The following is a 115,343-nucleotide window of genomic DNA, read 5'->3' as shown; positions in this document are numbered from 1 at the left end:
GGCGATGGCCAGGCCCGCCTGCACGGCGCGGCGCCGTGATGTGAAACAGGCCGGACTCCTGTAGCGCCGCCATCACCGGCGCGACGATCCGCCGTTGCCGCTCGCAATCGTCGGCGTGGCGTTCCAGCAAGGGCCGCAGCGATGCCGCGACCCTGACAGGGTCCGTCACTTGGGCGACGCGACTGTGTGTCTGCATCATTTCGACCGGCATGATCGGCTCCCCTCCATCCTCGTGAACATATAATGACATTATTGTCGTTATATGCAATGGCCAATCGTCGGTGGGATTTCATCTGCTGCTTTGGGAAGCCCCCCTGCCTCCCGATAGGCAGAGTGAAGACAATTGCCTTATAGGGTCTGGCGATAGCCATCAGAGAGCCGGCAAACGGCTGGCACCAAGAGAGGATTTTCATCCGATGCGTAAGATCGACCTGCCTGCATTCGATGCCGCCGCCTTCGCTGCGGCCTATGGTCCCTGGGCCGTCATCGCGGGCGCTTCGGAAGGCACCGGAGCGTGCTATGCACGGCAACTGGCCGCCGTGGGCATCAACCTGGTGCTGGTCTCGCGCCGCCTGCCCGCGCTGGAAGCGCTGGGACAGGAGTTGGCCGCCGAACATGGCATCGCCTTTCGCGCGCTGAGCGCGGACCTGACGGAAACCGGCGCGGGATCGCGCCTGGTGGAGGCGACGGCAGACCTGGATATCGGCCTCTATATCTCCAACGCGGGAGCGGACGGCGCGGGCAACAGCTTCTTTGGCGTGCCGGTCGAACGGTCGCTGCGCCTGCTGACTATGAACGCCGCCAATGTGCTGGAGGCCGTCCATGGCTTTGGCAACCGGTTCCAGGCGCGTGGCAAGGGCGGTTTCGTCATCATGTCGTCGGGCGCGGGCCTGGGTGGGCAGCCATGGCTGGCGATGTATTCGGCGACCAAGGCGTTCGAGCTGAATTTCGTCGAATCGCTGTGGGCCGAGCTGGACGGCCAGAATATCGACATTGTCGGCGTCGCCGCGCCGATCATGGACACGCCCACCCTGCGCCGCGCGACCGAGGGGCTGGGGATGGATTATAGCATCGCTTATGATCCGGCCGAAGTGTGCGCGCTGGCGCTGGCCATGCTGGGCAAGGAGCCGCTGGTGATCGTGCCCGATGGTCCCGACGAAGACAAAATCCCGCAGATCCAGGCCGACCGCAAAACCCGCCTGCTGGCGCTGGCGGAATGGGGCAAGGCCTATACCGCCGCCGCCACCGCCTGAAGCAACAGAGGACAGAGAGCATGACCGATCAGGTGGACGTCGTCGTCATTGGAGCCGGGCATAATGGCATGGCCGCGGCCGGCTATCTGGCGCGCGAGGGCAAGAAGGTGCTGGTCGTCGAGCGGATGGCCAAGGTCGGGGGGATGACCAGTTCGGGCTATATGATACCCGAAGCGCCCAATCATCTGGTGACGCCCTGCGCCGTCGAGCTGCTGTTCGCGCGCAAATCCGGCATTATCGAGGATTTCGAGCTGGCCAAATTTGGGCTGAAGACCGTCGATCCCGACCCGACCTATGCCTATCTGCATCCCGACGGCAGCTCGATCGCTTTATTCTACGACTATCATCGCACGGCCGAGGATATCGCCCGGATCAACCGCAATGACGGCAAAGCCTATCTGGAATTCATGAAGACGCTGAACGTCATGATGGACATCGGATTTCCAATGATGATGGCGGAGCCGGGCCGCCCGGACATGAAGAATCTGTCCAAGATCATCGGCAGTGCGGTGCGCAACGTGCGGTTGAAAGATGAACTGGTGGCCCTGTCAAAGGCGACCGCCGATCAGGTCGCGTGCGAACGGTTCGAACATCCCGCGACCATCGCGTTGCTGCTGGGCATCGCAGCGGGTGCGGGGCCGGTGGACGATGACGGCAATGCGGCGGCCTATATGATTTTCGCCGTCACCCACAAATATGGCACCGGCAAGCCGATCGGGTCGCTCCAGTCCTTTTCCGACGCGCTGGCGCGCAGCATCGAAGCGTCCGGTGCGACGATCCAGCTCAACGCCCCGGTCGCCGAAATCATCGTCGATGATGGCGCGGCGAAGGGCGTGCGGCTGGAGGATGGCCGGGTGATCCGGGCGAAGATGGTCATTGCCACCTGCGACCCGCGCACCGCCATGCGCCTGACCACGCCGGGCGGCGTCGATCGCGCGCTGATGCAGCGGATCGAACATGCGCCGTCCAACCGGTCCAACGCGGCGCCGTTCCTGGCCAATATCGCCATGTCGGGACCGTTGAGCCTGAAGAAGCATCAGGATTTGCGCCATGACGATGCGGACCTGAACAAGGCGGTCGGGCTGATCGGCACGCCCGAAGAGGTGCGGGACTCCTTTGCCACCGCGCGGCGCGGCGACATTCCCGACCGGCACGCCATGTCATTGAGCCCACTGTCGAACAGCGACCCGACGCAGGCGCCGCCGGGCGGATCGCTGGCCTATGTCTATCTGCCCGCCATGGCAGTGGACGCGCGCGAAGGCTGGTCGCCCGCGCTTAAGGACAAGACCATGTCATCGGTCATCAGCCATCTGGGCGAATATTATGACGGGCTGGACGCCGAAGTCGGTCGCTTCGTGGAAACCGCGCGGGAGCGGGAAAAGCGGCTGAACGTCACCAATGGCTGCGTCACCCATATCGATTTCGGCGCGTTGCGTTCGGGCGTGCATCGCCCAGCCACCGGCTTTGGCGGTCCCAAGCCGCCCTTCCCCGGTTTCCTGATCGGCGGCGCAGGCGCGCATCCAGGTGGTGGCGTGTCGGGCATTGCCGGGCGCATTGCGGCCAACCGCGCGTTGCGCGAACTCAAGAAGATGAAATAAGGGATGGATGCCATGACAAGTCTCGCAAATCCGGTCGGCATCCCCGCCCGGCTGGAGGATGTGACCGCAGACTGGCTGACGCAGATCATGCAGTCGCGCTATCCCGGCATCGTGGTGGAGGGGATGGAGAAGGTCTTCCTGCGCAACAGCCACACTACCAAATATCAGGTCAAGCTGACGCTCAACGATGTCGGCAAGGCGGCGGGCATCCCCGACAATGTCTGCCTGAAGGCCAATTGGGCGCAGTTCGAAAGCCAGGGCATCTGCCGCCTGGAAGCCCGCTTCTACGAGGATTTCCGTCGCCTCGTCGCCTTCCCCGCGCCCCGCTCCTTCTTCGAGGCATGGGACCCGCGCGAGGATAGCGGCCAGGGACTGGTCGTGATGGAGGATCTGTCGATCGAGGGCGGCCATTTCGGCGTCAGCACCGATCATATGGGCGTGGAGGAAGCCGCACGCGCCGTTGCCAGTCTGGCTAAAATCCATGGCGCCTTCTGGGACAGCCCGGCGCTGCACGCGGCCGATTGGCTGCCGGTGTCGATGGTGACGCCGGTGGACGCGCAGCAACTGCACATGATGTACAGCTTTGCTGAGAAGAACCATGCCAAGCCCGACTATCAGGCCTTCCTGCCCGGCTGGATCAAGGGCGACCTGTCGCGCCTGCACACCGTATTCGACGCGCTGGTCGATTTCGCGCAGCATAAGGAACAGGGACCATGGTGCCTGGTCCATGGCGACAGCCATCAGGGCAACAGCTATCTGCGCCCCGATGGCGAGCGCGTGTGGCTCGACTGGCAACTGGTGCGCAAGGGGCGGCCGATCCGCGACTTCACCTATTTCCTGCTCGGCGCGCTGACGATCGAGGAGCGGCGCGCGAATGACCGCGACCTGTTACGCCATTATCGCCGTTGCCTGATCGAAACTGGCGCGCTGAATGTGCCGGACGACGAGACGCTATGGGAATATTATCGGCGCTGGCCGCCCTATGCGATGCAGGCGTGGATCGCGAATATGGACGAATGGGGCCAGAAGGGGATGCACATCGTCGAGCGTATCTTCGTCGCTGGCGAGGATCTGCGCACGGTCGAAGCGCTGGGCGTCACCTTTTAACGATCAGGGGAAAGCGCCATGCCCGATTCCATTACGCCCTTCACCGTAGCCGTGCCGCAAGCCGCTCTGGACGATCTGCGCCGGCGGATCAGCCACACGCGCTGGCCAGCAGCGGAGACGGTTGCGGACTGGAGCCAGGGCGTGCCGATCGCCGCGATGCGCGACCTGTGCGCCTATTGGGCCGATGGCTATGACTGGCGGCGATGCGAGGGGGCGCTCAACGCCCTGCCTCAGTGCACCACGCAAATCGAGGGCCTGTCGATCCATTTCCTGCATGTGCGCAGCCCCCGGCCCGATGCCGTGCCACTGATCCTGACCCATGGCTGGCCCGGATCGGTGCTGGAATTCATGAAGGTCATAGGCCCGCTCAGCGATCCTGCCCCGGACGCGCCTGCCTTCCACCTCGTCATCCCGTCCCTGCCCGGCTATGGTTTTTCCGACAAGCCCATCGCGACAGGATGGGGCGTCGAGAAGATCGCTGATGCGTGGATCACGCTCATGCGGCGGCTGGGCTATGATCGCTTCTTCGCGCAGGGTGGCGATTGGGGCGCGGCGGTCACGACAGCCATGGCCATGGCCGCGCCGTCGGAACTGGCGGGCATCCACCTCAACATGCCGCTGGTCTTTCCCGAGGCCGGCGACTTTGCCGACCTGACCCCCGCCGAAGCCAAGACGGTCGAACGGATGCAATATTATCAGGATCATGATGCGGGCTATGCCAAGTTGCAAGGCACGCGGCCGCAGACGGTCGGCTATGCGCTGGCTGATTCGCCGGTTGGGCAGGCAGCCTGGATCTACGAGAAATTCCAGGCATGGACCGACAATGGCGGCGTGGCCGAAGATGCGCTGAGCCGCGACGACATGCTGGATATGATCAGCCTCTACTGGCTGACCAACAGCGCCGCGTCGTCGGGGCGACTCTATTGGGAGAGCGCCGGTGCGTTCAAGGCGCAGCGGCTGGAGCAGCCGGTGGGCGTCAGCATCTTCGCGCAGGAAATCTTCCGCCCCTCGCGCCGCTGGGCCGAACGCAGCTATCCCGACCTAGTCCATTGGAACGAACTGCCGGTCGGCGGCCATTTCGCGGCGTTCGAGCAGCCTGCGCTTTTTGCGGAAGAATTGCAGGCCTGCTTTGGCGCGATGCAGGCCCGCGCTTGATATCATCCCGGCAGAAATGTGATCGGTGCCCCCATACTGGCACGATAGGATAGGGGCTGCTTGCCGTCCGTATCGCGCAGGCCATAGCCTTCGCCCAGTTCCGCGCCGATCAGCGCCTTGCCCGACAAGGCGGCAAGATCGGGATCGTCCATCAAACGGTCCAGGATAAGCCCGGAAAATTCCGGGGTTTCCCAGGACGGCAGCATCGCGCGCAACTCTTCGGGCAGCAGTTCGGGCGGCATGGCGCGCACCGCATCGGTCAGGATGAAGCCGGGCCATAGGGACACCGCCGATACGCCATGGGGCGCCAGGTCGATCGCCATGTCGGCGGTCATCTTGTCCGTGCCCGCCTTTGCCGCGCCATAGGCTGGACCGTGAAAATAGGACACGGCGCCGTAGAAGGATATGCTGGCGATCAGTCCCCTACCCGCCGCGACCATCATCGGCGCGGCATGGTAGGCGGCGACATAGGCCGACCGCAGGCCAACATTTATCATATCGGCCAGATGAATTGGCTTCTCCCAGAAACCACCCGGCGCGATCAGGTCCATCGCATGGACGGCCGCGACATTGTTGACCAGCAAGTCCAGCTTGCCGCCGGTCCACTCCGCCAGCGTGGCGAAGGCTGCGGCCACCGCATCATCGTCGCGATGGTCGCACAGTAGCGCGAGGCCTTTGCCCCCGGCCCGGTCGATCTCCGCCACTACCGCGTCCAGTTGCGTGGCGTCACGCCCGGTAACGGCGACCCTATGGCCCCGCGAAGCCAGGCCGCGCGCGATGCCGCGCCCCAATCCGCGCGTCGCACCCGTCACCAGCACTATCTTGTCGCTCATGTACCTGTCCCTGTCCTGTTCATGCCTTGCGCGTGACCGGCAACACCACGTTGCTGGCCGCCACGCCCAGCGCGGTCGGGCCGAAAAGCTGGAGTCGCCGCCCCTCTATCGTGCCAAGCAGGGTGATGAGCGCCGCGTCCTGATCCGGCCCGGCAGCGCTCACATGCGCCTCCAGCGCCGTGGCCGCCGCGTTCCAGTCCTGAAACGGCCGACCCAGTAGCGCCGCCACATCGGCGACGTTGTGCGCGACCATATCCGCGCCATGGGCGTCGGCGCGCTGCGCCCATCCGACCAGTTCGGCCACCTGCATTTTCTGCATCTGCGCGCCCTCATCCGCTACCGCCAGTCCGGCCAGCGTATCGGCGATCTTGGCCATCAACGGCGCATTGTCACCCTGTCGTTCGACCAGTGGCGGCAAATCGGGCAGCGCCACGCCCGACAGGGCGGACAGGGCCAGCAGGATCGACCGGCGCAGCGCCAGGTCGAACATCAGATAGACCGAATGGGGATCGCCCGCTTTGGGCGCACCCACGGTCCCGGTGAACTGCATCGTGCCCAGCAGGGAAAATTGCAGGACGTGGAACAGTATGGCGTCATGATCGACCGGCTCGCCCGTCGCCTCCTCATAATAGCCGATCAGTTCCGCCAGCGGCGCGCCCAGCGGTTCGAAACTGTTGCGCATCCCCATCGTCGCGATATCGACCAGCGGATCGCCGATCATCGAAAATTCGAAATCATACAGCTTCGTCATCGCGTCCTGATCGACCAGATATTGGCCCGAATCGAACTGGATGAAGCTGGCCTGGGTACGGTGATCCGGCACGTTGCGGCGCAGCCAGCCGATCACGAACGCCAGCAAAGGTTCGGGACGGCTCTTTGTACGCCGATAATGCGGCATATAGGCGTCCAGCCCGGCCAGCGCGATCGCCTCGGCACCGTCCGGCTGGTGTAGTCCGGCCGCGACGAAGGGTTCGATGGGCAGCCGGTGCATCGCCGCGACGGCGTGCATATAGTCCCGCCCGACCGCGCTTTTGGTCGCATCGTCCAGCGCGGAGAAATCGCGCGTGCCCGCTATCGCTTCCATGACGATGCAGGGCGGATCCGCCAGATAGCCATGGATTTCCGGTACCGGCAGGCCCTGCCTGTGAAGCAGGTCGATCACGTCCGCCTCCCGCTTGAGGTCGGGGAAGATCGACACGTCGCCACCCCGGTCGCCACGCAGGTGTAGGCGGCGCACCACCCCGTCCACCTCCACATCGGCGAACCAGGAAGGGCGCCAGCGTATCAGCCGTTCCAAGCCAACGACCCTGCCCCCGGTCAGTTGTTCGACATAGCCGGTGATGCGCCCAACCGCCGCATCGTCATAGTCGTTGAGCGGAGCTGCGCCGCTCACGGCGCGAAAGCCTCCGCCGCCGCGCGGGTGTCCATATATTCGCGCCCGGACAGGATCTGGCCGTCGCGGATCACCAGCAGGTTATGATAGTCGTTGCGATAGACCCGGTCGGGGAAGACCATTTCGCCGCGCACTTCCACAGCGACCCTGTCCCCTTCAGCGGTGATGCCAACCACCTGCGCGCTGCGTCGCTGCGCCGACAACAGGCCGCCTGTCACGCTGGCGATGAAATCGGCGCGGCTCATATCGCCAAAGCCCGATATCCACCATGTGCAGTCGGGATGCTGCAACGCGTCGATCGTCGCGGCGTCCCCCTCTTCCACCGCCTGCATGTAGCGGCGGGCAACCGCCTTGTTCGCTTCCAGATCGGCCATGCTCATTCTCCCAGACGATAGCGCAGGGTCAGGCCATATTGGCGGGGCGGGCCGAAGATGGCGGTGTTGAAGCCCAGCCCCGCCCCCGACACGGCGCCGATCGCCTGATAGGTCTTGTTGAAGACGTTACTCATATAGACGCCGACGTCGACCGGGCGGCCACCGACATTGCGCCAGTCCAGCCGTATATTGGCTAGGCCATAGGCCGGCAGCGCGGTGTCGACGAAGGACAATTTGCTGGAATGATAATAGTCCGCCGACGCATTGAGATCGCCCATCGCGCCCAGCGGGATGCGGTATTGCGCGCCCAGCGTGAAGGTCGCCTTCGCCACCAGGTCGAACGGGATTTCCTGGGTCGTGAGATAGGCGGCGATCGGCGCGGGCGCGGTCAGTTCGCGCGTCTTGGTGTCGAGCAGGTTGCCGCCGAAGGTGAAAGTCAGCCGATCGGAAAACGCGATGCGTCCGTCAAAATCCAGCCCCGCGACCCGCGACTTGCCGGCATTGGCCAGCATCGTGCCCGACTGCGGATCATTGTCCGCGCTGCAATCGCCATCGGGCGAGTAGGGCGCTTCGCCAAACACCGGATCGCCCGCAACGCAGCCGGGCTGTGTCAGCAGGCCGCTCAGCGCGATCTGCACCCCGTCATAATAGCCCACAAAGCCCGACAGGTTCAGCCGGACGCGGACGTCGCCCAGCGTCCAGTCCGATCGCACCCCCAGTTCCAGGTCGGTGACGCGCTCAGGCCCGAAGGACTGGTAGGGCGCCAGCCGTCCGCCAAAGGTCGGCGTATTGATGCCGCCGGTGCGATAGCCGCGCCGCGTGGAAACATAGGTGAAGAGGTCGGACGTCACCTGCCAGTCGAAACCCACAGTCCAGGTGGGCGCATCGGATTTGGCAGTGTTGGTGGTCGCGCCGATCAGGATCGGGTTGGTCGATACGCATTCATTGGGGCGGACGGTCCCCTGGGTGGTGTTGTCGGTCGCCGTACAGGCGATTTCCTTGTCCCAAGTGTAGCGCAGTCCGGCGTTGAAGCGCAGACCCTGAGCGATTTCGTCCAGCTTTATGTTGACGTTACCGAACAGCGCTTTGCTCTTTTCGGTGTAGAAATTATATTGGAAGGTGCCGTAATTTTCGGGCGGCAGGAAGGGCGGCAGCACGACCTGCGCGATCGAATTGCCGCTGCCGGTCGGGCCATAGGGCTGGCTTTTCAGATAGAAGCCGCCCACCAGCCAGTCGACCCGGTCGTCAAGCGCGCTGCCCTTGACCTGCACTTCGTTGGTATATTGTTCGACATTGTTGACCGCGCCTGCGTTCAGCAGGGTCAGCGGCAAGCCGGCGGGCAGTCCGGCGGCGGGATTACCGGTCGTGATCAGCAACGGCACGCCGTCGGTGTTGATATTATAGTTCACATAGGTTTTGCGATAGCCGAAGATGTTGGTGAAGCTGACCCCGCTGTCGCCCAGGTCGATATCGGTGCGGTTGGTGATGCCCCAGCGGCGGGTGCGGTTGATCGCGGGGGACACGTCGCTGTCGATCACGCGGGGGCCGCGCGCCTGCTGCGCCGCCAGCGCATCCTGCATAGCGCTGCGCAGACCCAACAGGTCGATCAGGCTGGGATTGTCGAACAGGCTGGTCAGCAACACCGCGTCGCCGGTGTAGTTGTTGCGATACCAATCGAAGATAGTGAGGTTCTTGAAACCCTCGACTGGTTCGGCCAGCACGGACACGCGGAACGCGCGGGAATTGACGTCGTCCAGGTCGCCGCCCAGTCCGATATTTTTGGTATAACCGTCACGTTTTTCGTACCGGCCCGCGACCCGTACCGCCAGCTTGTTGTCCACGATCGGGATGGACAGCGCCCCTTCCAATTGCTTGCGGTCATAGCGGCCGTAGCCCGCCTCGACATAGCCGCCCAGGACATATTCGGGCGCAGCGGGATAATAGAGGACGGCGCCGCCGGTGGTGTTGCGGCCAAACAGCGTGCCTTGCGGGCCTTTGAGAACCTGGACCGACGCCATGTCATAAGTTGCGACGCCGCTGCCGAAGGTCGGCGCGGGCACATCGGCAAAATAGCTGACGACGGCGGGCGCGTTGGACCCGCTCAGCGCCTTGGACTGGCCACGGATCTGAAACACCGAATTTTCGCGGCCGCCCGACCCGGACAGATAGACCCCGGGCGTCTTCATCATCAGGTCGGCGGTGGTGGCGATATTGGCTTCGCGCAGCATGTCCGCGTTGAAGGCGGTGACGGACACGGGCGTCGACTGAATGCTTTCTTCGGATCGGCGCGCGGTGACGACGATGTCGTCGATACTGGGTGACGCTTGCGGCTGGGCCGTTTGAGCGATCGCCAGGACCGGCAGGGTCAGGGGTGCAACGGACGTTAAAAGGACCGCAAGACGCGCGGTGAAAATCGGGCGCATATTATCTCTCCCAGAGCAGCGGAACATCATGTTCTCGCAAGCCTGACCTTTGCCAGTGCCGTCGGGAGATGTAGAAGACGATCGTCTTAGTCGTGCCTATCGCCGGAGAGGGCCTGCGATTTTCGTCCACGGCCCCGCTATGGTTAGCCTGGCATGTCGTCGGCTTCGACGAAGGGCGGCAGCATGAGCAAGGCGCAGCCCGCCGTGATGAGGTCTTCGAGATATTGGTCGGAACGCGGATAGGCGCCCCCGGTCAGGTTGGCCACCCGGTCGCCATAGCTGACGCCCATCAAGAAATTCGTCACCGCCACCGACAGGCGCATGGTGAAAACCTGATCCGACATGGCGGCACAGCATCCCCGCAGCGCCTGGTGGACCAGCGCGACCGCCGGTCCTTCGCGCGCGCTGTCAAAGGCTTCGTCGAACGGATCGTTCAGGATCAGGTGCAGGATGAACTGCGAATAGATCCATCTTTGCCGTCCTTCGAACGCATCGAGCACCGGCAGCAGAAATAGTTCGAGCAGGCCGCGAATATCGTCGGGCAGGCGCGGCAACCTCTGCATCCGCAGCGTCCGGCAATCGTCCACTTCCGCCTGGCGGATGTCGTATATCGCCCGGATCAACAGCTCCTTCGATCCGAAATGACGATAGATGGCGGAATTATTGCCCTGCTTGGCAACGCGCAGGATTTCGCGGATGGACGCCCCCTCGATCCCGCGTTCGGCAATGATTTCCTCCACGGCGAGCAGCAGCTTGCGCGCGCCGGGTCCATAATCTTCCCATTTACCGTTCATATCCGCACGCATCGCAATTCGCGGGTCGCAAGCCAAGCGGAAAACCGAACTGTCCGCGATGAGCGCGCCGACCGCCTACCTATCACCCGACAGGTGGGACTAAGGCCACGTCTATGGTCTTTAGCGGCCATGGCGAGGAACCCTAACGGCATGTACCAGAATGGCTACGACTATATCATCATCGGTGCCGGGTCGTCCGGCTGCGTGCTGGCGAACCGGTTGTCGGCCGACCCGGCGGTCACGGTATTGCTGGTGGAAGCTGGCCCGGACGACAACAGCCCGCTGATCGCGATGCCGCGCGGCATCGGCAAATTGCTGGCGCCGGGCAATCCCCATGTGTGGGACTATGCCGTGTCGCCGGGCGGCAATGCGCCGCAGGAAAGCTGGCTGAAGGGGCGCACGGTCGGCGGATCGAGTTCGGTCAACGGCATGGTCTATGTGCGCGGAGCTCCCGCCGATTACGACGCGTGGGAAGCGGCAGGCTGCACCGGATGGGGATGGCAGACGATGGGCCGCCATTTCGTCGCGCTGGAGGATCATGCGCTGGGCGCCAAGGCGTGGCGCGGGACCGGCGGCCCGCTCAAGGTGAGCGTCCATCCGTCTGGCGATCCCTTGTGCGAAGCGTTCCTGACCGCGGCCGAGCAGGCCGGGACGCAGCGGGTGGACGACATGAACGACATCCCCGCGGTTACGCAGGGCGGCATGGGTTATCAGCCGACATCCACCTATCGCGGCAAGCGCTTTTCCGCTTCGCGCGCTTTCCTGAAACCGGTGCGGGGACGCGCGAACCTGACCGTGGTGACCGACACCGACGTCCAGCGCATCCTGTTCGACGGACAACGGACCAGCGGCATCCTGCTGCGTGATAAAAATGGCATTCACGAAGTCTCGGTACGGCGCGAAATCATCCTGTCGGCCGGAGCGATCCAGAGCCCGAAACTGTTGCAACTGTCGGGCATCGGCCCCCGCGCCCTGCTCGAATCGCTGGCCATTCCGGTCGTGGTCGATGCGCCCGGCGTCGGCGCCAATTTGCGTGAACATCGCTATCTGAGCTTCACCTACAAGGTGCGCGGCAACAGCCTGAACCAGAAACTGTCTGGCCTAGGTCTGATCGCGTCGGTGCTCCGCTACTTCTTCGGATCGAAAGGGGCGCTGACCCACGCCGCGCATGAAGTGGGCGGCTTCATCAAGACGCAGGCGTCGCCCGACCGGCCCGATGCACAGATCGGCCTGGGGCTTTATTCCTTCCATACCGATGCCAAGGGCGCGGTGGCGCTGGACCCTTATCCGGGGATGACCGTCATCGCCTATTATCTGCGGCCCGACAGCCAGGGGCAGGTGCGAATCAGCGCCGCCGATCCCGATGCGCCTCCCATCATCGACGCCAATCACTTGGCCACCGATGCCGACCGGACGCACTTCGTCGCGCTGTTCCGCTGGCTGCGCGGGCTGGCCATGCAACCCGCGCTTCAGAACTGGATCGTCGCGGAGACGGGCAAGACCGTGGGTATCGAGGCGGACGAGGATATTCTCGCCAACGCCATCGCCCTGGGCGGTACGACCTTCCACATTTGCGGGACGTGCCGGATGGGCGCGGACGAAGACGCCGTGCTCGACCCGCAATTGCGCGTGCGCGGCGTGACCGGCCTGCGCGTGGTCGATACCTCCATCATGCCGACCATCGTGTCGGGCAACACCAATGCGCCAGCGATGGCCATCGCCCTCAACGCCGCGGAGATGATCCTGCGGCCCGGACAGGATATCCAGCCATGACCATCCCCTTCACAACGATCGACAAGCTCTACATCGACGGCGCATGGGTTGCGGCGGGCGCAGAGCGCGACGCCATCATCAATCCGGCAAGCGAAGCGGTGATCGGCCACGCGCCCGTGGGCAATGCGGCCGCAGCGGAAGCGGCGATCGCGGCGGCGCGCGAGGCGTTCGACAACGGCGTCTGGCCGCGCATGGCGATGGCCGAACGCGCGACCTATCTGCGCCGGATGCATGCGGCGCTGGACGCGCGACGGCCGCAGATCGTCGCGCTGATCGTGGCGGAGGTCGGCTGCGCGCAGGGGGTGACCCACGGGATGCAGGTCGCCAATCCGCTCGACCATCTGCTCGCCGCGCTGGAGCATTCGACCCGCGACGACAGCGTCCGCCTGCCGATCGACATTACGCCCAACCCGTTCAATCCCGATGGCCCGCGCAAGATGGGCGGCACGACCGTGGTGCGCGAACCCGTGGGCGTGGTGGCGGGCATCACCGGCTATAATTTCCCCTTCCTCATCAACCTGGCGAAGATCGTGCCGGCGCTGCTGGCGGGCAATACGCTGGTGTTGAAACCCTCCCCCTTCACCCCCTTTTCCGCTTTGCTGTTCGGCGAGATCGCCGAGGAGATCGGCCTGCCCAAGGGTGTGCTGAACGTCATCACCGGCGGGCCGGAAGTGGGCACGATGCTGACCAGCGACCCGCGCGTCGACCTGGTCAGCTTCACCGGGTCCGAAGGCGTGGGTGCGGCGATCATGGCGCAGGCGGCACCGACACTGAAGCGCGTCCATCTGGAACTGGGCGGCAAGTCCGCGCTGATCGTGCGGCACGATGCGGACGTCGCGCGGGCGGCGGCGATGGCGGTCGCCGTGCTGTCCGTCAATGCGGGCCAGGGCTGCGCGCTACTCACCCGGCTGGTGGTCCATAACAGCATCCGAAAGGCGTTCGTGGAAACCGCCTGCGCCGTCGCCAGCCAGTTCAAGATCGGCGATCCTGCCGATCCGAGTGTTGCAATGGGGCCGTTGATCCGCGAATCGCAGCGCAGCAAGGTCGAAAATCTGATCGCCATCGGCCGTGATGAAGGTGCCAGAATAGTCCACGGCGGCGGGCGGCCTGCGGGCCTGGACAAGGGCTTCTTCACCGAGATCACGATTTTCGACGATGTCGACAACGCCATGACCATCGCCCAGGAGGAAGTGTTCGGCCCGGTCGGCTGCATCATCGGCTTCGACACCGACGAGGAAGCGGTCCGCATCGCCAATGATAGCCGCTATGGCCTGAATGGCGGCATCGAGACGGCGGACGCCGCCAAGGGATACGAAATGGCCCTGCAAATCCGGTCGGGCAGCGTCATGCTGAACGGGGGCACCGGGCGCATGAGCTATGCCCCGATCGGCGGCTACAAGCGGTCGGGCGTCGGGCGCGAATATGGCCCCGACTGGCTGCACGAATATCAGAACCAGAAGTCGATATTCTATCCGGTGGGGCTGTAACACCATGGCGACGATCAGCAGTAGCCATGAATTTCCCGATGCCGATACGCTTCTGGATCGCTATCCCCTGCCCGACTATCTGCGGGAGAATGTGAAGCCCGGCCTCACCATGTTGCTGGCGTCGATGGCGGAGGACCGGGCACTCAACACCAATGGCCACGCCCGCGCGCTGCACATCGTAAACGATGATCTGTCGCGGCTGAAAGCCATCGCCGATGATCGCGCGCGTTACCCCGAAATTGCGGATGTGGAGATCAAGCAGCCGCTGTTCATCCTGGGCCTGCCCCGCTGCGGCACCAGTTTTCTTCATGCGTTGATGGACGGCGACCCGCAGGTCCGCACCCCGCTGATGTGGGAAGTGGCCGAACCTTCGCCCCCGCCAGAGGCCGCCACGGCGGACACCGACCCGCGCATCGCCCGTTTCGACGCGCATCTGCGCGCGCAACTGGGCGCGGATGCCGATGAATTGCTCAAGGCCCATCCGCTGGGCGCGATGATACCGCAGGAATGCGGGTCGTTCATGACCACGTCGTTCCAGAGCAGCAATCCCTGCATGTTCCAGCATCTCCCGCGCTTCTACGACTGGTTCAAGGGGATCGACGCGACCTTCCGCTATGAGGTGCACAAGATGTGGCTCCAGCATCTGGGCTGGCGCCATCCGGGCAAACATTGGGTGCTCAAGATTCAGGAGCATATGTACAAGCTGCCCGAATTGCTTAGCGTCTATCCCGATGCGATCTTCATCCAGCCGCATCGCGATCCCACCACCGTCATCGCCTCCATCTCGCAATTGATCAGCGTCATTCGCGGGCCATCCTACGACGATCTGGACCTGCACGCGCTGGGGGCCGAGTTCCTGCAACTGTGGTGGGACGGGGTGAAGTGCAGCATGGACTATCGCAAGGCGCATCCCGACCTGCCGATCCATGACATGCGCTACAAGGATCTGGTGGCCGATCCGGTGTCCACCATCCGCGCGGCTTACGACCATTTCGGCTGGGACTTCACGCCGGATTCGGAAGCGGGCATCCTGGGTTGGCTGCATGACAATCCGGCGGGCAAACATGGCGCGCGCAGTTATACGTTGGCCGATTATGGCCTGACCACCGATCAGGTCAGCGACCGGTTCGCCGAATATATCGAGACATACCGTGCCTATATCTGAGCCGTCCGCCTGGCGCGGCTGGCTGGAAACGATGGCGAACGCCGAGAGCGTGCTGTACAGATTGGCCGATCCCGCAGACCCGCAGGCACGGGCGGAGGCGCATCGCCTGCTCTTTGCCGCGCTCGCCACCGGCTACCAGACCGCGTTCGCCGACGCCGACCGGCCCGATTTCGTGCCGTCGGTCAGCAATGTGCTGAACACCGTCGGGGTCAATCCCGACTTCATCTATGGCGCGGCGCGGATCGATGGCGGGGGCGTGTACCGGCTGTCGGGCCAGCGCGGCGACGGGGTGTTCATATTCATCGATCTGGTCGCGGGCGGGCTAGGGCCGATGGAGCAATTGGGGCCGTCTGTCGGGATGATCGACATCGACGCCTGCACGCTGGGGCCGGACGGGGCGTTCGACATATTGGTCGGCGGAGAACGGCCGGAGGATCATGCGGGCGACTGGTTCCCGCTCGATCCACGTGCCGTCACCATCGGCCTGCGCCACGCTTATTATGACTGGGGCGTGGGCCGGGAATTGCGGATCGCCATCGAACGGGTCGACCGGCCCGTGGGCGGCGCGCCCATGCCGGCGGCCGAGATCGCGCATCGACTCGATCGCCTGTCCGCTTTCGTCGAACGCTATGCCGGTTTCGCACTGGGCTATGGCCAGCGGCAGCGGGCGCAAGGCTTCATCAACCGCCTTGAATATGACGACTGGGCCGGACGCGGCGGCGTGGCCGGGCAGCATTATTATCAGGGCATTTTCCGGCTGGAAGCGGGGCAAGCGATGATTATCGACACCGCGATGCCCGATCAGGTCCGTTACTGGAATGTGCAGCTGAGCGATCCGCTGTGGAACACGATCGACTGGATCAATCATCAGAGCAGCCTGAATGGCGGCCAGGCCGTTCTGGATAGTGACGGCCGGTTTCGCGCCGTTATCGCGATCGACGATCCCGGCGTGCCCAACTGGCTGGACCCGGCCGGGCGGCTGGAAGGATCGCTGATGCTGCGCTGGACCGGCGCGAGTTCGGGACCGGAGCCGCTGCTGAGAATCGTGCCGGCGGCAGAGATACGCGCGCACCTGCCCAGCGATACGCCGGTGATGACGCCAGAGCAGCGCGACGAAGCCCTCCGTCGGCGCAGGCGCGGCGCGCAATGGCGGCGACGCTGGTGATGGAATTTACCGGCAAGGTCGTCCTCGTCACGGGGGCGGGATCGGGATTGGGCCGTGCCGCCAGCCTGGCCTTCGCGCGGGAGGGCGCTATGCTGTGCCTGTTGGGGCGCAGCGCAGACAAGCTGGCGGAAACGGCGCGGTTGATCGGGGAAGCGGGTGGCCGCAGCGTGGAACTGCCCTTCGACCTGGGCGATGCCGATGATTGCGCTGCGTCGATCGCAGCGGCCGTCGCGGCGTTCGGGCGGCTGGACGTGCTGTGCAATATCGCCGCCGACGTAATGTTTCATCAATTGTCGGACGTCACGGCAGAGCAATGGCATCGCACCATCGCGTCCAACCTGTCCGGCCCCTTCTTCCTGATGCAGGCGGCGATGCCGCATCTGGTCGAAAGCCATGGCAATATCATCAGCGTGGCGTCCACCGCGGGCTTCATGGGCCAGGCCTATCTGGCCCCCTATACCGCGTCCAAATTCGGCCTTGTCGGCCTGACCCTGTCGCTGGCGATGGAGATGATGGACAGCCCGGTCAGGATCAATGTGCTGGCCCCAGGCCCGATGCGGACGGAAATGACGAAGGGCATGGCATTTCCCGACTTCGCCGATCCCCGGTTGCTGGCCCGTTACACCGGGATGCGGCCGCCCTGCCCGCCCGAGGATGTGGTGGAACCGCTATTGTTCCTGGCGTCCGACCGCGCGCGCCGGGTGCATGGCGCCTGCTGGGCGGTCGATGGCGGGATCATGGCCGGTTAGCCGCGCCGATATAATAAACAGGAAAGGATAGCTTTGCATGGCCGACCCACTGGCGCATCCGACATCGGCGGCGGACATCACGCCCGCCTATCTGACCAGGCTGATGGCACAGGCCGTGCCCGGCGTGACCGTCACCCATGTCGATATGGTGGAGGCCAAGACCTATGGCGAGCAGTTCGTGTCCACGGCCGGGCGCGTGATCGTCAATGTCCGCTATGGGCCGGGCAGTCCGGCAGACCTGCCCACACGCCTGGTCGTGAAGGTCGCGCGCGGCGTCGACAAGATATTGGCACCCTTCTACGAAAATGAAGTCAATTTCTACAACCGCGTCCGTCCCGAACTGGACCTGGAGACGCCGCGCAGTTTCGGCGCGGGCTTCGATGCGGTATCGAGCGACTTTGCGATCGTGCTGGAAGACCTGACCCTGCGCGGCGCGACCTTCCCCAGTGTCCTGTCGCCGGTAACGCTCGACACTGTGCGATCCATCCTGTCGCAGCAGGCGAAGCTGCACGCCCGCTTCTGGGAAAGCCCCCGCCTGCGGCCTGGCGGCGATCTGGCCTGGGCGGGGAGCCATGTCGAGGGCAAGGTGGCGGAGCTGATGATGGTGGGGGCCGAGCCGCTGATCCAGCATGAGATCGACACCGTGTCGTTCAAGCGCGAGATGGTACAGCGGCTGCGCACGACCGGCCCGGCCCTGCGCAACGGCACCTTGGCGCTGCACCGGCACCAGCAGAGCCTGCCGCAAACGCTGGTCGAGGGCGACATGCATATCGGCAATAGCTATATATTGCCTGACGGGTCGGGTGGCCTGCTCGACTGGCAACTCACCTGTCGCGGCCATCATATGCACGATGTCAGCTATCTGGTGACGACGGCGCTGTCAGTGGAGGATCGTCGCGCCCATGAACAGGATCTGGTCCGCTTCTATCTCGATAGGCTGGCGGTCGAGGGCGTGACCGATGGCCCCTCGTTCGAGGACAGTTTCACCGAGTTTGGCCGTTGCCTGATGTGGGCGGTCTATATCGGCTGGCTGACGACGCCGGTGGTCAATTATGGTTGGGAAATCAATGTCATGAACCATTTTCGCCTGACCACGGCTTTCGAGGATCATGATACGGCAGGCCTGATAGGGCAGATCGCGTAGCCGCAGTTTGGGTGTTGCAACACCAAAGTCAGACCCGGCACCAGCTTTCGACGATGTCGATGACATTGGTGCGCCGCCGCGCCAGCACCTTGGGCGCGGTGACGTCCCGTTCGAAGCCGTAGGATACGGTGTAGCGGTTCGATACATTGTAGAAGCAGAGCGCGCTGATCGTCATATGCAGTTCCAGCGGGTCGATGCCTTCGCGGAAATGGCGGCTCTCCACGCCACGCGCCAGGATGTTGCGTAACTGTTCCACCACCTTGCGATTGCGTTCGCGAATGCCGGGAATCTCGCCGATATGCGCGCCGCGCAGGATATTCTCGTTCATCACCAACCGGACGAATTCGGGATGCTGATGATGATAATCGAAGGTCGCGCCGACCACGTCGCGCAGGGCGGCGTCGGGGGCAAGGTCGCTGCGCGTATTGTCGGCGTCGATCTCTCGCACCGCAGTATAGGCGCGTTCCAGCACGGCGCGATACAGGCCCTCCTTGCTGCCGAAATAATAATAGATCATCCGCTTGGACGCGTCGGTGCGGTCGGCAATCTCATCGATGCGCGCACCGCTTAGCCCTTTGTCAGCGAACTCCAGCGTGGCGACGTCCAATATGTTGAGACGGGTTTCCTCCGCCTCGCCAGCCCGTCCGCCCGCCTTGCCCTGCATATTCGTCGGCGATTTGGCCACGCATACATCCTTTTTTGTCTGTGACAGGGCATAGCTTGGCAGCGGCGCGTCCGACAAGAGAGGATGAAGGAACTGGATAGTTAGGGGACGGACGCCAGCACCTGCCGTAGCTCCGTCGCCGGTTGTGCGCCGATGCGTTCCAATGCGTCCAGCGTCGCTGTCGCCATGGCGCGATAGGCGGGGAGCAGGTGCGGGCTTGTGGCCGACAGCGCGGCCACATGGTCGGCGATGGTGTCGCCGTCGCCCCGCAGCAGCGGTCCCGACAGGGCGGGCATGCCCCGATCGAGGCTGTTATCGAGCGCGGCGCGCACGAGCGGACCGAGCAGCGCACCCGGTTCGGCGATTCCCGCGGCAGTAAGGGCGTCACGCGCACCAGCGATCAGCGTCACCAGATGATTGGCGGCGTGGCATAGGGCGGCGTGGTAGAGCGCGCGCTGCGCTTCCTCTACCTGCTCCATGATCCCGCCGAGCAGGGCAACAAGCGCTTGCGCGGCCGCGATCGCCGCCTGTGTGTCGGCGGTGACGACGAAGCGGGCGCCGACCATGCGGGCGGCTTCCTGAACGGGATCGCCGGTGAAGGTCATAGCGGGATGCACCGCCGCGGTCAGGGCACCGCGCTGCGCCAATGGGGTGAGGAGCCCTGCGCCGCTGCGGCCGCTGAGATGGAGGATGAAGGGCTCGGCGACTGCGGGCAGGCGTTCCGCCAGTGCGCCGACTAGATCAGGGATGGCGTCGTCCGATACCGCGACCAGGATCAGGTCGCAGGTAGAGGCGATCGCCGTCAGGTCATGCGCCGCTCGCGCGTGGCCGATGCCGGCGACCATGGCGTCGCGCCGGGCCGGGTCGCGCCCCCAGACCAGCAGCGGATCGGTCGTGTGGTCGTGCAGGGCCAGCGCCATGGCGCGGGCGACGCGGCCGGCGCCGATGATGCCGATCCGGCGATAGGGTGGGTCGCTGCGCATGGGGGATGCTTAGAACATTCTGAAGTCGGCCGAAACAGCCGTCGGCTGGCAGAATCCGACAGAAAGATCAGAGCGTCTCTGGCACGCCGATCAAGCACCAAGGACGGCGCGCACCACCATCACACCGCATGTTCGTCCGCCTGGCTGATTTCAGGGAATCGGCCAGTGACCGGCAGCCTGCCGGGGCCGCTTTTGGGATAGGGTATGAAGTTGGGGCGGCCCGAATCGAAAACCATGTCCTAAGGGATATTGTCTCCAGGGGAAATCGGCGCGAGACAAGGGGCTAGACCTGCCCGCCATCTGGGGCTGAGGGTGCCGCGCCTCGGTTCGTCTCCAGCGCCTGAAGCCGCCAGATGCGGTTGAACGAGAGGCGGATGCACGACAGCGGCGTGATGTCGATATTGAGCGTGGTTGCGGGCGGAAAGCCCAGGGTATGGGCAATCGCGGCGCGCATCGTCATGGGATGGGTGATAGCGCAGACGGGTTGGGCCTGGGTCGCCATCCGGTCGATCCATGCGCCGATCCGTCGCTGGACCGTCGCCATGGCTTCTCCGTCAGCGGCGGCGCATGTGGGGTCTGCCAGCCAGCCGGACAGGGCGGCCGGCTCATCCGCCACTATGTCTTCGATCGATCGTCCTGACCATCGCCCTACATCCCTGTCCGCCAGGGCGGCCTCCTCTGTGGCGGAAACTCCTATGGCCTGGGCAGTCTGGGCGGCGGCGAGCGAGGGGCTGCGGAATGCACGACCAGCCAGCTTCGGGGGCAGACGATAGCAGGCGGCGTCGCGCGCGCCCCGCGCGTCGAGGCGTTCATCCCGCGCCGGGAAGCCGCCGATGCGGCTCGATGGCGTGGAGGCCACGCAGAGAAGAAAGAGCGACGTGCCCAGTGGAACCTCCGAGATATGTTGACGAGCGGCCTTGCCCCACTCTAAACGCCATGGCTATCAGGAAGAAGAAGCCGGTGAAAACCCGGTGCGGTCGCGCCACTGTGATCGACGTAAAATGTCGAGAGCCAGACCTTCGTCCTGAACGATATCTCTCGCGGGACGCGCAATCCCCTACAGGAGCATAACCATGGCAGCCAGTGCCGCATTGTTTGACGATCATTTCATTCCCGTACAGGGCGTCGAAACCATTCCAGTCGCGGATATCGCCCCATGGGCCATGTTCGGCGCGCTGATCGCGCTTATCTTCCTCTACTTCGTCAGCACCGAACAAGGCGCTTTCGCGCTGTTCGACGGCATGTATGTGCATGAATTCGTGCATGACGGCCGGCATCTTCTCGGCTTCCCCTGCCACTGAGCGGGCGATGACGAAGAGCCTGTTGTGGCGTGGCATGGTGGTCGGCATAGTGGCGGCCATTATCGCGACGATGTTCGCCCGCCTGACCGCGGAACCCCAAATCGACCTCGCCATAGCTTATGAAAGCGTGCACGCGGCCCATTATGGGGATGCGCCGATGCCGCATGAAGAGGAAGAATTGGTGAGCCGTGCGACCCAGAAGGGTGCGGGCCTGCTGACGGCGATGATGCTGTATGGCGCTGCCGTCGGCGGCATATTTTCGTTGCTGTTCGCTTATGGTTATGGCCGCTTCGGGCAGGCGGGGCCGCGCAGCTTCGCGCTGCTGCTGGCGGCGCTCGCCTTCCTGCTGATCGTCATCGTGCCGGGGATCAAATATCCCCAGACGCCGCCGGCCGTGGGGAGCCATGACACCGTCGGCCTGCGCACCGCCGCCTATTTCGCGATGATCGCGCTGTCCGTGGGTGGCGCGGTGATCGCATCGAAACTGCGCGCCGCCCTGGTCCGGTCGCGTAAGGGCATCGACGCGACCCTGCTCGTCGTCGGCGCCTACATCACGTTGGTCCTTCTGGGCCAGTGTCTCTTGCCCGTCGTCAATGAGGTGCCGGCCGATTATCCCGCGACCCTGCTCTGGAATTTCCGGGTCGCCGCCATCCTGACCCAGATGATCCTGTGGGCCACGATCGGGATCGCCTTTGGCTTATGGGCCGAACAGGTTATGCGCCGCCAATAGATGCCGTAATGGGTGCCTGGGCGGCGGCCGAAACTCCGGTGACCGCGACAATCATCCGGCCGGGCGTGCCGGCCTTGTGCCCGGACTTGCATTGGGCAAAGCGGCGTCACCCCCCGCCCCCGCTCGGATACCCCATGATAAGACGATTATTCGCTTCCTCTACGCACGACATGGCCATCGACCTTGGCACGGTAAATACGGTCATCCACGTCCGCGATCGCGGCATCGTCCTGAATGAGCCATCCGTCATAGCGATCGAGACTGTCGGCGGCGTGCGGCGCGTCAAGGTGGTCGGCAATGAAGCCAAACCGATGATGGGCAAGACCCCCGCGAACATCCAGGCGATACGGCCGTTGCGCGATGGGGTGATCGCCGACATCGACGTAGCCGAACAGATGATCAAGCATTTCATGGCCAAGGCGATCGGCGGGGGCAGCCGGTTCGGCCGCCGCCACGAGGTAGTGATCTGCGTCCCATCGGGATCGACCATGGTGGAGCGTCGCGCCATCCAGGTGGCGACCATGAACGCCGGTGCATCGCGGGTGCAATTGATCGACGAGCCGATGGCGGCGGCGATCGGCGCGGGCCTGCCTGTGACCGAGCCGCGCGGCGCTATGGTCGTGGATATCGGCGGCGGAACGACCGAAGTCGCCGTCCTGTCGCTCCAGGGCATCGCGTACAGCAATTCCGTCCGAATGGGCGGCGACAAGCTGGACGATGCGATATCGTCCCACATCCGGCGGCATCATAATCTGATGATCGGGGAGATGACGGCGGAGCGGGTCAAACATGCCATTGGGTCCGCCGTCATTCCTGTCGATGAAGGTCGGGTCATCAGCGTCAAGGGACGCGATCTGGTGAACGGCCGACCGGCAGAAATCAGGATCAGTGAAGCGGAGATCGCCGAAGCGCTGTCGGAGGGGGTTGGGCAGATCAAGCTGGCCGTCATGTCGGCGCTGGAGCGAACGGCACCCGAATTATCCGCAGACATTATCGACGAAGGCATCACCCTGACCGGCGGCGGCGCCTTGCTCGGCCAGCTTGACCAGGCATTGTCCGACCATACGGGGCTTCCGGTCAAAGTGGCCGAAAATGCCTTGATCTGCGTGGCCATGGGGGCCGGCAAAGCGCTGGAAGATCCCGCTTATCAAGGCGTCCTGACCACCGCATAAGCCCTGTCAGTTTCCGCCGCGCCTACGGGACGGCGGTAGCAGCGGCCATGCGTTGTTTTTCCGGCCGGATATAGATGGACGTCAGTTCCGGCATGGCATGCTTGAGTTCGGCCTCGATCGCTCCGATCAGCGTTTCGCCGTCGCCCATGGTCAGCGCATCCTCGAAATCCGCGCTGATCGCAACGAACACGGCGTCGGGCGCGGTGTGGATGGTCCTGACATGATTGACCGCGACGATTTCCGCCCGACGCTCGATCGCCGTCCACACCCGTTCGATCAAGGCTGGATCAGCGCTTTCCCCGATCAGCAGGCCCTTGGCTTCGCGCGCCAGCATGACGGCGACGAAGGCCAGCACCAGGCCGATCAGGATCGATGCGATGCCGTCGATACGAGCATCGGCATAATGATGGCTTGCCCAGATACCGATGCCTGCAACGAGCAGGCCGATCAGGGCGGCGCTATCCTCGAACAGCACGATGAAGCCTGCGGGGTCTTTCGATCGCCGGACCGACTGCCACCAGCTTGCCGCGCCGCGCTTGCGGTTGAAGTCGCGCATCGCGATCAGCCAGGAGGTGCCCTCCATCGCCAAGGCGATGCCCAGGACGATATAGTTGATGGTGGGATCGCGCAGCGGCTCGGGCGCCTGGACATACGTCCAGCCTTCGTAAATCGATACGCCCGCGCCGACAGCGAAGATCAGGATCGCGACCACGAAGGCCCAGAAATAGAGTTCGCGGCCATAGCCGAAGGGGTGGGCGCGATCGGCGGGGCGGCGCGCCTGCTTCTGCCTGTAGAGAAGCAGGAGCTGGTTGCCGCTGTCCACCAGCGAGTGGAAGCCTTCGGTCAGCATAGACGACGAACCGGTGATGGCGGCCGCCACGAATTTGGCGACCGCAATTCCCAGATTGGCCGCCAGCGCGCCATAAAGGACAATGTTGGCCCTGATATGGGCAGTCCATCCCGAACCGCTCATTCAAGCAGCACCCTTGGCTGGCATAGGCATGGCGTCACCCATCATCCTTTGGTCGGCAAGGCCCAGGCGATGACCTGATCCCCGATAGGCGTCTTCATGAAGTGATGGCCGCCGGTCATCAGCACCACATATTGGCGGCCATTTTGTTCATAGACCATCGGCGTGGCCTGCCCGCCGGCTGGCAGCGCGGTCTGCCACAGGATCTTACCGGTCTTCAGGTCGATCGCCTTGAACAGGTCATCGGTCGCCGCCGCGATGAAGATGAGGCCGCCAGCGGTCACGACCGAGCCGCCATTATTGGGCGTGCCGATGGTGAAGGGCAGATAGCTGGGGATGCCGAACGGCCCGTTCTTGCGCGCCGAACCGAATGGGCGATCCCAGATCGTCTTGCCGGTGGCGATGTCGATCGCCCGGATGCCGCCATAGGGGGGCTGCTTGCACAACATCCCGGTGAAGGGCATTTGCCATCCGGCATTCACATCGATCGCATAAGGGGTCTGCGCCTGGGGATCGCCAGCGCCTTCAGCATGTGGCTTGTCGCCCTTGTCGGTCTTGGCCATGCCAGCCTTCTGCTCGCGGGTGAACCAGCCTTTCTTGTCGGCTTCGGCGCGGGGCACGAGGCGGACATAATTGGGCATGTCGTTATAATTGGCGACGATGACCCCGCGGGTTGGATCGACGGCAACGCTGCCCCAGTCGGTCCCGCCATTATAGCCGGGATATTCGATCGAATGGCGGTCCGTTTCCGGCGGGGTGAAGAAGCCGTTATAACTCGCCCGGCGGAAATTGATGCGGCAGATCATCTGGTCTATCGGCGACATGCCCCACATGTCGGATTCGGTCAGCCGATCCTTGCGCAGCGTCTGCCACAGCGAGACGATCTGCGTGGGCGCGCGCTGCGCCGGTTCAACCCCGCCGCGTGGCGCCTTGATCGTGCCGATCGGCGTCAGTGGCTGGCCGGTCGTGCGGTCCAGCACATACATGTCGCCCTGCTTGGACGACACCAGCAGCGCCGCCTTGCCCTTATAGTCGATCAGCGTGGGCTGGCTGCCAAAATCATAGTCCCACACGTCGTTCTTGACCGCCTGGAATTTCCAGCGCGGCTTGCCGGTCGTGACGTCCAGCGCGACGATGGAGGTGCCGAAGCTGTTTTCCACCGGCGAACGCAGGCTGCTCCAATAATCGACCGTGCTGTTGCCCATCGGCAGATAGACCAGCCCCAGCGCTTCGTCCCCGCTGGCGATCGTCCACATATTGGGCGTACCGCGCGACCATTGCTGCCCTTCGGGCGGGTAGCCATTCCATTCGGGATGCTTCATGTCCCAGGCGAAGCGCAGCTTGCCCGTGACCGCATCGAAACCCTGAATCACGCCCGAAGGCTCCCACCTTTGTTGCCCATCCAGTGTCTGGTGCCCGGTGATGGCGATGCCGCGGATGATGACCGGCGGCGAGTTGATCGACACGAGTCCCGGAAACACCTTGCCCATGCCGATCTTGGCATCGACCTGACCATTCTTGCCGAAATCGGCGCAGGGACGGCCGGTTTCCGCGTCGACCGCGATCAGGCGCGCGTCCAGCGTACCCTCGATCAGCCGCTTGGCGCAGAGCGATCCGGGCGCGGCGTTGGGGACGGCATAATAGCTCACCCCGCGGCAGGCGGCAGTATAGGGAATCCATTCATTGGGCACTTTGGGGTCGAAGCGCCAGCGCTCCTTTCCGGTGGCCGCATCAAGCGAGATCATGATATTCTTTGCGGAGCAGAGATAGAGCGCATTGCCGACCTTCAACGGCGTCGTTTCGGCGCCATATTGGGCGGCGGCGGCCGCATCGCTCGGCATGTCGCCGGTATGCGCCAGCCAGACCTGCTGTAATTGCGCGACATTACCGGCATTGATCTGGGTTAGCGGCGAATAGCGCCGCGCCGCGCCGGTGCCGCCATAAGCGGGCCAATCGGCACCGGCAGCCATGCCGGACGGGTCCATCATGCCCATCGAATTTTGCGCCGGCAGCGCCGCGACCGAAACGTCGCGCGTGCCCAGAAAGGTGAAGAGCAGCGCGGTCGCCAGGACGGTAACGCCGACACCCACGCCCGCCAGTTTCCAGCGATGGGCCGTCCGCGTCAGCGTCGGCATCACCAGGAAGGTCGCAATCAGCAAAACGATCGGGGCGATGATGCGCGGCACCAGTGCCCAGGCCAGGTTGCTACTGGCGTCGAAAAAGGCCCAGAGCAAAGTGACCGCCACGACGGCGATATAGGCATAAGCGCCCACCATCCGGCTGCGCATCAACATCAGGCCGGCAAATAGCATCGCGATCCCGGCCAGCCCATAGTAGAGCGAGCCGCCAAGCGTGGCGAGCCAGATGCCGCCGCCCGTCAGAATGAGGCCGATGGCGGCGATGAAAAACCCCAGGATGATGGATGGCCAGCTACGATATTCGGGCAATTGGAAATTCCTCGTCTCGATGGTCGATGGCGAGGCGCATCGACCGGGCGGGCGGTGTCCACCCGCCTGCTCAATTTCCGGCGATTGTTTCTGTTCCGGTTCTGAATTGAAACTTATCGTTTCCATCGCGGGGGTTTTCGCGAATATTTGGCCATGGCCCACGCGGTAAGGGCAGGGCGAACCCGATTGTGATGTTAGGTGCGCGCAGGATGCAGCGTTGAGGGCGGCGCAATGCAATGGCTTAGGCATAGCCGGTCGAAGCCCAGTTCCGGATAACAGGGAGCGGACCTTTCGCGCTACCCGGAATCGCGCGGCGTCAAGCGGCGCTGGCGCGTAAGACAAGTAATATGAAGTGATGGCCGTGCATTATGACCAGCATCTTCAAGAGCGAATTTTGCGCAAGATTTTGAGGATCGCCGCGCCAATCCCGTTCGGTTAGGCCATCGACGAAGCGATGATCAGGCGCGCGCAGCGGTGATGATGATTTCAACCTTATAATCGGGCGTCGCCAGCCTGGCTTCGCCGGTGGCGCGGGTCGGGGCGGCGACGTCGGCGATCCAGGCGTCCCAGACGCTGTTCATTTCGGCGAAGTCAGCCATGTCGGCCAGCCAGATGGTCGCGCGCAGAATGTGCGCCTTGCTGCTGCCAGCCAAGCCAAGCAGGCGATCGATTTCATCCAGCGCGGTCTGGGTCTGCGCCGTCACGCTGTCGCCTTCGCCGACCTGGCCGGCCAGATAGACGGTATCGCCATGGATGACCGCTTCGCTCATGCGCGGACCGGTTTCGATGCGGGTGATGGTCATGATGCTTCTCCTTGGATTCAGCGCCGATATCGCGCCAGCGCCAGATCGGCGGTTTCGATGTCCGGCTTGGCGCCGCCTATGACGTCGGCGATCACTCGACCCGATCCGCAAGCCATGGTCCAGCCCAGCGTGCCATGGCCGGTGTTGAGGAACAGATTGTCGATGCCCGTCGCGCCCACCACCGGGGTCGAATCCGGCGTCATGGGCCGCAATCCGCTCCAGAAGGTCGCACGACTGAGGTCGCCCGCGCCGGGGAAGAGCGTGCCGACACTATGGTCCAGCGTGTCGCGCCGCGCCTGCGGCAGGTCGTTGGTATAGCCCGACAGTTCGGCCATGCCGCCGACGCGGATGCGGTCGCCCAGCCGGGTGATCGCCACCTTGTAGCTTTCGTCGAGCAGGGTGGACACCGGTGCGGCGTCCGGCTGCACGATAGGCACGGTGATCGAATAGCCTTTGACCGGATAGACCGGCAGGCGCAGACCGAGCGGCGCTACCAACAAGGGCGAGAAGCTGCCCATCGCCACCAGATAGGCGTCGCCGCTGACCGGCCCCTGATCGGTGACGACATGGCTGATGCGGCCGGCTTCCGTGGCCAGTCCCTGGATCGTGCGACCCATCAGGAACTGCACGCCGCGCGCCTTGGCCATGTCCGCCAGCGCATTGGTGAATTTGAAGCAGTCGCCGGTTTCGTCATTGGGCAGGCGCAGCCCACCAACGATCGGCGCGGCGCTAGCGGCCAGCCCCGGCTCGGCAGCCAGGCATCCAGCGCGATCGAGCACTTCGAACGGGACATTGTCGGCGCGCAGCACCTCTATATCCTTGGCGATGCCGTCCAGTTGCTTTTGTTCGCGGAAAAGCTGGAGCGTGCCTTGGCCGCGCTCGTCATAGGCGATGCCCGTTTCCGCGCGCAGCGCGATCAGCCGGTCGCGGCTATATTCGGCCAGCCTGACCATGCGCCCTTTGTTGATGCGATAGTCAGCGGCGTTACAGTTGCCGAGCATCGCCACCATCCAGCGCAGCATCGCCATATCGACGCTGGGCCGCAGGATGAGCGGCGCATGGCGCATGAACAGCCAGCGCAGCGCCTTGGCCGGAATGCCCGGCGCCGCCCATGGTGACGCATAGCCGGGGGAAATTTCGCCGGCATTGGCGAAGCTGGTTTCCTGCGCCACGCCGGTCTGGCGATCAATAACGACGACCTCATGCCCGGCCTGTGCCAGATACCAGGCGGACGTGACACCGATCACGCCGCCACCCAATATGACGATTTTCATGCCTTGCCGCTCCTCTGGTCGGCAGCGGCGACCGGCGCGGGCAGATAGATACGCGCATAGCGGTGGCCGAGCCGGGTCAATATCTCGTAGCTGATCGTGCCCGCCTGCGCGGCGACCGCGTCGATCGTCTGGTGCGGGCCGATCAGTTCGACCGGCGCGCCGGGGTAGAGCAGGTAATCGGCGATGTCGGTAACGTCGATCGCCATGCTGTCCATAGACACCCGCCCCACGATCGGGGCGCGGACGCCGCCGATATAGGCGCTGCCGCGACCGCTCAAATGGCGTGGCCAGCCGTCGGCATAGCCCACCGAAAGGGTCGCGATATGCGACGGGCGGTCGCAGCGATGCGTGAGGCCATAGCCGACGCCCGCGCCCGCCGGTACGGTGCGCAGTTGAAGGATATAGGCGTCGAGCGCGATCACGGCACGCATCGGATTGGGATCGCCATGCGGCGCGCCGCCATAGAGCGCAATGCCCGTACGGACCAGATCGCCATGCCGCACCCCCGTCGCCATCGCCCCGCCTGAATTGTCGAGCGAGCGCGGCACGCCGGGAAACTGGTCGGCGATCGCGTCGAACCTATCACGCTGCTCCCGATTGAAGGCATCGTCTGGTTCGTCGGCGCAGGCCAGATGGCTCATGACCAGTTGCAGGTCGATGCCGTCGAGCCGGTGCGGCTGGTCGCGCAGCATCGCCAGTTCATCGGGCGTCAGGCCCAGACGCGACATGCCGGTATCGACCTGTATGACGCCGGGCAGCGCGTACCCGATCGTGCGGGCGGCCGCGGCCCATGCGTCAATCTGCGCCAGCGAATTGAGCACCGGCAAGACGCCCAGCGCGGCGCAGGCGGCTTCGGCGCCAGGCGGCAAGCCGTTGAGAACGTAAAGGGGGATGTCTGGCGGCAGATGCGGCTTCAACGCCGTCGCCTCGCACAGATGGGCGACGAAGAAATGGCGACAGCCCGCGGCCAACAGGGCGTGCGACACTTCAGCCGCACCTAGGCCATAGGCGTCCGCCTTGACCACGCCGGCCACAGCAGCAGGAGCAACCTGACGCGCGATCAGCGCATAGTTGGCCACCAGCGCGCCGAGGTCGATGCGCAGGGTGGCCGCAGTCCCATCATGCATAGCCGTCCCTTTTTTGACTGAAACCACAGTATAACAGGTTTCTTCGAATATCCCTCTTATGTGGAGGACATTCTTCGCATTTTCTGACAGAGATGGTCCAATATATCAATGGAATCGCATAAATGGCCACTAGCTTAGATCCGAGCGATCGCGCGATCCTGCGCCTGCTCAAACTCAACGCCCGGCGTTCCAACGCAGATATCGCCGCGGAGATTGGATTGTCTCCATCGGCCTGCCATCGCCGTATCAGGCAACTGGAAGCGCAAGGCTATATTCGCGGCTATACTCTGGTCGCTGGCGGTCGCGATGAAACCGCCACGGTCAATGTGCTGGTTCAGGTGACATTAGACCGGCAGACCGAAGATTTCCTGGCCCGCTTCGAAAATGCCGTGCGACAATGCCCTGAAATCCGGGAATGTTTCCTGATGACCGGCGCTGTAGATTATTGGTTGCGGGTCGAAGCGGACAGCGTGGACGCCTATGAACGCATCCATAGCGAAATCCTCTCCCGCATGCCGGGTGTGACCCGGATCAATTCCAGCATCGCCATGCGTGACGCGCTGCGCCCGCGGCGCGGCAAGGGATGATGCGGATCTCAAGACTAGGACCGATCCTGACATTCAATACCGTTTGAAGCCAAGTCGCGCGCCAATGTCAAAATTAGTCCGCTAAAAGGCGTCCGCGTTCAGCGCCATGATCGACGTTTCGCCCGCCGCGATGCTGGCTGCGAGACTGTACGCTTGGGGCAGCATTCTCTGGGCGAAGAAATCTGCGACGATCCGCTTGCCAGTGTGGAATGCGTCTTCGCCCTGCGCCGCCGCGGCCATGCGCGTCCACATCCACCCCATCGAGACGAGCGCGAAAAGGCGCAGATAATCAACCGCCGCCGCGCCCGCAGCATCCATGTTCGCGCCTTGCAGCGATGCCGTGGTGGTGCGTAGCAGGTTCAGCGCCGCCCGCGTCCTTGCCGCCACGTCGATGGTGCCGGCTGCGTCCAGATCCGCCGCGATCAGATCGAAATAGCCTTCGACCACGGTGCCGCCCGCCATCGCCAGCTTACGCCCGACCAGGTCCATCGCCTGCACGCCGTTAGTGCCTTCGTAAATCTGGGCGATGCGTGCATCACGGACATATTGCTCCATCCCCCATTCACGGATGTAGCCATGGCCGCCGAACACCTGCTGCGCCTGCACGGCGCTTTCAAAACCGAAATCCGTGAAGGCAGCCTTCACGACTGGCGTCAGTAGCGCGACCAGCGCATCGGCCTTCGCCCGCTCGGCGGCGTCGGGATGATGATGCGCCCTGTCCAACTGCAAGGCAGTCCAGCCGCCCAGCGCCCGCCCGGCTTCGACAAAGGCGCGGATGTTGAGCAGCATCCGCCGCACATCGGCATGGTCGATGATCGCCACCGGCCCGCGCGCGCCATCGGCGCTGCGTCCCTGAAGTCGCTCCTTGGCATAGCCCGCAGCCTGTTGATAGGCGGCCCCGGCGACACCCAGTCCCTGGATGCCGACCATCAGTCGCTCCGCATTCATCATCGTGAACATGGCGGCCAAACCCTTGTTTGGCGCGCCGACCAGCCAGCCGGTCGCGTCGTCATAATTCATCACGCAGGTCGGCTGGGCATGGATGCCCATCTTCTTTTCCAGCGCGCCGACCGACATACCGTTGCGTATCGTGAAGCCACCTTCCGCGTCGGGCAGATATTTGGGCACCAGAAACAGGCTGATCCCCTTCACCCCTGCCGGCGCGTCGGGCAGGCGCGCGAGGACGAGATGCACGATATTGCCGCCGAAATCATGGTCGCCCGATGAAATGAAGATTTTCTGCCCGGTCACGACAAAGCTGCCGTCATTTTGTGGCATTGCCTTGGTCTTGAGCAGGGCCAGGTCGGTCCCGGCGCCGCTTTCGGTCAGCGCCATGGCGCCGGTCCATTCGCCGCTCACCATTCGCGGCAGATAGAGGGATTTCAGCGCATCGCTGGCATGGGCCGCAATCGCTTCGCAGGCGCCGCGGGTCAGGCCGGGAAACAGGCCAAAGGACAGGTTCGTCGCAGACAGCATTTCGTCCAGCCAGAGCTGGAGGATGAAGGGCAGGCCCTGCCCGCCATGGGCCGGGTCGGCCGACATGGACGCCCAGCCCGCAGCCACGAAATCGCGCCAGGCGTCGGCGAAACCGGCCGGGGTGACCACGTTCCCATCGACCAGGCGGCTGCCCTCTTCATCGCCATGGCGGTTAAGCGGGTGCAGCCGATCGGCGCACATCCGGCCTGCTTCCTCCAGCACCGCGACGGCCAGGTCGGCATCGACCTCCTTGCCGGTTTCAGCCATCGCCGCGTCAAAGCCCAGCACCTGCGTCAGCAGGAAGCGATAATCGTCGATCGGCGGAATATAGCTGAACATCGGGCCTCTCCTAAAAGCGCAACGTCGTAACTACACCAAACATGTGTTACAGTCAATAATCGTCGATCGGCAGAGACTGGCGTAGATAGCAAAAGGCCTATTCGTGGCGAAAGATCGACACGATCTGGGCGGCGATCTGGCCGGGTGACAAGCGTCTTGCGCGATACCAGTCCGACGCCGAATTCAGCTGCGACAACAATAGATTGCGATAGATGGATCGGTCGATATGCGGTGGCAGCGGCAGGTCTGCGACTAGCGACCGGAACACCCCTTCAAAGCGATCGCGCCGTGCGACCAACTGTTCGCGGACCGCATCGGGTACTTCGCGAAAATCGTTCATCATCGGCATGGTGCGCGAATCCGGTGCGAGTTGGATGTCCAGCAGGGTCGCGCAGGCCGACGTCAGCCTGGCCCATGGCTCATCGTGCGGGCGAATGGCTTGCAAGATGGAGCTTTCGGCGGCATCGAGCGCCGCATTGTGCAGTTCGACGAACAGAGCGTCTTTCGATTTGATATGATGGTAGAGCGAACCGCCCAATACGCCCGCCTGCTCGCCGATGTCGCGCATCGATGTGCCGCGATATCCTTTTTTCGCAAATAGCTGGGCTGCGATTTCCAATATCTGACGGCGGCGCCCCGATCCCTCGTCGTTAGACCCGCTCGCTAGATCATGCTTCTTCATCGCGACGCGCTAGCATATCTCTCCATGTCGGCGAAGCCCCCGACCATGGCGCGACACGCCCGCGCAATGATCAGGGCAAAATGGTGATGAGCGCCTGGTCCATTGATGCGTCGCATCCGATGGAATTGGGCATTTTAGGCGTGGGAGCTGCTGCGCCAACCTGTTGGTCAGCGCAGCAGCCCCAATGACGCCGCACAAGCGGGTCAGGCGAGCGTTCGCAACCCAGGTTCACGCGCATAGAAACGCTGGCTGGCGGCCTTGATGAATGCGTCCCCTAGTCCGGTGACGCCATCGTCAGCGACGACGCCGGCCTTGTCCAGCAATGGCTGAGCGGCTTCGCTGGCGCCAATCGCCTTGAGATGCCCGAATGCGTTCATTGCAAATTCGACCGCTGCACCCTCTTTCAGCAGCGCCGCGCAACCTTCTGCGGAAAGGATGATAGCGACGGCGTCGAAGAGTTGGCTGGGCGATCCGGCAAGCTGGCCGTCGGCCTTGCGCTGCGATCCATCCGATAGCTTTGCGCCGCCAACCTTGGGCGCGACGATCATGGCTTTGCCCTTCGCCTTTTCGACGCTTGCGATCACCGCGTCCAGTTCGCTGGCGTCGGTGCCATCGGCGATCAGGATGCCGACCGCGCGACCTTCCAACATGGCCTTCATATTCTTGTGGATCGACAGCGCGTCCGACGGTGCCATATCGACCGGCTCCTTGGCGGGCTTGGCGGCTTTAGGCAGAGGGATGCCAAGGCCCGTCGCCACGCGCTTGGCGAGGTCTTCGTCGACATTGCGCAAATTGGCGACCATGCGCGGCGGCACCTGGTCAAGCTGGGCGACCTTCGAGAGTTCGAACACGAAGGACGAGGCGATATGCGCCTGCTCGCTCTGGGTCTGCGAACGATAGAAGAGCCGCGCCTGGCTGTAATGATCGGCAAAACTCTCCGGGCGGATGCGCAGTTTCTCGCCGCTCTCATCCTCGCCGCTCAGCGTTGTCGAACTGGCGAAACCACGCGCAGGGCTTTCGCGCGGGCCGCCTTCCTCTCCATGGGCGGCCAGGCTGTTAGGTTCGTAATTGGCGCGGCCCTTGGGCACCGCCATCTGCATTTGTCCATCGCGCTGGAAATTCTGGAAGGGGCAGCGCGGGGCGTTTACCGGAATCTGGTGGAAATTGGCCGTGCCAAGGCGAGACTTCTGGGTGTCGAGATAGGAGAAGAGCCGTCCTTGCAGCAAAGGATCGTTCGAGAAGTCGACGCCAGGCACGATATTGGCCGGGCAGAAGGCGACCTGCTCCGTCTCTGCGAAGAAATTATCGACATTGCGGTCCAGCACCATCCGGCCGATGATGCGGACGGGCACATCCTCCTCCGGGATCAGCTTGGTCGCGTCAAGCACGTCATAGGGCTGTGCGTCGGCGAACGCCTTGTCGAAGACCTGGATGCCTAACTCCCATTCGGGGAAATTGCCGGCGTCGATGGCTTCGAACAAATCGCGACGGTGATAGTCATTATCGGCCGCCTGAAGCTTGAGCGCCTCGTCCCAGATCGTCGATTGCAGACCAAGCTTGGGCTTCCAGTGGAACTTCACGAAATGGGTTTCGCCAGCCTCATTGACCAGCAGGAAGGTGTGGACGCCGAAGCCCTCGATCATGCGCAGGCTGCGCGGCAAGGTGCGATCCGACATCGCCCACATCAGCATATGCGTAGTTTCGGGCATGAGCGAAGCCCAATCCCAGAAAGTGTCGTGAGCGCTGCCCGCCTGCGGATAGCCGCGATCGGCCTCCATCTTGACGGCATGGACCAGATCGGGGAATTTCATCGCATCCTGAATGAAGAATACCGGAATATTGTTGCCAACCAGATCCCAATTGCCTTCGCTGGTGTAGAATTTGACCGCGAAGCCGCGCACGTCGCGCGGGGTATCGACGGAACCAGCGCCGCCGGCCACCGTAGAGAAGCGCACGAACACCTCCGTCCGTTCGCCCTTGCGGAACAGTGCCGCCTTGCTGAGGTCCGAAATATCGTCGGTTGCCTCGAAATAGCCGTGGGCACCGGTGCCGCGGGCGTGGACGATCCGTTCGGGAATACGCTCATGATCGAAATGGAAGATTTTCTCGCGCAGCACGAAATCTTCGAGCAGCGTCGGGCCGCGTGCGCCGGATTTAAGGCTGTTCTGATTGTCGGAGACGACGATCCCCTGATTGGTCGTGAGGACAGTGGCGGCATCGCCAGACTCCGCGACCTGATGGGTCTCACCACCGTTGGAGGGCATATTGCTCTTGGGCGTCCGGGCCATGGTATTTTCCTCGTTGTTGCTCAGGATGTGTGGTGGGATGCGGGGGGAATGGTAAGGCGTCAGGCCGCCATGCGATCTTCGCCCCGATCAAGGGCGGACTCGATTTCGTCGGTATGGACCTTGAACCCGACGAGTTGCACCGGTCCAAACGCGGTCGTCAGCGCCGTGTCGGCGGCGTCACGGCCGCACGCCATCAGGATGCGTCCAATCCGAGGCACGCGATGTCGGGCATCGAAACTGTGCCATTCGCCGCCAAGATAGACTTCGAACCAGGCGTGAAAATCCATCGCGACATCCACAGGATCGACGCCAATGTCGCCTAGATAACCGCTGCAATAGCGTGCCGGGATATTCATGCATCGACACAAGGCCACAGCCAAATGGGCGAAATCGCGACATACGCCGACCCGCTCCTGATAGGCTTCCCACGCCGTCCTGGTCGATCGCGCGTAGCAATAGCCATAGGTCAGATGGTTGTGCACAAAATCGACGATCGCCTGGACGCGCTGCCAGCCTGAAGGGATATGACCGAACATGCCCCAGGCCACGCCGGACAAAAGGTCGGTTTCGCAATAGCGGCTGCCGGCTAGGAACGTCAGCGCGTCGGCCGGCAGGGCATCAATGTCATGTTGGTGTGCGGCCGGGCTCTGACGATCGACGTCACCGCTATCGGCTATGATGAAGTCGCATGACAGCCGGGTCATCCCCGGCTGGAGAAGAAAGCGCGTGCAGATATTCCCGTAGGCGTCATGACTATCGACCAGTTCAAGGCCGCGATCGTTAACAATGCGATGCGGCGTCTTCAGATCAACCAGACGCGAGGGTCGGACGCTCAACATCGTAATCATCTGCGTTGGCGCATAGGCCGCAAAAACAAGATCATACCCGGCACGAATGAGCATGTGCGAATTCCATATCATGATTACGCTGCCGCCATTCGTCCAGATCGGCTGAACCGACCTGCACCATGGCATCAGTGGAGCGATCTTCTGGCGTGAAGGTTCCGCCGATTGATCGAGATCATGACGATTACGGCGGCGTGCCGAGTGGCGTCAGTCCGGTTTCGCCATTTGGCTTCGCGCTTTGTCCGCCGCGCGAATGAGCGCCTTGCCGGTTCCCTCCGCCGCGTCGGCGGTCATGGTGACCGCGACGCCGTCCGGCCCGTCGAGGAGGACCATGCCTTCTTCCGCAATCGCTTTGCCCGCCATGTCCTGAATAGCTGGGGTCGACATACACTCTCCTATCGCTGCCCTCCTAAACGGAAAGCAATCGGTTGGAGTTCCTGACGCTATTCATCAATGAACAGATAGGACGGATCAAATTCGCTAAGGCGCGCGAGCGCAGGCCTGTCCAGTAGCTGAACCTGACCGGCCCGCATCTGCAACAGGCCTTGCTCCTTCAACATGCGCAGCATGCGGTTCATATGTACAGGCGTGATGCCGCAGGCTTCTCCCAGATCATTCTGGGTCATGGCAAGTTCGAAGCTGGCACCATCGCTCAGGCCGACCGCTCGCAGCTTCGCTTCGATTTCGCAGAAAAAATGTCCGACACGCGCCATGGCATTTAGGCGGCCGAGACGAAAAATCCATTCGCGATGCATCGCCGCGTCGAGAAGCGTGCTGAACCACAAAAACTTGGCCAGTTCCGGTCGCTCGCGCATCACGATGTCGAGATTTCTATGCGGCACCGTCGCAATCTTGCACGCCGTCAGGGTCGCGACATCATGATCGAGATGCTTGAGCGGATAAGCGTGGAGATCGACGAAATCGCCCGGCACATGAACGGCAACAAGCTGCCGCAACCCTTCCCGGTCATCCATGTAGCGGCAGATGAGACCCTCTATGAGATAGGTGCTGAAATGCACCCTTTCATCCTTTCGCACCAGGGTCATCCGCGCGGGCACAGACCGGACCTCGCCAACCGACGCTTCGAGCGCCGCCCGATCTTCCGGAAGAATTTGCTCCTTGCGTCGATGGCGCAGGAAATCGTCGAATATCATAGAACCTCATGGGCGCTTTGGATCATGAAACGCATGATCGACTATCTTCGCCAGCTTGCAAGGCGAATAGGGATGCATGTCGGATGTCTTCATATTTTGCCAGGGGCAGCCCCATAACTTTTGCCAGATTGGGTATGGCGGATAAAGCGCGCAAAGCGCGGACGCCTATGGCTCAACGACGGATCCTGTATCCGCCTGCGGTCCGAATATCCAGTTCATGTATGGGCCTACGACTTCGTCGAAGGGCGCACGCATGACGGGCGCAAGTTCCGCATTTTGACGATCATCGACGATGCCAGCAGGGAGTGCCTGGCGTTGATCGTCGCGCGGCAGCATTACAACAGCGTCCGCCCGCATAGCAGCCTGGGCTATCGACCACCGGCCCCGGAAACGGCAACACCGCCATATCCGGCCTCCGGTTCCGCTTCGCTCCACCTCCACCCGGATATGGCGGCGATGAGCTTAATGCACTAACAAACCAATCGGTCCACTCGGTGGGGGCAGATCAGCAGGGCCTTCGAAATAGCCCTTGTGATTCAGACGCAGCGCGCCATCCTCTTGCGCGATCGCAAAGCTGCTGGCGCTGCTCAACATTATCCCGATGCTCGTCGCTACAGTGAGCCTTCGACGCATGGCAATCCCCTCCTTGTTTGCGCTATCAAATAGACATGACGCTTATTTTCAGAGATTTTATAATCAGATTTATTCGCGGCACAAGCTGCATGACGGGGATTGCGCGAAATTCATGATAGCGCTATCTATTAACCCAATAAAATGATTGTCGCATAACAGGAGAGGACAGGCATGCCCATGTCATTGCGAAAACTGGCACCGCTTGCGCTTACCACAGCCTTGCTCGCGACCGCGTGCCAACCATCGGCGCAGCCAGAAAATAAAGCACAGGAAGCCAGCGACAGCAGACGCGACGCAGCCGAATATCTGTCTCAACCCTTGGTGAAAGACATATTTACCGCCGACCCGTCCGCACATGTATGGAACGGCAAAATCTACGTCTATCCCAGCCATGATATTGACGGACCGACGCCCGAAGACGATCTGGGCGCGCATTTCGAGATGCGCGACTATCGCATCCTGTCGATGGACAAGGTTGGCGGGCCGGTGACGGTCGGACCGGTCGCCCTGGGCGTCAAGGATGTGCCCTGGGCCGACAAGCAGATGTGGGCGCCCGATGCCGCCTACAAGAACGGCACCTATTATCTCTACTTCCCGGCCAAGGACAAGGAAGGCGCCTTCCGCATTGGCGTGGCGACATCGAAGAACCCGATGGGTCCGTTCAAGGCGCAGCCCCAGCCGATCAAGGGCAGCTATTCGATCGACCCGGCCGTCTTCACCGACGATGACGGACAGAGCTATGTCTATTTCGGCGGCATTTGGGGCGGGCAGCTCCAACGCAATGTCGATGGAAAATATGATGCCGATGGGTCGAAGACCGACTTGGGTCAGGACGACAAGCCCGCACTCGCGCCGCGCGTCGCCAAGCTGACGGGCGACATGCTGGAATTCACCGAAACGCCCAAGGCGGTGCAGATCGTGGACGAGAAGGGCAAGCCGTTGCTGGGCGGCGACCATGATCGCCGCTTCTTCGAAGCGTCCTGGATGCACAAATATAAGGGCAAATATTATTTCAGCTACTCGACCGGCGACACCCATTATCTGGCCTATGCGATTGGCGATTCACCCTATGGCCCGTTCACCTACAAGGGCCGTATCCTAGAGCCGGTCGAGGGATGGACGACGCACCATTCGATCGTCGAATGGAATGGCCGCTGGTGGCTATTCTATGCCGATACGCAGCTGTCTGGGCAGACCCGCCTGCGCAATGTCAAGGTGACGGAACTGCGCTATAATCCAGACGGCACCATCCAGACGATCAATCCACTCGTTGCAAAGAGCGACAGAGACAGCGCAGCCCAGTGAGGCGCGCTGGGCGCGGGGGGAGTGCCCTCTCCCCGCGCCCCTCTTTACGTCCATCCAGGTGAGGCGATCCTTCCCCACAATAAGGTGACGCCGGAAAACGGCGCTCCGTCAAAGGGGAGACACTATGCATACCGACTTTTTCCTGCGCGCGGCCAGCATGATGCTGTGTCTTTCGACATCAGGCCTAGCCCATGCTCAAGCAGCCGCCATCCCCAAAAATGACGTCTGGATCGAGGCCGATGCCAAGGCGCGCGCCATCGTCGGTAATCTCACGCTGGATGAGAAGGTCGCGCAGTTGCTCACACCGCGCCTGCCATCCCGCGTCTCGACATTCCGGCCTATAATTGGTGGACGGAATCGCTGTATGGCGCGATCGGCGCGGTGCCCACCACCAATTTCCCCGAGCCTATCGGCCTCGCCGCAACCTTCGACGCCCCCCTGATCAAAACCGTCGCGGCCGCCATCAGCACCGAAGTCCGCGCGCTCCACTCCCTAGGGCGACAGACCGGGCATCTGGGCCGCATTGGCACCGGGCTCGACACTTGGTCGCCCAACATCAATATCTTTCGCCATCGTCAGTCAGGAGAGGACAGATTCCATGAAAATGCCAATGAAGACTGTTACGCTACGATTTCGCCTCAAGCATCTTTTGGCGATTTCTGTTGCTGCTTGCCTGATGCCGAATTTTGTCCAGGCGCAGGAAGATAAGGAGAAGATGACGCCGATCGCGTCGCCGGCGCAGCCGGACGCGATCGAACTGGGCACCGGTCCCCTGCCCGGCGCGACGGCGCAGGAAAGCTGGCACCGCCAATATGGCAGCCTCTTCGCCCGCAACGTGACCGTCGCGACGCTGACCCCGTTCCTGCCGGACCCGGCAAAGGCGTCAGGCGCGGCGATCATCGTTGCGCCGGGCGGTGGCTTCCGCACGCTGTCCATGGATAATGAAGGCTATGACGTCGCGCGCGCTCTCGCCGCCAAAGGCATCGCCGCCTTCGTCATCAAATATCGTCTGCGACAAACACCGGCCGGCATGCCCGCTTTTGAAAAATCGATGCAGGAAATGTTTTCTGGCGCTGCGCGCGCCCCGCTCCCGGCTGCCAACAACGCGGCCACGGATCTGGCACCGCAACTCGCCGACTCCACCGCAGCCTTTCGCCTGATTCGCAGCCGTGCGGCGCAATGGCATGTCGACCCCGACCGGATCGGCATGATCGGCTTTTCCGCAGGGGCCATGCTGACGATGGCGACGACGCTGGCCACGACGGACGCCAAGCCGGCCTTCATCGGCAATATCTATGGACCGCTCGGCAGTATGACGGTGCCGCAGGACGCCCCGCCCATGTTCGCGGCCATCGCGGCGGACGATCCGCTGTTCGGCGATCGCGATTTCAAGCTGATCGACGATTGGCGCGCCGCCAAGCGCCCGGTGGAATTTCACCTCTATGAACGCGGCGGCCACGGCTTTGGCATGTACCCCAAGGCGACGACCAGCACGGGGTGGTTCGATGCCTTCGTGCGCTGGCTCGACATGCACGGGATGCTCAAACCGGCCAGCAAATAGCGATAAGGCCGCCCCATTGACGTGCCGATTGCGCGTCAATGGGGCGGCCTTCATACGGGCATCGGGGACTGCGGGCGCTTACATATCCAATTTCACAGCATGAACGCTGTGATGCGAAAGGATGAAGAGGGTGCGCCGATCCGGCCCGCCGAACAGGATTTGCAAGGGGCGGTCGGGTACATCGATGCGACCGATCTCCTGGCCATTGGCGTCGTAGACGAAGACCTGGCCGTTGGCGACATAGACGCGCCCCTGCGCGTCGGTGGTCACCCCCTCACCGCCGCGTTCGGCAAAGAGTTTGAGGTCGCCGAGCGCGCCTCCTGCGCCGACGATGCCGCTATATGTCCGGTTTTCCGATCCATTGGTGACATAGATGCGCTCGCCTGACCGCCCCTGGATGAAGCCGTAACTATCGAGCGAGTCCGAGAAGCGCAGGCCGCGATGGTCAGCCGGTCCTTGCGCAAAAACGCGCCAGGCCGGCAGGACAATGCTGCCATCAGGCGAGACATATTCCCGCGCGTTACGCCGCGCCATGTCGCGGGCAAACATCTCGGCCAGGGTGGTGAACTGATAGGTCGCAGGGTCGATCTGATCCTTGAACTCGCCATTATTCCACCAATTGACCGGCAGCACCGTGGCCGCGCCATCATGGGACGCGGTCGGCGTCGCCGGAATGATGGCGATGTCGCTATCTGGCGTGTCGGGCTTGATACTATACACCGTGCCGTTGCGACCGTAGGACGACAGGACCAGCAGGTTGCCCGAACGGTCGACCGTCAGATTGACGGGGTCGAGCGTGGCGTCACGGACCATCTCCAGCTTGCCCGCGTCAGACCAGCGCCAGATGCGCTGGAACTTGCGATCGATGAAATAGAGCCGCCCTTGCGCATCCACGGCGCCGCCGCCCGCCGAATGAAAGCCGTCGGCGAGCTTTTCGACCTTGCTGCCCAGGAAGGTCGCCGGAGCCACGGGATTTGGTTTGGCGGGAATGTCGAGTACGGCAAATTCCCGTTCCCGCACATCCAGACCGTGGGTCACATCGCGGATCGCGTTTTCAAACGGGAATTTGGTGAGGCGCAGGAAGGTCGCACAGCCATTTTCATCGCAGGTGCCGACGCCGCTTTCGCCGTTCACATGGACGTTGCGGAAACGGATATCATGCGAATTATAAAGGGTAACGGCAGCAGGTGCAGGGTCGCGCGTGCGCGTGACGCGATAGCCATGGAAATTGGCGACCAGAATGTTGCGGGAATTGCGGATTTCCAGCGCCACGGCATCGCCGCTCTCACCGGCTTCTCCCTCCGTCTGGGGTGCCAGCAATTCCCAGTTGGCGACCCGGTTGAGCGTGATTTCGCTGCGGACATGATGTTCGACCGACGCCTGGATCAAACGGCCGGGCGTTTGCGTGTCAGAAATCAGGATGCCGGGATGGCCGAAGGTGCTGGGGCTCCAGATATTGGCGAAGGTGCCGCCGCCGCCCTGCGTCACCCACAGGCTGGCATATTGTCCGGCCCAGCGGCGCGCGGCGTCAGGGTCGGCCGTGGCGTTGTTGTTATAGGGGTTGATCGTGCTGCCGTCGAAGCGGTTGGTGCCATGGCCGCCCTGGAATTTCACGTCATTGACCATGGAATTGGCGCCGGCCTTCCACAGCAGGGCGGTCGCGCGCGGATTGGCGCCGTTGGTGTTGAGGCCGAGGCCCGCGACGATCGCATCGCCGCCTTGCGCGCTTTCGACCAGCGCCTTGGGCGCGCCGACACCCTGCCACGCCGCCGTGCCGTCAGGCAGGACGATCTGCGTCAGGCTGGGGTGCAGGCCCAGCAGCACTGTGTCCGGGCGCAGGCGCAGCGTATCGCTGACGCGGTAGAAGCCGGCTGGCAGATAAACCACCTTATGGGTATCGATCGCTTTCTGGATGGCGGCGGTGTCGTCCGTGCTGTCGTCTCCCTTCGCGCCCAGCGTGCGGACGCTGACCCATTGCGCAACGGCTGGCAGGGCGCGAATGGCCGGCGCGGCGGGCGCTGGCAGGCTGGCGATATTTTCCGCCTGCATATCGGTCTTATATTCGCCGATCTGGCTTGGCCCCGGCAAAGTGAGGCCGTGGGTGAAGGACGCGACTTTATAGACGGCACCCTTGCCCGCGACCGTCCGGCCGCTTTCCCGAAAGCGTGCGAAAACAGGCGTATTGGCCGCCAGGACATTTTGGAAGCCGATCTGCGTATAGACGTTTTTCTCATTCGAGATGATAACGGCCGCCTTCGACACATTTTCGAACCGCACGTCCTGACCCCAGAGCCAGTCGCCATAGCCGCGGTCGATCTCGATCCCGACCGGCACGTTGCGGAACGCGACATTGACCAGCGTCAGCCCGGCTTCATGCTCCCGAATAGCGGCGTCGCGCTGCCCTTCGAACGTCGCGTCGACAAGCGCGAAAGGCCATGCCGGGGAAGGTTTTTCCGCCAATATGCCGTATCGCCCGCCCTTGAAATGGAGGTCTTCCGCTTCGTTCGCGACATGATAGAGGCCCGCCAGACCCGACCCGATGTCGAAATCGACATGGCTGACGAAGCTATGCTGGGCGGAATGGAAACGGATCGCGGTTGCGGCGGGATTGCCATCCAGTATGCGGAAATCGATGTTACCGAGCGCGGTGTAGAATGTGCCGGGATTGGCGTCGGCGATCGTCTTGTTGAATGGCACACTGCCAGCAGGCGGGAAGGCAGCGGGTGGGCTGTCCTTGTCGGTCTGGCGCTTGGCACCGGTGAACATCAGCATATGCGCGACGCCGCGCTGAAAACCCGGCGTATCCATGCCCAAGAGGATGACGGGCCGTTGCTGGCCGATGCCGAAGATGCGGACGCCGGGCCATAGGAAGAGCGTCCGGCTGATGCGGTAGGTGCCGGCCGGCAGGAATACGATACCGCCGCCGCCCTTGTCCGCCGCCTTGTCGATCGCCTGCTGGATCGCTGGTCCATCGTCGGCGCGACCGTCCCCGACGCCTTTGACCGTCACCGCGCGGGGTTCGTCCGGCGCGGTCGTATAGACGGAAGGCGAGGCGAACGCCGGTTGCGCCGCCGCCAAGCCCAGCAGGATGGTGAGACAGGCTCCGTGCAATCCACGATACATCCGGCAGGCTCCAGAAAAGAAGATGTCCCGGCCGTGCAGGGCCGGGACGAGGTTGGGGAGATCGAAACGAAGAGTATCAGAAGTTGAAGCGGACACCTGCCCGATAGATACGACCCAATGTGTCGTACAAGGCAGGATTGACGTCCAGACCGGTATTGGTCTGGGGCGATGCCACCGGATCCTTGTCGAACAGATTGTCCACTTTTCCGTAGATCGAGATATTGTCGCGGATCTTGAACGTCGCGCCTACATCCACGTAGAAAGCGCCCTTCATCTTGTTGCGGTCGATAGTGGGATGGTTGCCGGTGGAAACCGGACAGGACGACTGACAGACCACATATTGGTTGCCGAACACGCCATCGCTGATCCACCGTTCCTGCACCGTCAGGGTGAAACGACCGCTGTCGTAGGTCTGCACGGCCAGCCATTTCCAGTCCGGCGTGTTGCCGGTATTGGCGCCGGCCTGATCGACCGGATCGACACCGGCAATGCCCGCACTGACGATGAATTTGCGGATATGGGTCGCCAGTGCACGGACGGTGAAGCTGCCTGGCAGCCCCAGCGGCTGCTGCCACTGATAGCTGGCCTCTATATCGAAGCCGCTGGTGCGCCAGGAAGCGAGGTTGAACGGCTGGACGTTCACGAAGTTGGTGCCCTGCGCGCCATCAAGCTGGAACCCGCCGCAGAACGCCTGATTGCCTTCGAAGCAGAAGCGAACGATCTGGTCTGCGGACAGGGTGGACACCACGCCCTTGAGCTTGATGTCATAATAATCGAGCGAGAGGCTGAGGCCCGGCATCCATTCAGGGCGCGCCAACACGATGCCGAGTTCGGTATTGCGTGCGACTTCGGGCTTCAGCGCGGTGTTGCCGATCGTGTTCTGGAATACCTGCACCGCCTGGTTGCGGAACGGATCGTTGAAGTTCGGCAGGGTCGTGACCGTGGGGGCCGCGAACAATTCCGACAGATTGGGCGCGCGCACATCGCGCGACGTCACCGCCCGCAGGCGCAGACCACTGAGCGGCGTATCCCATGTGCCGCCGACCTTCCATGTCCAGACTGTGCCCGACGTGCTGTAATGGGTGCCGCGACCCGCCGCATTCAGGTTGGCGCGGCCCATCGAATCGCTGTTGAACAGGGGCAGATCGACTTCGAGATAGCCTTCATAGACTTCATATTTGCCGCGCCCATTTTTGTAATTGCCTGCTGCCCAGTTGCTACCCAGCGTCGAGTTGAGCAGCGGATCGGCCGGATATTCGGGGCTGTTGGGGCTGAGCGGGGACACGCCCGCGCCATAGGGATCGGCGTTCACCCGGTAAAATTCGCGGCGATATTCGCCACCGAAAGCGACCGACACCGGCCCGGCCCAGAGTTCGAACGGATTGCCGGAGACGTTGACGCTGGCGACGTCCTGCGTCAGCTTGGTATGCTGGAATGGGCCGTTTTCATGCGGTGCCACATAGGCGAGCGCAGCCGAAGATGGCGTAGCGCCGCCGAAGATATTGATCGGCTGGCACCCGGCGGCGCGGGCGGCCGGGTCAGCGCAGACGATCGCGCCGTTGAGCGAGATTGCATTGGTCGCCGCCACATAGCGGTTCTGGAGGACGATGTCCTGAACCCGGATGTCGGAAATGGTGATGCCATGTTCATAATAGGCGTCATAGTTCCAGTCGGTGCCGCCCAGGCCGAATTTGCCCTTCAGCCCTCCGACGAAGCGATATTGACGGCGGTCCGTCTCGACCTTGGGATCGGGGAAGGATGCGTTGCTCGACCCGAAACCGAACTGGGTGATGCCCGCCACGGCGCATTGGTCGCGAACCGATTGGGGCAGGTAAGGGTTGGCGCACTGAACGGTCAGGCTGGACCGGTTATAGCCGGGACTGGGCTGGTTGCTGGTCTTCACCTGCGCGATGTTGACAGTGACATAGGCTTCACTGTTGTCGGCAAATTCGTAGCCGATCCGACCATAGCCGTTGATGCGTTCCAATGCCGACTTGAGCTAGGCACCCGAACCCGGCGAGCCCGACAGATCGCCGCCTTCGCAGAAGCTGTTGCCGCGATAGCAGTTGGTGACCGCGCCTGTGCCGGTCGGCTGGCCGCCCGATCCGTAATTGAAATTATAGGGTGTGCCATTCTGGTCGAAGGCGATGCCTTGTAACGGACCGTTGTTGATGAGGCCGTAGCGGGCATATTGATAGGGCTGCGCAAAGTCGCGATAGTTGAACTGGGGCAGGCCGTTGTTGGTCACGCCGGTATTCATGAGCGTGGTCGCGCGATACCAGTTGCGGCTGCCGGCCAGATCCGTGCCGAAATCGCCCGCGCCCACGCCGCCTTCATGATCATATTCGCCGCTCAGCACGACATGCAGGCGATCGTCCATGAACGCCTTGCCATAGGCCGCCTGCACCAGCGCGGTTTCGTCATCGCCATATTGGGTGATGCTGCCCAGGATATTGCCCTTGAACCCTTCGAAATGGGTGTCGGTGATGAAATTGACGACGCCGCCGACGGCATCGGAACCATAGGATGCCGACGCGCCGCCGGTCACCACATCGACGCGCTTGACCAGCAATTGCGGGAACATGCTGATGTCGGGAACGCCCGTCACGTTCGCACCGACGACGCGCTGGCCGTCAAGCAGGGTCAGGGTGCGGATCGCGCCCAGGCCGCGCAGCGAGAAGGAGCTGAGGCCCTGCTGGCCGCTCGACGTGCTGAACGTGCCGGTGGACGCGCCGGTCGATCCCTGAAGCGAGGGCAGCTGCGCGATGGTTGTGAAGATATTGGGCTGCGCATTATTGGCGATCTGCTCCTCGCCGATCACCGTGGTCGGCGTGGGGGCATTGAAACCGCTGGTGGTGATGCGTGACCCGGTGACGATGATGTCGGCGCTACGCGGCGCGCCGGCGTCATCGGTCTGCGCCTGCGGCGCGACGGCCTGCGGCTGTGCCGGTGCAGCCTGCGCAAGGGCGGGGGCCGTCAGTCCAAAGGCAGCCATCGCGGCCAGGCTGACGCCGGCCATGTGCCGATGGATTGCGATCGTCGCTTTCATTCATCTTCCCCTTTTATATCGGCGACCCCTCCCAGAGCCGCCACGCCGCATGATGGGCTGTTGTTTTTAAGTTAGTCGGTGCCTGCGTCCCTCGCACTTAAGACATAGGTCGTAGATGCGGTCGGCAGGCGGGTTTTCAGGGCCTGGCGGCGTACAAAGCGTGATGCGTCAGGATGAAAAGCGTTCGCTTGTCCGCACCCCCGAACAGGATCTGCAAGGGCCGGTCGGGCACGTCGATCCTGCCCGTTTCCCGGCCATCCGCGCCATAGACGAAGATTTGGCCGTTCGCGACAAAGACGCGCCCCTGCCCGTCCACCGCGACGCTTTCGCCACCCCGGTTGGTAAAGGGCTTGAGGTTCGTCAGCGTGCCGCCCGCGCCGACCGTGCCGCTATAGGTGATATTTTCCGACCCGTTGGTGACGAAGAGACGATCGCCCGGCTTGCCGCCGACCAGGCCATTGGCGTTCAGGCTGTCCGACCAGCGCCAGCCGACATGATCGATCGGTCCCTGCTGCCAGACGCGGAAGGCGGGCAGCGACAGGCTGCCGTCGGGGGAGACATATTCGCGCGCCTTGGGCGTACCGGCGTCGCGCGCGAACATCTCCGCCAACGTCGTGAACGCATAGGTTTGGGGGTCGAGCTGGTCCCTGAACTCGCCATTGTTCCACCAGTTGACCGGCAGCAGCGTCCTGGCCGCGCCCTTCGCCCGCACCGGCGTCGGCTGGATCAGGGTCATCTTGTCTGGCGCGCCGTTCGGGTCGATCGAATAGACCCCCGCCTTCGGCCCCAGCGAAGACAGCACCAGCAGATGCCCCGATCCATCGATCGCTAGATTGACCGGATCAAGCGCCTGGTCGCGCACGATTTCCAGCCCCTTGGCCTCGCTCCAGCGATGGATGCGCTGGAATCGCCGGTCGATGAAATAGAGCGCACCCTGTGCATCGACGGCCGCGCCGGAGATCGACCAGAAGCCGTCTTCCAGCTTTTCGACCGGCGTGCTGCTGGGCGAGACGGGCGGGATGGCGCGATCCGCCGCCCCGATGTCCAGGCTGGCGAACTCGCGTTCCCGCACGAAGCGCTTGCCGGTCACATCCTCGATCGCATTATCGAACGGATATTTGCTGGCGCGCAGGAAGGTGCCGCAGCCTTCGTCGTCGCAGGTGGCAAAGCCGCTTTCGGCGTTGATGTGGACATTGCGGAAGCGGATGTCGCTGGAGTTGGTTAGCTTGACCGCGCTCTTTTCCGGCGCGTAGGTGCGGGTGACGCGATAGCCGTGATAGTTGGCGAACAGCAGATTTCTCGAATTGCGGATGTCGAGCGAGATGGCGTCGGGACCGTCATCGACCTCCTGTTCCGTCTGGGGGGCCAGGAACTCCCAATTCTGGACATTGTCGAGGACGATTTCGTTGCGGGCATGATGTTCGACGGACATTTCATAGACATGGCCGGGTGTACTGGTGTTGGTGACGTGCAGGCCCGATTGGGCAAAGCTGTTGGGACTCCAGACGTTGGCGAAGGTGCCGCCGCCGCCGTCCGTCACCCAGATGCTGGGATATTGCGCATCCAGTCGCCCGTCGGTGACAGGATCCCCGGTGTTGACCCGTAAAGCACCCAGCATCTTGCCATCCGCCGTGGGCGTGCCGCCGCCGCCCATGATCTTGACGTCCTCGACCAGGCTCGTTTCGCCCGACCGCCACAGCAGCGCGGACGCGCGCGGATTGATCCGGCCGGTGAAGAGGCCGAGGCCCGACAGGATATTGTCGCCGCCCTTGGGGCTTTCCAGAATCGGCAGCACTGGTCCAAGGCCAGCATGAGCGGGATTATCGTCGGGAATGTAAAGCTGGGTAATCGCAGGGTGCAGGCCGATGAGAATGGAGTCAGGGCGCAGCGTCAGCCGGTTCGTCACCTTGTAGAAGCCGACCGGGAAATAGAGGATGCGATGGCTGTCGATCGCTTTCTGGATCGCGGCGGTGTCATCGGCTTTGCCGTCGCCCATGATGCCCAGCGATCGGACATTGACCCAATCGGTCATGGCGGGCAGGTCGCGGATGGCGGGCGCACGGCGGGCGGGCATGGCGGACAGCGGTTGAATGTCCGCCACGGTTTTATAGTCGCCGGTATGGCCGAGGTCGGGGATGGCGAGGCCATGGGAGAAGGACGCGACCTTATAGGCCTTGCCCTTGCCATCGACTGTCCTGCCGCTGTCGCGGAAGCGGGCGACGACCGGGCTGTTTACGGCCAGCGCATTGTCGAAGCCGATCTGGGTGAAGACATTCTTCTCGTTCGAGATGATAACGCCCGCCTTCGACACATTTTCGAAGCGGACATCCTTGCCCCACAGGCTGTCGCTGTAACCGCGGTCGATCTCTATCCCGACCGGCGTATTGCGGATCGCGACATTGACGAGGGTCAGGTCGACCTCATGCTCGCGGATCGCGGCCTGGCTCTGGCCGTCGAAACTGGAATCGAGCAGGGTGAACTGCCAGGCAGGCGATGTCTTTTCGGTGACGATGCCATAGCGACCGCCCTGGAAATGGACATTCTCCATGACGTTGCCGGCCTGATAGACCCCAGCGAAAGCGGTCCCCAGGCGAAATTCCATATGGCTGAGGAAGGCATGTTGCGCCATGCGGAAGCGCACGCCCGCCGCCGCCGGATTGCCTGGCGCTATCTCGATATCGACATTGCTCATCGACGAATAGAAGGTGCCGGAATTGGCGTCGCGCACCACCTTGTCGCGGGGCACGACCGTCGCCACCGGGACCGGCACCTTGCCCACCAGATATTGATCGCCGCCGCCAAAGACGATCATGGTGGACACGCCCTTCTGGAAGCCCGGCGTATTGGCGGCCAGCAGGATCACCGGACGTGTCGGCCCGACGCCATAGATGCGCACGCCCGCAGGCACGACCAGCGTCCGGCTGATGCGATAGCTGCCCGACGGCAGGAAGACGATGCCATGGCCGGTCTTGTCGCGCGCCTGGTCCAGCGCCTGCTGGATCGCGGCGCTATCGTCCGCACGCCCGTCGCCCTTGGCCGTTACCGTCACGGCGGTCGGTTCCTCGGGTGCAACCGGGAAGACCGAAACCGTCCCGGCCCAGGCCGGCGTTGCCAAAATGGTCGCCGCCAACAAAGCCGCCATCATGCTGCGTCCGATCATAGCCGACCTCCCTCCTGTTATCTTGCCGTATCGCATGGCTAGAAGGCGGCGGGGGCTTTGGCACTTGCGACGAAGGTCGTAGTGTTCAGGGCCTTTGCCCGGCTGGTACAGGGGAACGCACCATTGCGATGCCCGTCGGGGTATTGCCTGTTCTGCAAGGAACGCAATTTGCCGCCATCTGCCGCCCCTGTCCCGTCCCCCCTGGCCCTGATCGTGATGGGCGTCAGCGGCTGTGGCAAATCGACATTGGGGGCTTTGCTGGCCGATGCTTTCGCCTGCCCGTTTCTGGAAGGCGACGACTATCATGCGCCCGACGCGGTCGAGAAGATGCGCCGCGGCGATCCGCTGACGGATGAGGATCGCTGGCCGTGGCTTGACCGGTTGGCGCAGGCCAGTGCGACAGCGATCGAGACATCTGTTTCGGTTGTCACGGCCTGCTCCGCTCTGCGGCATAGCTATCGCGATCGGCTGCGTGCGGGGATCGGCGCGCCGGTGCGCTTCGTCCTGCTGGACAATAGCCGCGAACGGCTTTTGACGCGGGTCCAGAACCGGCCGGGCCATTATATGCCCGCCAGCCTGCTCGACAGCCAGCTCGTGACGCTGGAACGGCCTACCTTGGCCGAAGCAGCGTTGGTTCTGACGACGGATGCGTCACCAAAAGAGCTTCGTGATCAAGTACTTAGCTGGCTGCACAGCGGCCAATAAGTCAGGGCATCAACCGCCGTCGGCCTTCCCATAGATGCCAGCGCATCGCGAGCGCCGCGCCTTCTGCATCCTGCGCGCGAATGGCGTCGACAATCTGGTCATGTTCGCGCAGCATTGTCGCGATCACTTCGGGCGGGCGCGACCGGCTGATGTCTACGCCCGCGCGCATGATCTTGTCGACATCGGCATGCAGCGCGTCGAAGGCGACCATAAAGGCGGGGTTGCCGGTCGCCTGCGCGATGCGGCGGTGCAATTCCATATCCTCCACATGCGCCGGTTCGCTCGACAGCAGGGCCGCGCGCAGCAATTCCATGCCTTCCTCGACATCGGCCATGTCCTGCGGCGTCCGGCGATTGGCCGCCAGTCGCGCCGCTTCCGCCTCCAGCACGAAGCGCACTTCGTAGCTGCCCAGGGTGGTCGGCAACTCCGTGGATGGCATGAACGCCGCCAGCCGGTCCGACGGCCGGCTTTTGACGAAGGAGCCGGCGCCGCGCCGCGCCTCCGTAATGCCATCCGACGCCAGCCGCATCAGCGCTTCGCGGACGATCGCGCGCGATACGCCGAACATCTCGGCCAGCCGCGCTTCGGCCGGCAGGCGTCCGCCCACCTCCAGCCCTTCGCCCGTGATGACGTCCACGATCGCCGCATAGACATGATCGGACAGCCGCGTCTGGCTCATCGGACTATTGCCCTGTCGGGGGAAGACATGGGTCGCCACCTCAAAAGATACTGCTGGCAAGCAGCACCAGCAACAGGCCGACGATCGCGACCACGGTTTCCATGATCGACCATGTCTTGAAGGTGCCCGCCATATCCGTCCCCAGATAGCTTTTCACCAGCCAGAAACCGGGATCGTTGACGTGGGAGAAGAAGAGCGAGCCTGCGCCGATCGCCAGCACCATCCATTCCGGTTCCACCCCCGACGCGGCGACCAGCCCCTGCATCACGCCGGCCGTGGTGATCGTCGCCACGGTGGCGGAGCCGGTGGCCAGGCGGATGCAGACGGACACGCCCCAGGCGAGGATGAGCGGCGAAATCGCGCCGCCATCGGCCACCCGCACCAGCATGTCCGACAGGCCGGCCGTCACCAGCACCTGTTTGAGCGCGCCGCCCGCGCCGATCGCCAGGATGATGCCGCCAGCGGGCGTCATCGCTTCGGTCCAGATCGCGTTCTGGATCGTGCGGTCGGTGATGCGGCGGCCAAACAGCAGCGGCAAGGCGGCAAGGACGGCCACCAGCAGCGCCACTACCGGATCGCTGACCCAACTGAGCCAGTGGAAATGCACGGCCACATTCGGCGGCAGCAGGGCCACCGCCTGCCCCGCGGCGATCAGGACGACCGGCAACAACACCGCGGCCAGCGCGCGGCCGACCGACGGGGTGGCGACATCGACCTTCACCGGATCCAGCAGCGGCGGGTTGAGCGTCACGCCCGGCGCGGTGAAGCGCGCCAGCAGCGGTCCGGCGATGATCGCGGTCGGGATGCCGATCATCAGACCGTAGAGCAGGGTCAGGCCGAGATTGGCCCCCAGCGCGTTGACCGCCAGCAGCGGGCCGGGATGCGGCGGCACCAGCGCATGAACCACCGACAGGCCCGCCAGCGCCGGCAGCATCAGGCGCAGTTTGGCCGCGTCGCCATTCTGCCCCGTCGGCAACGCCGCCGCCGCCGATGCGACGATCGGCAACAGCAATACGAGGCCGGTTTCGAAGAAAAGCGGCAGGCCGATCACGATCGCGGTGAAGAGGCTGGCCCATGGCGCGCCCTTCACGCCCGACAGGCGCAGCGCGGCGCGCGCCATGCCACCCGCGCCGTCGGACAGTTGCAGCATCGCGCCAAGGCCAAGGCCCAGCGCGACGACCAGACCAGTGCCGCCGAGGATGGCGCCTGCACCCTTTTCGACCGCCTTGGCCGTTTCTTCCATCGGCAGGCCCGCGAGCAGGCCCACGGTGAAGGCGCCGCAGAGCAGGCCGACAAAGGGGTGTAATCGGCCCCGGATGATGAGGATGATGGACAGCGCTATGCCGACCACCGCCGCCAGGATCAGTCGATAATCCGCTGGTGTCATCGGGACGCGACTCCGTCATCTGGCAACCCGGCCGGGACATGGACGGCGATGGCCGTCCGACGCGATGTTAACGTCATCCTTCTCCCCCTTCTCGCTCGCCGCCATTCCGGCATTTGGCGCAGCGCCCGCGTAAAGCTGTTAGACAGATATCGCGTCATTTTCGGATATTCCACCCAGTTGGGGTCGTATATCGCATTTTTGACTTGAACCTGTCTGACCAATCCATCTACTGTTAGCGCTAACGATATTAATCAAGCCGGCAGGCCAACAGGCCGGCTGATTCGAGTCGGATCGAACAGGGAGAGGACGGATGTTCATTGCGCTGGACCTGCACAATAGTTCCGATCAACGGGAGTTTCGCCATCCGCCCGCAAGGAGCCAGGAACCCCCTGCGCTGACCCCCACGCAAATGAAAGTGCTGCGCTGCGTCCATTCGGGCCTGTTAAACAAGCAGATTGCATACGAACTGGGCATGGCCGAAGCGACCGTGAAGGTCCACATGACCGCCCTGATGCGCAAGCTCAACGTCCGCAATCGGACGCAAGCCGCCATCGCCGCCCGCAATCTGGGCTGGCTGCGCGCGACGCCCGGTTGACCTGGCCGACTGACGGCAAAAATGCGCGGCGCATGGGGAGAGTGATATGGCGATCGGTTCGCGGCGTGAGGTGATGGGCGGATTGGGCGCGGGATTGATGCTGGCCTCGGTCGGCAGCGGGGTGTCAGCAGCCCCGACGCGCAAGATCGGCTATGCGATCGTCGGGCTGGGTTCCTATGCCACGCGCCAGATCATGCCGAATTTTGCCGGATGCGAACACGCCCGCATCGTCGCGCTGGTCAGCGGCACCCCGGCCAAGCTCGACAGCTATGGCGCCGAATATGGCATCCCCAAAACGCATCGCTACAGCTACGCCGATTTCGATCGCATCCGCGATAATCCCGATATCGACGCCGTTTACATCATATTGCCCAACAGCCTGCACGCAGAATACGCCATTCGCGCGGCACAAGCCGGCAAGCATGTGATGTGCGAAAAGCCGATGGCGACATCCGTGGCCGATTGCCAGGCGATGATCGCGGCCAGTCGCAAGGCGGGCAAGAAGCTGATGATCGGTTATCGGTCGCGCTTCGAACCATATAACCGTCTGGCTATCGATCTGGTGCGCGGCGGGCATGTGGGTCCGACGCGACTGATAACGGCGGAACATGGCTTCCCGATCAAACCGGATCAATGGCGGCTCGACAAGCCCTTGTCGGGGGGCGGATCAATGATGGATATCGGCATATACAGCCTGAACGCGGCCCGTTACCTGACCGGCGAGGAACCGGTCGAGGTGACCGCGGTCGAATCCACCGACCGGGCCGACCCGCGTTTCCGCACGGTCGAGGACCGGATCAGCTTCTTGCTGCGCTTTCCGTCCGGCGTCATCGCCGACTGTATTTCCAGCTACAGCACAGGGCATAACAGCTATCGCATCCACGGAACCCAGGGTTGGATCGGGATGGAACCGGCGACCCCCTATGCGGGCCAGAGCATGACGATCCGCAAGAACGGCGTTACGGCGCCCCGCACCCCGCCCGCCCCCGCAAAGAACCAGTTTGCGGCGCAGCTCGATCATCTGGCCGAGTGCATATTGACGGACAAGACGCCGATCGTGCCGGGCGAAGAAGGCCTGGCCGACATGCGCGTGATCGAGGCGATCTACCAATCCGCCGCGCAAGGGCGCAGCGTCAGGATCGGCGCTTGATCGGACGTCGGACCGTGCTGGCGTCGCTGGCTGCGATGCCGGTCGCGGCAATGGCTGCTGGCCCCGCGAAAGTGGGCGGCATTACGCGCCTGTCTCCAGCGCTGGACCGGATCATCGCGCCGTCGGCATCGATCGAGATACTGGCCGAAGGGTTTCGCTGGGCCGAAGGGCCGGTGTGGGTGGCGCAGCGCGACTATTTGCTGTTCAATGATCCCCCCGCCAATATCCTTTATCGCTGGCAGGCCGGGCAAGGCACAAAGCCCTTCCTCTCGCCCGCCGGATTGCAAACGGCCATACCCGCCGGCGTGCGCGAAGCCGGCCTCAACGGCCTTGCCATCGACACGGCCGGTCAGCTGATCGCCGCCGACAGCGGCACGCGAGCGATCGTCCGGATCGACGTGGAAACGACCAAACGCACCATCCTGGCCAACCGTTTCGGGTCCAAGCGGTTCAACAGCCCCAATGATCTGTGCATTGCGCCATCGGGCACCATCTATTTCACCGACCCGCCCTATGGTTTTGCGGATGGCGATGCATCATCGCTGCGCGAAATCGACCATAATGGCCTCTATGCGCTGACGCCGGATGGCGATGTTGCCCTGGTCGATGGCAGCCACCGCCGTCCCAACGGCGTGGCGCTGTCGCCCGACGGACGCACGCTCTATCTGGCCTTGTCCGACGAGAAACAGCCGGAAATTCGCGCCTATACGCTCGACACAAAGGGTCGCCCCACCGGCCAGCGCCTATTTCACGACATGCGAAAGCAACGTGCCGAAGGGCTGCCGGGCCTGCCCGACGGGATCAAGGTCGCGCCCGATGGCCATGTCTTTGCGACCGGTCCTGGCGGCGTGCATATCGTGACGCCGGACGGGACGTTGCTGGGCATCGTGGCCACCGGCAAGGCTGTGGCCAATTGCTGCTTTGGGCCGAATGGCAAAAGCCTGTTCATGACGTCATCGGACAGGCTGGCGGTCGTCGCGCTGTTGTAGGCGCGGACCGCCAGCCGTCATCTTCTGGTTCCATGGGTCATCACCCCAGGAGCGCGCTGACTTCAAGCGAACACCAGTCGCGCGCTCCAGTTTTTTGGTATCGCTTTGTGCGCGATCCCTTAGAGCATTGAACCTGAAATCTAAATCGGTGTGGATTTCCTTTGCGCGAGTTTTGTGATTCACCGTCTTTGGAGGTGGATCATGGGTAAGAGCAGTTTGGTTGATCTTCGTGTTCGGATCATTGGCGAGATCGAACGGGGCCAGTCGTGTCGTGCGGCGGCGCGGCGTTTCGGGGTGAGTGCGGCGACGGCGGTTCGCCTGGCGCAGCGCAAGGCACAGACGGGATCGCTGGCTCCTGCGCGGCAAGGCCGTCCTGCGGGGAGCGATCTGCTCGGCACCCATATCGACGCTTTGGTGGGCTGGGTGGACGCCGATGGCGACATCACCATGCCGGAACTGGCAGCGCGGCTTCTGGCCGAGCGCGGGGTAAAGGCGCACCCGGCCTCGCTGTCGCGGTTGCTGATCCGGCACGGCTTTACCGTCAAAAAAAACACTGCTGGCGAGCGAAACCGATCGCGCTGACATCGTCCAGAGGCGCCGAATATGGACGGCGCATCGCCAGCCGTGGATGAAGCAACGCACGGAGCGGCTGGTGTTTATCGACGAAACCGGCACGACCACCAAGATGACCCGGCTCCGAGGCCGTGCGCGTCGTGGCCAGCGGCTCAAGATGAAAGGCTCCCTTCGGTCACTGGGGCACCCAGACCTTCATTGCCGCCCTGCGCCATGATGGACTGACCGCGCCCTGGGTGATCGACCGCCCGATGAACCGCCAGATCTTCGAGACTTATGTCGAGACCCAACTCGCACCGACGCTGAAGCCCGGCGACATGGTCATCCTCGACAACCTCTCCAGCCACAAGAGCGAAAAAGCCGCCGCCATCCTCAAGGAATGCGGCGCATGGTTCCTGTTCCTGCCGCCCTACAGCCCCGATCTCAATCCCATCGAAATGGCATTCGCCAAGCTCAAAGCGCATCTCCGAAAAACCAAGGCCAGAACCATCAATGCCCTGTGGCAGGCCGGCGGATCAATATGCCAACTATACTCACCCGACGAATGCTGGAATTACCTCAAACATGCTGGGTATGTTGCAGATTAATGGCACGATGCTCTAAAGGCGTGGTGCGGGGTCGTAAAGCGCGCGATTTTCAGCGCCGATCCGAACGTAGAGCATCGCCGCGTTGAGCAGAGTGAACAGCGCGGCGATCCATATCAGACCGAATGTCAGCGGCAGGACGGCTATTTCGGCGGTCACCACAGCATAATTGGGATGGCGCAGGAAACGGAATGGCCCTTTGTTAACGAGGGCGGCGTCCTGCGTCACGATGATCCGGGTGGTCCAGCGCGAACCCAGGGTCGCCAGCACCCATATCCGCATCAGTTGCAGAATAGCAAAAAGGAGCAGCAGCGGCATGGAGACAGGGCGATCGCCAACCGTGAACCATAGGGCAGCGAGCCAAGCCGTGTGCATCGCCACCATGACCGGATAATGGCTGGCTCCGACTTCATGCGCACCGGCGGCCAGCAGCCTGGCGGTATTGCGGCGGGCGATTATCAGCTCGCTTAGTCGTTGCAGGGTGACGAACACCATGATTGCATATGGCAGGGTCACGCCGAGCACCGTAGCGTCAGCGAAGAGGCGGTAAAGCCGGGTCCCAATGCGTTGAGGACGGATAAGGGGGGCAATCCTCCCTGGCGGTAACGCTCCAAGACGAACAGCACGGTCGGTGCCGACATATTGCCATGATCGTGTAGCACATTACGTTCGTTCACCAGAGACCCCTGGTCCAACGACAGCGCTCCTTCGAGCGCGTCGACGACCTTGGCGCCACCGGGATGGCAAATGAACTGGTCGATATCGTCTATACCAAGGCCTTGCGGCGTTAGCATCTCCGTCATGGCCTGCCGCATCTCCCGCCGCGCGAAAGCCGGGATGGCGCGGTTGAGGACGACGCCAAGACCAGTGGGTTCCGCGCGCCAGCCCATGATATCGAGCGTACCGCTCCATGTTTTTTCGGCGCTGCCGGTGATTTGGACGAAGCCATCCTCTCCGGTTCGCAGCACGCTGGCCGCCGCGCCATCGCCGAACAGCGCGGTGGAAATGATGTCGGCCTTGTCGGCCTTGTCCGTTCGCAGGGCAAGGCTGCACAATTCGACCGTGACGAACAAGACCGTCGATCCCGGCGTGGCGCGGGCCAGCTTGCTCGCCACGCCCAGGCCGGTAGCCCCACCCGCGCAACCAAGGCCGAAGATCGGAATCCGCTGAACATCGTTGCGGAAGGGGAGGTGCGCCATGGCGCGTGCCTCAAGGCTGGGCGTGGCGATGCCTGTCGAGGAGACGGTGACGATTGTATCCACGTCCTGCGGGCGAAGATCCGCCTGCGCGATCGCTCTCTGTGCTGCGGCGACGAACAGGTCGACCGCGACATCGAGATAGGCGGCGGACCGTTCGGGGAAGGAACGTGGGCTGCGATACCAGTCGACCGGCATGGCCAGTTGGCGATACGCGACCCCGGCATTGGCATAGACTGAGGACAGGCGTTCGAAATCGGCGAAATCCTTGCCGATGAGATCGCGCGCCGTGTCGAGTGCTTCGCTTTGCGACAGCCGATACGGCGGGGTTTCCGTCACAAGCGAGAGTATGGACACCGGATTCAAATAGGACCGCCTGACGTGACCGGCGCACCGGTAAAAAAGGTTCTTGTGCGCAACGACTTGGCCCTCTGCGAGTTCCTTGTGTCCGACAGCCAAGCGGCTATGACAGAGTTGGCGTTCGGGATAGGCACGACATGCATAATGGGTCTGACCTGAATGATCGCGGAACACAGGCCGCTGGATATCGCGAGTGGACCGGCTTCATCCTGATGTGCCTGGGGATGTTCATGGCGATCCTGGACATCCAGATCGTCGCCACGTCGCTCCCCACTATCCAGACCGCATTGGGCATCGCGCCAGACCAGATGATATGGGTGCAGACGGCATATCTGACGGCCGAGATCGTCGCCATACCGCTGACAGGCTATCTGACCGCCCGGCTAGGTATGCGCTGGCTGTTCGTCGGGGGAGTCAGCCTGTTCACCGTCGCCTCCCTCGGTTGCGCCATGAGCAACGGTTTTGGAGAACTGATCGCCTGGCGCATCGTGCAGGGTTTTTCCGGCGGGACGTTGATCCCTGCTGTTTTCGCCGCGGTATTCCTGCTGTTTCCGCCCCGCTCCCAGGCGCTGGCGACGACCATCGCTGGTGTCGCCGCCGTTCTGGCGCCGACGATCGGGCCGATCGTGGGCGGATGGATCACCCAGTCCTATTCCTGGCACTGGCTGTTCCGGGTGAACATCCTGCCGGGGATCATCGCGGCGGCAGGCGTCGCCATATTCCTGCGTGGCAAGGTCGCCGAACGGCATGGGGCCAGGCCGATCGACATGATCGCGCTCCTGCTGCTCGCCACCAGCCTGATCGCGTTGCAGATCGGGCTGAAGGATGCGCCGTCGCTGGGATGGGGCGCTCCGCATGTGATGCTGCTGCTTGCCGTGTCCGTGATCAGCGCGGCGGCTTTCATCTGGCGAACCTGGATGTCGGACACGCCGCTGGTCCAGTTGCGCTGCTTTGCCGATCGCCACTTCACCATCGGCTGCATGCTGAGTTTCGTGCTGGGGTTCGGCCTGTTTGGATCGACCTATCTGATGCCCTTCTTCCTGGGTCTGGTGCGCGACCATGGTCCGTTGCGCATCGGCGAGATCATGCTGGTGACGGGCCTGACCCAGTTGGTGACGGCGCCGCTGGCAGTGTGGGCCGAACGCCGGGTCGATCCCCGGTGGCTCACCGCGTTCGGCTTCGCGCTGTTCGCGATCGGCCTGTTGCTGAGCGCGCATCAAACCGGACAGACCGATTTTGCCGACATGCTGATACCACAGATTGTGCGTGGCGCGGCAATCATGTTTTGCCTGTTGCCGCCGACGCGTATGGCGCTGGGGCGATTGCCTGCCGCCATGGTGGCGGACGGCAGCGGGTTGTTCAACCTGATGCGCAATCTGGGCGGTGCGGTCGGCCTGGCGCTGATCGACACCACCATCTTCAGCAAAGCAGCAACCGAAGCCGGCCAGATAGAAGCAAAATTGCGTGCGGGCGACGTGGCGACAGCGGTGAAGATCGGCATACCGAGAGATGCCTTTCTGGAACAACGCGGCCAGCCGCTTGATGAATTTGCGACGGAAATGATCCGGCCTCTGGTGGAGAAGGCCTCGCTCGTTCCAGGGATAAACGCGGCCTGGCTGATGTGCGGACTCCTGACGGCGCTTATTCTGGTGACGCTGCTGTTCGTGAAACGAACGCCCTCTGGGAAGGACCTGGCATCCGAGGGTTGAGGCGACCTTGGCGTCCGCTCATAATTGCTTGGCCCCTGCATTTTTACTGGGCTCCAATAGGGCGACGAGCGGGATGATCACGGTGGCCGCGTCAGGATGAAGGCCATCCAGAATAATATCACACGATCTATGTCGGTCAGGACATACGGGAGTAGCAGCCCGGCCAGACCAAGCCCGAATATGCCCGAGGTGCCGATATAGCCCAGCCCGCCGGTAGTGGCTAGCCTGTCGCCCATTGCCGTTCCCAGCGTCTGCGAAACGGTGATGGTGATGGTGATCCAGTTGGCGAGAATGTGGACAGAAGTCATAGGCTCCTCCCGCTACGGCACGACATTGCGCCGATCCGGCATCATTGATGCCGGTCGAAGGGGTCCTCCCGCTCCAGCTCAACCCAGCCCGTCTCGGGGAGTGCTATGGACGGCTCAGGTTGCTTAAGAGCGTGACAGGATTAAATAGCCCTCGTCGATGAGATGCAGCGAAATCGCCCCTTGAACGTATAGAACATGGCACGAGAACGAGTTTCCGTGCTGGCACCGGTTTCACGTCGTATCCGGTTTGGGAGATCAGAAGGCTAGCATGGTGGACAAATCGACTAATCTGGCTCTGACAGGTGTGGCGGGCTTAGATGACATATTGGCAGGCGGGCTTACCCGTGGTCGAGTTTTCCTACTCGAAGGTAGCCCTGGCACCGGCAAGACCACCATTTCCATGCAATTTTTGATAGAAGGCGCCGCGAAGGGCGAGCGGTCGCTCCACATAACCTTATCGGAAACCGAAGATGAAATGCGCGAGAGCGCACGTTCACATGGATGGGATCTCGAAGGGGTCGAGGTGTACGAGCTTGTCCCTCCCGAAAGTCTGCTGGATGAGCAGCAGCAACAAAGTTTGCTCTACTCGTCGGATCTGGAACTAGGCGAAACTACCCGGCGCATTTTCGATGTATTCGCGCGAGTAAAGCCTCACCGGGTTGTCTTGGATAGCCTGTCGGAGATCCGCCTTCTTGCGCAAAGCTCGCTTCGCTATCGTCGCCAAATTCTGGCGCTCAAACATTTTTTCTCGACGCAGAATACAACGGTGCTGATGCTTGACGATTTGACCGCGGATGTTGCCGACAAAACCGTCCACAGTGTCGCGCACGGGGTCATACGACTTGAAGAGCTTGCCCCTGACTATGGCCCAGAGCGACGCCGGCTTCGTATCATTAAATATCGCGGACGGCGGTTCCGCGGAGGTTTCCACGACTTTCTTATCCAGTCTGGAGGGGTGCGCGTTTTCCCGCGGCTGATATCAGCGGAACATAAAAGCAGTTTCTCACGCGACATCATCAAAAGCGAATCCGCTGAACTGGATGCTTTGCTGGGTGGCGGCGTGGAGCGCGGGTCCAGCGTCTTGGTATTGGGACCTGCGGGCACTGGCAAATCTTTGCTAATCCTGACTTTCGTCACGGCGGCGATCGCCCGCGGGGAACGGGCCGCAATGTTCGTCTTCGATGAAGAGATAACGCTCTTGTTCGATCGCGCAATGATGCTGGGCATCGACATGCAGGCCATGGTTGATGGCGGAAACCTTATTATCGAGCAGGTTGACGCAGCCGAATTGTCGCCGGGTGAATTCTCGCAGCGCGTTCGGGCCTGCGTCGAGACACATGGTGCGCGTACCGTCGTAGTCGATAGTTTGAACGGATATCAGGCGGCGATGCCGGAGGAGAATTCGCTCATCCTTCATATGCACGAGATGCTGCAATATCTAAATCGCAAGGGGGCGACGACCTTCCTCACTGTCGCTCAGCACGGGCTGGTCGGCGACATGCGCTCGCCGGTCGACGTTACGTATCTGGCAGACACGGTTATTCTTCTTCGCTATTTTGAGGCGCTAGGGCGAGTCCGGCGCGCTATCTCCATCATCAAGAAGCGGATTGGCGCGCACGAAGATACCATCCGAGAATACAGGATCGGCAGTTATGGTCTCAGGCTTGGCGACCCTCTGACCGACTTCCAAGGCGTTTTGCGTGGCGTGCCTACCTTCGTTGGGCATAAAGGAAAATCCGCTCTGCTCGAAGACCAACCCGAGTGATTCCTCTTCTTTCCGAGCGAGCCATTATCCTCGCACCTGGCGGGCGGGATTCGGCGATTGCAGCGTCTCTCCTACGCGACGCAGGAATTAAATCAGTCGTAACCTTCTCTCTTGGCGAAATGGTATCCGAACTTGAAGGAGGGGCGGGGTTTGCGCTTATGACGGAGGAAGGCCTGCGCTCTGCCAATCTCGCGCCCTTGGCGCAGTGGCTGGACGGGCAACCGGAATGGTCCGATTTTCCCTTTGTTCTGTTGACGCAAAAGGGCGGTGGGATCGAAAGGAATCCCGCCGCAAAACGCCTGCTCGATGTCCTTGGGAATGTGACATTTCTAGAGCGTCCGTTTCATCCCACCACGCTTGTCAGTCTGGCGCAATCTGCCCTGCGAGGCCGCAGACGTCAGTATGATGCTCGGTCCCGCCTTGACGAACTGCATCACGGCGCGGCCAAATATCGGTCCCTGTTTGAATCGATCGACGCGGGTTTCTGCATCATCGACGTGATTTTTGATCCAGAAGGCCGATCATTAGATTACGTCTTTGTTGAGGCAAATCCCGCATTCATTCACCAGACCGGACTGACGGACCCTGTCGGCAAGTCCATGCGATCAATGGTTCCCGGGCATGAGCAGCATTGGTTTGATATGTACGGCAACGTCGCCAAGACGGGAGAGCATGCTCGCTTTGAGGAGCACGCAAAGGCATTGGGCGACATTTGGTACGACGTTTATGCCTTCCGTGTCGTCGATCCGTCGGTTGCGCGGGTTGCGGTCTTGTTCAACGACATTTCCGAACGCCGAAAAATAGAGGACGCCCTAAGGGAGAGCCAGGACCGGCTACGGCGTCTGAACGAGACGCTGGAGGATCGTGTTCAAGAGCGAACGCGCGCATTGGAAACGGCGCAAGATGCGCTGCGGCAGTCCCAAAAACTGGAAGCTATGGGGCAACTCACAGGCGGTGTCGCACATGACTTCAACAATCTGCTTACCCCGATAGTAGGCAGTCTTGATCTGCTGCGCCGGAAAGGTGTCGGTACAGATCGCGAGCAGAGGCTCATAGAGGGTGCTATAAAGTCAGCGGATCGGGCGCGAACCCTCGTACAGCGCTTACTCGCGTTTGCGCGACGACAGCCCCTACAGGCAACAGCCATCGATGTTGGCACGCTTGTCAATGAGATGCGTGATCTGATCATCAGCACCTGTGGACCGCGTATTCAGGTGTTGTTCCACATCGCCAAGGATCTCATGCCTGCTAAGGCTGATGCCAATCAAATCGAGATGGCGCTTCTCAATCTGGCGGTCAATGCGAGAGATGCCATGGATGCAGGAGGCACGCTGACTATCAGCGCTCACGAACGCTCGGTTCATGTTGATAATTCGCTTGGACTTGCCGAGGGCGAGTATGTGCTTTTGAGCGTTGCAGATACCGGTTCAGGCATGGATCAGAACACACTCGCCAAAGCTATCGAACCCTTTTTCATGACAAAAGGTGTAGGACAGGGAACTGGTCTAGGCCTTTCGATGGTGCATGGGCTGGCGGCCCAGTTGGGAGGAGGCCTCGCTATCGACAGCGAGGTTGGCCAGGGCACCACCATCAATCTCTGGCTTCCCGTAACTGACGCCTCGCCGGTGGAGGAGGCCGTCCCCAACATGGAGATGTCTCAACAGGATCGCGGCGTGGTCTTAGTCGTCGATGACGAGGATCTGGTCCGGGCTAGCACCGCGCACATGCTGGGGGAACTAGGCTATTCGGTCCTGGAAGCGAATTCGGGCGAGGCGGCAATGCGGTTACTTGAAGGTGCGCAAACTATCGATCTGCTTGTCACAGATCACCTTATGCCGGGCATAACTGGTACTGACCTTGCCATGCATCTACGCCGGGTCAGACCTGAGGTTCGCGTGTTGGTGATTTCAGGCTATGCAGAAGCGAAAGGCATCGCACTGGATTTGCCAAGACTGGCTAAACCTTTCAAGCAGAGTGATTTGGCGAGCAGTTTGGCGCGGCTCTAAGAGCCTGTCTTGAATCTCATGCGTAACGAGCGATGCGCCTGATGAGAACGCTGGCTGCGGCGGCATAGAGAAGAGCAGTTGCGGATTTGATGGTTCGCTCGAAGTCCTTGGCCAAGCGGCGATTTCGGTTGAGCCATGCGAAAGTCCGTTTGACCACCCATCGTCTGGGATGAACATGCTGTCGCGGCAAATCCTCGATACCCACGTACGGTTGCGCGAGCTTGATCGTGCGCTTGCCGCCCTGTCGCGCAGCGATGATGTTGCACGGCGCCTTGCAACTATTCCCGGCATTGGCCCGGTCGGTGCCACAGCACTGGCGGCATCGGTGGCTGATCCGAGCCAGTTTAAATCCGGCCGCCAGTTCGCTGCGTGGCTCGGGCTCACACCGCTCCAGAATTCGAGTGGCGGTAAGGAGTATGATGGAACAAGGGTTTAGCTAAGGAAATCAGTTTCACGAGGTTGTGGGAGCGACGCGATGTGATGGCGATACCGGTCAGACCGGGAACAAGGAAAACCAGATGACGGTCCAAGGCATCCTAGCCTGATAAGCAGAATGGGACCTTGTTCGCGGACTCCATCAGGGCCAGCAATTTCTATCGACTGCATCCACAGGCCGGACAGAAGACTGCACCCGACCAATTCGCCAATACGTCAAATTGCATTTGCAACGCGGGAGCCATCCACAGAAGACCGTCAGCACCTAAGGCTCTGAAATAGGCTGCTGAATGTCTCAGAAGGGTCGACTCTCGTCAGCCGATCATCGCGACATTTAACTGATAGAGCCGAAACATCTCAGAAACTCGCTGTCAGGTTGAACGATCCATATTTCGTCCAGCGCCCCGATGGCGCGTTGGGCGCGTCGCGCAAGAAGTGGCCCTTGGCCAACAGCAGTCCGTCAAATTCAAAGCGCAACCGCACTGGGATAAGCCAGTAACGCAGCCGTGCTTCCAGTTGATGGCCGGCAAAATCCCCGGACCGTCCCGATGCATCGCGCACCCCAGTCCCTGCAAAGCTGTCCTCGCTGACGGCCAACCACATCGCCCGATACACTGCAAAGGCATCGAGGCGCTTGCTGGGCGTGGCCTCCAGCCTGATGCCAGGCGTCATGATGTTCGTGCGGGCGATCGCATTGTATAGACCCGCTGGAGCCAGGTCCGCCCGGCGCATGCCGAACAGCGTATCGAAACGCCCATAGCGCCCGCCACGCCGGTCGCCGCTGGCGCGGTCGAATTCCACAGAGAGGCGGGGCTTCCATACTCCTGCAAAACTATAGCCGATGTCGGCGTGAAGGAAGTCGGCGCTGACCGACTGGCGCGATGCCACAGAAGCAAGCGACGCACTGATGGCGCCGGTCTGGAAAAGGGCTTCGATTTCATAATCGAATTTCCCAATGCGCGGCTCCGCGATGATGCGAACCCCGAACGTATCGAGCGAACGGTCGCGTGTTGGTCGCCCCGGCGCATCGCGCTCCCCAAGGTGATAATAGCTGATCTCGCCCGTCGCCGATCCCAGGATGTTGCTCTTCGTCATCAGGCCTCCCCACAGGACCAGATCGAAACTTTCCCTGTCGAGCTTGACCCTGGCGTCGCGGAGATCTTGCGGACTGTCCGGCAGCCGGACCTGCGGCAGGGTGTAGATCAGCGTCGCCTTGATCCCCTGCGGCATGACCAGATCGGCGCGCCCGCCCGTATAGCCGGTGTTAGTGTTGCGATAGTCATCGGCTGCGACGAGACGCCGCGATCCCAGGTTCAGCATCATACGCCCCGCCGTCAGAGTCAGTTTCGCCCCATTGCCGAAGGGCACCAGGATGTCGGCCGCGACATAGGCTTGCACCGGCTCCAGCGCATTTACCTCCCCGACCGTGACCGGCGTACCGGCATCGTCACCGAACACGCGGCTATCGTATAGTTCGACACCCAGCCGCACATCGCCCGTCCTATATTCGGCAAGAATGTTTGTGCGGACGTTGAGCAGGTCGTCGCTTGCGTTGAAGCCCGTGCGCGCCTGTCCTTCGATCGCTTCGTAGCGGATGCGGATCGCCCCGCTGACGGTGAGGCCGTCGGGCGCATCATCGGCCATAGCGACGGACGGCAGGCTGAGCACCAGGCAGCAAGTCAGGGCACCAGACAATGGGACGATGGCGAGCGGCATAAGATATATATATTCCTCTATTTCGAATCAAATGATATATATGTTCTATCATGACGACAAGCGAACCCTCCATCTGGCTGGCCCTGCTGCACCAGCTTCCGGTCAAGCCGCCCTATCTGCGCGTGAAAATCTGGCGTCGCCTGCAGGCGATCGGTGCGGTGCCGCTAAAAAATGCGGTACATATCCTGCCTCTTAGGAACGAACATGGCCATGCGTTTCGCAGTGTTATGGCCGACATCATCGATGGCGGCGGCGAGGCGACCCTCATCGAAGCGCGGATGCTGGGCGGCCAGGGCGACGCTGACATCCGCGCGATGTTCGATGCCGCGCGCGACTCCGACTATGATGACATAGCCCAGGCGGCGCGGCGGCTGATCGACACCGGCCCTGCCAGCGGCGCCGATATCGCCAAGCTCCAGAAACGGATGACGGATGTCGTTCAACTCGACTTCTTCGGCGCGCACGGGCGGCAGCAGGCGCAAGCGGCGTTGGCGGACCTCGACCGGCAACGCTATCAGCATCCCGACGTCAGTCGCGACGAGCCCGCTGCCGACCTGCCGCGCGATCTGAAGGGCAGGACATGGGTGACGCGCAGCGGCGTCCATGTCGATCGCATCGCCTGCGCCTGGCTGATCCGCAGGTTCATAGACCCGGATGCGACCTTCCGTTTCGTCGACGGCCGCAGCTACGCGCCACAAAAGGATGAACTGCGCTTCGACATGGCGGATGCCGAATTCACCCATGAGGGCGAGAATTGCAGCTTCGAAACCCTCGTTGCGCGCGGCGGCCTGACCGATGATCCGGCGCTGATCGCCATCGCCGAAATCATTCACGACCTGGATATTGCCGACGGCAAGTTCGCGCGGCCCGAGACAGCGGGCCTTGGCGCGATGCTGTCGGGCGTCTGCGCCTCCACCGATGACGACCTGCAGCGCATCGCGACGGCCAGCGACGCGCTGAACCAGTTCCACGCCTATTTCTCGAACCGAAAGGCAGACCGATGACTGCAACCGGCTCCATGCTCGCCGATCCATCTGAGTCGAAAGCGAGCGATCATGGCATCCCGCTTGGGGAGGCGACCCGCATCTGGGTGCGTATCGCCGCATTGAGTTTTGGCGGTCCGGCTGGCCAGATCGCCGTGATGCACCGCATCCTGGTCGAGGAGAAACGCTGGATCGGGGAGGAGCGATTTCTCCATGCGCTCAACTATTGCATGTTGCTGCCGGGACCAGAGGCGCAGCAACTGGCGATCTATATCGGCTGGCTGCTGCACAAGACGCGCGGCGGTCTGATCGCCGGAGCGCTCTTCGTCCTGCCCGGTTTTCTCGCCATATTGGCCTTGAGCTACCTCTATGTGCTACTGGGCCAGTTGCCGCTGATTGAGGGCATATTCTTCGGGCTGAAGGCCGCTGTGCTGGCCGTGGTGGTCCAGGCGGTGTTGCGCGTGGGATCACGCGCGCTCAAGAATAATGTCATGCGGGGGATTGCCGTCGCGGCCTTTGTCGCGATCTTCTTTCTCGATACACCCTTTCCCCTGATCGTCCTGGCGGCGGGCGTGGGCGGCTATATCGGCGGGCGAAGCGGCCTGCCCCAGTTCAAGAGCGGCGCCGGTCATGGTACTGCCGGTGGCAACGTCGTCCATGACCGGGACACCGCGCTGGGCGAAGCATTGCCCGACCATGCGAGACCCAATCTGGGTTGGTCGCTGCGGATCTGCGCGATACTGTCGGTCCTCTGGCTGGTGCCCGTTGCCGGACTGTTCCTGATCCTGGGGCCGGACCATGTGTTCACCCACATCGCCACTTTCTTCAGCCAGATGGCGGTCGTGACCTTTGGCGGGGCCTATGCCGTTCTTGCCTATGTGGCGCAGGAAGCGGTCGGCACTTTCGGCTGGCTGCGGCCCGGCGAAATGCTCGATGGCCTGGGCATGGCGGAAACGACGCCAGGCCCGCTCATCATGGTGACGCAGTTCGTGGGATTTCTGGCCGCCTTTCGCGATGCTGGCACGATGGCGCCCCTGCTGGCGGCGACGCTGGGCGCGATCCTCACGACCTGGGTGACGTTCGTGCCCTGTTTCCTGTGGATCTTCGCCGGTGCGCCCTTCATCGAGCGGTTGCGGGGCAACAAAGCGCTGTCGTCGGCCCTGACGGCCATCACCGCAGCGGTCGTGGGCGTCATCTTCAACCTCGCCATCTGGTTCGCGATCCACACCTTGTTTGGCAAGACGATGGCGGTCCGCTCGCCGACCGGCAACTTCGACGTGCCGGTTCCGGCTTCCATCAATGTTGCCGCCGTGGTGCTGGCGCTCGCAGCGGCGGTGGCCATCTTCAGGTTCAAGCTGGGCGTGTTGCCGGTTCTTGGAGGCTGCGCAATCCTGGGCGCGATCTACACTCTCGCCGTCTGACAGGATCTGCAAAAATGGTTGATGTCTCTTGTCGTACCGCCGTTCAAACGCTTGGCGCAGGCGCTTTGGCTATGGCAGCTACCGATACGGCAAGCGGGCAAGTCGCCGCGCCGCCCACCGCTCTGCCGCCAGCCTTTGCCGGCACGCACCAGCCCAAGCCCTTGCGCTTCGATCCGGCGAAGCTGGACGGGCTGTCCGAGCGCCTTATCCGGTCGCATTGGGAGAATAATTATATCGGGTCGGTGAAGACCCTCAACATCGTCGAAACCCGGCTCGCCGCCACATTGGCCGATGCGGACAGGCCGCCGGTCCTCTATGGCGGCCTCAAGCGTGAGGAATGCACCGGACCGGATCGGTCATTCTCCATGAGATGTATTTCGACGGGCTCGGCAGCAACCGCCAGGCCGCTGGCTCCATTCACGGGGCGCTCGCCAAAGCCTGGGGATCGTTCGAGACATGGGAGAAGGATTTCCGGCGCACGGGCCTGTCGCTGGCAGGCGGCTCGGGCTGGATGATCCTCGCCTATAATCTCCATATCCACTCGCTGCACAATCATTGGGTCTGGGATCATATGCATGGTGCGGCCGCTGGCATCCCGATCCTCGCCCTCGACATGTACGAGCATAGTTTCCACATGGATCATGGTAGGCCGCCAAATCGATGCCTGGTTCCGCAATCTCGACTGGGAAGTGGCCGACCGGCGCTATGCGCAGGCGATAGCAGTCGGCACCACCTGAACGCGGTAGCGTCTATAACCGTTGACTGAACTCGGCCAAGCGACGTCCGCTTCCGATCATCTCGACTATACTACGCAAATATGCGTTGGCCCGGTTCAGCCGTTTCATGATTGCACCATGGCAGTCGAACGGTGATCGCGGCTTTCTGTCCCCTGCATCGGCAAGGCAGACCCGGCAATCATTGGCGCTACTGGAGAAAGTTGGGACATAGCGAGACAGGCGCGAGCCTCGTGCCCGCTCTCGCGGTTCAGCATGTCCTGCTTCATTCTGCTGTAAGGATGAATGATTCTCCCGTCTGAAAGGCCGCTTCGGCAAGACGCGTCTTATTGGAATTTCTCGATGACTCTTCTCGATCACAAATAGCAGTTTATGAATTTCGGCGCATTCCCATGTAAGGATTGATGGGGGTTTTAAATTGTTCATCGACAGTCATAGATCTTCAAGAAATAATCATGGGATTTACCTTGCAAGATTTCATACCCCTTGTTCATCGCTCCAGCCTGGGAGCTACATGGCAGGAAAGGATGACATCATGTCGACAGCCACAGCCGAACGCATTGCCCCAACGCCAATCGACATTCGCCCGCTTCAACCGACGATCGGTGCCGAAATCCATGGCATAGACATTGGCAAGCCGATTAGCGCGGATGTGCGAGACGCCATTCGTGCTGCCGTACTGGAATATAAGGTCGTTTTCTTCCGCGACCAGCAACTCGATAATGACAGCCACGCCGCCTTCGCGCGGGAATTCGGGCCGCTCTACACCCATCCCAGCACGACCCACGATCCCAAGATCACGCCGATCCACAATATCGCCGCCGTGGACAATGCCCGCTTCGACCAGCGCCAGACCAAGGTGAAGATTCGGCCGGGTGAGGCCTATCATAGCGACACGAGCTGGCGTCTGGTCCCGACATGGGGAGCGGTGCTGCGCGCGGTCGATCTGCCGCCGGTCGGCGGCGACACCGTCTGGGTCGATGCCAATCTGGCTTATGAAGGGCTTTCGGACGAATTGAAGGCGCGGCTGGAGGGGCTGCACGTCACCCATGACTATCGGTCGGCTTTGCTGGCGGACGGCCATGACTATCCGATCGTCGCCCATCCGGTGGTGCGCACCCATCGCGAAACGGGCAAGAAGATACTTTGGGTTAACCTGACCCAGAATCCGCAGATTTTGGGACTGGAACTGGCCGAAAGCCGTGAGCTGATCCAGGAGATATTGCTGCAATATAAGCGGCCCGAATTTCAGGTCCGTTTTTCGTGGAAGCCGGGATCGGTCGCCTTCTGGGACAATCGCGCGGCGGTCCATTATGCGGTGCGCAACTATGGCGACTATCCGCGCCTGCTCCATCGCGTGCTGATTGCCGACGAACCGCTCTACGCCGATCTTTAAGGACGCCGGGTTCCATGACCGATCTGGTCGCATCCCATCCGGCGGGGGCGGCGCGACGCCGCCCCCGCCTCTGGTTCATCGCGCTGCTCGTGCTGGCGCTGGCCGCATCGGCCTTGTTGCTTCTCCGCCCCGGCCCCCAGGCAAGCGCTGATGACGTGCTCGTCATCGGCGACCAGCGCGGCGGGGCGCAGGCGCTGCTGACGGCGTCGGGCGAGTTGAAAGGCGCGCCCTACCGGATCAAATGGGCGTTGTTCCCCGCCGCCGCGCCGTTGCTGGAGGCATTGGACGCCGGTGCGATCGATATCGGTGGGATTGGCGGCGCACCCTTCGCCTTCGCCTATGCCAGCGGCGCGCATATCCGGGCGGTGACCGCTTATCGGCCTGCGGGCACCCGTGCTGGCAAGGCGTCGGCGATCGTCGTGCCCAAGGATTCCCGAATCCGTACGCTCGCCGATCTTCGGGGTAAGCGGGTCGCCACCATCCGCGGATCGGCAGGCCAGGATCTGGTGCTGCGCCTGCTCGAACGGGCGAAGATCGATTCCAAAACGATCCGCTGGACCTATTTGTCCAATGGCGAAGCCAAGGCGGCGCTGGCCACCGGCGCGATAGACGCCTGGTCGACCTGGGGCAGTTATGTTGGCATCGCCGTGCTGGAGGATGGCGACCGGATCATCGCCGATGGCGGCGACCTGCCGACCGGCGTCGGTTTCTACGCCGCCAACGACAAAGCGATCGATGCGAAACGCGCAATCCTGACCGACTATGTCACGCGGCTGGCGCGAGCGCGCGACTGGGCGCGCCGCCATCCCGGCGATTATGCGCGGGTGCTGGCAAAGGAAACCGGCATCCCCTTCGATGTCGCGCGTTTTTCCGCCAGCGCCAATCTGGGCAATGCCGTGCCGATCGATGCGGCGCTGATTGCCGAACAGGGCCGGATTTTCGAACGCTACCACGCAGCGGGAATCATCCCGCATATTCCAGAGGCAGATAAAGGCTATGATGGCTCGTTCAATGACGCGATTGCCGGAACGTCCGTCCGCGCCGGCTTGTAGAGCGTTCGCATGATACCTCTTCCATCGCGCCGTCGCGTCCTGGCGGGCCTACTCACCACTGCCTTGCTCGCCGCCTGCGATAGCGGCGATGGGGGCGGCACGCTGACGGTCGGCAGCCAGAAGGGCGGGACCAAGGCGCTGATGCTCTCGTCCGGCGCATTGGATGGCGTTGGCTATCGAATCGAATGGGCCGAATTTCCTGCCGCGCAAACTCTGCTCGAAGCGGTCGGCAGCGGCGCGGTCGATGTCGGCCTTGCCGGTGATGCGCCCTTCATGTTCGCCTACCAAAGCGGCCTACCGATCAAGGCGGTGTCGGCGCAGCGGACCGACCCGCGCCCCAGCGAAGCGGTCGCCATTCTCGTGCCAGGGGATTCCCCAGTGCGCAGCATCGCCGATCTCAAGGGCAAACGCATCGCCACCACGCGCGGATCGATCGGCCATTATCTCGCCCTGCGCGCCCTGCATGAAATGGGCATGTCCCCCGACTCAGTGATCTTCACCTGGCTGTCGCCGGGCGATACGCGCGCCGCCTTCGCCTCGCACACCATCGATGCCTGGGCGTGCTGGACACCCTATACCTCTACCGCGATAGCGGAAGGCGCGCGGGTGGTGGCCGACGGGCAGAATCTGATCCACGGCTATGCGTTTGAAGTCGCCAACGAACGGTCGATCGCGCGCAAGCGGGCGATCCTGGCCGACTTTCTAAAGCGCGAAGCCAAAGCGCTCGACTGGGCGACGGGGCACCCTGATGCCTATGCCAAGGTGCTGGCCAAAGAGACAGGTTTGCCGTTCGATATTGCCCTGACCATGGTGCGCAAGAATAGCCGTCGCACGGTTCCAATCACATCCTCTGTCGTGCAAGATCAGAATATCGTGCTCGATACTTTTCGTCAGTCTGGGGAAATAAAAATGTCGCGATCATTGGATGAATCTTTTGTTATAATATGATAACAACCCTAAGATATATTTATAACTAAAAACAAAATTAAACTAAACTACTATAGAGTTTAACTTGATTAATTTGTGAAGCTGCACGCGATAGCACCATAGCGAACCATATTATTTTTTGGGGGAAATGGTCGTGATCCTGTCGCATCAACTGAAATTTACCGCATCTATTGTCTCACTCGTTGTCGCACTGGCCACCAATGCGGCCTTCGCCGCCGACGCCAGCGATCCCGCGCCGGACGATGCGATCGCCGACGGCGGGGCCATCGTGGTGACCGGGGTGCGTGGCGCACGCCCTCGCACCGTCGCCGACAGCCCGGTGCCGATCGACGTGATAGACACGCGCGAATTGCAGGCGACCGGGCGCGTCGGCCTCAAGGATATATTGGGCAATATCGTCCCTTCGCTTACCGTCCCGGCGCTGGGCGGTGGCGGCACCTCGTCAGGCGCAAAGCCGATCTCAATCCGGGGGCTGAGCGGCGACTATGTGCTGGTGCTGGTCAATGGCAAGCGCCGCCACACCACGTCGCTGATCAACAACCTGTCCCGTGTTTCGGGCGGCAGCGTCCCGGTCGATCTCGACCTGCTCGCTGCCAACGCGATAGGCCGGGTTGAAGTGCTGCGCGATGGCGCCGCCGCCCAATATGGGTCGGATGCGATTTCCGGGGTCATCAACTTCATCCTCGACGCCACGCCCCAGGGCGGCGAATTCGCCACCACCACCGGCAGTCATTATGAAAAGGGCGGCGAACTGATCCAGCAATCGGTCAGCTACGGCACACGCCTTGGCCCGGATGGCGGCTTTGTCCGCTTCGCGGTGGAAGGCAAGTTCCACGACCGCGCCGATACGTCGGGTGCGACCGTCAAGGACTCCATCGATCTCTACCCGCGCCTGGCCGACGGCTCGCGCGACCCGCGCGAAGCGACGATCGACCGCAACCGTGCCGGCAATTATGGCCGCACCAATCGCGACTATATCGCCAACGGCTCCTATAATGCGGAATTGCCGCTCAGCGACGCGACCATGCTCTACAGCTTCTCGACGCTCAGCTATCGCGACATCAAGGACGGTCGCGGCCAGTTCAACGCCAACAACATCAACTCGCTACCCGAACTCTATCCCAACGGCTTCCTCGCCAAGCGCCGGGTCTGGGAAACAGATTTTCAGATCACCAGCGGCATCCGCACCACGCTGGCGGGGCTGGACGCCGATTTCAGCAGCAGTTTCGGCCGAGACGATGTGAAACTGGGCGCGGTCAATACGCTCAACCCTTCGCTGGGGCCGAGCAGCAAGACCAGCTTCTTCATGGGTAAGCAGATCAGCAGCCTGTGGGTCAATAATGCCGACTTCAGCCGCACCTTCGACCTGGGACTCGCAGAACCGCTGACACTGGCCTTTGGCGTCGAACATCGGTGGGAACGCTATCAGAACAAAGCGGGCGAACCCGACAGCTATCGCGACGGCGGCTATGTCGTGCCCGTCGGCACCACGCCCTTCCAGCTTGCCTATGGCGGCCAGCGTCCGGCGGCCAGCCTCGTCTCCTTCACCGGCACGACGCCTGCCGACGCCTTCGTCCTGACCCGCAACAATGTCGCCGCCTATGTCGATGTCGGCGCCAACATCACCAGGGGCTGGTTCGTCGGGGTCGCGGGCCGGGTCGAACATTATACCGACAGTTCGGGCGACACGGTCAGTGGCAAATTCTCGACCCGCTATGAGATAGCGCCGGGCTTCGCCATCCGCGGCGGCGTCAATACCGGCTTTCGCGCACCATCGCTGGCGCAGCAGGGCTTTTCCACCTCCCAGAATACAGGCGTCATCGTAAACGGCAATATCGTGCCGCAACTGGTCAAATTCCTGGCCCCCAACGATCCGATCGCCGGATTCTTCGGAGCAAAGCCGCTGACCGCGGAAAAGTCGCTGAACTTTACCGCCGGCACGACCTTCGAAAGCGGCGCCTTCCGCCTGACTGTCGACGGCTATCAGATCAGGATCGACGACCGGATCGTGAAGACCGAAATCCTGAATAGCGCCGAAGCTAAGGCGATCCTGTCCAGCTCCGCGGTCACCGCGATCCTCGCCCAGCGCGGCGTCCCCGGCATCAGCAGCGCGCAATTCTTCATCAACGGCGTCGACACCCGCACCCGCGGAATCGACGTCGTCAGCGAATATGTGCTGCGCACGTCAGGGTTCGGCGACTTCAAGCTCAGCGCCGCCTATAGTTACAACAAGACCAAGATACTCAACGTCGCCGCCAATCCCGGCAACCTCACCAACACCATCCTCTTCGGTCGTCAGGCCCGCGCCGACCTCACCAGCGCCACGCCGCGCGACAAGCTGGTGCTGAGCAATGAATGGACGATCGGCCCGATCCGCAGCCTGCTGCGCGTCACCCGCTTCGGCAAATATACCGAAACCGGGACCAGCCAGACCTCGACCGCCGATGACCGGACCTACAGCCCGAAATGGGTCACGGACCTGGATATTTCGGCGCAGGTGACCAAGACGATCAACCTGGCCGTCGGTGCCAATAATCTGTTCGACGTTTATCCCGACCGGATCGGCGTCATCCAGGCCGCCACGGGACTGGGCCAATATGGCAGCTTCGCGCCGTTCGGCCTGAGCGGCGGTTTCTATTATGCGCGGTTGGGCGTGAAATTCTGAACGCTTTACGGACCATCCCGCCTTCAGGAAGGCGGGATGGTCCGGCTCGTAATTCGGTCGCTAATAACGATGATCGCTAGTGCGGAACGCCAGGATTTCAGCCTGGCATTTACTCCCGCGACGTCGCCAACGCGCGATAGCGTTGAGCGGCGGTTTCGCCGCCTTCCTGCAATAATGGGCCGAGCAGCCGATAATGGTCCAGATGACCCGCCTCATCCGGCCGGTCCCATCCATGATCGTGCCGGACCCGGCCAAGATGCCCCGATGCCCGGATCGTTTCGGGATCGATGATCTCTGCAGCGTGCGAATCCGGGCCGACATAGATGGCGTCGGACACGCAATAAAGTTCGCACATATAACAGGTCTGGCACTGGTCCGGCCGGGCTATGACCGGCGCGCTGTTGCCGGCGTCGAACACATGAGTCGGGCAAATGGTGACGCAACTGTTGCAGCCATTGCACAGGTCATCGAAGATATGCGCGATCATTCCGCCGCCTCCGCATAGCTGCGGCTTTCCGGCCGCGTCCAAAGCTGATCCAACCCGCCCGTCAGCAGGCGGACATTGCCGCCAGGGTCCAGCCCCGGCGCATCGACCCGGACATGGACGCCCCGGCTTTCCTTGCGGGCGAGCGCCGCCGCGGTGCACCAGCGCGCCGTAGCCACCATCGCTGCCGTTTCCCGCAATCCCACCAACGCCAGCCCTTGAGCGCGACCATGGTCGCCGATCATGCGCCAATGCGCGTCGAGCAAGGCCAGCGATTGCGTGAGTTGCCCTTCGCTCCGCCACAGGGCGTGCTGATAGCCGTTCATATGATGATCGACATCCGCCTCGATCGCCTTTCGGTCGATCGGCTGTTCGGTTAATCGGGGGTGCATGGCGACCGTGCCGGCCATCCGCGCCTTGCCCGCCGCCTCACCGCGCAGCGCCAGGCCGCGTCGCGCGGCGGCAGCGCCCGCGATCTGGCCGGAACTGAGCGCCCAGGCGCTGTTGACCGCGCCCCCGCCGCTGATCGCCCCGGTCACCAGTTCGCGCGTCGCCGCGTCACCCGCGGCATAAAGGCCGGTCACGCTGGTCCCGCACATATCGTCCACGATGCGCAGTCCGCCATTGCCCCGGATCGTGCCTTCGCCGAACAGCTTGATCGGCCAGCGTTGCTTGAACATGTCTATCCCCTTCCGCACGAACGGCGGCGGGGTGAAGGGCTGGATGTCGTGCAGGATCGGCGGCAATTCGACCGGCGCGTCGATCAGGTCCGCATAGACCGGACCTTCCAGCAGGGCTGCGCCTAACGCCTGATAATGGGCATGGCCGCGTGGCGGCTGGATGATCTCCACGCCTCGCGCATCATAATAGCGCGCAGCGCCATAAGGCAGAGTGCGGGTCGATGCCCAGGCTGGCGACACGGTATATTGGATGGAAAATTCCATGCCGGACAGTTCCGCCCCCGCTTCCGCCGCCAGCAGATAGCCATCGCCGCTATTGCCGTGACTGCCGATCAGGCCGGATCGGAAGGCGCAGCCGCCCGTCGCCATGATGACGGCCGGAGCATGTATCTTCCAGTCCTGGCCGGTCAGCCGGGCGTGGCCGCATGCGCCTGCAACAGCGCCATCCTGGTCCACCAGCAACTGTGTCGCTGGATGATGATCCAAAATCCGGGCGCCTGCCGCCACGGCATAAGTGCGCAGCGCGCGCATATATTCCGCCCCGCGCACCCCGCTATAATAGGTGCCACCCCTGCCATCCGATCCGAACGGATAATAGCGCGCCAGGTCGGGCAGCGTGCGCCACGTGATATCAATGATCCGTTCCATCCAGGCCGGATCGCCCAGCTCGAAGCCATCTGCCCATTTCCGCTCGATGATCTCGCGGCGGCGCACCGGATCGGGCGGCACCCACCAGTGATTGGGGCCGGCGGTCGCGGTCACGCCGCTCGTGCCGACATAGCCTTTGTCCACCAGGATGGTCGATGCGCCTGTCTTTGCAGCGGCGATGGCCGCCCATGCCGCCGCCATGCCGCCGCCGATGATGAGCACATCGGCACGGACGGTCACGCCATCGCTCATTCGGCGGCGATCGCCACTGGTGCTTGGGCATGGCGATTTTCCGGCACCGGCAGGCCCAGGTGGCCGCGCAGCGTGTCATGCGCATAGTCTTTGCGGAAAAGGCCGCGTTGCTGGAGGATGGGCACCACGCCTTCGCGAAACAGCGCGAAGCTGTCCGGCGTGCCGACATTCAGGTTGAAGCCGTCGGCCGCGCGGCCGTTGAACCAGCGCTCGATCTCGTCTGCAATGGTTGCCGGCGACCCGACGAAGCCCTTGGCCCACTGATTGCGATAGGCGGCCTGGCGCAGCGTCAGCTGCTCGTCTCGGGCGATACGAATCAACCGTTCCGCGGCCCCCTTATAGCTGTTGAGGGTGACGCCGGTCAGATCAGGGAAGGGCGCGTCCAGATCATATTGCCGGAAATCATGATAGTTGAACGCGCGGCCGAGCTGGACCAGCAGCTTGTCGATATCCAGATTATCGACCTGCTCGCGGGCGATGCGTTGCGCTTCCTCATCGGTGTCGGCGATGATCGGGAACAGGCCCGGCAGCACCTTGATCTTGTCGGGATTGCGGCCAAGCGCTGCGGCGCGGGCCTTCAAGTCGGCATAATATTCGCGACCGGATTCGAAATCGGGCGATGCGGCGAAGGTGCCTTCCGCGATGTTCGCGCCCAGATAGCGCCCCTCGCTGCTGTCACCCGCCTGGAAGATCACCGGCTGTCCCTGGCGCGATCGGGTGAGGGCGAGCGGACCCGCGACCGAAAAATGCTTGCCCTTGTGGTTCAGCGGATGCTGCTTGTCCTTGTGCAGGAACAGGCCGCCATCCTTGTCGGCCGGAAATGCGTCATCCTCATAGCTGTCCCACAGACCCTGGACGACCCGCACGAATTCGAGTGCGCGCTCGTAGCGCACACCATGTTCGAAATGCTCGTCCCTGCCGTAATTGCGCGCGGCGCCTTCCAGACCCGTAGTAACGACGTTCCAGCCTGCGCGTCCGCGGCTGATATGGTCGAGCGATCCGAACTGGCGCGCGACATTATAGGGTTCCCAATAGCTGGTGGTCAGCGTGCCGACCAGGCCGATATGCGACGTATGGCTCGCGACCGCGGACAACAGCGTCAAAGGCTCCAGCCGGTTCAGAAAATGGGGTGACGTATCGGGCGTGATATAGGGCGAATCGACGATGAAGATAAGGTCGAACTTCGCATCTTCCGCCAGTTTCGCATGGCGGATATACCAGTCGATATCGATGCTGGCATTCCCCGGAACATCGGGATGCCGCCAGACATGTTGATCGTTGCCCACGCCCGTAAGGATAGCGCCGAGATGAAGCTGCCGCGTGCCCATGATATGTCCTGAATAAGCTGGAGGAGCGCTGTATTTAGGCAATCAGGCGCCGTTTGAATAACGAGGCCTCCTGATAGGGCTATTGGTTATGCTGAAGTCACCTGCCGCATACCGGCGGCCATCACGTACCCGACGCAGGCCTGATCGTCCTGAAGCCAATATGCGACGTACCAAGGTCGCGTTCTTGCGCCTGGAAAGCGGCGGGCCGGAAATTGGCGCAATAATTCATCGCGCACAGATAGGAGCCGCCTTTGATGAGGCCGCTGCCCTCGCGTTGCTCACTGGTCCATTCCCACACATTGCCTACCATATCGCGCAGGCCAAAACTGTTCGCGGGAAAGCAGCCGACAGGGGCCAGTCCGACATAACCGTCATTGCCGGTGTCGCGGACCGGGAAGACGCCTTGCCAACTGTTGGCGATGGGATGGCTATCGCCTTCATAGGCCCAACTGCGTGGATCACGCGCAGCCGCTTGATCACCCCGCGCCGCGCGTTCCCATTGCGCTTCGTTGGGCAATGCCCCGCCTGACCAGCGCGCATAGGCGCTGGCATCTTCATAATCGACATGGATGACGGGCCAGTCCTCCCGCCCGGCGATGTCGCTGCCCGGCCCATGCGGATGCCGCCAGTCCGCGCCCTTGCGATACCGCCACCATAAGCCGGCGTTGTCGAGCGTCACGGGTTCGGTCGGCTGGACAAAGATAGCCGATCCGCCTTCGCGTTCGGCCGCGGTTCGATATCCGGTCGCGTGAACGAAGGCGGCGAATTGCCGGTTGGTCACTTCGTGCCGGTCGATCCAGAAAGCGGCAACATCGACCTTGCGGCCGGGGCGTCCTTCGCCATCCTCGCCCAGCAGCACCGAACCGGCGGGCACGAGTAGGCGGCCATCTTGCGTCTCGCATCGCGCCGCTTTTGCAGGCCGCGCCACCGGGGCGGCGCCCAGGAGCGTCGGCGCGCCGGTGGCGAGCAGCATCAGGGCGGCCGTCCGGTGCCACATCCTCATTTCTTCGTTTCGCCCTGCACCGGGGCGGGAGCCGGTACGACCACGCCCTTGGCTTTGGCATAGCTGTCCCAGTCGCCGATCAGTTCCTGTAGCTTTGCAGGTTTGCTGGCCGACAGGTCATGGGCTTCGGCGGGATCCTTAGCCACGTTGAACAACTGCCATATCCCGGTGCCATAGCCCTGACGCGGATAGGCGCTGCCCGTCTTGGGCAGGAAGACCGCCTTCCAGTCCCCCTTGCGAAGCGCGCGACGGTAGAACAACTCTGTCCCGACGGCTTCGGTCGGTTGACGCACCTGCGCTGCGGTGCCGGCAAATACCGGACGCAGGCTATGCCCCTGGAAGGGCAGGATCGCGCGGCCGCCAAAGGTCGCAGGTTGTTGAATTCCTGCCAGATCAAGCAGCGTCGGGGCGACATCGGTCACGTTGAGCAGGCCAGTGGCGATCCGCTGTCCCGCTATGCCGGGGCCGCTGGCAAAGGCCGTGACGCGCGTCCCGCCTTCAGTGGGATAGCCCTTCACCAGCCAAGACGGCGAACTGTTGGCCTGCGCCCAACCGGGGCCATAGCCCAGATAGGATGTCGCCTTGCCGATATTGCCCAAGCTGTTGTCGATGCCCAGCTTCGCCTTGCCCTCCGGCTTCAGCACGGCCTGGTGCGGGGCGTCGATCACATTGCCTTCCGGGCCATTGTCGGCCAGGAAAATGATGACCGTATCGTCATAGCGGCCAAGCGCCTTGAGCGTTGCAACGACGCGCCCGACATTCTGGTCCATCCGGTCGACCATCGCGGCATAGACTTCCATCTTGCGCGCCTCGATCGCCTTTTCCGCATCCGTCAGCGATGCCCAGGGCTTTACATCCTGCCAGTCATGGGGGGTCAGATCGGCGGGCACCAGGCCCAGTGCCTTCTGCCGCTGAAGGCGCGCGTCCCGCAACGCTTCATACCCGGCGTCATAGCGGCCCTTATATTTGGCGATGTCTTCGGGCGGCGCCTGAATTGGCCAGTGTGGCGTGGAATAGGGAAGATAGGCGAAGAAGGGGCGTTGATCCTTCGACCCTTCCTGCAGGAAGCCGATCAGCCGGTCGGTGAAATAATCCGCGGAGAAACGCCCCTTGGGATAAGTGACCAGCTTGCCATTGTCGCGATAGGTCGGCGCGGCGTCGATGGCTTTCCATGCCTTGTTCTGATCCGCGCCGAAATGATTGCCCAGGCCCTGGAGCAAGGCGTAGGAGCGTTCGAAACCGCGCGCGGCCGGGCCCCGTTCGGGCGTCAGGCCAAGATGCCATTTGCCCGACATCAGCGTGCGATAGCCGCCCTGATGCAGCAGTTCGGCGATCGAGGCGACCCGATCGTTGAGATAGCCTTCATAGCCGGGCTGGCCGGTCTGATCGGGCTGAAGCGTTTCGGCCATACTGCCAAGGCCCGCCTGATGATTGTCGACGCCGCTTAGCAACATCGACCGGGTGGGCGAGCAGGTGGGGGCCGTGTGAAAGCCGGTGAAACGGACACCGCCATTGGCGATGGAATCCAGATTCGGCGTCGCGATCTCCCCGCCGAACGCGCCCAAATCCGACCAGCCCAGATCGTCGGCGACAATCAGCAGGAAGTTTGGCTGGCGGGTGCCAGCAGGGATTGCGGTTGGTGCCGACTTGTCCTGCGCCGACACGCATAAGGGGCCGGACAAGGCGCTGGCTGCCAATAAAATAGCTGATTTCAATATCTTGTTCACCGGCCCAACTCCCTGATCCGACTCTGAATGATCCGGAGACCTATGCGACGGCCGGTGAGATTCGAAACAATCTATTGTCTATGAGATCGATAGAAAAACTGTCTCGCCAGAATTCCAATCAATTCTCTAGTTGCGGCATTGAGAAAGACTCAATCGTGCCGGTCGCAACATAATGGGGGTTTCATGACCACGCTGCTTCACTCGTCTTCGCTTGCGGTTCTGGCCGCCCTGTCAGCGACAAGCTTGTCCGCGCCCGCCCATGCCGCCGATGCGACGCCCGTTCCAGCTGCGGTAGAGGATGGCGATTCGAGCGGCGGTGAAATCATCATTACCGCGCGTCGCCGAAACGAGAAGATCCAGGACGTACCGGTCGCCGCAAACAGCTATGGCGGCGAACAACTGGCGGCAACCCGCACCTATAATCTGCGCGATCTTCAGGCGCTCAGCCCCAGTCTGGTGGTGACCGTCACCAATCCGCGCAACACGAGCATCAATATTCGTGGCCTTGGCAACAATGTGTCGGTCTATAATGACGGACTGGAACCGGCGGTGGGCGTCTATATGGACCAGGTCTATCTGGCGCGGCCGGGGCAGGCGGTGTTCGACCTGGCGGATATCGAGCGGATCGAAGTGCTGCGCGGCCCGCAGGGCACATTGTTCGGCAAGAATACATCGGCCGGTGCCGTCGTCGTGACGACCAAGTCGCCGACCTTCGATCCCGAATTTGGCGGCGACGTGACCTATGGCAATTACGATTTCCGCCAACTGCATGCCTATGCCAGCGGTGCACTGATCGATAATGTACTGGCCGGGCGCCTCTATGTGTCGAAGACCGATCGCGACGGTTATGTCACCAATCGTTATGACGGCAGCAAGACGCAGGATTATCATGATTTCGGCCTGCGCGGCCAGTTGCTGTTCACCCCGACCGAGAATTTCAAGCTGCGGGTGATCGGCGATTATGGGTTTCAGAAATCGCAAACCGCCGCCGCCGTGCTGACCGGCGTGATCCGCAGCTACGACAATGGCGTGAACTTCGCGAACAATTATAATGACCGGGCGACACGGCTGGGCTTACAGACGGTGACGGCAGCGCCGGGCGACCGGATCGTCGATGTCGATGGCAATCCGCGTTACAAGATGCGGCAGGGCGGCGTGTCCGCCATCGCCGACTTGAGCTTGGCCGGGCATAGCCTGACGTCCGTCACCGCCTGGCGCCGCTGGGACTGGTATCCGCATAATGACGGCGACAGCACGCGCCTGGATGCCGGCACCGATTTCCACCAGAGCAACAATCAGCAGCAGTTCAGCCAGGAATTGCGCATCGCGTCGGAAGGTGAGCGCAAGGTCGATTACATCGCCGGGCTTTATTATCTCTGGCAGTCGATCAAGGCGGAAGCGCTCAATGCCTATGGCCGGGATGCGGCGGCCTGGTTCCTGGCGCCCAGCGTAGATCCGGTGGTCGGTGCGGCCGCATTGAACGGCTATACGATCATTAGCCATTCCAAGCCGGTGACGAACAGCTATGCCGCGTTCGGCCAGACGATCTGGCACATCACCCCCACGGTCGATCTGACGACGGGCCTGCGCTATACCTATGAAACCAAGAGCGGCTGGTTCGATCAGGAGACGACCGGGGCCAGCCTGGCCGGGCTCACCGTTGCGCAACAGGCGGCTGCCCTGACCATTCGCGCGCGTTATGGCGCAACCAACTATTATGAGGCGCGGACCAAGGAAGGCCGCCTGTCCGGCCAGGCGACCCTGTCCTGGAAAGTCACGCCCGACGCGCTGCTCTATGCCACCTATGGCCGGGGCAACAAATTTGGCGGCCTCAACCTAGCCAACATCACGACCACAGGCCCCTACGCCGCTGATCCCGTCATCAGGCCTGAAACGATCAACAGCTATGAAGTGGGGCTCAAGACCAGTTGGTGGGCGAACAAGCTGACTGCCAATCTCGCCGGTTTCTGGACGGACGTAAGCGACTATCAGACCACGATCGTCGATGTCGATCGCAACAACATCTCTTTCTTCACCAATGTCGGTAAAGTGCGCACGCGCGGCATCGAGGCGGATCTGCGCGCTGCCCCGACGCCGTGGCTGTCGATTTATGGGTCCGGCACCTTTACCGACGCACAATATGTCAGCTACCCCAACGCGCCATGCCCGATCGAGACGAACGGGCAGACGCTGTGCGACCTGTCGGGCGATCGCCTGCCAGGCGTTTCGAAATGGGCGTTCTCAGCGGGCGGGGAAGCCGAGACGGCCGTCGGCAAGGCGCTGGGCCAGGATGTGGAGGCCTATTTCGGCGCCGATTACAGTTATCGGTCCAATTTCTACACGACCGCCAGCCTGTCGCGCTATTCGCTGATCCCGAGCTACAGCCTGCTCAACGCCCGCATCGGCGTGCGGGCGCTCGACGGCAGCGTGGATCTGCAATTGTGGGGCCGCAACCTTTTCAACAAGGATTATTATCAGAGCCTGTCGGCCGGCAATACCGGCTCCATTACCGGCACGCTGGGTGATCCGCGGACCTACGGCGTGACGTTACGTACTCGGTTTTGACCGCGACCGTGGCATGGGAAAGCGTCGGTCCGATCAATGACGGGGCCATCAGACGCTCCTCCACAAGGTTTGCCGTATAGACATCCATGTAAATTCTTGTCTGTCGCTGCCGATCTGAAATTACCGACCAAGTCCATAGCAGGGGGCAGAATCGACTTGAGGCCACCGACCAGGGCCTCAAGTCGCGCGGCTACCCATTATTTCGCCAAGCCGCACAGGTCGTTCCGTTGTCCACTCTTCGTTAAAAGCAATGCCGCTTTCCCTGAAGAGCATCACAATGGTCGAGCCGAGCAGGAAGCGACCCATTTCCTCACCCTGCTTAATGTGAATATGCTGGTCAGGATACGTCCATTTGAACGGCTTTTTAGTGCGTTTCAGATTGACCACGCCGTGCCATGCCGTGGCGATGCTGCCAACAATGGTGGCGCCAACCAATACCATTACAAACGAGCCATGTTCGGGCGACTCAAAGGCGCACACTACCCGCTCATTGCGCGCAAACAGATTGGGCACGCCCCGTGCGGTGACCGGATTGACCGAGAAAAAGCACCCGGCACATAGATCATGCGGGTCAATATGCCATCACAGGGCATGTGCAGACGGTGGTAGTCTCTTGGCGAGAGATACAGGTTAGCGAAACTGCCGTGGCGGAACTTGGCCGCCAGCTCGCCATCGCCGCCGACCAATTCCGCAGTGGTAAAGCCATGCCCTTTGGCCTGGAGGATGTGATGGTCGTCGATGGCACCGAATTGACTGATCGCACCGTCGCACGGACAGATGAAATCGGCACGGGCCAACGAGCGTGCGCCGGTCCTGAGCGGCCGGGTGAAGAAGTCATTGAAGCTTTTATAGCTCGCTATGTCCGCGTTGGCGGCTTCGGTCATGTCCACGCCATATCTTCTGACGAACCAGCGGATCAATCGGGTCGTTACTGAACCGGCGCTTGCGCTCGCGATGCTGCCAGCGAGACTGGTCAGGGCCTGCTTGGGAAGGAGATGTTGCAGCAGGACTTGCAAGCGTTCGGACAAGGTGAACCTCGAAATATCGACCGCAGTTCATTCTATGGACTCAAAAATGTACCGGCACGTTCAGGTGGAACGGCGCTATCTTCCACGACCTAAGCGGTACGTCTGCATTTGGCGATGGAAATTTGACGGATGAACGTCTCTGAAGGGTCGACAGCGGATGGACGGCAATAGTTGCGAGATCCGGTACTGGTAATATGACCTAACGGCTGTCAACGGATAATCTCCCGTGGTCGCAAATAAGGAGAGACGTCATATGTCCGCCGACGAAACGCTCATCATGCTTACCGCCGATATTGTAGCCGCGCATGTCAGCAAAACAGCGTGGCAGTCAACGATCTCGCCGCGCTGGCCCGCAACGCCTACCTCGAGCTGATGAACGAGGCGATGCGCCGCGACAAATACGGCGCGAATTCCGAGCGCAGCCGGCGCCTGCTGGGTCAGCTCGAACTCACCTTCGAGGAACTCGAGGCCAATGCCAGCGAGGCCGAACGGCTTGGCCAAATTGCGGCCGACAAGACCAGCACGGTTGCAGCGTTCACCCGCAAGCGTTCCACCCGCCGCGACTTCCCTGCCGACGTACCGCGCGAGAAGGTCGTTATCCCGGCGCCAGAGCTTTGCCCGTGCTGCGGTTCGGACGATCTGAGCCATCTTCCCCCGGCGATCACCGAAACGCTCGAGAGAGTTCCCGCCCGCCACAAGGTGATCCAGACGGTCCAGGAAAAGGTCTCGTGCCGTAAGTGCGAGAAGATCAGCCAGCCACCGGCGCCCTTCCACGTGACGCCGCGCGGGATGTTCGGGCCGCACTTCCTGGCAAACCTGGCCTTCCAGAAGTACGGTCTACACCAGCCCCTCAATAGCCAGCGTGATCGGATCGAGGCCGAAGGCATTCCCTTGAGCCTCTCGACGCTCGCGGATCAGATCGGCGCGATCTGCGTGGCGGTGAACCCCCTGTGCCTGCTGCTGGAGACGCATGGGCTCACCGCTGACCGCCTGTCTCTCAAACAACGCCGCGGAGCGCCAACTGCGCAGCGTTGATCGAGGAAGGAAAACCTCGCTGTTCGTGGGCTCAGACCGTGGCGGCCAGCGCGCCGCGATGATGTTCAGCCTGTTCGGCACGGCTCGGCTCAACGACGTCGATCCGCTCGCCTGGTTCACCGACGTCCTCGCCCGGATCGCCGACATCCCACAAAACCGCCTTCACAAACTCCTCCCTTGGCATTGGAAAGCTGCTCAGCAGCAGGCCCCCGAAGAAATCGCCGCATGAACCCCGGCACCGCGACAACTCGCGGCGGCTATCGGATGCGTACTTCTGGCAGCGCTCGCCGAACTGTTCATCTCGCGCGGGCCACCGGCGCATATACGGTCCGATAATGGCAGCGAATTTATCGCGACTGCCGTACAGAAATGGTTTGGGCAGATCGGCGTGAAGACGCTCTACATCACGCCGGGTTCACCATGGGAGAATGGCTATAACGAAAGCTTCAACGGGTCGCTTCGCGACGAACTGCTCAACGGCGAGATCTTCTACAGCCTCGCCGAGGCCAAAGTGCTAATCGAAGCCTGGCGGCGGCATTACAACACCGTCCGCCCGCATAACAGCCTGGGCTATCGACCACCGGCCCCGGAAACGGCAACACCGCCATATCCGGCCTCCGGTTCCGCTTCGCTCCACCTCCACCCGGATATGGCGGCGATGAGCTTAATGCACTAACAAACCAATCGATCCACTCGGTGGGGGCAGATCAGCACCGGCAATATCGAAATCACCGACAAATACGCCGCAACATCACTCCTGCCATGCCGCCTCAATCCGCACCATCGAACCTACGCCCAAATCCAACGGTTCTTCGAGGTGTCCAACTTATAATCCTTCGAACGCTTGGTTGCGTAGCGGACTTGGAACTCCTTGAGCGGCATGGCGGTATCTCCTGCTGGACGCGGGCGATTACCCCAGAAAATACCCCCAAATGCAAATCGACGTCCTGGGATTTGCCGCGATCAGCTGAGCCACGTTGGTTTCTCGGGAAACGGCGCAAATCCGACAAAAAAGGCATGAAAACCGCTCCGGGATAATCCGGAACGGCTTGATACTTATCAGATTGGTTGCGGGAGCTCGCAACCATCTTAATTTGCATATTTATGAGCACGGTTCGGCCAACAAACACGGGGCAGCAACGGTGGCCAGATTTCTAGATTATCTCGATTTTGCGCCTTCGTTGTACCAAACAGCGGCTTGATCCAGCCATCGCCTGTCCGAAATTTGCGGACAGTTCTGACAGAACAATTCAACATACCTATTATTATCAACTTTTTGCTGTGTAAGCGCCGGATAGACATGAAACCCCGCTGCTTATTAGAGATCATTCGACGTGAGTGGAGCCGACGATCTAATCGTTGTCGATGAAGATCGACGGATTTTGGGTATGCTGACCGAAAAATACGTTCGCAAACGCTATGCTGACGAGATCGATCGTTCGCAGCGCAACCTTTATGGCGAAAACTGACTGCCTGTCGATGTCACGCTAGCGATCAAGTCTTCAGCCAGAAGCGCATAATCATCGATACTGCACCGAGCGCAACAACGCTGCCGGTCCAGATCAGCGCCATCCATCCCAGCCGCTTCCAAAAGGGCGTATACTTCATCAGTGATAGCCGTGCGTGCCAACTTTGCCACGAAAGACCCAATAGGCCCATCCAGTATAGGCAAGGATGACCGGCATGATGATTGCAGTCCCCACCAACATGAATATCTGGCTCCGCTCGGGCGCGGCGGCATCCCATATGGTGATGCTGTCGGGCACGATGTAAGGAAATAGGCTGATACCAAGTCCTGCAAATCCTAACGCGAACAGGGCCAGCGCAAGCAGGAACGGTGCAGCGGTGGCCCCGCCGCGCAGTTTGCGGAAAAACAGGAAAGCGACGATCCCGGTAAGCAGCGGCACTTGCGCCGTCGCCAGCACGCCGGGCATGTCGAACCAGCGCTTCCAATATTCGAACTGCAGGAACGGGGTGGCGGCGCTGACCGCCGCCATCGCGACCAGCGTGCCTGCCCCGGCCCACAGCGCCAGCCGGCGGGCATGCGCCTCTGCGCTACCTTCGACTTTCCAGATCAGCCAGGCAGCGCCGAGCAGCGCGTAGCCGATGACCACCCCAGCGCCGGTCAACAGGCTGAACGGGGTCAACCAGTCGAGCCAGCCACCGGCATAGGCCTGGTTTTCGACCTGAACGCCTTGGAGGATCGCGCCCAGCGTCACGCCCTGCGCAAAGGCGGCTATGAACGAGCCCAGGCTGAACGCAATGTCCCATAGCGCACGGTGCCGTGGGTCGCGCCAGCGGAATTCAAAGGCCACGCCACGAAAAACGAGCCCCAAAAGCATCGCGATAATAAGTGGGTAGGTCGCGGTCAGGACGACACCATAGGCGAGCGGGAAGGCAGCGAATAGCCCGCCGCCGCCCAGCACCAGCCATGTTTCGTTGCCGTCCCACACCGGCGCGATCGAATTCATCGCCTGATCGCGCTCATCCCCAACTTTGAAGCTCGGGAACAGGATGCCGATGCCCAGGTCGAACCCGTCCATGACAACGTACATGAATACGGCGAAGGCGATGATGAAAGCCCAGACGACCGTCAAATCGACGTTGATACCCATTTTGTTTACTCCGCCCCAGTCGCGATGGCAGGCGCAGGCGTAATACCCGCAGTGCGTACCGGCACATGCTCAGGCTCGGACTCATGCGGCCCGGCCGGCTTGTGCATCAGATGCAGAATGTACCATGCGCCCGCACCGAAGACTGCGAAATACACGATGACGAACGCGATCAGCGAGGCGGCAACCGCAGGCGCGGCGAGAGGCGACGCGCTTTGGGCCGTGAGCATGTGGCCATAAACGGTATAGGGTTGGCGCCCCACCTCCGTCGTGATCCACCCGGCAATCACTGCCACGAAGCCTGACGGCCCCATCAGCACGGCGGCGCGATGCAGCCACGACCAGTCGTAGAGACGTTTACGCATCCGCGCGACCAGGCTCCACAGACCAAGGCCCAGCATGGCAAAGCCGATGCCGACCATTACCCGGAAAGACCAGAAGATGACCGGCACGGGAGGCTCACGGTCATCGGGAATCGTATCGAGGCCGGCGAGCGGTGCGTTCAGATCATGCTTCAGGATCAGCGATGACGTTTTGGGAACCTCCACGGCATAATCGATGCGTTTCTCCGCGCTGTTGGGAATGCCGAACAGGATCAGCGGCGCACCGTCCGGGTGGCTCTCGTAATGCCCCTCCATGGCCATGACCTTGGCGGGCTGATGCTCCAGCGTGTTGAGGCCGTGCATGTCGCCAGCGAAAATCTGAATCGGCGCGACGATCGCTGCCATCCACATTGCCATGCTGAACATCTTTCGCGCATGCAGGTTTGCGCGGTCGCACAGCAAATGCCAGGCGCCGACCGCGCCCACGACAAAAGCGGTGGTCAGATAGGCGGCGATCACCGTATGGATGAGTCGGTAGGGGAAACTGGGGTTGAAGATGATCGCCAGCCAGGATTCGCCCGGCAGGAAACGGCCATCGGGTGACATCTCGAAGCCGGTGGGCGTCTGCATCCAGCTGTTCACCGACAGGATCCAGAAGGCCGAAATGAACGTGCCAAGCGCCACCATGCAGGTAGCGGCGAAATGCAGGCCTTTGCCGACCTTGGACATGCCGAACAGCATGACGCCGAGGAAGCCGGCCTCCAGGAAGAAGGCGGTGAGCACTTCATAGGCCATCAGCGGCCCGATTACCGGCCCTGCCTTTGTCGAGAAAACCGACCAGTTGGTGCCGAATTGATAGGACATGACGATGCCGGATACCACGCCCATCGCGAAAGCAATGGCAAAGATTTTCACCCAGTAGCGAAACAGGTCGAGATAGATGTCCCGCCCGGTTTTCAGCCACAGTCCCTCCAGGACCATCAGATAGCTGGCCAGGCCGATCGAAAAGGCCGGAAAGATGAAGTGGAAGCTGACCGTGAACCCGAACTGGATTCGGGCGAGCAGGAGGGCATCGAGTCCGTCGAACATCTTTAGTCTTCCGGTTAAGCTGCGCGCTGTGCGCGCCGCCAGCGATTGAATGTTTTTTCCGATATGCCGATTTGCCGGCAACTGGCGCAAACGCCCTGACCGGAGGCGATCAAGGCGGCAATCGCCTGACAGCGGCGTTCCTTGTCGGGGATCGTGGTCACAGGGCCGCTGCGCTCTTCCAGAGCATATAGGCCGCAACGACGAAGATCAGCACCGCGAACACGGTTGTCAGCGTGCCAGTGCCAGATAGCCGCTTGGCGGCGATTGTGCCGATGAACCCGCCAGCGATGCCACCAGTGATGAACACGCCAGCCAGCACCCAGTCGATCAGCCCGGAAAATGCGTAGTTGGCGGCTGTCGTCAAGCCGAACGCCGTTACCGCGACGAGACTGGTTCCGACCGCGTTGATGATCGGCATGCTGGTCGATGCAACGAGGCCGGGGACGATCAGGAAACCGCCACCGATGCCGAAGAAGCCCGAGAAGATGCCGGTGCCCAGACCATAGCCCAGAACTTTGGGCGCATTCTCACGATTACATTGGGCACCCGGTATGCCGAGCGCCTTGCGCCCGCGCAGCATCAGTATGCCGACGACGATCATCACCAGGGCGAACAGGAACAGCAGCTTCTGTCCGTCAAACGCCTTGCCGACCGTCGACCCGCCCAGCGCGCCAAGGATGCCTGCCGCGGCATACATTCCGCCGCAGCGCCATTTGACCGTATGCTCGCGTGCATGGCTGGCCAGCCCCGTCGCGGCGTTGACGGCGACCGCCAGCGCCGACGTGCCGATCGCGACATGCGGGCTGGAGACACCGACCAGATAGACCATCAGCGGCACGGCGAGGATCGAGCCGCCGCCGCCAACCAGTCCCAGCGAAAAGCCGACCAGCGAGCCTGACAGGAGGCCCAGCACATATTGCAGGGGTTCGAGCATGGTGATCACGCCGCCTGACGCACGCGTTCGATCGGTTGCGGCTTGACAAGCCACTCATGCCCCTTGAGCATGCCGTTCCAATAAATCCAAGGCAGCGCCTCCGACTTGAGCAGCCACGACAACCTGGCCGGCTGCGTTCCATCGATCAGCCATTTTGGGAAGCTGGGCATGAGCTTGCCACCATAGCCGAACTCGGCGAGGACGATCTTACCCTTCTCCACAGTGAGTGGGCATGAGCCATAGCCGTCATAGCCGGCAACCGGCTCGCCACCCTTCAGAATTGCGAGCAGATTGACCGCCACGATCGGCGCCTGTTTGCGCGCCGCGGCGGCGGTCTTGGCATTGGGTGTGGAGCCACCATCGCCAAGGCCGAAGATATTGGGATAGCGGACGTGCTGCATCGTCACCTGATCGACCTCGACATAGCCTGCCTTGTCCGCCAGCAGACTGTCCGCAACGAAGCGCGGCGCGATCTGCGGCGGGGTTACATGCATCATGTCGAACGCGCGCGTTACTTCGCCCGTCTTTTCGCGGAAGGTCGCTGTTTTCGCCGCGCCGTCGACCGCAATCAGGGTAGATTCGAAATTAAGGTCGATGCCGTACCGCTCGACATAGCCCATCAGCGCGGGGACATAGTCCTTCACGCCGAACAGCACGCCGCCCGCGTTGTGGAAGGCAACATCGATGTTGTTCAGGACACCGCGTTCAAGCCAGTTGTCGCACGACAGGTACATCGCCTTCTGCGGTGCGCCAGCGCATTTGATGGGCATCGGCGGCTGCGTGAACAGCGCCACGCCTTCGCGCAAATTGCGGACCAGTTCCCAGGTGTAGGGCGCCGTGTCGTAACGATAGTTGGACGTCACGCCATTCTGGCCCAGCGTTGCCGCCAGCCCGTCGATCGCATCCCAGTCCAGCATATTGCCCGGCGCAACGACCAGCGCGCGATAGCCGATCACGCTGCCATTGGCTGTCGTCACCTGATTCTGTTCGGGTTGAAAGCTTTGAGCAGCTTCCCTGAGCCATGTGACACCCTTGGGCATCACCGACGCCATCGAATGGCAGGTTGATTTCGGTTCGAAAACACCTGCACCGACCATCGTCCAGCCGGGCTGGTAATAATGTTCGGTACGCGGTTCGATGATCGCCACCGAAAGCTTGGGATCCCGCTTAAGGATCGATGTCGCCGTCGCGATTCCGCCTGCACCGCCGCCGACAATTACAACGTCATAGCGCGCGGCGGGGCGATCGGCCGCGGGGCCATCCGGGCTGCTGGTCGATGCGGTCTCGATCCGGCCGCGCAATTGCGACAGGTCATAGCCCGCCGCATTTGCCGCGCTCAGGATGGCTGCGGTCGGGCGCGATCCAGCCTGGGACAATGCCCAAAGCGTCGTGGCGCGGGTGCCGGTCCTGCAGAAAGCGAGAGTGGGGCCATCGGCAGATGCCAGCGCATCGCCAAAGGCCATAACCGATGCGTCGTCGAAATTGCCACCGCTGATGGGAATATAACGATAGGCAATGCTGAGCGCGTCAGCCTTTGCCTTCAGGTCGGCTGAGAGAGGTTGGCCGGGCTCTTCGCCATCAGGCCGGTTGTTGATGATCAGACGGACGCCAGCAGATGCGGCCTGGTCAATGTCTTCCGGAGTAATCTGGCCACAAACGAGCAGCTTTTCGTCGAGCTTATGGGGATTCATCGAACCTCTCCTTTTTAAAGTTCAGGCGTGGACCGGCGTTCGTGGTCCCGATGGGCGATCAAGCGCCCAGACGATCGCGAAGCCGACCGCCATCGCAGCAGTAAAAATGGCGGCTGCCGGAGGGTTGATGGCAAATGCGGCCAGCGCCGGGCCTGGGCAAAGGCCGCCGAGCCCCCAGCCGATGCCGAACAAGGCAGAGCCGCCGACCAGGCGCGGCGTGATTGGATCGGTGTCGGGCAGATGAAAGTGGGCATCGGCAACAGGCGCCGCCATCCGCCGTTGGATCAGCCAGGCGATTGCCATCGGGATCATCGCGCCGCCCATGACGAAGGCAAGGGTGGGATCCCAGGCACCAAACAGGTCGAGGAAGCTGCGGACCCGCAAGGGATCCAGCATGCCCGACACGGCGAGCCCCGCGCCGAACAAAAGGCCGGAGGCAAGACCGATCACGCCGCGCATCACCAGCCACCCCCAACAGCATTGACGATTGCCACAGTCACAAAGCCCGTCGCCATGAAGGTGAACGTCGCAACGATGGATCGCTTCGACAGGCGCGACATGCCGCATACGCCGTGACCGGACGTGCAGCCCGACCCGAGCCGCGTGCCAATGCCGACGACGAGCCCTGCGACCGCGAGCGTTGCCATGCTCATGGGGAAGCGTGACAGGATCGGTCCCGCCGCCCATGCGACAAGTGCCGCGCCGAGAGGCAGGCCGATAATGAATGTCAGCGCGAGCGTGCGCGGTGCGCCGCCGCCCAGCCCGATCGCCCGCGCCGCCATGCCGCTGACGCCGGCGATGCGGCCCGCGCCCAGCAGCATGATGGCAGCCGCCACGCCGATCATCAGGCCACCGATCAGCCCCTGCCCCGGCATCGCATAATCAGGCATCACAGCACGTCCAGCGGAAGCTTGAGGTAGCGCGTGCCATTCTCCTCCGGCTCAGGCAGATGCCCGCCGCGCATGTTCACCTGGATCGAGGGGAGGATGAGCCGCGGCATCCCAAGCGTCGCGTCACGCCGCGTGCGCATCTCGACAAATTCGTCCTCGCCCACACCTTCATGGACATGGACATTGGAATCGCGTTCCTGGCCGATCGTGGTTTCCCACACAAAGTCGTCGCGGCCCGGCGCTTTGTAATCATGGCAAAGGAAAGTGCGCGTCTCACGGGGCAAATCCATCAGGCGGCGGATAGAGCGATAGAGCATTCGCGCATCGCCGCCGGGGAAATCCGCACGGGCGGTGCCATAGTCCGGCATGAACAGCGTATCGCCGGTGAACACCGCGTCGCCGATCACATAGGCCAGGTCGGCGGGCGTATGCCCCGGCACGTGGAGCGCGACCGCAGGAATCGAACCGATCGCGAACCTGTCGCCGTCATCGAACAGATGGTCGAACTGCGACCCGTCACGCACGAACTGCGTGCCTTCATTGAAGATCTTGCCGAACACGCTCTGGACTGTCGTGATCGCGCGACCGATCGCGAGCTTGCCGCCGAGCTTTTCCTGAAGGAACGGCGCGGCAGACAGATGATCTGCATGAGCATGCGTTTCCAGCAGCCATTCGACTTTCAGTCCTTCGGCCTGGACATAGTCGATGATGGCCTGCGCAGAGCCGTGCTCGGTGCGGCCTGATGCCGAATCAAAATCAAGCACGCTGTCGATAATCGCTGCGGCGTGAGTCACCGGATCATGCACCACATAGCTTGCAGTGAATGTCGGCTCGTCAAAGAACGAGCGCACAACCGGCACGGGTACTTCGCCGGCGCAGGTGTCCGTTACAATCTGCGTTGCGAGCATGAGCGGCTCATCAGGTTGGTCCATCTCGACTCTCCAAACTTTCTCACTTACACGGTTCAAATAATCGAGTATTATGGTTGCGTCAACCGACGAGATTGATGACAATGTCGATCAGCATGAATGAAAGGTTCGATTTGGCACCTGAACTCCCCTCCTGTTCCGCGTTGCGCCTTGGCGAGGAAGCGCCGGATTTCACCGCCCGCTCGACCCGTGGCCCGGTGTCACTTTCGGATTTCCGAGGACGATGGCTTGCGCTCTTTTCGCATCCGGCGGATTTCACGCCGGTCTGCACCAGCGAGTTTGTGTCGATCGCGCGCGCGCATGACCGGTTTGCGACGCTGGGATGCGAATTGATGGCACTGTCGGTCGACAGCCTGTTTTCCCACCTCGCCTGGATCCGCGCGATCCGCGATCGGTTCGATGTCGTCGTGGACTTCCCGATCATCGAAGATCCGACGCTGGAGATCGCGCGCGCCTATGGCATGGTCGGCCCCAACGCGATGGATGCCAGCGCGGTGCGGACGACCTATTTCCTCGATCCGGACGGGATATTGCGGGCATCGACCTGCTATCCGGCCAGCGTCGGGCGCTCCGTGGAGGAGATGCTGCGCCTCGTCGCCGCGCTTCAGCGTGTCCATGATGGATCGGCTCTGGCGCCGGAAGGTTGGATGCCAGGCAGTGATCTGCTCGCGGTCCCAAGCCACGATGTCGCAGACGTGCTGGCAGCACCCGCCGGCACCGACTGGTTCTACACGCCGATCAAGGATCAGGCATGATGGCGGATATCGCGACGCTTGATCTCGAGGCCGCGGCGGATTTGCTTCGGGCGCTTGCACATCCGGTGCGCCTCTCCCTGCTGCGCACGCTTATAGATGGCGAGCGCTCGGTCGGCGAGATCGAACACTTAGCCAATGTGGTGCAGCCCGGCCTCAGCCAACAGCTCGGGGTGTTGCGAAAGGCCGACCTTGTGCATACACGACGCGAGGCAAAGCTGGTTTTCTATCGCATCAACCAGGCCCGTATCGCTGAAGTCAGCGCCCTGCTTGATGCCTATGCAGGGACGGTAGCCATATCCCGTGCAGATGCGGTCGCGGCCCGACCGCAGGCCGGCGGCGGCGCGGCCATGTTCGCGCGGATCACGCCACGTAAATGATGCCGCGAGGCTCGAAAGCCTCGCAGCATCAAACTCTCAGTCCACCAAAACGGTGCGCAGATATGGGCGATGCTCGGTCCAGCCCTGGGGGAAGAGGGCGCGTGCCTCGTCATCCTTGATCGAGGGAGGAATGATCACTTCCTTACCCTTCTGCCAGTCTGCCGGAGTCGCGATTCGCTTTGCGTCACCGAGTTGAAGCGCATCGATCACCCGCAATATTTCGTCGAAGTTGCGTCCCACGCTCATCGGGTAGGTCATTGTCAGCCGGATCTTCTTTTTTGGATCGATGATGAAGACCGATCGCACCGCTGCGGTCGCGCTCTGATCGGGGTGGATCATGTCATACATCTTGGCGATCGACAGATCCGCGTCAGCGACGATGGGAAAGGTCAGGTTGGTGTTCTGGGTGTCGTTGACATCCTCGATCCATTTGCGGTGCTCGTCGGCAGTGTCGGTCGACAGGCCGAGCGGTTTGACGTTGCGCGCCTCGAACTGATCGGCAAGCTGGGCTGTGCGGCCCATTTCGGTCGTGCAGACCGGCGTGAAATCGGCAGGATGGCTGAAGAAGAAGACCCAGGAGTCCCCTGCCCATTCGTGCAGGCTGATGGGGCCGTTCTGGGTATCGACGGTGAAATCGGGTGCGATGTCGCCAATGTGCAGGCTCATGTCGGGTCCTTTCGGGGTTGCGATGAGAGAGACCTACCCCAGGATACCGAAAGCAACCAACATAATATGTGACTTTCTGTGATCGTGTATATGAATATTTGCAATTATATGAGTTCAGTGCTTGAGCTTTCTGCGTCTTCCGCCCCAACCCATGGTCTCGCAAGCCTTCGACGCAGAGCTTCAATCGCCGAGATAGGCAGTTTGCGCCGATTGGCGCCGAATTTCGCTGGAACACCTTGGGCAGTAATGAAAGCGGCGGTGTAGCGAGCAGATTCCTCAATCTGAGCGCCGTCGATATATAGTCGGTCAATACGGCGGCCTTTATCATTCTCCGCCTTGAAGACGAGCCGCACGCCGCGCATCCTTTTGATATAGCCGCCCATCTGCTCATACGGATCCGACGCAAAGGTTCGCTCGAGATTTTCCTCCAGCATCTCGCGGATTTCCCAGCCGGTAACGTCCACAACCGAAACAGGTGGGTCCACCGGCACCATGTTCCAAAGGTCGTTCATCATGATCGGTCCAGGCGCGATCGGTGCGCCGTAACGCCAGCCATTGGAAAAGGCGATCGGCGTTCCCGCTGCCTCGGCAACGGCTTCGAGCAACAGGTCGTCCATCGGGCTGTTGAGCATCGCATACCGATGCAGGGCGACGTCCGTGTGCCCGACGACCTCGCTCATCGACTGCCTTTCGCTTGCGAGAGCCGCGGCGACAGCATCCGCCAGGCCTGGATCGCTCGCGACGCTATCATCGACAGGTATCAGGCGATGGCGCCAGCCCTGAATACGATTTTCCGAAACATCCAGATCGAGCCGCCCGACATAGGAACCATGACAGCCAGACTGGAAAATGATCGCCCCATTGACGACGACGGCGTTTTCCATGCGGTTATGGGTGTGACCGCTGACGATCACGTCAATTCCGGCCACGTCCTTGGCCAGTTGCACATCCTGCGGAAAACCGAGGTGGGACAGGACCACAATCAGATCGGCATCCTGCCGCAGCCGTTCAATATGTCCGGGCAGTTCGGCATTGCCCGTGACAAAGCGAAGCCCCTTGCTGAAAGATGGCGGCATCGTCTTGTCCACAATCGGGCAGGCGAGGCCGACAATGCCTACCCGCACCCCGTTGCGTTCGATGATGGTCGAGGGCGGCATAAACAATTCGCTACTGTCTTCGCAGAAGATATTTGCAGCGAGCATAGGGTGGGCCAGCTCGCTCGATATCTCAGCCACACGTTCCGGGCCGTAGGCAAACTCCCAGTGTAGCGTCATCGCGTCGAAGCCCAGCGCGTTGATCAGTGGCACCATCGCCCGTGCCCGATCCTGCACGGCGAAATGCGTGCCGTGGAACGTGTCGCCATTATCCAGCGCGATCACTCCACCGGGATTTTCCTGCCGTGCCTGGTCGAACAGAGTCTTGATTCGCGCCAGTCCACCCATCTGCGCGAACTGGAAATCGCCATGCGCATCGCGCCGCAGTTCGGAATGGGGCTCCACATAGCCGTGCAGATCATTGAGTTGCAGAATGGTCAGGTTTGTCATGGCGGCTCAATGCCCTTCCGCGATCAGCGCTGCGGCATCCAGTCCCCATGCGGGCACTTTGCCATCTGCGGCAAAGAACATGTCGCGATATCGCATTTTCAGGAAATAGGGCACGCGCCCCATCTTCAGTATTTGGCGGTCACCGCCGAACCAGCTGTTGGAATGTATCCAGAACGCCTTCCCATCGCCCATATCGCCGATGCACAGCACCTCAGGCTTCAGCGGAACATCAGCCTTTTCCGCCTCCACGGCGCCGAAAATCTTGCCAAGTTGAAGCCCGATGATGTCTGATTGCTGATGTCCGATGGCGCCCAATTTGGGCACCGTAACAGCGGCGCAATCGCCACAGGCGAACACTTCGGGGTGGTCAGGGTTGCGCATCAGCAGGTCGGTTTTGATGAACCCTTCGGAATCGCTGACAGGCAGGCCTTTGACAAAGTCGTGCGGCACCCAGTCGGGGAAAATGATCTTCACCTCTGCCGGCAGGGTGCGGCCATCGGCAAACTCGATGGCGTCGGCCGTCAGTCGCGTGATGTCCTGCGTGTTGTTCCAGTAGTTGAAGCCCATCTTGGTCGCGAGTGTCAGGAGTTGTTTGACGACATCCTCGCCTGCGTCTTCCGCGATCATGGGGGCTGGCGTAAAGACAGTGACGTTTTCGGGGCCGCCAAGTTTCCGATCCTTGAGCCAGGTCGCCATCGACATCATGACCTCGACGGGAGGCCCTTCACAGGCGGCAAGCGCCCGCGGGATCGATCCGCCGGGATAGGGTTCCAGACCGTCCGCTCCGTCCCCTTGGTGGAACCTTGCCGATCCGATCGCGATCGGGCCGCCCGCGTAGCGGGTGTTGAGATAGCGGCGCAGCTTTTCCCCGTGATACAGGTCGCTGACAGTGTGGCCATGCTCGGCGAAACCCTCGATCCGGTCATAAGCAAGCCGGGCACCCAGTGCGAAGATGACATAATCATAATGTTCGACATGATCTTCGGCGCCACCCCGTTCTGCGGGCCTGAAGGTTACATTGCGCGCTGCAATGTCGACAGCAGTGACTTCCCCATGGATAAAATCGATGTCATCCTTTGCCAGAATGGGCACCAGATCCATCCGCTGGTGCAGCGCTGGGTTGCGATCTTCGAACACGTCAGCCGGGATGTTGGGAATGAACAGCAGATAGCTTTTGCGATCGATTACGGTGATGCGCGCCTTGCCTCCCAAATATTGTCGCACTTTTTGCGCGCAGGCCAGCCCCGCAAAATTTCCGCCAAGAATGAGGACATCGGGGCGACCATCATAGTGTGGCATAGCAATCTCCTTGGCTGGCGCGGGTGGCGATACGTTAGCACAACGAATATCGCGCGCGCGTTGCAGCCCTGCAGGATAGCCACGCACCTTAAGGCATCCTTACCACTCGCCGATGCGGCGAGATCCGCGCTGCGCAGCAGCAAATTATCGTCCTGACATAAGCCTGCCTTAAGGTAGTGCCGCTTTTGACCTCCCCGACGGGAGGCTCACAACCATGACCAATTCATCAGGGCGCGGCGAACGATGATCGCGCTAGTGCGCACCGCGCTGACGAAACCGCTGACTTTTATCGTGATGGCCGTGATGATCTTCGGCATTGGGGTATTGTCTATCCTGCGGATGCCGGTGGACATCTTCCCGCGCATCGGCGTGCCAGTGATTGCGACGGCATGGACCTATACCGGCCTTTCGCCGCAGGACATGGCCGGGCGCATCGTCACGCCTTACGAACGCGTGCTGACAAATGCGGTCAACGATATCGAGAGGATCGAAAGCCAGTCCCTGAACGGGGTCGCAGTGGTGAAGATCTATTTCCAACCGGGCGTCGACATCCGCACGGCTACGGCACAGGTCACCTCCATTTCGCAAACCATCCTGCGTCAGCTGCCGCCGGGCATCACCCCGCCCATGATCGTCAATTACGACGCCTCGACCGTGCCCATCCTGCAACTGGCCTTGTCGGGAAAGGGCTTGAGCGAACAGCAGCTATTCGATCTGGGATTGAACCAAGTCCGTCCACTATTGGTCACGGTGCCCGGGGTAGCCATGCCATTCCCTTCTGGCGGGAAGCAGCGCCAGATGCAGATCGATGTTGATCCGGCCGCGTTGCAGGCGCGTGGCCTTTCTGCGCAAGACGTAGCGAACGCGCTGACCGCGCAGACGCAAATCAGCCCGGTCGGCTTCGCCAAGATCGGCGACCTGCAGTATAATGTCCGCTTGAACAACGCCCCGGCATCGGTCGAGCAACTGAACAATCTGCCGGTGAAGGTGGTGGACGGCGCCACCATCCTGATGCGCGATATCGCACAGGTGCGAGACGGGTCCGCACCGCAGATCAACGTGGTCCATGTGGATGGGCAGCGATCCGCTTTGATGACCGTGCTTAAAAGCGGTAGCGCATCCACACTCGCCATTGTCGACGGGATCAAGCGGCGCCTGCCGCAGGCGCTGGCAGGCCTGCCCGATACGCTGAAAGTGACGGCAATAGGTGACCAGTCAGAACTGGTCAAAGCGGCGGTTTCGTCGGTGGTGACCGAAGGCGCTCTCGCTGCGCTGCTGACGTCGCTCATGATCCTGCTGTTCCTTGGATCGTGGCGATCGACCATCATCATCGTCACGGCCATTCCGCTGGCGATCCTGGGTTCCATTGCCGGTCTGGGCGCGGTGGGCCACACGCTTAACCTGATGACGCTGAGCGGGTTGGTGCTGGCCATCGGCATTCTGGTGGACGACGCCACCGTGACTATCGAAAACATGAACTGGCATCTGGAACATGGCAAGGGCGTGATCGCCGCCATCATGGATGGCGCGGCGCAAATCGTGAAACCTGCGCTGGTCGCGCTGCTGAGCATCTGCATCGTGTTCGTGCCGATGTTCTTTCTGCCTGGCATTGCGGGGTTCCTGTTCGTGCCGCTGGCGCTGGCGGTGATATTCGCCTTGCTCACGTCCTTCGTGCTCGCCCGCACGCTGGTGCCGACTATGGCGATGTTCCTGCTGCGCCCGCATGATGAAGGAGCAAAGACCCGCCCGACGCGCAATATATTTGTTCGTTTTCAGCGCGCATTCGACCAGCGGTTCGAACGGATGCGCGCCCGTTATGGCCAGTTGCTGCGCCGCGTGCTGGATGTTCGCCGCGGCTTTGCCATGGTCTTTCTAGGCGTCATGCTTCTGTCGCTGGCGCTGGTGCCGTTGCTCGGTCGGGACTTCTTCCCGGCGGTGGATTCCGGTCAGATCGCCCTGCATGTGCGGACGCCTGCGGGGACGCGGATCGAACAGAGTTCCGCCACTTTCGCGCAGGTGCAACAACATATCCGCAGCGTGATCCCCGATGCGGAAATCGAAACGATGGTCGATAATATTGGCATCTCTCTGGCGGCGCTGAACAATATTTATGCCAATTCCGGCACGGTCGGCTCCAATGAAGGCGATATCCTGATCACTTTGTCAAAGGATCACGGGGATACGAATGAATATGTGCGTGCATTGCGCCACCAGTTACCGCTCAAATTCCCAGGCGTCGATTTTGCTTTTCTGCCGGCAGACATGACGAGCCAGATTCTCAATTTCGGATCGCCAGCCCCTCTCGATATCCAGATACGCGGGCGCAACATCCCGGAAAATCAGCGATATGCGCAAAAACTGTTGAAAAGCGTGCGGCAGATTCCGGGGCTGGCCGACGCACGCATTCAACAATCGACCCGCTATCCCCAACTGAATGTCGATGTCGACCGCGCACGCATCGCGCAATATGGCCTAAGCCAGCGGGATGTGACGGCCAGCCTCGGCACTGCGCTTGCCGGTACGGCGCAAAGCTCGCCCGTATTCTACCTCAATCCGGAAAACGGCGTGTCCTATCCTGTCGTGGCGCAATTGCCGGAACGGGACGTAGGCTCCGTCGCCGATCTGGCCACGCTGCCGGTCGCAGGCGGCGTCGATGCAGCATCGCAAACGCTTGGCGGTGTCGCGCGGATCACGCGCGGCAACACCCTGTCCGTGGTCAGCAAATATGACATTCAGCCAGTCATCAACATCTATGCCACCACGCAAGGGCGTGATCTGGGTGCCGTTGCGACCGATGTGAACGCCGCCATCGTCGCGCTGGAAAAGAACCTGCCGAAAGCATCCACCGTTACCCTGCGCGGCCAATATGAAACGATGAACATAGCCTTCAACGGCCTCGCATTCGGCCTGATCGCGGCGATCGTGCTGATCTATCTGGTGATCGTGGTGAACTTCCAGAACTGGATCGATCCGCTTGTAATCATCGGCGCGTTGCCCGCCGCATTGGCAGGCATTGCGTGGATGCTTTTCCTGACCGGCACCACCTTGTCCGTGCCGGCACTGATCGGCGCGATCATGGCAATGGGCGTATCCACCGCCAATGCCATCCTTGTCGTCAGTTTCGCGCGCGAAAGGCTGGCGGAAACGGGCAACGCTGCAACGGCCGCACTGGAAGCGGGCATGGTTCGCCTGCGCCCGGTGCTGATGACAGCGCTGGTAATGATCATCGGCATGTCGCCCATGGCGCTGGCCCTGGGCGAAGGGGCGGAACAGAACGCGCCGCTGGGCCGTGCGGTGATCGGCGGTTTGGCGTTCGCCACAATCGCCACGCTGGTGCTGGTGCCCGCGCTGTTCGCGCTGGCCCACCGCAAGGGCGCCCCCAAAACCCGCACTATCGAACTGGAACCGAGCCATGTCTGATCCCACCCCATCACGGACTTCATCGCGAAAGGGCCGCCTTTATGGTGCGGCGGCAGCTGTTGGCGTAGCGCTGCTGGTGGGTGGCGGCATCGTTGCCCGCAATGCGGACCATACCGAACAGGCAGAATTCGCCCGCGCCAATGCATTGCCGACCGTCAATGTCTTGCACCCACAACCGGCGGAAGCAGGCGCCATTCGTCTGCCCGGCATGTTGGAACCAGATAACGAAGCCGCCATCCATGCTCGCGCCAGCGGCTATGTGGCGCGGCGACTGGTCGATATTGGCGATCATGTGCGTGCGGGGCAGGTTCTAGCCGTGCTGGACGCGCCGGAGGTGGAACAACAATTGGCACAGGCGCAAGCGGACCTGCGCACGGCAGAAGCCAACCGTGGACTGGCGCAAACTACGGCCGTACGTTGGGACGCGCTGCGCGCGAAGGACGCGGTATCGCAACAGGAAACCGATGAAAAGAGCGGGCGGCTAGCAGCGGCAACGGCCCTTGCCAGTTCGGCCCGTGCCAATGTCGAACGATTGCGCGCCACGCTCGGCTTCAGCCGTGTTGTGGCACCTTTTGCAGGCCGGGTGACCAGCCGCAACGCGGAAATCGGCGCCCTGGTGAATGCGGGCAACGGCGCGGCCAGCCCCCTGTTCACCATTGCAGATGACCGCCGACTGCGCCTGCGCGTCCGTGTGCCCCAGGCCTTGTCAGGACAGCTGACGCGGGGCGTGTTGGCCAGTCTGACCGTGCCGGAATATCCGGGCGAGAGTTTCGACGCCGTACTGGCACGCACAGCAGGTGCGGTGGACCGGGCCTCGGGCACGGTGTTGGCCGAGTTCGAGGTGAACAATGCAGGCCAGCGGCTTAAGCCGGGCGGCTACGCTGAAGTGGCCAGCCCGATGGCGGCAGGAACCGCCGTAACGCTACCCGCCAGCGCGCTGATTGTCACACCGAAGGGAACGATGGTGGGGCTGGTCGATCGGGACGCGCGCGTCACGATGCGCCCGGTTATGATCGGACGGGACGATGGCGCCAGCGTGCAGATCGCTTCCGGCCTGACGCCGCAGGCCCGCGTGATCGCCACTCCTCCAGAAGCGCTGGCACAAGGCGATCGGGTTCGCATCGTCCGCAACCGGGGGAAAGGTACTGCCAATGCGCAGAATTAACCTCGCCGCGCCCGCCCTGCTGTTGATGGCGGGCTGTTCCATGGCGCCGCCACTCAATATTCCGGCCACGCCGGTGGCGGAAAGTTACAAATATGGCGCACGGTGGCAGGATGCCGCGCCGGCGGACCGGCAGCCGCGAGGGCAATGGTGGCGTGATTTCGACGACCCTGTACTGGACGACCTGATCGCGCGGGCGGACGAGGGCAGCCCAAGCCTTGCCGCAGCAGTAGCCCGACTTGACCGCGCGCGGGCGGAGGCGCGCCTTGCGGGGTCGGATCTTGTGCCCACGCTGGATGCCCGCACGGCCATTTCGCGCGAACGGCTTTCCGCTGGACGGCCCATCGGTCCCGGCGTTCCGATAACGGCGGACCAGTATATTCTGGGTGGTGCGCTGAACTATGAAATCGACCTGTGGGGCCGGGTGCGCGACAGCGTAAGGGCTAGCGAAGCGGACGCGGGAGTCGAAGCGGCCAGTCTCGCCTCCGTCCGCCTCAGCCTTCATGGCGCGCTGGCGGATGCCTATTTCCAGTTGCGTGGAATTGACCGGGCAGGTGCCCTGCTGCGCCGCACAGTGGACGCTTACGAAGCGTCAGACGAACTGATCCGCATCCGCCATGAAGGCGGCATCGCATCGGGCGTGGATCGCAGCCGATCGCAGACGCAACTGGCCAATGCTCAGGCGCTGTTCCGGCAGATCGCCGCGCGCCGGGCAACGCTGGAAAACCGCATCGCAACACTGATTGGCATGATACCCGGGCAATTTGCCGTTGCCCCCGCCGATAGCATTGGGGCTTTGCCCACCATTGCGCCGGGCCTGCCATCCACCCTGCTCGAACGGCGACCTGACATTGCCGGAGCACAGCGGCGACTGATCGCTGCCAATGCCCGCATCGGCGTGGCGAAGGCGGCCCGGTTCCCCCGCATCGATCTGGCATTGACGGGTGGTTTTCAGGCCAGTGGTGCGCCCCTTGTCAGCGCCCCAACCGGATATTGGGCGCTGGGACCATTGTCGGCCGTGCTCAACCTGTTTGATGGCGGGCGGCAGCGGGCGCGGGTTGCCGTCAGCGAGGCGGAATACAACATCCTCGCCGCCAATTACCGCGAAACAGTGCTGAATGCCTTCCAGGAGGTAGAGGATTCGCTGGCCAGCAACGCGGCGCTGGCGGCCGAGGAAGCCGACCGGCGGCGGGCCGCGCAGGCCGCTGCGCGCGGGGAAGAACTGGCGTTTGACCGTTATCGCGATGGCGCGGCGGACTATCTGGAAGTCGTTACCGCACAAACTGCCGCCCTGGCTGCGCAACAGGCCTTCATCACTGTGCAGACAGCGCGGCAACGGGCTGCGATCACCCTTGTTCGCGCTCTTGGCGGCGGGACGCAGGACAGGGTCGAACCGGCCGGTGGCTGATACGGATCCGGCTGAGGCTAGCCGGGCTGCAGCGCAACGAGATCGATTAGTGCGGACATCCCGCCATGGCCGCTGCCTTCGCGAATATCCGCATCGTAGCTTTGCAGGGAAACAATATCCCTCCCGGCAAAGGCTTCGCGCAACATGCTTTGGGTATAGAGGTTGTCTTCTACCTTCGGCCCGCCTGTACCATATTCCAGCTGCTCCGGGCGATAGCCTTCCAGCAGCAGAATGCCGCCGGGCCGCAAAGTTCTGGCAAAGCCGGCGAACATCTTGGCCCGCAATATGGGATCGGCAAATTGCACGAAGATCGCCACGACCGCATCAAATGCAGCCTCCGGCCAGTCGTAGGCGGCCAGATCGACCTGCTCCAGCGTCAAGGAAACGCCACGCTGTTGCGCCAGCCTGCGCGCCTTCGCGATTCCGGCGGCGGATATGTCGGTCGCGGTAACGTCCAGGCCCTGTTGGGCCAGATAGACCCCATTGCGCCCTTCCCCGTCGGCCACCGCCAGCACCCGCCCGCCTTGCGGCAAACGGCCCGCTTCACGGCGCACAAATGCATTGGGCTCGGTTCCGAAGACATAGTCTTCCGAAGCGAAGCGACTGTCCCAGAATGCGGCTGAATCCATACGATCAGTCATGCGCTGCCTTCCACGCTCCCATCGAACCAAGATAGATGTCGAGCTTTTCAAAACCGCGGCTGGCCAGCCACCCTGCGGCGACCGTCGCGCGCATGCCACTGGCGCACATCAGGGTGTAATGCCGCTTCTTGTCCAGTTCGTGCCAACGGTCGTTAAGCTGGCCAACATAGATATGGTGCGATCCGTCGATGGCAGATTTGGCCCGTTCGTCTGCATCGCGCACATCCAGCAACGTCCACCCTTCAGCACCACCTGAACGGTTTTCCACTTCGTCCGTATCGATCATGGGCGTCTGCTGCATCGTTACGCCTTTCGCCGCGGCAGGCACCACGCCGACATAGCCACCGACCACATTATCCAGCGCGATCCGCACCAGATGTTCCAGCGCGGCGGCGAGTTGATCTTCATCTGAAGCGATCAGGGCGACACTTTCCCCTTCGCGGATGAACCAGCCAGCAAAGGCGGAAATCATATCCACGGGCAGGCTCATCGCGCCGGGCAGATGGCCCGAGGCATAGGCCATGGGTTCGCGGATATCGACCAGATGATCCACTTTGCAGTCCCTTAACTGCGCGAGCGACAGGCGGCGGGGGCGCATCACAGGCGGCGGCGCACTGCCCCCTTCCACATTCAGCCGCTCCATCAGCCGGAAATAGGGCGGTTGATAGTGGTTCTCATTGACTTTCAACCGAATGAATTCGTCGCGATCCGTGATCTGGAGCCGCGGATTATTGAGCCTCTCATGGCCGATGGTAGAGAACTCGCTATCGGCCATGCCTGATCCGCAGACCGAGCCGGCACCGTGCGCCGGATAGATGATGGTCTGATCGCCGAGCGCCAGCAGCTTGCGGAGGGAATCGAACAGCAGCCCGGCCACTTCCTCGCGCCGGTCGGGATAAAAATCGGTGCGGCCGACATCGCCAACGAACATTGCGTCGCCAGTGAACACGCCCACCGCCTTATCCGGATAGGCGGTATCAAACAGCGCGTAGGCCAGATGGTCATCAGTATGGCCGGGTGTTTCCATGGCCCGGATTTCCAGTTGGCCGATGGCATAACAATCACCGTCCCGCGCCGTCGTCGCATAAACTATGGGCCGCTCCGGGTTCGGCCCATGCAGCACCTTTGCACCCGTCATGCCGGCGAGCACTGGCGCGCCAGATACAAGGTCTTCGTTACGATGAGTCTCGAGGATATGCGTGATCTCAAGCCCTGCTGCACGCGCCTTCTCCAGGTAGATGGCGCAGTCGCGGCGTGGGTCGATCACGGCTGCCTGCCCGCCCGACCCCACCAGATAAGACAGGTGGGAAAGGCCCGGCGTCTTGATCTTTTCCAGCAGCATAGTTATTTCCTTCTGGTATGGGTTTCGCGCCGCGACGACTGCTATTGTCAGTCTGAAACGAGCGGCCATCCCTGGCGTTGCAGGAGGACCAGCGTCGTCATCGCGGACAGATCGAGAGTGACCGCCGGATCGATGTCCTCCCGCGCAATGCCCTGTCCAGCGGTGGCCTGGCCACAGACATGGATTTCAACGCCAGCCCGCTTGAGTGCGGCAATCAGCGGCGTGTTTGGGTTGGCGGAGTTGAACCGCTTTTGATAGGCTTCGTCACGCAGAATCAACGGTGTGGCTGGCCCGTGGATGATGACCTTGATATCGCCCGGTTTGGTGGACACGCCGCTCGATGCGAGCAGATTGAGATAGCGCGCGACCCTGTCGAGACTACGGTTGACCCCGTTTGGCCCACGTGCCTCGCCGGTGATTTCGAACAGCGCACGCATATCATCCGTCGCGGCGGGACGGTTGGCAACCTGCGCCATGGGCGCAATCGCGCCATAGTCCGCGACCGCAGGATGCCTCGCAACTTGAGCGGATGCGGGCATGCAAACAACCAATGTGGCGGCGCCCCCCAGAATGAGTAATTTGTTATAAATGCTCATCATCTGTCTTTCCTTCCGACTCATTGGCTAGCCTGATCAGCATCTCGCTGCTTAGCATCTGCGGCAGCTCCCGAACCGGACTTTTCGACGGCGCGTAGAGATAGTAAGGGATCGAATTGCGGCTGCGGCTGGCGAGGAAGCGCGTGATCTCTGGATCGCCCCGCGTCCAGTCGGCAACGAGCATCGTCACACCCGCCTTCGCGAATGCCGCTTGCGTGTCCGCCCGGTCGATCGCCACTCGCTTGTTGACTTGGCAGACGAGGCACCAGTCTGCTGTGAAATCGACGAAGACCGGTACGCCCTGCGCGCGCAACTCAGAAAAGCGCGCTTCACTGAACATTTGTGCTCCAGTATCTGCGGGAGCGGTCGCGGCGGCCGGGCGCGGCAGCTCTACCGCGATCGCGACCATGAGCGCAGCCATCACCGGGGCCAGCCCGACCATGGCGGAGCGCCCCCCGCTTTGTCGCAAGCCCACCCACCATAATCCCACCGCGGCCAGTGCGGCGATCAGCAGGCCCATCGCAAGCCCGTCGACGCCGCTTTGCCGCCCCAGGACCCAGGCCAGCCCGATCGCGGTCAGCAGCATCGGAATCGAAAGAATGCGGCGGAAGGTTCCCATCCACGCGCCAGGTTTCGGCAGCCAGCGTTGAAGCCGGGGCACGAAGGCGATCAGAAGGAATGGGAGCGCCATACCAAGGCCCAGGCCTGCAAAAACCGCCAGCGCAGCTGGCACCGGCAGAACCAGTGCCGCGCCCAGCGCGACGCCCATGAAGGGGCCACTACAAGGAGTCGCGATCAGCGCAGCAAGCGCACCGGTGCCAAACGCGCCGAGGCCGCCTTTCTTCGTCATCCAATTGCCGGACAAAGAGGGGCCACTCACTTCGAACAGACCAGCCAAATTGAGCGCGATTGCCAGCGACAATAGCATCAGCAGCAGGACCATCCGGGGATCCTGAAGCTGGAAAGACCAGCCAATGTCATGGCCCATCGCGCGGGCGCCGACCAATATTGCGCCCAGCGCCGTGGTCGTCGCTACGCTCCCGGCAAAATAGGCAAGCCCTTCCACTTTCGCGGTGTACCGGTCAGCGCCCGATCGAGCGAGGCTCAGCGCCTTGAGCGACAGGATCGGGAACACGCAAGGCATCAGGTTGAGCAGCAGCCCGCCAAGGATCGCACCGGTAAGTGCAATTCTGAACGCGCGCGTGTCGGCTGGCGCGGCACGCTTAGGGCCCTGCGCCGGAGTGGGCTTGTCGACAGCGTTGGAGAGAACGGCGGCTGTGGAGGCTGGCGCCGACTGTGCTACAGGGGCTTCGGCCCTCGGAGTTTCACGGGCACCCGAAGCCATCAACGCGAAACTACGCTTACTATCCGCAAACACGCCGCGAAAATCTGAAGGCGTGGGCGCAGCATTGTCCGATGCGGCGACAGTCTCGCGCCATCCACCTTCCCGGCGCACGACGGTCTGCGGCGCCGATGCCGCGAACCAGCCATCTTGAGCGGGAAACAGGCGCACCGACGATGCATCCAGTCTGGCTTCGCCATCAATGTCGAAGCGCCAGTCTCCACCCTGACGCCCGACCACCAGTTTAAGCCTGCCTTCCACAGGCAGTGCCGCCTTGGCGGCCCGGAAAACCGGCGCCGCAGCTGCATTGGTTGTTCCATCACCCGCCGTCAGCAGCAGATCGAGCGTGGCGCGTTCAGGGACACACAGCGTGTCCGAACAGGCAAGCCATGAGAGGTTGACGCGCAGCGGGATGGCAGTGCCCGGAGCAACATCGTCGTTCAGGTTCAAATCCGTAAGGAGCGTGAAAGCACCTTTATGAACATAGCTTGCTAGCCCCGCGAGCTTGAGCAGGGTTGGTGCGGGATGGCGCAGGTCACCGATGGTCACGCCGTCCGGCACGGTCCAGTTCGCCTCTACCGAGAGCCCGCTGTCGCCTGGATTGACCCAATAGCCATGCCAGCCAGTGCGTGGCACCATACGGATAGCGATGCGCGTTGTCGTGCCGGCCTTTGGGGAACTGGTTTCGGCCAGCACCGACGCATTGATATTTGCCGTGGCCTGAGCGGCGACCGGTCCGGCGATGAAACCAAGCAAAGCGGCTGCGAACAGTGCGAAAAACCTTATCGCAAGACGCGGTATTCGATCCATCATCGTCCTGGCCGGCGTTTTCATTGTGATGCAGTTCCATTCGGATCGCGTCGTGCAAGCGCCACCGCCTCACGCAACCCGCGCAGATCAATGCCGCCGGGGATGAGATAGGGGCCGATCAGCATACCGGGCGTGCCTTGAAGGCCCAGCATTGCTGCGTATCGGCTATTGCGATCCAGCACAGCATCGATCTCAGCCTTGTGCGCGGTGAGGTCAGCGTGCAGTTTCGCCCAATCCACCCCTGCCTTGCCTGCTGCCGCGCGAATACTGTCCGATGTCAGCTTGCCTGTCGTGGTCATCAGCGCATCGTTGAACGCGGCATGCTTGCCTTGCCATTTGGAGGCGATGGCTGCCCTCGCGGCTTCGGTGGACGCAGCGCCGAAGACCGGCCAGTCACGAAAGACCAGTTTCACCTTGGGGTCTTCGTTCACCAGTGCTTCGAGCGACGGGTGGAGCTTGCGGCAAAAGGGACATTGATAGTCGGAGAAAACCACGACAGTGACATCGTGCCCCTGCGGCGCGATGGCCGGAGCAACAGGATCATTCTGGATTTGCGAGCGGATGCGCAGCGCGTCTGCGCTGGAGGTGTCGCTCGACGCCTGACGAGCTTGCGCCGGGTCGGCATCACCGCTCCAAAGCGCCACGCCGCCGGCCAGAAGTGCGGCCATGCCGATGCCAGCGGCGATTGTCAGTGTCTTCATCTCATTGGGTCCTTTGCAGATCACGCATCCCCGCGGTCAGCGCCGCCCGGGATATCTCGCCGGCGTGGAGACCGGCAATTTCGCCCGCCTTGTTGACGAACAGGGTGGTTGGAAGCGCCACCGAAGCGACAGCCTTGCCCAAGACGCCGCCCGGATCAGTCACGATTGCCCCGTCGGCCAGGCCCTGCTTGGCAAGAAACGCACGGATGGCCGCAACGTCCTCGCCTTGATTGACGAGCAGAACCGGAACTTTGGAGCTTTGCGCCACGTCGATCAGCATCGGCATTTCGCGACGGCACGGCGGACACCATGTGGCCCACAGATTGATAACCATAGGTCGCCCCGGAATGCCCAGCTCGACCGGTTTGCCATCGAGGTCCGTCAGCATCAGGCGCGGCATCGGTCGTACATCCGGTGCAATCAAGGTGGCCGCACCGAGATGAAGTACAAAAAGACCTGCGACCGTGGCGGTCAGGGCAAGACCTGCAGGTTTGCGCCCCAGCATAACCAAGATGATGATCAACGCCGCCGCAGCGCCTGCCCAGACCGAGAACCCGCCCTGCCAGATTGCAAGCATGGTCCAGGGTTCGGCGACAAAGGCATCAAGATTGGCAAGAATAAAGCCGATGCGCGCTGCAACCAGTCCGGCCAGCAAGGACAACCATCCAGCACGCATTGCCCTACTATCCAGCCGCGCGGCAATCACACCCGCGATCGCCAGAAACGCCCAGATCGCTGCAACAGCGATCAAACGGTCTGTAGCCATAGCAAGTGGGCCGATCTGTATGACGCCATCCATTGTGGTTCTCCTTGCCGCCCTTTCTTAAGGCAGGCTTAGCATCCAGCTTAAGGCGGCGGTAAGGTGGGCAGGGAAAGGAGCAGAAATGCGGATTCTGCTTGTCGAAGATGATGATATTCTGCGCGACGGGATCGTGGTGGGGCTCGGCCTTGAGGGGTTCGAGGTCGATGCCGTCGCCTGTCTTGCCGACGCGCGCGCCGCGATAGGAGATCATGCTGGCGTCGTGCTCGATATCGGCCTGCCAGATGGCTCCGGTCTCGACCTGCTAGCGGAATGGCGACGGGCCGGCGTCGAGACTCCGGTACTGCTGCTGACTGCGCGTGACATGGTCACGGACCGGGTCGAGGGCCTTGATCGCGGTGCCGACGATTATCTGGGCAAACCCTTCGATCTTACTGAATTGTCAGCCCGCCTGCGCGCGATTATGCGTCGAGCCAGTGGGCGGGCAAGCGGCGATCTGGAACTGGGCGCGCTGATAATCAGCGAAGCGCGTAGATCAGTGGCCTTGGATGGCAAGGAAATCGCCGTCTCTCGCCGGGAGTTTGCGATCCTGCATGCTTTGGCCGAGCGCCCAGGGCACGTCCTGTCGCGCAGTCAGCTGGAAGATCGCATCTACGGCTGGCAGGAGGAAATCGAAAGCAACGCGGTGGAGGTACACATCCACAAGCTCCGTGCGAAACTCGGCCGGACCCGCATCGAAACGGTGCGTGGTGAGGGTTACCGGATTACACGATCATGACTGCGTTACGGATCCGTCTGTTCATTCTCGTCGCTGGCGTGACCATGCTGGTCTGGGCGGGTGCAGCAGGCTGGACGAGTTTTTCAACCAGGGCTGAAGTGGAGCGGGTGCTTGATGGTCGGCTGGTAGAGGCAGCGCGCATGGTCGCTGCGCTCGACGTTCCCGCCAGCGGGCCGGCGCAGCGACTGGCACCGGCGCCTTACTCCCGACAGCTGTCCTGCCAGATCTGGTCGTTGGACGGCGCTTTGGTCGGCCAGTCAGCCGGAGCGCCCGATGCGCCGTTGGCCGGCGGCGCACCCGGCTTTTCCAGTCGCCAGATCGGGGATGAACATTGGCGCGTCTACACACATGTCGACGCAGCGCGTGGCATCAGGGTGATGGTCGGCGACAGCCTGGCGGTCCGCCAGCATCTGGTCAACGATCTGATGCTGGGCTTGCTGTTGCCCGCAGCGGTTGGGCTGGTTGCGCTCGCACTGCTACTTTGGTTTGGCGTCCGGAGCGGTCTTTCACCACTCGCTCGTATTGCCCGCGCAATCGAGCTGCGTTCGCCACAGGCCCTTGAGCCGCTCGCCGTTGACCCCGTGCCCGAAGAACTGAGGCCTCTAGTGCAGGCAATGGACGATCTGCTCGCCAGACTTGAGGGGGCCAGACGGGCGGAGCGCGACTTCGTGGCCAATGCCGCGCACGAGCTCCAGACCCCGCTGGCTGGACTCAAAACCCAGGCGGAAGTGGCCCGTCGCGCCACTGACTCGGCTATGCGCGACCATGCCCTGGAGCGGATTGCTATCTCGGTGGATCGCACCAGTCGACTGGTGCGCCAGCTGCTGGAGCTCGCCCGGCAGGAGGGGCGAGAGGCTGAACCGGCCAACCGCTTCTCCCGCGTGAGTGACGTGGTGAGCGGCGTCGCCAGCGACTATGCGCATCTCGCCGCGACGAGCGATCGGCCAATCGTCACCGCCTGTACGCTGCGCGATGTCGAACTTGCCATTGATTCCGAAGCCCTGCGCCTGGCGCTCGGCAATCTGGTAGAGAACGCTCTGCAGCATGGGAGCACCGGCCCGGTGCGGATCGAGTGCGCCGCAAACGAGGGATTCGAGCTGCGTGTCGTCGATGGTGGCGCGGGCATCGCGGCGGAAGAGGTTGAGCGCGTGCGCCGCCGGTTCGAACGCGGTCCTCGCGCCATGTCGGGCGGCACCGGGCTTGGCCTTTCGATTGTCGAGGCAGCAATCGCTCCCGCCCAAGGCGTTCTTCAATTTCGTTCGAATGATGCCGGCTTTGCCGCCGTGCTGCGCTTTCCATCATATCGTGTCCGGAAATCGAGCAATGGTGCCAACTGACGTTCCCCCCGATCAAGCCGATGTAGCCCCGCGCAAGGCATTCAGCCGCCGCGACTTTGCCGTGTTAACCGGACTTGCCGGAGTGGGGTGGCTCGGAAGCTGGGTACTTCGCGAAAGCGCGCCTTTGGCTCAGGACATGTCTTCAAATGGCAGAGCGCAAACCGCCGCAGACCAACGGACGAGTCGCTCGGCCGGGAACCCGGATGGGTCAGTGACCATCGTTGCGTTCAATGATTTCCTCTGTCCGATCTGCAAGGTGACCGCGCACGTTCTTGCAGCCGCTGTGAAGCATGACGGTGACGTGCGAATAGAGTATCGCGACCTCGCATTCTTTGGGCCAATGGCAGAGCGCGCCGCCCTGGTCGGCCTCGCGATGGACCGACAGAGTCTTTATCCCGCCTATCACGACCGTACGATGGCAATGCACATACCGCTGAACGAGACAGTGCTGCGCGATATTGGATACGATATAGGCGCGGATTGGGAACAGGCCACAAAGGATCTGAAAGACCGGCGCCAAGCATTTCTAAGCCGTTTGCATCAGGACGCCAATCTTGCCTTCGGTCTCGGTATCCGCGGCACACCTGCGTTCCTCGTCGAAAGCCTCCTCGCCATTGGCCGTAAGACTGAAGATGAATTCCTGGGTATATTTGCCAAGGCTCGGGACTTGGCTCGCGTCGCTAAATGACTAAGCCCGGCCAAGAGCCAACGGCCGAAGTAAGGAGCCAAGGCACTGAAATCGCCGCGCGCGAAGAATGCTTTGGCGTCGCGCTCAAGGGCCAGAACGACTGCATGGCTGGTCCCGGAACCACGCGCCGGCACATCGACCACTGATTATCAGGTCAACGCCTGGAAATATGTCGATACTGGAAGCTGCGAGGCCTCTGGTGGGTCGTTGGTCGAGCGCTCCGAAAATCCACCTCCCGCCGCCCAGAAGGGCTGAAGCCGTAGGATCGCACGGATGCTGGCTGACATGAAACTCCGGGCAAACTTGCCCCACTTGCCGCGAATCCGCTCGAGGCCCGACCGAGCCGAACTCGATGCACGCATGGCGCGGATGGGCGGTGCCACAGCCGATCCTCATCGCGGGGCACGAAAGCTACACCAGTCTGGCGAGAATTTGGGGGATTTCGGAGGCTGAGATCGTGCCCCACAACGTGGTGTAGGTTCGCTGGGATAGCCACAGCGACCTCCGGCTAAGCCGGATTGATCATGCTGCCATGGCAGGCAACGTGATGATGGGATTATCGCTTAAACCTGAGACGCTCTCAAGTGTCATGTAGCGGCAGCGTTGGACGGCCCATTCGTCGTTCTGTTCCAGAAGGATAGCGCCGACGAGACGGGTGATGGCTTCTTCGTTGGGGAAGATGCCGACGACATCAGTGCGCCGCTTGATCTCGCCATTGAGCCGCTCGATCGGATTGTTGCTGTGCAACTTGGTACGGTGCTGGGCGGGGAACGTCATATAGGCCAGCACATCTTCCTCGGCATTGTCCATGAGAGCAGCCAGCTTGGGTACGGTGGGACGTAGTTGATCGGCGACACTGCGCCACTGGGCCTTTGCGGCTTCGGGCGTTTCCTGTGCGAAGGCGGTGGCGATGAATGCTGACACGACCCGGCGTCCGCTCTTGCCGGCATGGGCCAGCGCATTGCGCATAAAATGAACCCGGCATCGCTGCCAGGTGGCGCTGAACACTTTGGCGACGGAAGCTTTTATGCCTTCGTGGGAATCGGAGATCACCAGC

The 115,343-nt window shown here is 62.2% G+C and carries 96 protein-coding genes and 9 pseudogenes (1 of these 105 running past the window's edge); 51 read left to right on the top strand and 54 right to left on the bottom strand.

Annotated features, from left to right (window positions below):
• On the bottom strand, positions 1–250 hold the 5' portion of the coding sequence (locus HHL08_RS03950; protein WP_235954804.1) for an acyl-CoA dehydrogenase family protein. The gene continues 1,025 nt to the left of window position 1, outside the view; 250 of the gene's 1,275 nt are visible here — the first part of the coding sequence; it begins with the start codon at positions 248–250; its stop codon lies off the left edge, out of view.
• Positions 251–416: 166 nt separating this feature from the next.
• On the opposite strand from HHL08_RS03950, the gene HHL08_RS03945 reads away from it, so the two are divergent.
• Genes HHL08_RS03945 through HHL08_RS03930 form a run of 4 tightly spaced genes read left to right on the top strand, consistent with a single transcriptional unit; the run spans position 417 to position 5,113 of the window.
• A complete protein-coding gene (locus tag HHL08_RS03945) occupies positions 417–1,253 on the top strand; it encodes an SDR family NAD(P)-dependent oxidoreductase (protein ID WP_169571175.1) in 837 nt (278 codons plus the stop codon).
• 20 nt (positions 1,254–1,273) lie between these two features.
• Complete coding sequence (locus HHL08_RS03940; RefSeq protein ID WP_169571174.1) at positions 1,274–2,851, top strand: phytoene desaturase family protein; 1,578 nt, start codon at positions 1,274–1,276, stop codon at positions 2,849–2,851.
• Between the two features lie 12 nt (positions 2,852–2,863).
• A complete protein-coding gene (locus HHL08_RS03935; RefSeq protein WP_169571173.1) occupies positions 2,864–3,958 on the top strand; it encodes a phosphotransferase in 1,095 nt (364 codons plus the stop codon).
• 18 nt (positions 3,959–3,976) lie between these two features.
• Positions 3,977–5,113: an epoxide hydrolase family protein gene (locus tag HHL08_RS03930; RefSeq protein ID WP_169571172.1), complete on the top strand. Its 1,137-nt coding sequence runs from the start codon at positions 3,977–3,979 to the stop codon at positions 5,111–5,113.
• A gap of 2 nt (positions 5,114–5,115) precedes the next feature.
• On the opposite strand, the gene HHL08_RS03925 is transcribed toward HHL08_RS03930, so the two are convergent.
• The 5 genes from HHL08_RS03925 to HHL08_RS03905 form a co-directional block, all read right to left on the bottom strand.
• On the bottom strand, positions 5,116–5,946 hold the full coding sequence (locus tag HHL08_RS03925; RefSeq protein WP_169571171.1) for an SDR family NAD(P)-dependent oxidoreductase: 831 nt from the start codon (positions 5,944–5,946) through the stop codon (positions 5,116–5,118).
• Positions 5,947–5,965: 19 nt separating this feature from the next.
• Positions 5,966–7,339 (bottom strand): phosphotransferase, encoded by a 1,374-nt coding sequence (locus HHL08_RS03920; protein WP_169571170.1) that lies wholly within the window; start codon positions 7,337–7,339, stop codon positions 5,966–5,968.
• Positions 7,336–7,713 (bottom strand): nuclear transport factor 2 family protein, encoded by a 378-nt coding sequence (locus tag HHL08_RS03915; protein ID WP_169571169.1) that lies wholly within the window; start codon positions 7,711–7,713, stop codon positions 7,336–7,338. Before HHL08_RS03915 ends, HHL08_RS03920 begins: the two co-directional genes overlap by 4 nt.
• 2 nt (positions 7,714–7,715) lie before the next feature.
• Positions 7,716–10,136 (bottom strand): TonB-dependent receptor, encoded by a 2,421-nt coding sequence (locus HHL08_RS03910; protein WP_169571168.1) that lies wholly within the window; start codon positions 10,134–10,136, stop codon positions 7,716–7,718.
• 143 nt (positions 10,137–10,279) lie between these two features.
• Positions 10,280–10,930, bottom strand: coding sequence for a TetR/AcrR family transcriptional regulator (locus tag HHL08_RS03905; protein WP_169571167.1), 651 nt, complete (start codon positions 10,928–10,930; stop codon positions 10,280–10,282).
• A 150-nt stretch (positions 10,931–11,080) separates the two neighbouring features.
• Between HHL08_RS03905 and HHL08_RS03900 the strand changes: the two genes are divergently transcribed.
• Genes HHL08_RS03900 through HHL08_RS03875 form a run of 6 tightly spaced genes read left to right on the top strand, consistent with a single transcriptional unit; the run spans position 11,081 to position 18,413 of the window.
• The gene (locus tag HHL08_RS03900) at positions 11,081–12,703 is read left to right on the top strand and encodes a GMC family oxidoreductase (protein WP_169571166.1); all 1,623 of its coding nucleotides are present in this window, start codon (positions 11,081–11,083) and stop codon (positions 12,701–12,703) included.
• Positions 12,700–14,190, top strand: a complete 1,491-nt coding sequence (locus HHL08_RS03895; protein ID WP_169571165.1) for an aldehyde dehydrogenase family protein — start codon at positions 12,700–12,702, stop codon at positions 14,188–14,190. The genes HHL08_RS03900 and HHL08_RS03895 overlap by 4 nt, the downstream gene beginning before the upstream one ends.
• Positions 14,191–14,194: 4 nt before the next feature.
• Positions 14,195–15,355 carry a sulfotransferase family protein gene (locus tag HHL08_RS03890; protein ID WP_206377699.1) on the top strand — a complete coding sequence of 387 codons (1,161 nt, stop codon included), beginning with the start codon at positions 14,195–14,197 and terminating at the stop codon, positions 15,353–15,355.
• Positions 15,342–16,520, top strand: a complete 1,179-nt coding sequence (locus tag HHL08_RS03885; protein WP_328804560.1) for a hypothetical protein — start codon at positions 15,342–15,344, stop codon at positions 16,518–16,520. The genes HHL08_RS03890 and HHL08_RS03885 overlap by 14 nt, the downstream gene beginning before the upstream one ends.
• A complete protein-coding gene (locus tag HHL08_RS03880) occupies positions 16,502–17,269 on the top strand; it encodes an SDR family NAD(P)-dependent oxidoreductase (protein WP_235954796.1) in 768 nt (255 codons plus the stop codon). Before HHL08_RS03885 ends, HHL08_RS03880 begins: the two co-directional genes overlap by 19 nt.
• 37 nt (positions 17,270–17,306) lie before the next feature.
• A complete protein-coding gene (locus HHL08_RS03875; RefSeq protein ID WP_169571164.1) occupies positions 17,307–18,413 on the top strand; it encodes a phosphotransferase in 1,107 nt (368 codons plus the stop codon).
• Positions 18,414–18,441: 28 nt separating this feature from the next.
• Here the strand turns inward: HHL08_RS03875 and HHL08_RS03870 are convergent, their stop codons facing one another.
• From HHL08_RS03870 to HHL08_RS03860, 3 genes are all read right to left on the bottom strand, one after another.
• Complete coding sequence (locus tag HHL08_RS03870; RefSeq protein ID WP_169571163.1) at positions 18,442–19,098, bottom strand: TetR family transcriptional regulator; 657 nt, start codon at positions 19,096–19,098, stop codon at positions 18,442–18,444.
• 80 nt (positions 19,099–19,178) lie between these two features.
• The gene (locus HHL08_RS03865; RefSeq protein WP_169571162.1) at positions 19,179–20,060 is read right to left on the bottom strand and encodes a Rossmann-like and DUF2520 domain-containing protein; all 882 of its coding nucleotides are present in this window, start codon (positions 20,058–20,060) and stop codon (positions 19,179–19,181) included.
• A 283-nt stretch (positions 20,061–20,343) separates the two neighbouring features.
• Positions 20,344–20,919 (bottom strand): histidine phosphatase family protein, encoded by a 576-nt coding sequence (locus tag HHL08_RS03860; RefSeq protein ID WP_169571161.1) that lies wholly within the window; start codon positions 20,917–20,919, stop codon positions 20,344–20,346.
• Positions 20,920–21,133: 214 nt separating this feature from the next.
• Between HHL08_RS03860 and HHL08_RS03855 the strand changes: the two genes are divergently transcribed.
• The 3 genes from HHL08_RS03855 to HHL08_RS03845 all read left to right on the top strand — a co-directional run bounded on the left by HHL08_RS03855 (position 21,134) and on the right by HHL08_RS03845 (position 23,263).
• A complete protein-coding gene (locus HHL08_RS03855; protein WP_169571160.1) occupies positions 21,134–21,361 on the top strand; it encodes a CbtB domain-containing protein in 228 nt (75 codons plus the stop codon).
• The gene (locus HHL08_RS03850; RefSeq protein WP_235954794.1) at positions 21,324–22,091 is read left to right on the top strand and encodes a CbtA family protein; all 768 of its coding nucleotides are present in this window, start codon (positions 21,324–21,326) and stop codon (positions 22,089–22,091) included. Before HHL08_RS03855 ends, HHL08_RS03850 begins: the two co-directional genes overlap by 38 nt.
• A gap of 134 nt (positions 22,092–22,225) precedes the next feature.
• Complete coding sequence (locus HHL08_RS03845; protein WP_169571159.1) at positions 22,226–23,263, top strand: rod shape-determining protein; 1,038 nt, start codon at positions 22,226–22,228, stop codon at positions 23,261–23,263.
• 22 nt (positions 23,264–23,285) lie between these two features.
• Here HHL08_RS03845 and HHL08_RS03840 read toward each other — a convergent pair whose 3' ends face one another.
• The 5 genes from HHL08_RS03840 to alr form a co-directional block, all read right to left on the bottom strand.
• Positions 23,286–24,236: a cation diffusion facilitator family transporter gene (locus tag HHL08_RS03840; RefSeq protein ID WP_169571158.1), complete on the bottom strand. Its 951-nt coding sequence runs from the start codon at positions 24,234–24,236 to the stop codon at positions 23,286–23,288.
• 41 nt (positions 24,237–24,277) lie between these two features.
• Positions 24,278–26,680, bottom strand: a complete 2,403-nt coding sequence (locus HHL08_RS03835; protein WP_235954792.1) for a membrane-bound PQQ-dependent dehydrogenase, glucose/quinate/shikimate family — start codon at positions 26,678–26,680, stop codon at positions 24,278–24,280.
• A 458-nt stretch (positions 26,681–27,138) separates the two neighbouring features.
• Entirely contained in the window at positions 27,139–27,483 is a 345-nt protein-coding gene (locus tag HHL08_RS03830) for a RidA family protein (protein ID WP_169571156.1), read from the bottom strand.
• A gap of 17 nt (positions 27,484–27,500) precedes the next feature.
• Complete coding sequence (locus HHL08_RS03825) at positions 27,501–28,757, bottom strand: D-amino acid dehydrogenase (RefSeq protein ID WP_169571155.1); 1,257 nt, start codon at positions 28,755–28,757, stop codon at positions 27,501–27,503.
• The gene (alr, locus tag HHL08_RS03820) at positions 28,754–29,884 is read right to left on the bottom strand and encodes an alanine racemase (RefSeq protein WP_169571154.1); all 1,131 of its coding nucleotides are present in this window, start codon (positions 29,882–29,884) and stop codon (positions 28,754–28,756) included. The genes HHL08_RS03825 and alr overlap by 4 nt, the downstream gene beginning before the upstream one ends.
• 122 nt (positions 29,885–30,006) lie before the next feature.
• Between alr and HHL08_RS03815 the strand changes: the two genes are divergently transcribed.
• Positions 30,007–30,471, top strand: coding sequence for an Lrp/AsnC family transcriptional regulator (locus HHL08_RS03815; protein WP_169571153.1), 465 nt, complete (start codon positions 30,007–30,009; stop codon positions 30,469–30,471).
• A gap of 81 nt (positions 30,472–30,552) precedes the next feature.
• Here HHL08_RS03815 and HHL08_RS03810 read toward each other — a convergent pair whose 3' ends face one another.
• From HHL08_RS03810 to HHL08_RS03795, 4 genes are all read right to left on the bottom strand, one after another.
• Positions 30,553–32,286: an acyl-CoA dehydrogenase C-terminal domain-containing protein gene (locus HHL08_RS03810; RefSeq protein ID WP_169571152.1), complete on the bottom strand. Its 1,734-nt coding sequence runs from the start codon at positions 32,284–32,286 to the stop codon at positions 30,553–30,555.
• Between the two features lie 97 nt (positions 32,287–32,383).
• Positions 32,384–32,968: a TetR/AcrR family transcriptional regulator gene (locus HHL08_RS03805; RefSeq protein ID WP_169571151.1), complete on the bottom strand. Its 585-nt coding sequence runs from the start codon at positions 32,966–32,968 to the stop codon at positions 32,384–32,386.
• Between the two features lie 203 nt (positions 32,969–33,171).
• Positions 33,172–35,256 carry a catalase gene (locus HHL08_RS03800; protein ID WP_169571150.1) on the bottom strand — a complete coding sequence of 695 codons (2,085 nt, stop codon included), beginning with the start codon at positions 35,254–35,256 and terminating at the stop codon, positions 33,172–33,174.
• Positions 35,257–35,315: 59 nt separating this feature from the next.
• Entirely contained in the window at positions 35,316–36,104 is a 789-nt protein-coding gene (locus HHL08_RS03795; RefSeq protein WP_235954862.1) for a transglutaminase-like domain-containing protein, read from the bottom strand.
• Between HHL08_RS03795 and HHL08_RS25505 the strand changes: the two genes are divergently transcribed.
• Positions 36,006–36,254: a hypothetical protein gene (locus HHL08_RS25505; protein ID WP_235954938.1), complete on the top strand. Its 249-nt coding sequence runs from the start codon at positions 36,006–36,008 to the stop codon at positions 36,252–36,254. The two genes, HHL08_RS03795 and HHL08_RS25505, sit on opposite strands and share 99 nt — an antisense overlap.
• Positions 36,255–36,308: 54 nt before the next feature.
• Here the strand turns inward: HHL08_RS25505 and HHL08_RS03790 are convergent, their stop codons facing one another.
• Together HHL08_RS03790 and HHL08_RS03785 are read right to left on the bottom strand one after the other, a co-directional pair.
• On the bottom strand, positions 36,309–36,488 hold the full coding sequence (locus HHL08_RS03790) for a hypothetical protein (protein ID WP_169571148.1): 180 nt from the start codon (positions 36,486–36,488) through the stop codon (positions 36,309–36,311).
• 56 nt (positions 36,489–36,544) lie between these two features.
• Entirely contained in the window at positions 36,545–37,255 is a 711-nt protein-coding gene (locus HHL08_RS03785) for a Crp/Fnr family transcriptional regulator (RefSeq protein ID WP_169571147.1), read from the bottom strand.
• A gap of 144 nt (positions 37,256–37,399) precedes the next feature.
• Between HHL08_RS03785 and HHL08_RS03780 the strand changes: the two are divergent.
• From HHL08_RS03780 to HHL08_RS03765, 4 genes and pseudogenes are all read left to right on the top strand, one after another.
• Positions 37,400–37,729: pseudogene (locus HHL08_RS03780) on the top strand (integrase core domain-containing protein); the annotation flags it as partial.
• Positions 37,730–38,059: 330 nt separating this feature from the next.
• Positions 38,060–39,193 carry a glycoside hydrolase family 43 protein gene (locus HHL08_RS03775; RefSeq protein WP_408021754.1) on the top strand — a complete coding sequence of 378 codons (1,134 nt, stop codon included), beginning with the start codon at positions 38,060–38,062 and terminating at the stop codon, positions 39,191–39,193.
• Between the two features lie 124 nt (positions 39,194–39,317).
• A pseudogene (locus HHL08_RS03770) lies at positions 39,318–39,823 on the top strand (glycoside hydrolase family 3 protein); the annotation flags it as partial.
• On the top strand, positions 39,798–40,754 hold the full coding sequence (locus tag HHL08_RS03765) for an alpha/beta hydrolase (protein WP_169571379.1): 957 nt from the start codon (positions 39,798–39,800) through the stop codon (positions 40,752–40,754). The pseudogene HHL08_RS03770 and the gene HHL08_RS03765, both read left to right, overlap by 26 nt.
• A 78-nt stretch (positions 40,755–40,832) precedes the next feature.
• Here the strand turns inward: HHL08_RS03765 and HHL08_RS03760 are convergent, their stop codons facing one another.
• From HHL08_RS03760 to HHL08_RS03750, 3 genes and pseudogenes are all read right to left on the bottom strand, one after another.
• Complete coding sequence (locus HHL08_RS03760; protein ID WP_169571146.1) at positions 40,833–43,877, bottom strand: glycosyl hydrolase family 28-related protein; 3,045 nt, start codon at positions 43,875–43,877, stop codon at positions 40,833–40,835.
• 76 nt (positions 43,878–43,953) lie between these two features.
• Positions 43,954–46,926 (bottom strand): annotated as a pseudogene (locus HHL08_RS03755) (TonB-dependent receptor domain-containing protein).
• Positions 46,927–47,062: 136 nt separating this feature from the next.
• A complete protein-coding gene (locus HHL08_RS03750; RefSeq protein ID WP_169571145.1) occupies positions 47,063–50,086 on the bottom strand; it encodes a glycosyl hydrolase family 28-related protein in 3,024 nt (1,007 codons plus the stop codon).
• Positions 50,087–50,254: 168 nt separating this feature from the next.
• On the opposite strand from HHL08_RS03750, the gene HHL08_RS03745 reads away from it, so the two are divergent.
• Entirely contained in the window at positions 50,255–50,791 is a 537-nt protein-coding gene (locus tag HHL08_RS03745; protein WP_408021753.1) for a gluconokinase, read from the top strand.
• Position 50,792: 1 nt separating this feature from the next.
• On the opposite strand, the gene HHL08_RS03740 is transcribed toward HHL08_RS03745, so the two are convergent.
• Complete coding sequence (locus tag HHL08_RS03740; protein WP_169571144.1) at positions 50,793–51,470, bottom strand: FadR/GntR family transcriptional regulator; 678 nt, start codon at positions 51,468–51,470, stop codon at positions 50,793–50,795.
• A gap of 40 nt (positions 51,471–51,510) precedes the next feature.
• Positions 51,511–52,857, bottom strand: a complete 1,347-nt coding sequence (locus tag HHL08_RS03735) for a GntP family permease (protein ID WP_169571143.1) — start codon at positions 52,855–52,857, stop codon at positions 51,511–51,513.
• A 310-nt stretch (positions 52,858–53,167) separates the two neighbouring features.
• On the opposite strand from HHL08_RS03735, the gene HHL08_RS03730 reads away from it, so the two are divergent.
• The 4 genes and pseudogenes from HHL08_RS03730 to HHL08_RS03715 all read left to right on the top strand — a co-directional run bounded on the left by HHL08_RS03730 (position 53,168) and on the right by HHL08_RS03715 (position 56,751).
• Positions 53,168–53,452 carry a response regulator transcription factor gene (locus tag HHL08_RS03730; RefSeq protein ID WP_235954785.1) on the top strand — a complete coding sequence of 95 codons (285 nt, stop codon included), beginning with the start codon at positions 53,168–53,170 and terminating at the stop codon, positions 53,450–53,452.
• A gap of 46 nt (positions 53,453–53,498) precedes the next feature.
• Positions 53,499–54,602: a Gfo/Idh/MocA family protein gene (locus tag HHL08_RS03725; protein WP_206377697.1), complete on the top strand. Its 1,104-nt coding sequence runs from the start codon at positions 53,499–53,501 to the stop codon at positions 54,600–54,602.
• Positions 54,599–55,591 carry an SMP-30/gluconolactonase/LRE family protein gene (locus HHL08_RS03720; protein WP_169571142.1) on the top strand — a complete coding sequence of 331 codons (993 nt, stop codon included), beginning with the start codon at positions 54,599–54,601 and terminating at the stop codon, positions 55,589–55,591. The genes HHL08_RS03725 and HHL08_RS03720 overlap by 4 nt, the downstream gene beginning before the upstream one ends.
• A 201-nt stretch (positions 55,592–55,792) precedes the next feature.
• Positions 55,793–56,751 (top strand): annotated as a pseudogene (locus HHL08_RS03715) (IS630 family transposase).
• Between the two features lie 12 nt (positions 56,752–56,763).
• Here HHL08_RS03715 and HHL08_RS03710 read toward each other — a convergent pair.
• Together HHL08_RS03710 and HHL08_RS03705 are read right to left on the bottom strand one after the other, a co-directional pair.
• Positions 56,764–57,264 (bottom strand): isoprenylcysteine carboxyl methyltransferase family protein, encoded by a 501-nt coding sequence (locus tag HHL08_RS03710; RefSeq protein ID WP_328804558.1) that lies wholly within the window; start codon positions 57,262–57,264, stop codon positions 56,764–56,766.
• Complete coding sequence (locus tag HHL08_RS03705) at positions 57,261–58,301, bottom strand: type III polyketide synthase (protein WP_328804572.1); 1,041 nt, start codon at positions 58,299–58,301, stop codon at positions 57,261–57,263. Before HHL08_RS03705 ends, HHL08_RS03710 begins: the two co-directional genes overlap by 4 nt.
• Positions 58,302–58,441: 140 nt before the next feature.
• On the opposite strand from HHL08_RS03705, the gene HHL08_RS03700 reads away from it, so the two are divergent.
• Complete coding sequence (locus HHL08_RS03700) at positions 58,442–60,013, top strand: DHA2 family efflux MFS transporter permease subunit (protein WP_169571140.1); 1,572 nt, start codon at positions 58,442–58,444, stop codon at positions 60,011–60,013.
• A gap of 77 nt (positions 60,014–60,090) precedes the next feature.
• Here the strand turns inward: HHL08_RS03700 and HHL08_RS03695 are convergent, their stop codons facing one another.
• Complete coding sequence (locus tag HHL08_RS03695; protein ID WP_169571139.1) at positions 60,091–60,321, bottom strand: COG4705 family protein; 231 nt, start codon at positions 60,319–60,321, stop codon at positions 60,091–60,093.
• Between the two features lie 268 nt (positions 60,322–60,589).
• Between HHL08_RS03695 and HHL08_RS03690 the strand changes: the two genes are divergently transcribed.
• Both HHL08_RS03690 and HHL08_RS03685 read left to right on the top strand, forming a co-directional pair.
• Positions 60,590–62,086: an ATPase domain-containing protein gene (locus HHL08_RS03690; protein ID WP_169571138.1), complete on the top strand. Its 1,497-nt coding sequence runs from the start codon at positions 60,590–60,592 to the stop codon at positions 62,084–62,086.
• Positions 62,083–64,092 carry a hybrid sensor histidine kinase/response regulator gene (locus HHL08_RS03685; RefSeq protein WP_169571137.1) on the top strand — a complete coding sequence of 670 codons (2,010 nt, stop codon included), beginning with the start codon at positions 62,083–62,085 and terminating at the stop codon, positions 64,090–64,092. Before HHL08_RS03690 ends, HHL08_RS03685 begins: the two co-directional genes overlap by 4 nt.
• A 16-nt stretch (positions 64,093–64,108) precedes the next feature.
• Here the strand turns inward: HHL08_RS03685 and HHL08_RS03680 are convergent.
• Positions 64,109–64,267, bottom strand: a pseudogene (locus tag HHL08_RS03680) (transposase); the annotation flags it as partial.
• An 87-nt stretch (positions 64,268–64,354) separates the two neighbouring features.
• On the opposite strand from HHL08_RS03680, the pseudogene HHL08_RS03675 reads away from it, so the two are divergent.
• Positions 64,355–64,507 (top strand): annotated as a pseudogene (locus HHL08_RS03675) (transposase); the annotation flags it as partial.
• 377 nt (positions 64,508–64,884) lie between these two features.
• On the opposite strand, the gene HHL08_RS03670 reads toward HHL08_RS03675, so the two are convergent.
• On the bottom strand, positions 64,885–66,195 hold the full coding sequence (locus HHL08_RS03670; protein WP_328804556.1) for an alginate export family protein: 1,311 nt from the start codon (positions 66,193–66,195) through the stop codon (positions 64,885–64,887).
• Positions 66,196–66,293: 98 nt separating this feature from the next.
• Here HHL08_RS03670 and HHL08_RS03665 point away from each other — a divergent pair, with 98 nt between their 5' ends.
• The 8 genes from HHL08_RS03665 (at position 66,294) to HHL08_RS03635 (ending at position 75,442) form a co-directional block, all read left to right on the top strand.
• Positions 66,294–67,247 (top strand): chromate resistance protein ChrB domain-containing protein, encoded by a 954-nt coding sequence (locus tag HHL08_RS03665; protein ID WP_206377694.1) that lies wholly within the window; start codon positions 66,294–66,296, stop codon positions 67,245–67,247.
• The gene (gene chrA / locus HHL08_RS03660) at positions 67,244–68,647 is read left to right on the top strand and encodes a chromate efflux transporter (protein WP_408021752.1); all 1,404 of its coding nucleotides are present in this window, start codon (positions 67,244–67,246) and stop codon (positions 68,645–68,647) included. Before HHL08_RS03665 ends, chrA begins: the two co-directional genes overlap by 4 nt.
• 71 nt (positions 68,648–68,718) lie before the next feature.
• Positions 68,719–69,162, top strand: a complete 444-nt coding sequence (locus tag HHL08_RS26095) for a hypothetical protein (RefSeq protein ID WP_328804574.1) — start codon at positions 68,719–68,721, stop codon at positions 69,160–69,162.
• On the top strand, positions 69,063–69,413 hold the full coding sequence (locus tag HHL08_RS26090) for a Fe-Mn family superoxide dismutase (RefSeq protein ID WP_328804571.1): 351 nt from the start codon (positions 69,063–69,065) through the stop codon (positions 69,411–69,413). Before HHL08_RS26095 ends, HHL08_RS26090 begins: the two co-directional genes overlap by 100 nt.
• Positions 69,414–69,916: 503 nt before the next feature.
• Positions 69,917–70,777: a TauD/TfdA dioxygenase family protein gene (locus HHL08_RS03650; RefSeq protein WP_169571135.1), complete on the top strand. Its 861-nt coding sequence runs from the start codon at positions 69,917–69,919 to the stop codon at positions 70,775–70,777.
• A 14-nt stretch (positions 70,778–70,791) separates the two neighbouring features.
• A complete protein-coding gene (locus tag HHL08_RS03645; protein ID WP_169571134.1) occupies positions 70,792–71,829 on the top strand; it encodes an ABC transporter substrate-binding protein in 1,038 nt (345 codons plus the stop codon).
• 9 nt (positions 71,830–71,838) lie between these two features.
• Positions 71,839–72,777 carry an ABC transporter substrate-binding protein gene (locus HHL08_RS03640; protein WP_169571133.1) on the top strand — a complete coding sequence of 313 codons (939 nt, stop codon included), beginning with the start codon at positions 71,839–71,841 and terminating at the stop codon, positions 72,775–72,777.
• A gap of 127 nt (positions 72,778–72,904) precedes the next feature.
• Positions 72,905–75,442, top strand: a complete 2,538-nt coding sequence (locus HHL08_RS03635) for a TonB-dependent receptor plug domain-containing protein (protein ID WP_169571132.1) — start codon at positions 72,905–72,907, stop codon at positions 75,440–75,442.
• A gap of 109 nt (positions 75,443–75,551) precedes the next feature.
• Here HHL08_RS03635 and HHL08_RS03630 read toward each other — a convergent pair whose 3' ends face one another.
• The 5 genes from HHL08_RS03630 to HHL08_RS03610 form a co-directional block, all read right to left on the bottom strand.
• Positions 75,552–75,929 (bottom strand): 4Fe-4S dicluster domain-containing protein, encoded by a 378-nt coding sequence (locus HHL08_RS03630; RefSeq protein WP_169571131.1) that lies wholly within the window; start codon positions 75,927–75,929, stop codon positions 75,552–75,554.
• Positions 75,926–77,506, bottom strand: coding sequence for an FAD-dependent oxidoreductase (locus HHL08_RS03625; protein ID WP_169571130.1), 1,581 nt, complete (start codon positions 77,504–77,506; stop codon positions 75,926–75,928). Before HHL08_RS03625 ends, HHL08_RS03630 begins: the two co-directional genes overlap by 4 nt.
• The gene (locus HHL08_RS03620; RefSeq protein ID WP_169571129.1) at positions 77,503–78,834 is read right to left on the bottom strand and encodes an LLM class flavin-dependent oxidoreductase; all 1,332 of its coding nucleotides are present in this window, start codon (positions 78,832–78,834) and stop codon (positions 77,503–77,505) included. The genes HHL08_RS03625 and HHL08_RS03620 overlap by 4 nt, the downstream gene beginning before the upstream one ends.
• Before the next feature lie 121 nt (positions 78,835–78,955).
• Positions 78,956–79,831, bottom strand: coding sequence for a formylglycine-generating enzyme family protein (locus tag HHL08_RS03615; RefSeq protein WP_169571128.1), 876 nt, complete (start codon positions 79,829–79,831; stop codon positions 78,956–78,958).
• Between the two features lie 2 nt (positions 79,832–79,833).
• Positions 79,834–81,555, bottom strand: coding sequence for an arylsulfatase (locus HHL08_RS03610; RefSeq protein WP_408021756.1), 1,722 nt, complete (start codon positions 81,553–81,555; stop codon positions 79,834–79,836).
• Between the two features lie 192 nt (positions 81,556–81,747).
• Here HHL08_RS03610 and HHL08_RS03605 point away from each other — a divergent pair, with 192 nt between their 5' ends.
• Positions 81,748–84,129 carry a TonB-dependent receptor gene (locus tag HHL08_RS03605; RefSeq protein ID WP_169571126.1) on the top strand — a complete coding sequence of 794 codons (2,382 nt, stop codon included), beginning with the start codon at positions 81,748–81,750 and terminating at the stop codon, positions 84,127–84,129.
• Positions 84,130–84,306: 177 nt separating this feature from the next.
• On the opposite strand, the pseudogene asd reads toward HHL08_RS03605, so the two are convergent.
• Positions 84,307–85,013, bottom strand: a pseudogene (gene asd, locus HHL08_RS03600) (archaetidylserine decarboxylase).
• Between the two features lie 516 nt (positions 85,014–85,529).
• Here asd and HHL08_RS03595 point away from each other — a divergent pair.
• From HHL08_RS03595 to HHL08_RS25895, 4 genes and pseudogenes are all read left to right on the top strand, one after another.
• The gene (locus HHL08_RS03595; RefSeq protein ID WP_456242929.1) at positions 85,530–86,192 is read left to right on the top strand and encodes an IS66 family transposase; all 663 of its coding nucleotides are present in this window, start codon (positions 85,530–85,532) and stop codon (positions 86,190–86,192) included.
• Positions 86,149–86,421: pseudogene (locus HHL08_RS26250) on the top strand (transposase domain-containing protein); the annotation flags it as partial. The gene HHL08_RS03595 and the pseudogene HHL08_RS26250, both read left to right, overlap by 44 nt.
• Before the next feature lie 42 nt (positions 86,422–86,463).
• A pseudogene (locus HHL08_RS03590) lies at positions 86,464–86,868 on the top strand (integrase core domain-containing protein); the annotation flags it as partial.
• A gap of 658 nt (positions 86,869–87,526) precedes the next feature.
• On the top strand, positions 87,527–87,661 hold the full coding sequence (locus tag HHL08_RS25895; protein ID WP_254908157.1) for a hypothetical protein: 135 nt from the start codon (positions 87,527–87,529) through the stop codon (positions 87,659–87,661).
• 25 nt (positions 87,662–87,686) lie between these two features.
• Here HHL08_RS25895 and HHL08_RS03585 read toward each other — a convergent pair whose 3' ends face one another.
• The 8 genes from HHL08_RS03585 to HHL08_RS03550 all read right to left on the bottom strand — a co-directional run bounded on the left by HHL08_RS03585 (position 87,687) and on the right by HHL08_RS03550 (position 94,639).
• Entirely contained in the window at positions 87,687–87,800 is a 114-nt protein-coding gene (locus tag HHL08_RS03585; RefSeq protein WP_086486351.1) for a DUF2474 domain-containing protein, read from the bottom strand.
• Positions 87,800–88,807 (bottom strand): cytochrome d ubiquinol oxidase subunit II, encoded by a 1,008-nt coding sequence (cydB, locus tag HHL08_RS03580; protein ID WP_086486350.1) that lies wholly within the window; start codon positions 88,805–88,807, stop codon positions 87,800–87,802. Before cydB ends, HHL08_RS03585 begins: the two co-directional genes overlap by 1 nt.
• Before the next feature lie 5 nt (positions 88,808–88,812).
• Positions 88,813–90,216 carry a cytochrome ubiquinol oxidase subunit I gene (locus HHL08_RS03575; RefSeq protein ID WP_169571125.1) on the bottom strand — a complete coding sequence of 468 codons (1,404 nt, stop codon included), beginning with the start codon at positions 90,214–90,216 and terminating at the stop codon, positions 88,813–88,815.
• Between the two features lie 157 nt (positions 90,217–90,373).
• Positions 90,374–91,150, bottom strand: a complete 777-nt coding sequence (locus HHL08_RS03570) for a sulfite exporter TauE/SafE family protein (RefSeq protein ID WP_043150876.1) — start codon at positions 91,148–91,150, stop codon at positions 90,374–90,376.
• A gap of 5 nt (positions 91,151–91,155) precedes the next feature.
• Positions 91,156–92,841, bottom strand: coding sequence for a bifunctional protein tyrosine phosphatase family protein/NAD(P)/FAD-dependent oxidoreductase (locus HHL08_RS03565; RefSeq protein ID WP_086486348.1), 1,686 nt, complete (start codon positions 92,839–92,841; stop codon positions 91,156–91,158).
• Between the two features lie 21 nt (positions 92,842–92,862).
• Positions 92,863–93,300 (bottom strand): DUF6691 family protein, encoded by a 438-nt coding sequence (locus HHL08_RS03560; RefSeq protein ID WP_206377692.1) that lies wholly within the window; start codon positions 93,298–93,300, stop codon positions 92,863–92,865.
• A complete protein-coding gene (locus tag HHL08_RS03555) occupies positions 93,300–93,731 on the bottom strand; it encodes a YeeE/YedE family protein (protein WP_086486454.1) in 432 nt (143 codons plus the stop codon). Before HHL08_RS03555 ends, HHL08_RS03560 begins: the two co-directional genes overlap by 1 nt.
• A complete protein-coding gene (locus HHL08_RS03550) occupies positions 93,731–94,639 on the bottom strand; it encodes an MBL fold metallo-hydrolase (RefSeq protein ID WP_169571372.1) in 909 nt (302 codons plus the stop codon). The genes HHL08_RS03555 and HHL08_RS03550 overlap by 1 nt, the downstream gene beginning before the upstream one ends.
• Positions 94,640–94,755: 116 nt before the next feature.
• Between HHL08_RS03550 and HHL08_RS03545 the strand changes: the two genes are divergently transcribed.
• Both HHL08_RS03545 and HHL08_RS03540 read left to right on the top strand, forming a co-directional pair.
• Entirely contained in the window at positions 94,756–95,415 is a 660-nt protein-coding gene (locus HHL08_RS03545; RefSeq protein WP_206377691.1) for a peroxiredoxin, read from the top strand.
• On the top strand, positions 95,412–95,792 hold the full coding sequence (locus HHL08_RS03540; RefSeq protein ID WP_043150842.1) for an ArsR/SmtB family transcription factor: 381 nt from the start codon (positions 95,412–95,414) through the stop codon (positions 95,790–95,792). Before HHL08_RS03545 ends, HHL08_RS03540 begins: the two co-directional genes overlap by 4 nt.
• A gap of 36 nt (positions 95,793–95,828) precedes the next feature.
• On the opposite strand, the gene HHL08_RS03535 is transcribed toward HHL08_RS03540, so the two are convergent.
• From HHL08_RS03535 to HHL08_RS03525, 3 genes are all read right to left on the bottom strand, one after another.
• Positions 95,829–96,458, bottom strand: coding sequence for a peroxiredoxin (locus HHL08_RS03535; RefSeq protein WP_169571123.1), 630 nt, complete (start codon positions 96,456–96,458; stop codon positions 95,829–95,831).
• A gap of 104 nt (positions 96,459–96,562) precedes the next feature.
• On the bottom strand, positions 96,563–98,002 hold the full coding sequence (locus HHL08_RS03530) for a bifunctional metallophosphatase/5'-nucleotidase (protein WP_086486344.1): 1,440 nt from the start codon (positions 98,000–98,002) through the stop codon (positions 96,563–96,565).
• Between the two features lie 6 nt (positions 98,003–98,008).
• On the bottom strand, positions 98,009–99,301 hold the full coding sequence (locus HHL08_RS03525) for an NAD(P)/FAD-dependent oxidoreductase (RefSeq protein WP_169571122.1): 1,293 nt from the start codon (positions 99,299–99,301) through the stop codon (positions 98,009–98,011).
• A 243-nt stretch (positions 99,302–99,544) separates the two neighbouring features.
• Here HHL08_RS03525 and HHL08_RS03520 point away from each other — a divergent pair, with 243 nt between their 5' ends.
• Genes HHL08_RS03520 through HHL08_RS03510 form a run of 3 tightly spaced genes read left to right on the top strand, consistent with a single transcriptional unit; the run spans position 99,545 to position 105,291 of the window.
• Positions 99,545–102,721 carry an efflux RND transporter permease subunit gene (locus HHL08_RS03520; RefSeq protein WP_169571121.1) on the top strand — a complete coding sequence of 1,059 codons (3,177 nt, stop codon included), beginning with the start codon at positions 99,545–99,547 and terminating at the stop codon, positions 102,719–102,721.
• Positions 102,714–103,886, top strand: a complete 1,173-nt coding sequence (locus tag HHL08_RS03515; protein ID WP_169571120.1) for an efflux RND transporter periplasmic adaptor subunit — start codon at positions 102,714–102,716, stop codon at positions 103,884–103,886. The genes HHL08_RS03520 and HHL08_RS03515 overlap by 8 nt, the downstream gene beginning before the upstream one ends.
• Positions 103,873–105,291, top strand: a complete 1,419-nt coding sequence (locus HHL08_RS03510) for an efflux transporter outer membrane subunit (RefSeq protein WP_169571119.1) — start codon at positions 103,873–103,875, stop codon at positions 105,289–105,291. Before HHL08_RS03515 ends, HHL08_RS03510 begins: the two co-directional genes overlap by 14 nt.
• A gap of 17 nt (positions 105,292–105,308) precedes the next feature.
• Here HHL08_RS03510 and HHL08_RS03505 read toward each other — a convergent pair whose 3' ends face one another.
• The 6 genes from HHL08_RS03505 to HHL08_RS03480 are packed head-to-tail and all read right to left on the bottom strand — an operon-like array spanning position 105,309 to position 111,522.
• Positions 105,309–105,932: a class I SAM-dependent methyltransferase gene (locus HHL08_RS03505; RefSeq protein ID WP_235954781.1), complete on the bottom strand. Its 624-nt coding sequence runs from the start codon at positions 105,930–105,932 to the stop codon at positions 105,309–105,311.
• Positions 105,925–107,274 (bottom strand): MBL fold metallo-hydrolase, encoded by a 1,350-nt coding sequence (locus HHL08_RS03500; RefSeq protein ID WP_169571118.1) that lies wholly within the window; start codon positions 107,272–107,274, stop codon positions 105,925–105,927. The genes HHL08_RS03505 and HHL08_RS03500 overlap by 8 nt, the downstream gene beginning before the upstream one ends.
• Positions 107,275–107,321: 47 nt before the next feature.
• Entirely contained in the window at positions 107,322–107,894 is a 573-nt protein-coding gene (locus tag HHL08_RS03495; protein WP_235954779.1) for a DsrE family protein, read from the bottom strand.
• Positions 107,857–110,046, bottom strand: coding sequence for a protein-disulfide reductase DsbD family protein (locus tag HHL08_RS03490; protein WP_169571117.1), 2,190 nt, complete (start codon positions 110,044–110,046; stop codon positions 107,857–107,859). The genes HHL08_RS03495 and HHL08_RS03490 overlap by 38 nt, the downstream gene beginning before the upstream one ends.
• Positions 110,043–110,723: a DsbA family protein gene (locus HHL08_RS03485; RefSeq protein WP_169571116.1), complete on the bottom strand. Its 681-nt coding sequence runs from the start codon at positions 110,721–110,723 to the stop codon at positions 110,043–110,045. The genes HHL08_RS03490 and HHL08_RS03485 overlap by 4 nt, the downstream gene beginning before the upstream one ends.
• 1 nt (position 110,724) lies before the next feature.
• Positions 110,725–111,522 (bottom strand): TlpA disulfide reductase family protein, encoded by a 798-nt coding sequence (locus tag HHL08_RS03480; protein ID WP_169571115.1) that lies wholly within the window; start codon positions 111,520–111,522, stop codon positions 110,725–110,727.
• A gap of 85 nt (positions 111,523–111,607) precedes the next feature.
• On the opposite strand from HHL08_RS03480, the gene HHL08_RS03475 reads away from it, so the two are divergent.
• From HHL08_RS03475 to bufA1 (HHL08_RS03460), 5 genes are read left to right on the top strand one after another with little or no spacing between them, the layout of a single operon-like run.
• Positions 111,608–112,261, top strand: coding sequence for a winged helix-turn-helix domain-containing protein (locus HHL08_RS03475; RefSeq protein WP_086486334.1), 654 nt, complete (start codon positions 111,608–111,610; stop codon positions 112,259–112,261).
• Positions 112,258–113,598 (top strand): ATP-binding protein, encoded by a 1,341-nt coding sequence (locus tag HHL08_RS03470; protein WP_086486333.1) that lies wholly within the window; start codon positions 112,258–112,260, stop codon positions 113,596–113,598. Before HHL08_RS03475 ends, HHL08_RS03470 begins: the two co-directional genes overlap by 4 nt.
• Positions 113,585–114,286: a DsbA family protein gene (locus tag HHL08_RS03465; protein WP_169571114.1), complete on the top strand. Its 702-nt coding sequence runs from the start codon at positions 113,585–113,587 to the stop codon at positions 114,284–114,286. The genes HHL08_RS03470 and HHL08_RS03465 overlap by 14 nt, the downstream gene beginning before the upstream one ends.
• On the top strand, positions 114,283–114,432 hold the full coding sequence (gene bufA1 / locus HHL08_RS26245) for a BufA1 family periplasmic bufferin-type metallophore (RefSeq protein ID WP_408021751.1): 150 nt from the start codon (positions 114,283–114,285) through the stop codon (positions 114,430–114,432). The genes HHL08_RS03465 and bufA1 (HHL08_RS26245) overlap by 4 nt, the downstream gene beginning before the upstream one ends.
• Positions 114,395–114,541, top strand: coding sequence for a BufA1 family periplasmic bufferin-type metallophore (gene bufA1 / locus HHL08_RS03460; RefSeq protein WP_408021755.1), 147 nt, complete (start codon positions 114,395–114,397; stop codon positions 114,539–114,541). Before bufA1 (HHL08_RS26245) ends, bufA1 (HHL08_RS03460) begins: the two co-directional genes overlap by 38 nt.
• 267 nt (positions 114,542–114,808) lie before the next feature.
• On the opposite strand, the gene HHL08_RS03455 is transcribed toward bufA1 (HHL08_RS03460), so the two are convergent.
• On the bottom strand, positions 114,809–115,343 hold a 535-nt coding region (locus HHL08_RS03455), incomplete at its 5' end, for a transposase (protein ID WP_206377689.1).

Origin of the sequence: Sphingobium psychrophilum (assembly GCF_012927105.1) — a bacterium.
GTDB lineage: Bacteria > Pseudomonadota > Alphaproteobacteria > Sphingomonadales > Sphingomonadaceae > Sphingobium > Sphingobium psychrophilum.
This window is presented reverse-complemented; position numbering and strand designations above follow the sequence as displayed.

Excerpts from the sequence above, each read along its gene's own strand:
- HHL08_RS03945 (WP_169571175.1), top strand. The coding sequence starts at position 417 with ATGCGTAAGATCGACCTGCCTGCATTCGATGCCGCCGCCTTCGCTGCG.
- HHL08_RS03940 (WP_169571174.1), top strand. The coding sequence starts at position 1,274 with ATGACCGATCAGGTGGACGTCGTCGTCATTGGAGCCGGGCATAATGGC.
- HHL08_RS03935 (WP_169571173.1), top strand. The coding sequence starts at position 2,864 with ATGACAAGTCTCGCAAATCCGGTCGGCATCCCCGCCCGGCTGGAGGAT.
- HHL08_RS03930 (WP_169571172.1), top strand. The coding sequence starts at position 3,977 with ATGCCCGATTCCATTACGCCCTTCACCGTAGCCGTGCCGCAAGCCGCT.
- HHL08_RS03925 (WP_169571171.1), bottom strand. The coding sequence starts at position 5,946 with ATGAGCGACAAGATAGTGCTGGTGACGGGTGCGACGCGCGGATTGGGG.
- HHL08_RS03915 (WP_169571169.1), bottom strand. The coding sequence starts at position 7,713 with ATGGCCGATCTGGAAGCGAACAAGGCGGTTGCCCGCCGCTACATGCAG.
- HHL08_RS03910 (WP_169571168.1), bottom strand. The coding sequence starts at position 10,136 with ATGCGCCCGATTTTCACCGCGCGTCTTGCGGTCCTTTTAACGTCCGTT.
- HHL08_RS03905 (WP_169571167.1), bottom strand. The coding sequence starts at position 10,930 with ATGAACGGTAAATGGGAAGATTATGGACCCGGCGCGCGCAAGCTGCTG.
- HHL08_RS03900 (WP_169571166.1), top strand. The coding sequence starts at position 11,081 with ATGTACCAGAATGGCTACGACTATATCATCATCGGTGCCGGGTCGTCC.
- HHL08_RS03895 (WP_169571165.1), top strand. The coding sequence starts at position 12,700 with ATGACCATCCCCTTCACAACGATCGACAAGCTCTACATCGACGGCGCA.
- HHL08_RS03890 (WP_206377699.1), top strand. The coding sequence starts at position 14,195 with ATGGCGACGATCAGCAGTAGCCATGAATTTCCCGATGCCGATACGCTT.
- HHL08_RS03880 (WP_235954796.1), top strand. The coding sequence starts at position 16,502 with ATGGCGGCGACGCTGGTGATGGAATTTACCGGCAAGGTCGTCCTCGTC.
- HHL08_RS03875 (WP_169571164.1), top strand. The coding sequence starts at position 17,307 with ATGGCCGACCCACTGGCGCATCCGACATCGGCGGCGGACATCACGCCC.
- HHL08_RS03865 (WP_169571162.1), bottom strand. The coding sequence starts at position 20,060 with ATGCGCAGCGACCCACCCTATCGCCGGATCGGCATCATCGGCGCCGGC.
- HHL08_RS03855 (WP_169571160.1), top strand. The coding sequence starts at position 21,134 with ATGGCAGCCAGTGCCGCATTGTTTGACGATCATTTCATTCCCGTACAG.
- HHL08_RS03850 (WP_235954794.1), top strand. The coding sequence starts at position 21,324 with ATGACGGCCGGCATCTTCTCGGCTTCCCCTGCCACTGAGCGGGCGATG.
- HHL08_RS03845 (WP_169571159.1), top strand. The coding sequence starts at position 22,226 with ATGATAAGACGATTATTCGCTTCCTCTACGCACGACATGGCCATCGAC.
- HHL08_RS03840 (WP_169571158.1), bottom strand. The coding sequence starts at position 24,236 with ATGAGCGGTTCGGGATGGACTGCCCATATCAGGGCCAACATTGTCCTT.
- HHL08_RS03830 (WP_169571156.1), bottom strand. The coding sequence starts at position 27,483 with ATGACCATCACCCGCATCGAAACCGGTCCGCGCATGAGCGAAGCGGTC.
- HHL08_RS03825 (WP_169571155.1), bottom strand. The coding sequence starts at position 28,757 with ATGAAAATCGTCATATTGGGTGGCGGCGTGATCGGTGTCACGTCCGCC.
- alr (WP_169571154.1), bottom strand. The coding sequence starts at position 29,884 with ATGCATGATGGGACTGCGGCCACCCTGCGCATCGACCTCGGCGCGCTG.
- HHL08_RS03815 (WP_169571153.1), top strand. The coding sequence starts at position 30,007 with ATGGCCACTAGCTTAGATCCGAGCGATCGCGCGATCCTGCGCCTGCTC.
- HHL08_RS03810 (WP_169571152.1), bottom strand. The coding sequence starts at position 32,286 with ATGTTCAGCTATATTCCGCCGATCGACGATTATCGCTTCCTGCTGACG.
- HHL08_RS03805 (WP_169571151.1), bottom strand. The coding sequence starts at position 32,968 with ATGAAGAAGCATGATCTAGCGAGCGGGTCTAACGACGAGGGATCGGGG.
- HHL08_RS03800 (WP_169571150.1), bottom strand. The coding sequence starts at position 35,256 with ATGGCCCGGACGCCCAAGAGCAATATGCCCTCCAACGGTGGTGAGACC.
- HHL08_RS25505 (WP_235954938.1), top strand. The coding sequence starts at position 36,006 with ATGACTATCGACCAGTTCAAGGCCGCGATCGTTAACAATGCGATGCGG.
- HHL08_RS03795 (WP_235954862.1), bottom strand. The coding sequence starts at position 36,104 with ATGATTACGATGTTGAGCGTCCGACCCTCGCGTCTGGTTGATCTGAAG.
- HHL08_RS03790 (WP_169571148.1), bottom strand. The coding sequence starts at position 36,488 with ATGTCGACCCCAGCTATTCAGGACATGGCGGGCAAAGCGATTGCGGAA.
- HHL08_RS03785 (WP_169571147.1), bottom strand. The coding sequence starts at position 37,255 with ATGATATTCGACGATTTCCTGCGCCATCGACGCAAGGAGCAAATTCTT.
- HHL08_RS03775 (WP_408021754.1), top strand. The coding sequence starts at position 38,060 with ATGCCCATGTCATTGCGAAAACTGGCACCGCTTGCGCTTACCACAGCC.
- HHL08_RS03765 (WP_169571379.1), top strand. The coding sequence starts at position 39,798 with ATGCCAATGAAGACTGTTACGCTACGATTTCGCCTCAAGCATCTTTTG.
- HHL08_RS03760 (WP_169571146.1), bottom strand. The coding sequence starts at position 43,877 with ATGTATCGTGGATTGCACGGAGCCTGTCTCACCATCCTGCTGGGCTTG.
- HHL08_RS03750 (WP_169571145.1), bottom strand. The coding sequence starts at position 50,086 with ATGATCGGACGCAGCATGATGGCGGCTTTGTTGGCGGCGACCATTTTG.
- HHL08_RS03740 (WP_169571144.1), bottom strand. The coding sequence starts at position 51,470 with ATGAGCCAGACGCGGCTGTCCGATCATGTCTATGCGGCGATCGTGGAC.
- HHL08_RS03735 (WP_169571143.1), bottom strand. The coding sequence starts at position 52,857 with ATGACACCAGCGGATTATCGACTGATCCTGGCGGCGGTGGTCGGCATA.
- HHL08_RS03730 (WP_235954785.1), top strand. The coding sequence starts at position 53,168 with ATGTTCATTGCGCTGGACCTGCACAATAGTTCCGATCAACGGGAGTTT.
- HHL08_RS03725 (WP_206377697.1), top strand. The coding sequence starts at position 53,499 with ATGGCGATCGGTTCGCGGCGTGAGGTGATGGGCGGATTGGGCGCGGGA.
- HHL08_RS03700 (WP_169571140.1), top strand. The coding sequence starts at position 58,442 with ATGCATAATGGGTCTGACCTGAATGATCGCGGAACACAGGCCGCTGGA.
- HHL08_RS03695 (WP_169571139.1), bottom strand. The coding sequence starts at position 60,321 with ATGACTTCTGTCCACATTCTCGCCAACTGGATCACCATCACCATCACC.
- HHL08_RS03690 (WP_169571138.1), top strand. The coding sequence starts at position 60,590 with ATGGTGGACAAATCGACTAATCTGGCTCTGACAGGTGTGGCGGGCTTA.
- HHL08_RS03665 (WP_206377694.1), top strand. The coding sequence starts at position 66,294 with ATGACGACAAGCGAACCCTCCATCTGGCTGGCCCTGCTGCACCAGCTT.
- chrA (WP_408021752.1), top strand. The coding sequence starts at position 67,244 with ATGACTGCAACCGGCTCCATGCTCGCCGATCCATCTGAGTCGAAAGCG.
- HHL08_RS26095 (WP_328804574.1), top strand. The coding sequence starts at position 68,719 with ATGGCAGCTACCGATACGGCAAGCGGGCAAGTCGCCGCGCCGCCCACC.
- HHL08_RS03650 (WP_169571135.1), top strand. The coding sequence starts at position 69,917 with ATGTCGACAGCCACAGCCGAACGCATTGCCCCAACGCCAATCGACATT.
- HHL08_RS03645 (WP_169571134.1), top strand. The coding sequence starts at position 70,792 with ATGACCGATCTGGTCGCATCCCATCCGGCGGGGGCGGCGCGACGCCGC.
- HHL08_RS03640 (WP_169571133.1), top strand. The coding sequence starts at position 71,839 with ATGATACCTCTTCCATCGCGCCGTCGCGTCCTGGCGGGCCTACTCACC.
- HHL08_RS03635 (WP_169571132.1), top strand. The coding sequence starts at position 72,905 with ATGGTCGTGATCCTGTCGCATCAACTGAAATTTACCGCATCTATTGTC.
- HHL08_RS03630 (WP_169571131.1), bottom strand. The coding sequence starts at position 75,929 with ATGATCGCGCATATCTTCGATGACCTGTGCAATGGCTGCAACAGTTGC.
- HHL08_RS03625 (WP_169571130.1), bottom strand. The coding sequence starts at position 77,506 with ATGAGCGATGGCGTGACCGTCCGTGCCGATGTGCTCATCATCGGCGGC.
- HHL08_RS03620 (WP_169571129.1), bottom strand. The coding sequence starts at position 78,834 with ATGGGCACGCGGCAGCTTCATCTCGGCGCTATCCTTACGGGCGTGGGC.
- HHL08_RS03615 (WP_169571128.1), bottom strand. The coding sequence starts at position 79,831 with ATGTGGCACCGGACGGCCGCCCTGATGCTGCTCGCCACCGGCGCGCCG.
- HHL08_RS03605 (WP_169571126.1), top strand. The coding sequence starts at position 81,748 with ATGACCACGCTGCTTCACTCGTCTTCGCTTGCGGTTCTGGCCGCCCTG.
- HHL08_RS03595 (WP_456242929.1), top strand. The coding sequence starts at position 85,530 with ATGAACGAGGCGATGCGCCGCGACAAATACGGCGCGAATTCCGAGCGC.
- HHL08_RS03585 (WP_086486351.1), bottom strand. The coding sequence starts at position 87,800 with ATGAAGTATACGCCCTTTTGGAAGCGGCTGGGATGGATGGCGCTGATC.
- cydB (WP_086486350.1), bottom strand. The coding sequence starts at position 88,807 with ATGGGTATCAACGTCGATTTGACGGTCGTCTGGGCTTTCATCATCGCC.
- HHL08_RS03575 (WP_169571125.1), bottom strand. The coding sequence starts at position 90,216 with ATGTTCGACGGACTCGATGCCCTCCTGCTCGCCCGAATCCAGTTCGGG.
- HHL08_RS03570 (WP_043150876.1), bottom strand. The coding sequence starts at position 91,150 with ATGCTCGAACCCCTGCAATATGTGCTGGGCCTCCTGTCAGGCTCGCTG.
- HHL08_RS03565 (WP_086486348.1), bottom strand. The coding sequence starts at position 92,841 with ATGAATCCCCATAAGCTCGACGAAAAGCTGCTCGTTTGTGGCCAGATT.
- HHL08_RS03560 (WP_206377692.1), bottom strand. The coding sequence starts at position 93,300 with ATGCGCGGCGTGATCGGTCTTGCCTCCGGCCTTTTGTTCGGCGCGGGG.
- HHL08_RS03555 (WP_086486454.1), bottom strand. The coding sequence starts at position 93,731 with ATGCCTGATTATGCGATGCCGGGGCAGGGGCTGATCGGTGGCCTGATG.
- HHL08_RS03550 (WP_169571372.1), bottom strand. The coding sequence starts at position 94,639 with ATGCTCGCAACGCAGATTGTAACGGACACCTGCGCCGGCGAAGTACCC.
- HHL08_RS03545 (WP_206377691.1), top strand. The coding sequence starts at position 94,756 with ATGAATGAAAGGTTCGATTTGGCACCTGAACTCCCCTCCTGTTCCGCG.
- HHL08_RS03540 (WP_043150842.1), top strand. The coding sequence starts at position 95,412 with ATGATGGCGGATATCGCGACGCTTGATCTCGAGGCCGCGGCGGATTTG.
- HHL08_RS03535 (WP_169571123.1), bottom strand. The coding sequence starts at position 96,458 with ATGAGCCTGCACATTGGCGACATCGCACCCGATTTCACCGTCGATACC.
- HHL08_RS03530 (WP_086486344.1), bottom strand. The coding sequence starts at position 98,002 with ATGACAAACCTGACCATTCTGCAACTCAATGATCTGCACGGCTATGTG.
- HHL08_RS03525 (WP_169571122.1), bottom strand. The coding sequence starts at position 99,301 with ATGCCACACTATGATGGTCGCCCCGATGTCCTCATTCTTGGCGGAAAT.
- HHL08_RS03520 (WP_169571121.1), top strand. The coding sequence starts at position 99,545 with ATGATCGCGCTAGTGCGCACCGCGCTGACGAAACCGCTGACTTTTATC.
- HHL08_RS03515 (WP_169571120.1), top strand. The coding sequence starts at position 102,714 with ATGTCTGATCCCACCCCATCACGGACTTCATCGCGAAAGGGCCGCCTT.
- HHL08_RS03510 (WP_169571119.1), top strand. The coding sequence starts at position 103,873 with ATGCGCAGAATTAACCTCGCCGCGCCCGCCCTGCTGTTGATGGCGGGC.
- HHL08_RS03505 (WP_235954781.1), bottom strand. The coding sequence starts at position 105,932 with ATGACTGATCGTATGGATTCAGCCGCATTCTGGGACAGTCGCTTCGCT.
- HHL08_RS03500 (WP_169571118.1), bottom strand. The coding sequence starts at position 107,274 with ATGCTGCTGGAAAAGATCAAGACGCCGGGCCTTTCCCACCTGTCTTAT.
- HHL08_RS03495 (WP_235954779.1), bottom strand. The coding sequence starts at position 107,894 with ATGAGTCGGAAGGAAAGACAGATGATGAGCATTTATAACAAATTACTC.
- HHL08_RS03490 (WP_169571117.1), bottom strand. The coding sequence starts at position 110,046 with ATGAAAACGCCGGCCAGGACGATGATGGATCGAATACCGCGTCTTGCG.
- HHL08_RS03485 (WP_169571116.1), bottom strand. The coding sequence starts at position 110,723 with ATGAAGACACTGACAATCGCCGCTGGCATCGGCATGGCCGCACTTCTG.
- HHL08_RS03480 (WP_169571115.1), bottom strand. The coding sequence starts at position 111,522 with ATGGATGGCGTCATACAGATCGGCCCACTTGCTATGGCTACAGACCGT.
- HHL08_RS03475 (WP_086486334.1), top strand. The coding sequence starts at position 111,608 with ATGCGGATTCTGCTTGTCGAAGATGATGATATTCTGCGCGACGGGATC.
- HHL08_RS03470 (WP_086486333.1), top strand. The coding sequence starts at position 112,258 with ATGACTGCGTTACGGATCCGTCTGTTCATTCTCGTCGCTGGCGTGACC.
- HHL08_RS03465 (WP_169571114.1), top strand. The coding sequence starts at position 113,585 with ATGGTGCCAACTGACGTTCCCCCCGATCAAGCCGATGTAGCCCCGCGC.
- bufA1 (WP_408021751.1), top strand. The coding sequence starts at position 114,283 with ATGACTAAGCCCGGCCAAGAGCCAACGGCCGAAGTAAGGAGCCAAGGC.